At 71.3% G+C, this 112,027-nt stretch carries 109 protein-coding genes and 1 pseudogene (1 of these 110 cut by a window edge); 68 read left to right on the top strand and 42 right to left on the bottom strand.

Features of this window, described 5'->3' with window-relative positions:
• Positions 1 to 229, top strand: the 3' portion of a protein-coding gene (locus NLX94_RS35030; RefSeq protein WP_254387321.1) for a TetR/AcrR family transcriptional regulator. 530 nt of this gene lie to the left of the window's left edge; 229 of the gene's 759 nt are visible here — the last part of the coding sequence; the start codon falls outside the window, past its left edge; it ends in the stop codon at positions 227 to 229.
• Here the strand turns inward: NLX94_RS35030 and NLX94_RS35025 are convergent.
• Together NLX94_RS35025 and NLX94_RS35020 are read right to left on the bottom strand one after the other, a co-directional pair.
• The gene (locus NLX94_RS35025) at positions 207 to 452 is read right to left on the bottom strand and encodes a DUF397 domain-containing protein (RefSeq protein WP_254387320.1); all 246 of its coding nucleotides are present in this window, start codon (positions 450 to 452) and stop codon (positions 207 to 209) included. The two genes, NLX94_RS35030 and NLX94_RS35025, sit on opposite strands and share 23 nt — an antisense overlap.
• Positions 449 to 1,273, bottom strand: coding sequence for a helix-turn-helix transcriptional regulator (locus NLX94_RS35020; protein ID WP_254387319.1), 825 nt, complete (start codon positions 1,271 to 1,273; stop codon positions 449 to 451). Before NLX94_RS35020 ends, NLX94_RS35025 begins: the two co-directional genes overlap by 4 nt.
• 113 nt (positions 1,274 to 1,386) lie before the next feature.
• Between NLX94_RS35020 and NLX94_RS35015 the strand changes: the two genes are divergently transcribed.
• Entirely contained in the window at positions 1,387 to 1,782 is a 396-nt protein-coding gene (locus tag NLX94_RS35015; protein WP_254387318.1) for an ATP-binding protein, read from the top strand.
• Between the two features lies 1 nt (position 1,783).
• On the opposite strand, the gene NLX94_RS35010 is transcribed toward NLX94_RS35015, so the two are convergent.
• From NLX94_RS35010 to argS, 7 genes are all read right to left on the bottom strand, one after another.
• A complete protein-coding gene (locus NLX94_RS35010; RefSeq protein ID WP_254387317.1) occupies positions 1,784 to 2,269 on the bottom strand; it encodes a hypothetical protein in 486 nt (161 codons plus the stop codon).
• Positions 2,266 to 2,808, bottom strand: a complete 543-nt coding sequence (locus NLX94_RS35005; RefSeq protein ID WP_254387316.1) for a sigma-70 family RNA polymerase sigma factor — start codon at positions 2,806 to 2,808, stop codon at positions 2,266 to 2,268. The genes NLX94_RS35010 and NLX94_RS35005 overlap by 4 nt, the downstream gene beginning before the upstream one ends.
• A complete protein-coding gene (locus tag NLX94_RS35000; protein WP_254387315.1) occupies positions 2,805 to 3,248 on the bottom strand; it encodes a DUF3995 domain-containing protein in 444 nt (147 codons plus the stop codon). Before NLX94_RS35000 ends, NLX94_RS35005 begins: the two co-directional genes overlap by 4 nt.
• 106 nt (positions 3,249 to 3,354) lie before the next feature.
• Positions 3,355 to 4,149, bottom strand: a complete 795-nt coding sequence (locus NLX94_RS34995) for a VOC family protein (RefSeq protein ID WP_254387347.1) — start codon at positions 4,147 to 4,149, stop codon at positions 3,355 to 3,357.
• A gap of 137 nt (positions 4,150 to 4,286) precedes the next feature.
• Positions 4,287 to 4,787 (bottom strand): hypothetical protein, encoded by a 501-nt coding sequence (locus NLX94_RS34990; protein ID WP_254387314.1) that lies wholly within the window; start codon positions 4,785 to 4,787, stop codon positions 4,287 to 4,289.
• A complete protein-coding gene (locus NLX94_RS34985) occupies positions 4,784 to 5,086 on the bottom strand; it encodes a hypothetical protein (RefSeq protein WP_254387313.1) in 303 nt (100 codons plus the stop codon). Before NLX94_RS34985 ends, NLX94_RS34990 begins: the two co-directional genes overlap by 4 nt.
• Before the next feature lie 102 nt (positions 5,087 to 5,188).
• Positions 5,189 to 6,973 (bottom strand): arginine--tRNA ligase, encoded by a 1,785-nt coding sequence (gene argS, locus NLX94_RS34980; protein WP_254387312.1) that lies wholly within the window; start codon positions 6,971 to 6,973, stop codon positions 5,189 to 5,191.
• A 206-nt stretch (positions 6,974 to 7,179) separates the two neighbouring features.
• Here argS and lysS point away from each other — a divergent pair, with 206 nt between their 5' ends.
• A complete protein-coding gene (gene lysS, locus NLX94_RS34975; RefSeq protein ID WP_254387311.1) occupies positions 7,180 to 8,919 on the top strand; it encodes a lysine--tRNA ligase in 1,740 nt (579 codons plus the stop codon).
• Between the two features lie 57 nt (positions 8,920 to 8,976).
• Here the strand turns inward: lysS and NLX94_RS34970 are convergent, their stop codons facing one another.
• The 3 genes from NLX94_RS34970 to NLX94_RS34960 all read right to left on the bottom strand — a co-directional run bounded on the left by NLX94_RS34970 (position 8,977) and on the right by NLX94_RS34960 (position 12,336).
• The gene (locus NLX94_RS34970) at positions 8,977 to 10,392 is read right to left on the bottom strand and encodes a DUF2637 domain-containing protein (protein ID WP_254387310.1); all 1,416 of its coding nucleotides are present in this window, start codon (positions 10,390 to 10,392) and stop codon (positions 8,977 to 8,979) included.
• Positions 10,393 to 10,518: 126 nt separating this feature from the next.
• Positions 10,519 to 11,310 (bottom strand): DUF3558 family protein, encoded by a 792-nt coding sequence (locus NLX94_RS34965; protein WP_254387309.1) that lies wholly within the window; start codon positions 11,308 to 11,310, stop codon positions 10,519 to 10,521.
• Between the two features lie 147 nt (positions 11,311 to 11,457).
• Complete coding sequence (locus NLX94_RS34960; RefSeq protein WP_254387308.1) at positions 11,458 to 12,336, bottom strand: DUF3558 domain-containing protein; 879 nt, start codon at positions 12,334 to 12,336, stop codon at positions 11,458 to 11,460.
• A 171-nt stretch (positions 12,337 to 12,507) separates the two neighbouring features.
• Between NLX94_RS34960 and NLX94_RS34955 the strand changes: the two genes are divergently transcribed.
• Positions 12,508 to 13,701: an RtcB family protein gene (locus NLX94_RS34955; RefSeq protein WP_254387307.1), complete on the top strand. Its 1,194-nt coding sequence runs from the start codon at positions 12,508 to 12,510 to the stop codon at positions 13,699 to 13,701.
• 68 nt (positions 13,702 to 13,769) lie between these two features.
• On the opposite strand, the gene NLX94_RS34950 is transcribed toward NLX94_RS34955, so the two are convergent.
• Complete coding sequence (locus NLX94_RS34950) at positions 13,770 to 14,354, bottom strand: Uma2 family endonuclease (protein WP_254387306.1); 585 nt, start codon at positions 14,352 to 14,354, stop codon at positions 13,770 to 13,772.
• A 380-nt stretch (positions 14,355 to 14,734) separates the two neighbouring features.
• Here NLX94_RS34950 and NLX94_RS34945 point away from each other — a divergent pair, with 380 nt between their 5' ends.
• A complete protein-coding gene (locus tag NLX94_RS34945) occupies positions 14,735 to 15,283 on the top strand; it encodes a polysaccharide deacetylase family protein (protein WP_254387305.1) in 549 nt (182 codons plus the stop codon).
• Positions 15,284 to 15,300: 17 nt separating this feature from the next.
• Here the strand turns inward: NLX94_RS34945 and NLX94_RS34940 are convergent, their stop codons facing one another.
• Positions 15,301 to 16,062 (bottom strand): SDR family NAD(P)-dependent oxidoreductase, encoded by a 762-nt coding sequence (locus NLX94_RS34940; protein WP_254387304.1) that lies wholly within the window; start codon positions 16,060 to 16,062, stop codon positions 15,301 to 15,303.
• A 179-nt stretch (positions 16,063 to 16,241) separates the two neighbouring features.
• Here NLX94_RS34940 and NLX94_RS34935 point away from each other — a divergent pair, with 179 nt between their 5' ends.
• Entirely contained in the window at positions 16,242 to 16,745 is a 504-nt protein-coding gene (locus NLX94_RS34935; protein ID WP_254387303.1) for a hypothetical protein, read from the top strand.
• Between the two features lie 17 nt (positions 16,746 to 16,762).
• On the opposite strand, the gene NLX94_RS34930 is transcribed toward NLX94_RS34935, so the two are convergent.
• Positions 16,763 to 17,512 carry a Mut7-C ubiquitin/RNAse domain-containing protein gene (locus NLX94_RS34930; RefSeq protein ID WP_254387302.1) on the bottom strand — a complete coding sequence of 250 codons (750 nt, stop codon included), beginning with the start codon at positions 17,510 to 17,512 and terminating at the stop codon, positions 16,763 to 16,765.
• Between the two features lie 113 nt (positions 17,513 to 17,625).
• On the bottom strand, positions 17,626 to 18,048 hold the full coding sequence (locus NLX94_RS34925) for a helix-turn-helix domain-containing protein (protein ID WP_254387301.1): 423 nt from the start codon (positions 18,046 to 18,048) through the stop codon (positions 17,626 to 17,628).
• A gap of 145 nt (positions 18,049 to 18,193) precedes the next feature.
• Here NLX94_RS34925 and NLX94_RS34920 point away from each other — a divergent pair, with 145 nt between their 5' ends.
• Positions 18,194 to 19,090: an NADP-dependent oxidoreductase gene (locus tag NLX94_RS34920; RefSeq protein WP_254387346.1), complete on the top strand. Its 897-nt coding sequence runs from the start codon at positions 18,194 to 18,196 to the stop codon at positions 19,088 to 19,090.
• Between the two features lie 57 nt (positions 19,091 to 19,147).
• Here NLX94_RS34920 and NLX94_RS34915 read toward each other — a convergent pair whose 3' ends face one another.
• Positions 19,148 to 19,585, bottom strand: coding sequence for a hypothetical protein (locus NLX94_RS34915; protein ID WP_030161262.1), 438 nt, complete (start codon positions 19,583 to 19,585; stop codon positions 19,148 to 19,150).
• 292 nt (positions 19,586 to 19,877) lie between these two features.
• Here NLX94_RS34915 and hemL point away from each other — a divergent pair, with 292 nt between their 5' ends.
• The 7 genes from hemL (at position 19,878) to ccsB (ending at position 27,683) form a co-directional block, all read left to right on the top strand.
• Positions 19,878 to 21,200: a glutamate-1-semialdehyde 2,1-aminomutase gene (gene hemL, locus NLX94_RS34910; RefSeq protein ID WP_254387300.1), complete on the top strand. Its 1,323-nt coding sequence runs from the start codon at positions 19,878 to 19,880 to the stop codon at positions 21,198 to 21,200.
• Positions 21,197 to 21,889 carry a histidine phosphatase family protein gene (locus NLX94_RS34905; protein WP_254387299.1) on the top strand — a complete coding sequence of 231 codons (693 nt, stop codon included), beginning with the start codon at positions 21,197 to 21,199 and terminating at the stop codon, positions 21,887 to 21,889. Before hemL ends, NLX94_RS34905 begins: the two co-directional genes overlap by 4 nt.
• Positions 21,890 to 22,065: 176 nt before the next feature.
• Positions 22,066 to 23,310, top strand: a complete 1,245-nt coding sequence (locus NLX94_RS34900) for a hypothetical protein (RefSeq protein ID WP_254387345.1) — start codon at positions 22,066 to 22,068, stop codon at positions 23,308 to 23,310.
• An 88-nt stretch (positions 23,311 to 23,398) separates the two neighbouring features.
• Entirely contained in the window at positions 23,399 to 24,034 is a 636-nt protein-coding gene (locus NLX94_RS34895) for a TlpA disulfide reductase family protein (protein WP_254387298.1), read from the top strand.
• A gap of 4 nt (positions 24,035 to 24,038) precedes the next feature.
• On the top strand, positions 24,039 to 24,839 hold the full coding sequence (locus NLX94_RS34890) for a cytochrome c biogenesis protein CcdA (protein WP_254387297.1): 801 nt from the start codon (positions 24,039 to 24,041) through the stop codon (positions 24,837 to 24,839).
• 13 nt (positions 24,840 to 24,852) lie between these two features.
• Entirely contained in the window at positions 24,853 to 26,598 is a 1,746-nt protein-coding gene (locus tag NLX94_RS34885; protein WP_254387296.1) for a cytochrome c biogenesis protein ResB, read from the top strand.
• Positions 26,598 to 27,683, top strand: coding sequence for a c-type cytochrome biogenesis protein CcsB (gene ccsB, locus NLX94_RS34880; RefSeq protein ID WP_254387344.1), 1,086 nt, complete (start codon positions 26,598 to 26,600; stop codon positions 27,681 to 27,683). Before NLX94_RS34885 ends, ccsB begins: the two co-directional genes overlap by 1 nt.
• A 79-nt stretch (positions 27,684 to 27,762) precedes the next feature.
• Here ccsB and NLX94_RS34875 read toward each other — a convergent pair whose 3' ends face one another.
• Positions 27,763 to 28,239: a MarR family transcriptional regulator gene (locus tag NLX94_RS34875; protein ID WP_254387295.1), complete on the bottom strand. Its 477-nt coding sequence runs from the start codon at positions 28,237 to 28,239 to the stop codon at positions 27,763 to 27,765.
• Between the two features lie 145 nt (positions 28,240 to 28,384).
• Here NLX94_RS34875 and NLX94_RS39675 point away from each other — a divergent pair.
• A pseudogene (locus NLX94_RS39675) lies at positions 28,385 to 28,564 on the top strand (cupin); the annotation flags it as partial.
• A gap of 9 nt (positions 28,565 to 28,573) precedes the next feature.
• On the opposite strand, the gene NLX94_RS34870 reads toward NLX94_RS39675, so the two are convergent.
• Complete coding sequence (locus NLX94_RS34870; RefSeq protein WP_254387294.1) at positions 28,574 to 30,070, bottom strand: MFS transporter; 1,497 nt, start codon at positions 30,068 to 30,070, stop codon at positions 28,574 to 28,576.
• Between the two features lie 120 nt (positions 30,071 to 30,190).
• On the opposite strand from NLX94_RS34870, the gene NLX94_RS34865 reads away from it, so the two are divergent.
• Positions 30,191 to 31,114 (top strand): LysR family transcriptional regulator, encoded by a 924-nt coding sequence (locus tag NLX94_RS34865; protein WP_254387293.1) that lies wholly within the window; start codon positions 30,191 to 30,193, stop codon positions 31,112 to 31,114.
• 24 nt (positions 31,115 to 31,138) lie between these two features.
• Here NLX94_RS34865 and NLX94_RS34860 read toward each other — a convergent pair whose 3' ends face one another.
• Positions 31,139 to 31,489 (bottom strand): PLD nuclease N-terminal domain-containing protein, encoded by a 351-nt coding sequence (locus NLX94_RS34860; protein ID WP_254387292.1) that lies wholly within the window; start codon positions 31,487 to 31,489, stop codon positions 31,139 to 31,141.
• A 117-nt stretch (positions 31,490 to 31,606) separates the two neighbouring features.
• Between NLX94_RS34860 and NLX94_RS34855 the strand changes: the two genes are divergently transcribed.
• The 4 genes from NLX94_RS34855 to NLX94_RS34840 all read left to right on the top strand — a co-directional run bounded on the left by NLX94_RS34855 (position 31,607) and on the right by NLX94_RS34840 (position 35,076).
• On the top strand, positions 31,607 to 33,064 hold the full coding sequence (locus NLX94_RS34855) for a menaquinone biosynthesis decarboxylase (RefSeq protein ID WP_254387291.1): 1,458 nt from the start codon (positions 31,607 to 31,609) through the stop codon (positions 33,062 to 33,064).
• Positions 33,061 to 33,525 carry a hypothetical protein gene (locus NLX94_RS34850; protein WP_254387290.1) on the top strand — a complete coding sequence of 155 codons (465 nt, stop codon included), beginning with the start codon at positions 33,061 to 33,063 and terminating at the stop codon, positions 33,523 to 33,525. The genes NLX94_RS34855 and NLX94_RS34850 overlap by 4 nt, the downstream gene beginning before the upstream one ends.
• A complete protein-coding gene (gene mqnP / locus NLX94_RS34845) occupies positions 33,522 to 34,445 on the top strand; it encodes a menaquinone biosynthesis prenyltransferase MqnP (protein ID WP_254387289.1) in 924 nt (307 codons plus the stop codon). The genes NLX94_RS34850 and mqnP overlap by 4 nt, the downstream gene beginning before the upstream one ends.
• A 70-nt stretch (positions 34,446 to 34,515) precedes the next feature.
• Positions 34,516 to 35,076, top strand: coding sequence for a Uma2 family endonuclease (locus NLX94_RS34840; protein WP_302171272.1), 561 nt, complete (start codon positions 34,516 to 34,518; stop codon positions 35,074 to 35,076).
• On the opposite strand, the gene NLX94_RS34835 is transcribed toward NLX94_RS34840, so the two are convergent.
• On the bottom strand, positions 35,073 to 35,687 hold the full coding sequence (locus tag NLX94_RS34835; RefSeq protein ID WP_254387287.1) for a rhomboid family intramembrane serine protease: 615 nt from the start codon (positions 35,685 to 35,687) through the stop codon (positions 35,073 to 35,075). The two genes, NLX94_RS34840 and NLX94_RS34835, sit on opposite strands and share 4 nt — an antisense overlap.
• Positions 35,688 to 35,772: 85 nt before the next feature.
• Between NLX94_RS34835 and NLX94_RS34830 the strand changes: the two genes are divergently transcribed.
• Complete coding sequence (locus tag NLX94_RS34830) at positions 35,773 to 36,459, top strand: UbiX family flavin prenyltransferase (protein ID WP_254387286.1); 687 nt, start codon at positions 35,773 to 35,775, stop codon at positions 36,457 to 36,459.
• Here the strand turns inward: NLX94_RS34830 and NLX94_RS39175 are convergent.
• Positions 36,456 to 36,590: a hypothetical protein gene (locus tag NLX94_RS39175; RefSeq protein WP_275431884.1), complete on the bottom strand. Its 135-nt coding sequence runs from the start codon at positions 36,588 to 36,590 to the stop codon at positions 36,456 to 36,458. The genes NLX94_RS34830 and NLX94_RS39175 overlap by 4 nt on opposite strands.
• A 130-nt stretch (positions 36,591 to 36,720) precedes the next feature.
• Between NLX94_RS39175 and NLX94_RS34825 the strand changes: the two genes are divergently transcribed.
• The 7 genes from NLX94_RS34825 (at position 36,721) to NLX94_RS34800 (ending at position 43,594) form a co-directional block, all read left to right on the top strand.
• Positions 36,721 to 37,176, top strand: a complete 456-nt coding sequence (locus NLX94_RS34825) for an Lrp/AsnC family transcriptional regulator (protein ID WP_254387285.1) — start codon at positions 36,721 to 36,723, stop codon at positions 37,174 to 37,176.
• Positions 37,177 to 37,254: 78 nt separating this feature from the next.
• Positions 37,255 to 38,418, top strand: coding sequence for an aminofutalosine synthase MqnE (mqnE, locus tag NLX94_RS34820; RefSeq protein ID WP_254387284.1), 1,164 nt, complete (start codon positions 37,255 to 37,257; stop codon positions 38,416 to 38,418).
• Between the two features lie 98 nt (positions 38,419 to 38,516).
• Complete coding sequence (locus tag NLX94_RS34815; RefSeq protein WP_254387283.1) at positions 38,517 to 39,041, top strand: GNAT family N-acetyltransferase; 525 nt, start codon at positions 38,517 to 38,519, stop codon at positions 39,039 to 39,041.
• A gap of 132 nt (positions 39,042 to 39,173) precedes the next feature.
• Positions 39,174 to 41,360 (top strand): VCBS repeat-containing protein, encoded by a 2,187-nt coding sequence (locus NLX94_RS39170; protein WP_302171238.1) that lies wholly within the window; start codon positions 39,174 to 39,176, stop codon positions 41,358 to 41,360.
• Between the two features lie 116 nt (positions 41,361 to 41,476).
• Complete coding sequence (locus tag NLX94_RS34805) at positions 41,477 to 41,791, top strand: DUF4229 domain-containing protein (RefSeq protein ID WP_254387282.1); 315 nt, start codon at positions 41,477 to 41,479, stop codon at positions 41,789 to 41,791.
• A gap of 181 nt (positions 41,792 to 41,972) precedes the next feature.
• On the top strand, positions 41,973 to 42,080 hold the full coding sequence (locus NLX94_RS39670) for a putative leader peptide (protein WP_323182336.1): 108 nt from the start codon (positions 41,973 to 41,975) through the stop codon (positions 42,078 to 42,080).
• A gap of 131 nt (positions 42,081 to 42,211) precedes the next feature.
• On the top strand, positions 42,212 to 43,594 hold the full coding sequence (locus tag NLX94_RS34800) for a dicarboxylate/amino acid:cation symporter (RefSeq protein ID WP_254387281.1): 1,383 nt from the start codon (positions 42,212 to 42,214) through the stop codon (positions 43,592 to 43,594).
• 81 nt (positions 43,595 to 43,675) lie between these two features.
• Here the strand turns inward: NLX94_RS34800 and NLX94_RS34795 are convergent, their stop codons facing one another.
• From NLX94_RS34795 to NLX94_RS34785, 3 genes are all read right to left on the bottom strand, one after another.
• On the bottom strand, positions 43,676 to 44,632 hold the full coding sequence (locus NLX94_RS34795; protein WP_254387280.1) for a hypothetical protein: 957 nt from the start codon (positions 44,630 to 44,632) through the stop codon (positions 43,676 to 43,678).
• Positions 44,633 to 44,743: 111 nt separating this feature from the next.
• On the bottom strand, positions 44,744 to 45,322 hold the full coding sequence (locus NLX94_RS34790; RefSeq protein WP_254387279.1) for an O-methyltransferase: 579 nt from the start codon (positions 45,320 to 45,322) through the stop codon (positions 44,744 to 44,746).
• A gap of 91 nt (positions 45,323 to 45,413) precedes the next feature.
• The gene (locus tag NLX94_RS34785; RefSeq protein WP_254387278.1) at positions 45,414 to 45,950 is read right to left on the bottom strand and encodes a CGNR zinc finger domain-containing protein; all 537 of its coding nucleotides are present in this window, start codon (positions 45,948 to 45,950) and stop codon (positions 45,414 to 45,416) included.
• 115 nt (positions 45,951 to 46,065) lie between these two features.
• Here NLX94_RS34785 and NLX94_RS34780 point away from each other — a divergent pair, with 115 nt between their 5' ends.
• A complete protein-coding gene (locus tag NLX94_RS34780) occupies positions 46,066 to 47,223 on the top strand; it encodes an MFS transporter (protein ID WP_254387277.1) in 1,158 nt (385 codons plus the stop codon).
• 20 nt (positions 47,224 to 47,243) lie between these two features.
• Here the strand turns inward: NLX94_RS34780 and NLX94_RS34775 are convergent, their stop codons facing one another.
• The gene (locus tag NLX94_RS34775; RefSeq protein ID WP_254387276.1) at positions 47,244 to 47,525 is read right to left on the bottom strand and encodes a pyrimidine/purine nucleoside phosphorylase; all 282 of its coding nucleotides are present in this window, start codon (positions 47,523 to 47,525) and stop codon (positions 47,244 to 47,246) included.
• Between the two features lie 109 nt (positions 47,526 to 47,634).
• Positions 47,635 to 47,742, bottom strand: a complete 108-nt coding sequence (locus NLX94_RS34770; RefSeq protein ID WP_254387275.1) for a DUF397 domain-containing protein — start codon at positions 47,740 to 47,742, stop codon at positions 47,635 to 47,637.
• A 51-nt stretch (positions 47,743 to 47,793) separates the two neighbouring features.
• On the opposite strand from NLX94_RS34770, the gene NLX94_RS34765 reads away from it, so the two are divergent.
• Both NLX94_RS34765 and NLX94_RS34760 read left to right on the top strand, forming a co-directional pair.
• On the top strand, positions 47,794 to 47,937 hold the full coding sequence (locus tag NLX94_RS34765) for a hypothetical protein (RefSeq protein ID WP_308402619.1): 144 nt from the start codon (positions 47,794 to 47,796) through the stop codon (positions 47,935 to 47,937).
• A gap of 314 nt (positions 47,938 to 48,251) precedes the next feature.
• Positions 48,252 to 49,298 (top strand): helix-turn-helix domain-containing protein, encoded by a 1,047-nt coding sequence (locus tag NLX94_RS34760; protein ID WP_254387274.1) that lies wholly within the window; start codon positions 48,252 to 48,254, stop codon positions 49,296 to 49,298.
• Here the strand turns inward: NLX94_RS34760 and NLX94_RS34755 are convergent.
• On the bottom strand, positions 49,213 to 49,680 hold the full coding sequence (locus NLX94_RS34755) for a flavodoxin family protein (RefSeq protein WP_254387342.1): 468 nt from the start codon (positions 49,678 to 49,680) through the stop codon (positions 49,213 to 49,215). The two genes, NLX94_RS34760 and NLX94_RS34755, sit on opposite strands and share 86 nt — an antisense overlap.
• Before the next feature lie 92 nt (positions 49,681 to 49,772).
• A complete protein-coding gene (locus NLX94_RS34750; protein WP_254387273.1) occupies positions 49,773 to 50,363 on the bottom strand; it encodes a DinB family protein in 591 nt (196 codons plus the stop codon).
• Between the two features lie 224 nt (positions 50,364 to 50,587).
• Here NLX94_RS34750 and NLX94_RS34745 point away from each other — a divergent pair, with 224 nt between their 5' ends.
• The 3 genes from NLX94_RS34745 to NLX94_RS34735 all read left to right on the top strand — a co-directional run bounded on the left by NLX94_RS34745 (position 50,588) and on the right by NLX94_RS34735 (position 55,078).
• Positions 50,588 to 52,450 carry an AMP-dependent synthetase/ligase gene (locus NLX94_RS34745; RefSeq protein ID WP_254387341.1) on the top strand — a complete coding sequence of 621 codons (1,863 nt, stop codon included), beginning with the start codon at positions 50,588 to 50,590 and terminating at the stop codon, positions 52,448 to 52,450.
• Positions 52,451 to 52,828: 378 nt separating this feature from the next.
• Complete coding sequence (locus tag NLX94_RS34740) at positions 52,829 to 54,433, top strand: alpha/beta hydrolase (protein ID WP_254387272.1); 1,605 nt, start codon at positions 52,829 to 52,831, stop codon at positions 54,431 to 54,433.
• Between the two features lie 54 nt (positions 54,434 to 54,487).
• On the top strand, positions 54,488 to 55,078 hold the full coding sequence (locus NLX94_RS34735; RefSeq protein ID WP_254387271.1) for a hypothetical protein: 591 nt from the start codon (positions 54,488 to 54,490) through the stop codon (positions 55,076 to 55,078).
• 108 nt (positions 55,079 to 55,186) lie between these two features.
• On the opposite strand, the gene NLX94_RS34730 is transcribed toward NLX94_RS34735, so the two are convergent.
• Entirely contained in the window at positions 55,187 to 56,350 is a 1,164-nt protein-coding gene (locus tag NLX94_RS34730; RefSeq protein WP_254387270.1) for a lipase family protein, read from the bottom strand.
• 274 nt (positions 56,351 to 56,624) lie between these two features.
• Between NLX94_RS34730 and NLX94_RS34725 the strand changes: the two genes are divergently transcribed.
• Both NLX94_RS34725 and NLX94_RS34720 read left to right on the top strand, forming a co-directional pair.
• Positions 56,625 to 57,107 carry a hypothetical protein gene (locus tag NLX94_RS34725; protein WP_254387269.1) on the top strand — a complete coding sequence of 161 codons (483 nt, stop codon included), beginning with the start codon at positions 56,625 to 56,627 and terminating at the stop codon, positions 57,105 to 57,107.
• Between the two features lie 178 nt (positions 57,108 to 57,285).
• Positions 57,286 to 57,861 (top strand): hypothetical protein, encoded by a 576-nt coding sequence (locus NLX94_RS34720; RefSeq protein ID WP_254387268.1) that lies wholly within the window; start codon positions 57,286 to 57,288, stop codon positions 57,859 to 57,861.
• 85 nt (positions 57,862 to 57,946) lie between these two features.
• Here NLX94_RS34720 and NLX94_RS34715 read toward each other — a convergent pair whose 3' ends face one another.
• The gene (locus tag NLX94_RS34715; RefSeq protein WP_254387267.1) at positions 57,947 to 58,963 is read right to left on the bottom strand and encodes an AraC family transcriptional regulator; all 1,017 of its coding nucleotides are present in this window, start codon (positions 58,961 to 58,963) and stop codon (positions 57,947 to 57,949) included.
• A 117-nt stretch (positions 58,964 to 59,080) separates the two neighbouring features.
• Here NLX94_RS34715 and NLX94_RS34710 point away from each other — a divergent pair, with 117 nt between their 5' ends.
• Both NLX94_RS34710 and NLX94_RS34700 read left to right on the top strand, forming a co-directional pair.
• Positions 59,081 to 60,973: a long-chain fatty acid--CoA ligase gene (locus NLX94_RS34710; RefSeq protein ID WP_254387266.1), complete on the top strand. Its 1,893-nt coding sequence runs from the start codon at positions 59,081 to 59,083 to the stop codon at positions 60,971 to 60,973.
• 1,176 nt (positions 60,974 to 62,149) lie between these two features.
• Entirely contained in the window at positions 62,150 to 62,914 is a 765-nt protein-coding gene (locus NLX94_RS34700) for a sporulation protein (RefSeq protein ID WP_254387340.1), read from the top strand.
• A gap of 32 nt (positions 62,915 to 62,946) precedes the next feature.
• Here the strand turns inward: NLX94_RS34700 and NLX94_RS34695 are convergent, their stop codons facing one another.
• On the bottom strand, positions 62,947 to 63,447 hold the full coding sequence (locus NLX94_RS34695) for a hypothetical protein (protein WP_254387265.1): 501 nt from the start codon (positions 63,445 to 63,447) through the stop codon (positions 62,947 to 62,949).
• A gap of 235 nt (positions 63,448 to 63,682) precedes the next feature.
• Here NLX94_RS34695 and NLX94_RS34690 point away from each other — a divergent pair, with 235 nt between their 5' ends.
• A complete protein-coding gene (locus tag NLX94_RS34690; protein ID WP_302171229.1) occupies positions 63,683 to 64,204 on the top strand; it encodes a DUF6232 family protein in 522 nt (173 codons plus the stop codon).
• A complete protein-coding gene (locus NLX94_RS34685; protein WP_254387263.1) occupies positions 64,204 to 64,536 on the top strand; it encodes a hypothetical protein in 333 nt (110 codons plus the stop codon). Before NLX94_RS34690 ends, NLX94_RS34685 begins: the two co-directional genes overlap by 1 nt.
• A 46-nt stretch (positions 64,537 to 64,582) precedes the next feature.
• Here the strand turns inward: NLX94_RS34685 and NLX94_RS34680 are convergent, their stop codons facing one another.
• Complete coding sequence (locus tag NLX94_RS34680; protein ID WP_254387262.1) at positions 64,583 to 64,828, bottom strand: DUF397 domain-containing protein; 246 nt, start codon at positions 64,826 to 64,828, stop codon at positions 64,583 to 64,585.
• Complete coding sequence (locus NLX94_RS34675) at positions 64,828 to 65,697, bottom strand: helix-turn-helix transcriptional regulator (RefSeq protein WP_254387261.1); 870 nt, start codon at positions 65,695 to 65,697, stop codon at positions 64,828 to 64,830. Before NLX94_RS34675 ends, NLX94_RS34680 begins: the two co-directional genes overlap by 1 nt.
• A 118-nt stretch (positions 65,698 to 65,815) precedes the next feature.
• Here NLX94_RS34675 and NLX94_RS34670 point away from each other — a divergent pair, with 118 nt between their 5' ends.
• Positions 65,816 to 66,238 carry an ATP-binding protein gene (locus tag NLX94_RS34670; RefSeq protein ID WP_374684060.1) on the top strand — a complete coding sequence of 141 codons (423 nt, stop codon included), beginning with the start codon at positions 65,816 to 65,818 and terminating at the stop codon, positions 66,236 to 66,238.
• Positions 66,239 to 66,298: 60 nt separating this feature from the next.
• Here the strand turns inward: NLX94_RS34670 and NLX94_RS34665 are convergent, their stop codons facing one another.
• Entirely contained in the window at positions 66,299 to 70,027 is a 3,729-nt protein-coding gene (locus NLX94_RS34665; RefSeq protein ID WP_254387260.1) for a ricin-type beta-trefoil lectin domain protein, read from the bottom strand.
• 513 nt (positions 70,028 to 70,540) lie between these two features.
• Here NLX94_RS34665 and NLX94_RS39515 point away from each other — a divergent pair.
• Both NLX94_RS39515 and NLX94_RS34655 read left to right on the top strand, forming a co-directional pair.
• Positions 70,541 to 76,957 (top strand): RHS repeat-associated core domain-containing protein, encoded by a 6,417-nt coding sequence (locus NLX94_RS39515; protein WP_254387259.1) that lies wholly within the window; start codon positions 70,541 to 70,543, stop codon positions 76,955 to 76,957.
• Positions 76,957 to 77,397 carry a hypothetical protein gene (locus tag NLX94_RS34655; RefSeq protein WP_254387258.1) on the top strand — a complete coding sequence of 147 codons (441 nt, stop codon included), beginning with the start codon at positions 76,957 to 76,959 and terminating at the stop codon, positions 77,395 to 77,397. Before NLX94_RS39515 ends, NLX94_RS34655 begins: the two co-directional genes overlap by 1 nt.
• Before the next feature lie 74 nt (positions 77,398 to 77,471).
• Here the strand turns inward: NLX94_RS34655 and NLX94_RS34650 are convergent, their stop codons facing one another.
• Positions 77,472 to 78,269: a thioredoxin domain-containing protein gene (locus NLX94_RS34650; protein WP_254387257.1), complete on the bottom strand. Its 798-nt coding sequence runs from the start codon at positions 78,267 to 78,269 to the stop codon at positions 77,472 to 77,474.
• 295 nt (positions 78,270 to 78,564) lie between these two features.
• On the opposite strand from NLX94_RS34650, the gene NLX94_RS34645 reads away from it, so the two are divergent.
• Positions 78,565 to 80,280, top strand: coding sequence for a lytic transglycosylase domain-containing protein (locus NLX94_RS34645; protein ID WP_254387256.1), 1,716 nt, complete (start codon positions 78,565 to 78,567; stop codon positions 80,278 to 80,280).
• A gap of 422 nt (positions 80,281 to 80,702) precedes the next feature.
• Here the strand turns inward: NLX94_RS34645 and NLX94_RS34640 are convergent, their stop codons facing one another.
• Positions 80,703 to 80,906 carry a cold-shock protein gene (locus tag NLX94_RS34640; RefSeq protein WP_112451444.1) on the bottom strand — a complete coding sequence of 68 codons (204 nt, stop codon included), beginning with the start codon at positions 80,904 to 80,906 and terminating at the stop codon, positions 80,703 to 80,705.
• Between the two features lie 237 nt (positions 80,907 to 81,143).
• On the opposite strand from NLX94_RS34640, the gene NLX94_RS34635 reads away from it, so the two are divergent.
• From NLX94_RS34635 to NLX94_RS34605, 7 genes are all read left to right on the top strand, one after another.
• Positions 81,144 to 82,007 (top strand): menaquinone biosynthesis protein, encoded by an 864-nt coding sequence (locus NLX94_RS34635; RefSeq protein ID WP_254387255.1) that lies wholly within the window; start codon positions 81,144 to 81,146, stop codon positions 82,005 to 82,007.
• Positions 82,008 to 82,216: 209 nt separating this feature from the next.
• Positions 82,217 to 83,041, top strand: a complete 825-nt coding sequence (locus NLX94_RS34630) for an MBL fold metallo-hydrolase (protein WP_254387254.1) — start codon at positions 82,217 to 82,219, stop codon at positions 83,039 to 83,041.
• Positions 83,042 to 83,299: 258 nt separating this feature from the next.
• The gene (locus NLX94_RS34625; RefSeq protein ID WP_254387253.1) at positions 83,300 to 84,097 is read left to right on the top strand and encodes an A24 family peptidase; all 798 of its coding nucleotides are present in this window, start codon (positions 83,300 to 83,302) and stop codon (positions 84,095 to 84,097) included.
• 153 nt (positions 84,098 to 84,250) lie between these two features.
• A complete protein-coding gene (mqnC, locus tag NLX94_RS34620) occupies positions 84,251 to 85,450 on the top strand; it encodes a cyclic dehypoxanthinyl futalosine synthase (protein WP_254387252.1) in 1,200 nt (399 codons plus the stop codon).
• Between the two features lie 7 nt (positions 85,451 to 85,457).
• Positions 85,458 to 86,117: a hypothetical protein gene (locus NLX94_RS34615; protein WP_254387251.1), complete on the top strand. Its 660-nt coding sequence runs from the start codon at positions 85,458 to 85,460 to the stop codon at positions 86,115 to 86,117.
• 200 nt (positions 86,118 to 86,317) lie between these two features.
• Positions 86,318 to 87,010: a demethylmenaquinone methyltransferase gene (locus NLX94_RS34610; protein ID WP_254387250.1), complete on the top strand. Its 693-nt coding sequence runs from the start codon at positions 86,318 to 86,320 to the stop codon at positions 87,008 to 87,010.
• A gap of 6 nt (positions 87,011 to 87,016) precedes the next feature.
• Positions 87,017 to 87,928 carry a glutaminase gene (locus NLX94_RS34605; RefSeq protein WP_254387249.1) on the top strand — a complete coding sequence of 304 codons (912 nt, stop codon included), beginning with the start codon at positions 87,017 to 87,019 and terminating at the stop codon, positions 87,926 to 87,928.
• 32 nt (positions 87,929 to 87,960) lie between these two features.
• On the opposite strand, the gene NLX94_RS34600 is transcribed toward NLX94_RS34605, so the two are convergent.
• Positions 87,961 to 88,485 (bottom strand): GNAT family N-acetyltransferase, encoded by a 525-nt coding sequence (locus tag NLX94_RS34600; protein WP_254387248.1) that lies wholly within the window; start codon positions 88,483 to 88,485, stop codon positions 87,961 to 87,963.
• Positions 88,486 to 88,582: 97 nt separating this feature from the next.
• On the opposite strand from NLX94_RS34600, the gene NLX94_RS34595 reads away from it, so the two are divergent.
• A complete protein-coding gene (locus NLX94_RS34595) occupies positions 88,583 to 89,866 on the top strand; it encodes a geranylgeranyl reductase family protein (RefSeq protein ID WP_254387247.1) in 1,284 nt (427 codons plus the stop codon).
• Positions 89,867 to 89,979: 113 nt separating this feature from the next.
• On the top strand, positions 89,980 to 90,987 hold the full coding sequence (locus NLX94_RS34590; RefSeq protein ID WP_254387246.1) for a hypothetical protein: 1,008 nt from the start codon (positions 89,980 to 89,982) through the stop codon (positions 90,985 to 90,987).
• Positions 90,988 to 91,019: 32 nt separating this feature from the next.
• Here the strand turns inward: NLX94_RS34590 and NLX94_RS34585 are convergent, their stop codons facing one another.
• A complete protein-coding gene (locus NLX94_RS34585) occupies positions 91,020 to 91,364 on the bottom strand; it encodes a hypothetical protein (RefSeq protein ID WP_254387245.1) in 345 nt (114 codons plus the stop codon).
• Between the two features lie 347 nt (positions 91,365 to 91,711).
• Between NLX94_RS34585 and NLX94_RS34580 the strand changes: the two genes are divergently transcribed.
• Positions 91,712 to 92,125, top strand: coding sequence for a hypothetical protein (locus tag NLX94_RS34580; RefSeq protein WP_254387244.1), 414 nt, complete (start codon positions 91,712 to 91,714; stop codon positions 92,123 to 92,125).
• A gap of 204 nt (positions 92,126 to 92,329) precedes the next feature.
• Here NLX94_RS34580 and NLX94_RS34575 read toward each other — a convergent pair whose 3' ends face one another.
• The gene (locus NLX94_RS34575) at positions 92,330 to 93,193 is read right to left on the bottom strand and encodes a C40 family peptidase (protein WP_254387243.1); all 864 of its coding nucleotides are present in this window, start codon (positions 93,191 to 93,193) and stop codon (positions 92,330 to 92,332) included.
• Positions 93,194 to 94,009: 816 nt separating this feature from the next.
• On the opposite strand from NLX94_RS34575, the gene NLX94_RS34570 reads away from it, so the two are divergent.
• From NLX94_RS34570 to nuoN, 14 genes are read left to right on the top strand one after another with little or no spacing between them, the layout of a single operon-like run.
• Positions 94,010 to 94,369 (top strand): NADH-quinone oxidoreductase subunit A, encoded by a 360-nt coding sequence (locus NLX94_RS34570; protein ID WP_030010013.1) that lies wholly within the window; start codon positions 94,010 to 94,012, stop codon positions 94,367 to 94,369.
• Between the two features lie 15 nt (positions 94,370 to 94,384).
• On the top strand, positions 94,385 to 94,939 hold the full coding sequence (locus NLX94_RS34565) for an NADH-quinone oxidoreductase subunit B family protein (protein ID WP_243339941.1): 555 nt from the start codon (positions 94,385 to 94,387) through the stop codon (positions 94,937 to 94,939).
• Positions 94,936 to 95,676 (top strand): NADH-quinone oxidoreductase subunit C, encoded by a 741-nt coding sequence (locus NLX94_RS34560; RefSeq protein WP_254387242.1) that lies wholly within the window; start codon positions 94,936 to 94,938, stop codon positions 95,674 to 95,676. The genes NLX94_RS34565 and NLX94_RS34560 overlap by 4 nt, the downstream gene beginning before the upstream one ends.
• Positions 95,676 to 97,010, top strand: coding sequence for an NADH-quinone oxidoreductase subunit D (locus tag NLX94_RS34555; protein WP_254387241.1), 1,335 nt, complete (start codon positions 95,676 to 95,678; stop codon positions 97,008 to 97,010). Before NLX94_RS34560 ends, NLX94_RS34555 begins: the two co-directional genes overlap by 1 nt.
• Positions 97,007 to 97,744 (top strand): NADH-quinone oxidoreductase subunit NuoE, encoded by a 738-nt coding sequence (nuoE, locus tag NLX94_RS34550; RefSeq protein WP_254387240.1) that lies wholly within the window; start codon positions 97,007 to 97,009, stop codon positions 97,742 to 97,744. The genes NLX94_RS34555 and nuoE overlap by 4 nt, the downstream gene beginning before the upstream one ends.
• On the top strand, positions 97,744 to 99,093 hold the full coding sequence (gene nuoF / locus NLX94_RS34545) for an NADH-quinone oxidoreductase subunit NuoF (protein WP_254387239.1): 1,350 nt from the start codon (positions 97,744 to 97,746) through the stop codon (positions 99,091 to 99,093). The genes nuoE and nuoF overlap by 1 nt, the downstream gene beginning before the upstream one ends.
• The gene (locus NLX94_RS34540; RefSeq protein WP_254387238.1) at positions 99,090 to 101,594 is read left to right on the top strand and encodes an NADH-quinone oxidoreductase subunit G; all 2,505 of its coding nucleotides are present in this window, start codon (positions 99,090 to 99,092) and stop codon (positions 101,592 to 101,594) included. Before nuoF ends, NLX94_RS34540 begins: the two co-directional genes overlap by 4 nt.
• Positions 101,591 to 102,961 carry an NADH-quinone oxidoreductase subunit NuoH gene (gene nuoH / locus NLX94_RS34535; RefSeq protein ID WP_254387237.1) on the top strand — a complete coding sequence of 457 codons (1,371 nt, stop codon included), beginning with the start codon at positions 101,591 to 101,593 and terminating at the stop codon, positions 102,959 to 102,961. Before NLX94_RS34540 ends, nuoH begins: the two co-directional genes overlap by 4 nt.
• A complete protein-coding gene (gene nuoI / locus NLX94_RS34530; protein WP_254387236.1) occupies positions 102,954 to 103,565 on the top strand; it encodes an NADH-quinone oxidoreductase subunit NuoI in 612 nt (203 codons plus the stop codon). Before nuoH ends, nuoI begins: the two co-directional genes overlap by 8 nt.
• Positions 103,562 to 104,380, top strand: coding sequence for an NADH-quinone oxidoreductase subunit J (locus NLX94_RS34525; RefSeq protein ID WP_254387235.1), 819 nt, complete (start codon positions 103,562 to 103,564; stop codon positions 104,378 to 104,380). The genes nuoI and NLX94_RS34525 overlap by 4 nt, the downstream gene beginning before the upstream one ends.
• Positions 104,377 to 104,676: an NADH-quinone oxidoreductase subunit NuoK gene (nuoK, locus tag NLX94_RS34520; protein WP_112449176.1), complete on the top strand. Its 300-nt coding sequence runs from the start codon at positions 104,377 to 104,379 to the stop codon at positions 104,674 to 104,676. The genes NLX94_RS34525 and nuoK overlap by 4 nt, the downstream gene beginning before the upstream one ends.
• Positions 104,677 to 104,688: 12 nt before the next feature.
• On the top strand, positions 104,689 to 106,584 hold the full coding sequence (nuoL, locus tag NLX94_RS34515; RefSeq protein WP_254387234.1) for an NADH-quinone oxidoreductase subunit L: 1,896 nt from the start codon (positions 104,689 to 104,691) through the stop codon (positions 106,582 to 106,584).
• A gap of 1 nt (position 106,585) precedes the next feature.
• On the top strand, positions 106,586 to 108,178 hold the full coding sequence (locus NLX94_RS34510) for an NADH-quinone oxidoreductase subunit M (protein WP_254387233.1): 1,593 nt from the start codon (positions 106,586 to 106,588) through the stop codon (positions 108,176 to 108,178).
• Between the two features lie 35 nt (positions 108,179 to 108,213).
• Positions 108,214 to 109,833 carry an NADH-quinone oxidoreductase subunit NuoN gene (nuoN, locus tag NLX94_RS34505; protein ID WP_254387338.1) on the top strand — a complete coding sequence of 540 codons (1,620 nt, stop codon included), beginning with the start codon at positions 108,214 to 108,216 and terminating at the stop codon, positions 109,831 to 109,833.
• Between the two features lie 67 nt (positions 109,834 to 109,900).
• On the opposite strand, the gene NLX94_RS34500 is transcribed toward nuoN, so the two are convergent.
• Positions 109,901 to 110,500 (bottom strand): Uma2 family endonuclease, encoded by a 600-nt coding sequence (locus NLX94_RS34500; protein ID WP_254387232.1) that lies wholly within the window; start codon positions 110,498 to 110,500, stop codon positions 109,901 to 109,903.
• 58 nt (positions 110,501 to 110,558) lie between these two features.
• Positions 110,559 to 111,806, bottom strand: coding sequence for a hypothetical protein (locus tag NLX94_RS34495; protein ID WP_254387231.1), 1,248 nt, complete (start codon positions 111,804 to 111,806; stop codon positions 110,559 to 110,561).
• Positions 111,807 to 112,027 lie beyond the last annotated feature (221 nt).

The following is a 112,027-nucleotide window of genomic DNA, read 5'->3' as shown; positions in this document are numbered from 1 at the left end:
CATGATGGACGCGATCATCAAGGCCGGCGTCTCACCGGACCAGGTACTGGGTCAGTACCTGCGCACGCTGCGGCTGATGACCGGCCCGGACACGCACCCGGCGGTGACGCGCCTGATCGAGTCCGACGCGTTCACGGGCTCGGACGAGCCGGACTTCCAGTTCCGCTTCGGCCTGGACCGCATCCTGGACGGCCTGGCCGCGCTGATCAGCGAGCGGTCCACTCCGTAAGGGCGGCCCAGGCGGTGGGTGTCAGGTCCAGCACCGGTCCGTGCGGGACCTTCGAGTCCCGGACGTGGACGGTTCCCGGGCAGGTGGCGACCTCTACGCAGGCGGCGGCTACGTCGTCGCTGTACGTGGACTTCGCCCAGGCGACGGCCACCTCCAGGCACTGGCCGCCTTCGTCGCCGCTGTAGCTGGACTTGAACCACGTCAGTGCGGTGGTGGCGCTCATGTCTCTCCTAGCAGGCGGTCCAACAGGCCCCTCGTCTGCTCGGTGTTGAGGGCCTGAGTCCGCAGCATTGCATACTTGCGCGCGAGGATGCTGACCTCATTCGGGTCCGAGATCAGGTGGCTGCCGCGCTGGCTCTCCGTGTACGCGAAGTGCTGGTGCTCCGCGGTTTCCAGGAGCGTGAACGGGCCGTTGAGGCCCGCGTGGGAGGTGCGGCCCAGGGGCATGACCTGGAGGCTCACGTCCGGAAGATCCGCGCACGCGCGCAGGTGGCGCAGCTGCTCCGCGTACACCTCGTCCCCGCCCAGCCGGTCCCGTAGGACAGCCTCCCAGACGACGAAGCTCAGGGTCGGCGGACTGGCGCGGTGCAGGATCTGCTGGCGCCGGATGCGCGAGGTGGTCAGCGACTCGATCTCCGACTCCGGATGCGCCGGGACGCGGCAGGCGAAGACGGCCCGCGCGTGCGTCTCCGTCTGGAGCAGGCCCGGTACGACCTGGTTGTCGAACCAGGAGAGGGCGATCGCGCTGTGCTCCAGCTCCATGTACTCCTCGGCCCAGGGCGGCGTCACGTCCACGGCGGGCATCTCCGCGGCCGCGACGGCCAGGGTGCCGGGCAGGCCCAGGAACTGGTCCATCAGCTCCGCGATGTCCGGCATCAGCGCCCGCCGGCCCTGTTCGATCGACGCGATCGTCTCCGCGTCCAGACCGACCAGCTCCCCGAGCTGCTTCTGCGTCAGGTTCTTGGCTATGCGGGCGGCAGCCACCTGTTTGCCGACCATCTTCATGGTCGTCGCGTTCGGCCGTGGGCGCTTCTTCGGTGGCATGACGATGGACTCCCCACCCCGGTGGCTGCACTACCCCGTGCGAACCCGTACTCATCACTGAGTACGGGTCGGCGCTCAGCTCCACGCTAGTCACGTAACGCGACGATCGGTGCGTGAATACGCATACTCAACCCGCCCTGGTGCAGGAGCGCCTCTACCTGCGCTCACCTCAAACCATCCGCGCCGCACGCCACTTCACACGTGACACCTTGGCCGCCTGGGGCCGGGCCTCCCGGGAGGACGACGTGTTGCTCTGCGTGAGCGAGCTGACGACCAACGCGCTGCGGTACGGGGTCCCGCGCGGCCGGGGCTACCTGTTGCGGCTGCTCGCGTACGAAGGGACCGTCCGCGTCGAGGTGCACGACAGCGGCCCCGGACTGTCCCGGATCCGGGAAGGGGTGCCGGAGCGGGGGCGGGGGCTGCTGCTCGTGGACGGCCTCGCCGACGCCTGGGGCGTGCTGCCCCGGGCGCCGGGCAAGGTCGTGTGGTGCGAGTTCCGCTGCCGCTGACTCAGGCGGTGGTGTCGCCGGCGGCGACCCGGCCCGCCAATCGGGCCATCGCCTGCCGGAGTTCGCGTTCCGCGCCGACGGGGACGATCGCCGCGCGGCCCGGGACCCGTACGCCGCCCGTCAGGGCCACGCGGGTGGCGCCGTCGGGGGTGGGGGCGGCGGCCATGCCGATGATCAGGAAGCGGCTCTGGAGCCAGCACCAGCCGGGGCGCAGGACGCCGTGGAAGTGGGCGCGCAGGCCGTACTTGCTGCGGGCCAGGGCCTCCACGCGGTCGCCCGTGGTCCGGAGCACGCGGACGGTGCGCATGTCCGGCTGGAAGCGGCCGAACTCGCCCTCCAGGTCCGACATCACCGCCCAGACGGCCTCCAGGGGGGCCGGGAGGACCGCTTCGACGACCCGGGCTCCCGGGACGGCGGCCGCCATGATGCGGAGCCGGGCGACGGGGTCCACTGCGTGCTCGCGCTCGTGTCCGGGTGTGTGCGTCATGCGGACCACGCCTTTCGGAAGCTGCTGCGGGCCCGGTGCAGCCGGGACTTGGCGGTGCCCGGCGGGACGCCGAGCAGGGCGGCGGCGGACTCCTCGTCGAGGCCTTCGACGTCGCGGAGTACGAGGACGGCCCGGTGCGCCGGGGAGAGGCGGGTCAGGACGTCCTCGATGTCGGCGGCCAGCTGCGGATCGTCCCGGGCCGGTACCTCGGCCAGTTCGGCGGGGCGGTCGCGGGCCGCGCGCCGGGCCGTGCGGACGGCCTCGCGGACGGCGATGGAGCGGACCCAGCCGTAGAGGGCCTCGGGGTCGCGGAGGGTGTGGAGGGAGCGGAAGGCGGCGAGCAGGGCCTCCTGGGTGGCGTCCGGGCCGTCCGCGAGGGCGATCGGGTGGCAGATCCGGGCGATGTACGGGGTCAGGTGGTCGAGGAGGTCGTGCAGCGCGAGGGTGTCGCCGCGTCGGGCCGCGCGCGCGAGGGCGACTCCGCGGGCGCGGGCGTCGGGGGTGAGGGGGCCCGGTGCGGGGCTGCCGGGTGCGTTCACCGGGCGCGTGCCAGTCGGGCCGCGGCCCAGCCGAAGCCGAGGCAGACGGGGGTGTACAGCGCGAGGTTGAGCGCGCGGAAGGGCCCTTCGGCCGGGCTGTCGAGGACCCCGGCGGCCCAGCCCAGGCCCGCGAGCCCCCGTAGGGCCAGCCCGGCGGCGACACCGGCCGTCACCAGCCGGGCGGCCCGCGGGAGGGGGCTGGTGCCCCCGCCGTGCGTGTGGGCCAGGACCGCGGCGGAGGCGGTCAGGGTGAGGGCGGCCAGGGGGAGGACTACCGCGGGGCCGAAGGAGACTTCGGAGCCGAGTACGGCCAGGGAGAGGGTGCGCTCGTCGGGGGCGGGCCAGGTCAGGCCCGTGGCCCAGTACAGGTGGATCAGTCCGTCGGCGGCGAGCAGCGCGGCGAGCGCGCGCCCGGTGCGGCTGCGTGTCGTGTCCTTCATCCTCGGCCCCCTCGGTGGTGGAACGCTTCGGCAGCGGTCCGGCACACCGAGGAGGGGGCTCACAGGGGAAACGTTCCCTGTGAGCCCCGTCACACTCCGTCGTGCGTCAGTCGATGATCTCCGGGCGGGCCTTGATCACCGCGAAGACGGCGCCCTGCGGATCCGCCAGGACGGCCATGCGGCCGGCCGCCATGTCGAAGGCGGGGGCCATGACGGAGCCCCCGGCGCGGGTGGCGGCGGCCTGGATCTCGTCCACGTCGTCGGCGCTGAAGTACGGGACCCAGTTCGGCGGGGTGCCGGGGGGCAGGTTGCCCAGGTCCATCATTCCGGCCACCGCGCGGCCGTCGACCTGGAACTCCGTGTACCCCGCGGCCTCCGGCATCTCGGACAGGGCCGTGGTGACCGGCAGGACGGCGGAGTAGAAGGCTCTCGCGGCGGGCACGTCGCCGGTGCTCAGCTCGTTCCAGATGAGCGCGCCGTGCTCGTTGACGATGCCCGCCCCGTCGAAGGTGCCGGCCTGCCACAGGCCGACGACGGCGCCGGTCGGGTCGGCGATGACGGCCATCCGCCCGAGGTCCATCACGTCCATCGGGCCCATCATGACCGTGCCGCCCGCGTCGGTGACGGACTTGAGGGCGGCATCGATGGCGTCCGTGGCGAGGTACGTGGTCCACACGGTCGGGGGCGCCGGGTCGGGGGTGCTCCCGTCCGGGTTCATCGCCTTCATGATCCCGGCGACCGGCTTGCCCTTGAGGGTGCAGACGGAGTACCCGCCGGTCTCCGGCGGGCCGATCTCGCCCTGCCAGCCGAAGAGGTCGGCGTAGAAGTCCAGGGCGGCCTGCTGGTCGGGAACCATCAGGTCGATCCAGCAGGGCGTGCCGGGCTTGTAGGGACCGTTCATGTCGGGCACGGGGCCCTCCGTGGGGGTGGGTAGGGGATGGACGGCCCGTCCCCTACCCGGGTGGTACGGCCGGAATCGGGCCGTACGGGTGAAGCGGCGGCGGGTGCGCCTCTGCCCGGCCGGATCGCCTCCGCGGTTCAGCGCAGGACGCGCTTGCCCGCGATGAACGCGGCGAGGTCGGCCACCGAGAGCACCCGGATGTCCTCGGCAGCTCCGGGCAGGGCGTCCCGGTAGGCCGAGATGTCCCGGGGGTCGGAGGTGACGATGATCGCGTGCGGATGCCTGGCGGCGATGACCACGGCCAGCGCGTCCACGGAGTCGGGCCGCTTCTCGGCCGGGATCGCGGCTGAGGCCAGGATGCGGCCGGCCCGCTTGGCGTCGTCCTCGACGTGGCCTGCCAGGCATACGCCGCACGACAGTGGCGCGGAGGAACGTACGCCGAACACGGTGCACTGGGGGACGGCGCGGGTCAGCGGGGTCCACTGGCCGGGCCGCCAAGCCTGGGCCAGCACGGGCAGCGGCACGACGGGAGGGTGGTCCTGCTCGGACAGGTACTGGTGCAGGCGCCTGGCGGGCTGTTCCGCGCGGTCCAGCGCGACGAGCATGCCGGTGTCATACACGAAGACGGGATTGCTCACGCGGCGGAGTCCCGCGCCTCGGGCGCGAGGGCCTGGGCGATGCCCGCCCGTACGGCGGCCATGTCGGCCTCGTCGAACTCCTCGTCCTGGCCCTGCGGGGGAGCCATCGCCTCCGTCGCCGCGATGTCCGCGTCGATGTCGGCGAAGCGCCGGGCGACGAGGATGTCCTCATCGATCTGCCTCAGCACGGCTGCCGTGACGTAGGAAGAGACGTCGATCCCCATGGCGTCGGCGTGCTCCTTCACTCGCGTGCGCAGCGCCGCGTCCATGCTGATGCTGAACCGCTCCTTAGGGGCCATGGAGCGAGCGTAGCACGGCGTGTTACGCCTTTCTGGGGAAATGCCACGGCCCCCGCCTCCGGTGGGGGAGGCGGGGGCCGGCGTGGTGTCGGGGCTCGGGGGTCAGAGCTTCTCGGGGGTGCGGATTCCGAGGAGGGACATGCCCTTGCTGAGGGTGCGGGCGGTCAGGTCGCACAGGAAGAGGCGGTTCTCGCCGACGACGAGCTCGGGCTCGGGCTTCACGACCGGGCACTGCTCGTAGAACGTCGCGAACAGCGAGGAGAGCTGGTAGAGGTACGCCGCCACCTTGTGCGGGGCGTACTCCACGGCCGCCTCGGCGATGAGCTCGCCGAAGTGGTCCAGGTGCAGGCCCAGCGCGCGCTCGGCCGGGGCCAGCTCCAGCTCCGGGTGCGCGACCGGCTTGCGGTCGCCCGCCTCGGCCGACTTCCGCAGGATGGACTTGATGCGGGCGTACGCGTACTGGAGGTACACGGACGTGTCACCGGTCAGCGAGACCATCTGGTCCAGGTCGAACTTGTAGTCGCGCGAGGCCGAGGTGGACAGGTCCGCGTACTTCACGGCGCCGATGCCCACGTACTGGCCGTTCTCGACGATCTCCGCCTCGGACAGGCCGATCTTCTCCGCCTTCTCGCGGACCACGGCGGTGGCGCGGTCGACGGCCTCGTCGAGGAGGTCCACCAGCCGCACCGTCTCGCCCTCGCGGGTCTTGAACGGCTTGCCGTCCTTGCCCAGCACGGTGCCGAAGGCCAGCTGCACGGCCTTGGTGTCCTCGTTCAGCCAGCCCGCGCGGCGGGCCGTCTCGAAGACCATCTTGAAGTGCAGGGACTGCCGCGCGTCCACCACGTAGAGCAGGGTCGAGGCGCCCAGCTCGCCGACGCGGTCGCGGATCGCCGAGAGGTCGGTCGCGGCGTAGCCGAAGCCGCCGTCGGACTTCTGGACGATCAGCGGGGTCGGGTTGCCGTCCTGGCCCTTGACGTCGTCGAAGAACACGCAGAGCGCGCCGTTGGAGCGGACGGCGACGCCCGAGTCCTCCAGCAGCTTGCAGGTCTCCACCAGCATGTCGTTGTAGCCGGACTCGCCGATGACGTCGGGGTCCTGGATGTCCATGTCCAGCTTGTTGAAGACCGAGTAGAAGTAGATCTTCGACTCGTCCACGAACCGCTGCCAGAGGGCCAGGGTCTCCGGCTCGCCGGCCTGGAGGTCCACCACCCGGGCACGGGCGCGGGTCTTGAACTCCTCGTCGGAGTCGAAGAGGGCGCGCGAGGCCTTGTACAGGCGGTTCAGGTTGGACATGGCCTCCTCGCCGGAGACCTCCGTACCCTGCTCCGCCTTGTGGTCCAGCTCGTGCGGGTGCTCCATCAGGTACTGGATGAGCATGCCGAACTGGGTGCCCCAGTCGCCGATGTGGTGACGCCGGACCACCTTCTCGCCGGTGAACTCCAGGATCTCCACCATCGCCGCGCCGATGACCGCCGACCGCAGGTGGCCGACGTGCATCTCCTTGGCCACGTTCGGCTGCGCGTAGTCGATCACCGTCGTGCCCGGCTTCGCGGCCAGCGGCACGCCGAGGCGGTCGTCCGCGGCGCGCGCCGCCAGGGTCTCGACGATCGCCCGGTCGGTGATGGTGATGTTGAGGAAGCCGGGGCCCGAGACCTCGATCTCCTGGATCAGGCCGGCGGTGTCGATGCCCTCGACGACGGTCGTCGCCAGCTCGCGCGGGTTGGCCTTGGCCTTCTTCGCGAGCGCCAGGATGCCGTTGGCCTGGAAGTCGGCCCGGTCGCTTCGTCGCAGCAGCGGGTCGCTCGCACCGGCGTCCGGCAGGGCGGAGGCGAGTGCGTCGGCGACGCGCTGGTTGACGGAGGAAGCGAGGGAAGGGACCGAGGCCATGAGCTGCCGTTCCTGTGAGGTCGTGCCTGCTGACGTGGTGCCGGTGGGTGCACCCGGGGTGCACTTGGGTGTTCCGACAAGTGCCGAGTATCCCACGCGAGGGCTGTCCGCATCCCGGGATATAGCCGCCGTCGGGCAACCCCGGAGTGCCCCCCTCCGTCTGGAAGAATGGCGAGAAGGCAGCATTCGAGAGAGAAGGACGTGTCGTGGGTCAGAGCGCCCCGAGCAGCACCGAGACCGACTGGGTCTCCCGTTTCGCGGACGAGGTCATCGCCGAGGCGGAGCGCCGAGCCCCCGGTAAAACGATCGTCGTCGCGTCCGGCCTCTCCCCCTCCGGCCCGATCCACCTCGGCAACCTCCGCGAGGTCATGACCCCGCACCTGGTCGCCGACGAGATCCGCCGCCGGGGCCACGAGGTCCGGCACCTGATCTCCTGGGACGACTACGACCGGTACCGGAAGGTCCCCAAGGGCATCCCCGGCGTCACCGAGGAGTCGCACGCCCAGCACATCGGCCGCCCGCTGACCGCCGTGCCCGCCCCGGCCGGATCCTCGTACCCGAACTGGTCCGAGCACTTCAAGGCCGCCATGGTCGAGGCGCTGGCCGAGCTGGGCGTCGAGTACGACCCGATCAGCCAGACCGAGCAGTACACCGCCGGCACCTACCGCGAGCAGGTCCTGTTCGCGATGAAGCACCGCGGCGACATCGACGCGATCCTCGACCAGTACCGGACCAAGCAGAAGCCGGGCGGCAAGAAGCCGCAGCAGAAGCAGGTCGACGAGGCCGAGCTGGAGGCCGCCGAGGGCTCCGGCGCGGCCGCCGAGGACGACGGCAGCGCGGAGGGCACGGAGTACTTCCCGTACAAGCCGTACTGCGGCGAGTGCGGCAAGGACTTCACCAAGGTCACGTCCTACGACGACGAGACCACCGAGTTGACCTACGTCTGCACCGAGGACGAGTTCACCGAGACGGTCAAGCTCAGCGAGTTCAACCGCGGCAAGCTGGTCTGGAAGGTCGACTGGCCCATGCGCTGGGCCTACGAGGGCGTGATCTTCGAGCCCTCGGGCGTCGACCACTCCTCGCCCGGCTCCTCCTTCCAGGTCGGCGGCCAGATCGTCGGGATCTTCGGCGGCGAGCAGCCGATCGGACCGATGTACGCCTTCGTCGGCATCAGCGGCATGGCCAAGATGTCCTCCAGCAAGGGCGGGGTCCCCACCCCGGCCGACGCGCTGAAGATCATGGAGCCGCAGCTGCTGCGCTGGCTCTACGCCCGCCGCAAGCCCAACCAGTCCTTCAAGATCGCCTTCGACCAGGAGATCCAGCGGCTCTACGACGAGTGGGACAAGCTGGAGGCCAAGGTCGCCGACGGCTCCGTGCTCCCCGCCGACGCCGCCGCCCACGCCCGCGCCGTACGCGTCGCCTCCCACGAGCTGCCGCGCACCCCGCGCGCCCTGCCGTACCGGACGCTCGCCTCGGTCGCGGACATCACCGGCGGCCACGACGAGCAGACCCTGCGGATCCTGACCGACCTGGACCCGACGCAGCCGCTGACCTCCCTCGACGAGGTCCGCCCGCGCCTGGACCGCGCCGAGAACTGGATCACCACCCAGGTCCCGGCCGACCAGCGGACGCTGGTGCGCGAGGAGGCCGACGTAGAGCTCCTGTCGTCCCTGGACGACGAGGGCCGCGAGTCCCTGCGCCTGCTCGTGGACGGGCTCGACTCGCACTGGTCCCTCGACGGCCTCACCACGCTCGTCTACGGCGTACCCAAGGTGATGGCCGGCCTGGAGCCCGACGCCAAGCCGACGCCGGAGCTCAAGATCGCGCAGCGGACCTTCTTCGCCCTGCTGTACCGGCTCCTCGTGACCCGGGAGACCGGGCCGCGCCTGCCCACGCTGCTGCTCGCGGTGGGGGCGGAGCGGGTGCGCAAGCTGCTCGCCGTCTGAGGTCGTGAGAAGGGCCCGCACCCCCTGAGGGGGGTGCGGGCCCTTCTCACGACCGGGTCACGCGATGTGCTCGTTCTCCAGCTCGCGCTGGTAGCGCTGCTTGAGCTGCGGGAAGATCTTGCGGATCAGCGAGGCGCTGCGCGGGTGCACCACCCCGTACCGGTCGGCCAGCAGTATGTCGAGCTGCTCGGCGGTCAGGACCTCGCCGTTCTCCTCCAGGTGCGAGCGGAACACCTCGTACGCCGCCTCCGCGAACTTCACGTCGTCGTCGCTCGGCGGCTCGCCCTCCGGGAAGGCCTCCTCCTGGCGGGGGCCCGGTATCGGCAGCTCCTGCTGCTCGGGGGCCTGCTCCGGCTCCTGCTGCTGCTCCGGCTGCTCCGGGCCCATCGGGGGCATGACCGGGGTCGGCTCCAGGCCCTCGACGTACTGCGGGTTGTAGCCGCTCTGGTACGAGGCCTGCGGCGCGCGGGCTGCCGCGAACCACGCGCTGTTGTGCGCGGCCGGCATGGCGGTCGGGTCCACCACGAAGGCGGGCGCGTCGGGGTGGCCCTGCGGACCCTGCGGGCCCTGCGCGTACTGCGGCCCGGGCGCGGGCGCGGCGAGCTGGTGCTGCTGCTCCGGGTGCTGCTGCGCGAAGTCGGCGGGGCCGGGGCCGGCAGCCGGCTCCCGGACGGGCAGGGCCGCCGCTGCGACCGCCGCCGCCGGCTGCTGTGCCTCCTCGGCGCCCGCGGTGAGGGCCGGAGCCACCGCCGGGTCCGCGGCCGGGGGCGGGGGGATGAGGAGGGGGTCGATGCCCGCCGCCGCGAGGCCCTCGGGGGCGGTCTGGGAGAGCGGGACGCCTATGCGGGCCAGCCGCAGCGGCATCATGGCGCCGACGGGGGCCTTGCGGCGCCAGGCGCGGCCGTAGCGGGCCTGCAGGCGGGCCTGGTAGATCAGGCGGTCCTGCTCCATGCCCACGGCCTGCTCGTAGGAGCGCAGCTCCCACAGCTTCATCCGGCGCCACAGCTTGAAGGTGGGGACGGGGGAGAGCAGCCAGCGCGTGAGGCGGACGCCCTCCATGTGCCGGTCGGCGGTGATGTCCGCGATCCGGCCCACCGCGTGCCGGGCGGCCTCCACGGTGACCACGAACAGGATCGGGATCACGGCGTGCATGCCGACCCCGAGGGGGTCGGGCCAGGCGGCCGCGCCGTTGAAGGCGATCGTCGCCGCCGTCAGCAGCCACGCCGTCTGGCGCAGCAGCGGGAACGGGATCCGGATCCACGTCAGGAGCAGGTCCAGCGCCAGCAGGACGCAGATGCCCATGTCGATGCCGATCGGGAAGACCAGCGAGAAGGAGCCGAAGCCCTTCTTCTCGGCCAGGGCCCGCACGGCGGAGTAGGAACCGGCGAATCCGATCCCCGCGATCACGACGGCTCCGGCGACCACGACACCGATCAATATCCGGTGCGTACGAGTCAGCTGCATCGCGGCCACCCGCGATCCCCTCCCCTTGTCGAGCTACGGCAGGGCACAGCGTACGCGCGTGCGGGGAAGAGGACGTCGGCGGTCCGGAAGCGGGGTCGAGGACCCCGCTTCCGGACCGCCGAGGAGCTGTATGTCCTAGGAGCTGGCGGGCGAGGGCTGCTGCTCCGGCTGGGCCGACTGCTCCGGCTGCTGCGCCTGGTTGGCGGCCTGGACCGAGGCCACGGTCTCCTTCGTCGCCGCGATGGCGTCCTGGAGCAGCTTGGCCGGGTCCGGGGCGGTCGCGCCCTCGTAGGCCGTGCCGTTGTAGTCGAGGGTGATGACCACGTTGTGCGTGCGGGCGATGACCGTGGTGTTGAAGAAGTCGCCGTCCTTCTTGGTGGTGAAGGTGACGGAGGTGGCCTGGTCGCCGATGCCGCCCGCCTCCTCCGGCTTCACGTTCTCCGCGCCCTCGACGGTCTTGGCCTTCTCGACCTGCTTGGCGTACTCGTCCTCGGCGCGCTTGGTGCCGGTGCCGACCGAGGCGAGGGAGTCGTAGCGGACCAGGGAGACCGACAGCCAGCGGTACTGCGAGCCCTTGAGGCCGGCCTCGTCCAGGCCGTTCCAGGTGCAGGTGGCGCGGCTGTTGAGGTCGTTGGACTTGGCGGCGGTGCCGTTGGCGTCCTTCGCCTTGGGGACGATCGTCTCGATCGTCTTCGCACCGACCGCCTTGCACGGCTCCGGCAGCGTGGCGTACACGGCCTTCTCCAGCGCCTCCTTGGAGGGCTTGGAGCTCGGCTCGGCGGACGAGGACGAGGACGCTTCGGACTTCTTGCCGCTGTCGGTGCCCGACTCCTTGCCCGAGTCGGACGAGCAGCCGGCGACCGTGAGGATCACCGGGACGGCTGCGCAGGCGAGGACGCGGGTGAGGCGCGAGGCTGATCGGTGCATGATTCCTTCAGACGTTGTGGGTCTTCGTGCGGGCTCGTTCGGGCCCTCCGGCGGGCGCGGGACCCGAGCAACGGTAGCCCGACCCGGCGCCCGGCTGCTGTGCGCGCCGTCACGGCGGGCCCGCGCGCCCCCCTGGGCCCGGTCCGGTCAGTCGTCGAAGCGATCCACCAGAGCCTGCGCCAACTGCCTTGCCCTGTCCTGGGTTTCACCGCTGGGCGGGACCGTTCCGGGGAGCGCGGGCTGGACGTTGTACTCGACGGTGACGATGACATTCGAGGTACGGAACACAATGCGGACGGTGCGCGCCTGGGTGGCGGAGGCGCCGGCCGCGGCGAGCTTGTCCTCGACGAAGGCCTCGTTCCCGAGCCCGTCGAGGAGGCGGGAGCCGAGCTCGGGCGGGGTGGCGGGGGTGCCGCTCGCACTGGCGGCGGGGTCGGGGCTCGTACCCGTACTCGCGCCGGTGCTCGCGGAACCTCCGGGCGCGGGCGCCCCGGACCCGGAGGGCGTCGCACCCGGGCTCGTACCCGTACTCGTACTCGGGCTCGCCGAGGGGCCGGGGGCGGTCAGGTTGACGGCGGTGAGCCGACGGCCGTAGACCTGCCGCGCCTTGTCGTCGTCGCTGGTGGTGGCCCGGTCGTACGAGACCACGCGCTCGAAGTCCACCGACAGCAGCCGGGTCTCGGTCGGCGTCTGCGCGGTCCAGCGGCAGGCGACGCGCCGGTCCGCGTCGTACGAGGCGTCCGCGACCCCGGCGTAGAGGGCTTCGAGGGCCTCGGGCGCGAGGCCCTCGGCGGCCGGGAGCATCGCCTTGATCTTCTTGGCGTCGGCAGCCTTGCAGGGCATGGGAAGACTGCGGTACTTGCCGGGCTGGGCGACCGCACCGGAATTCGTGCCGGCCTTCGAGTCGCTCTTCGTTCCGATTCCGCTGCCGCCGTCGGTGCACGCGGTGAGGCCCGCCGTGAGGACGGTGAGCATCGCGGCACCGGGCAGGACTCCACGCACTCCACGTACCGTCTTGCGCTGCACGTTCCACCGGCTCCCTTCGGGAAAATGCGTTGCCGCGGCTGGGGCGCGGATGGACACAATGTCTATCGCACACGCTGGTGCCGGCGCCGGTCTCATGTCGCATTTGAGGCCATGAGCGAGGCTTTTTGCGTATGGAGACTTTTCTGCGGTTAACGGGGTGTTGAGGCCAAAATGTCGTATGTAGAGGTGCCCGGGGCGAAGGTCCCGATCCGGATGTGGACCGACCCGGCGTCGGTCGAGGACAGCGCGATGCGCCAACTCCAGAACACCGCCGGCCTTCCCTGGATCAAGGGCCTCGCCGTCATGCCGGACGTGCACTACGGCAAGGGCGCGACGGTCGGCTCGGTCATCGCCATGAAGGACGCGGTCTGCCCGGCGGCGGTCGGCGTGGACATCGGCTGCGGCATGTCGGCGGTGAAGACCTCCCTGACCGCGAACGACCTCCCGGGCGACCTGTCGGGCCTGCGCTCGCAGATCGAGAGGGCGATCCCGGTGGGGGCGGGGATGCACCGGGAGGCGGTGGATCCGGGGCGGCTGTACGGGTTCTCGGTGGAGGGGTACGAGGATCTGTGGAAGCGGTTCGACTACATCAGTGATGCGGTCAAATTCAGGCGCGAACGTGCTTCGAAGCAGATCGGAACGCTCGGATCCGGAAACCATTTCATCGAATTCTGTCTCGATGAGTCGGGTTCGGTCTGGCTGATGCTGCACTCCGGCTCCAGGAACATCGGCAACGAGCTGGCGGACTTCCACATCAACGTGGCCCGCGGGCTCTCGCACAACCAGGGCCTGGTCGACCGGGACCTCGCGGTGTTCCTCGCGGCGACCCCGGAGATGCGGGACTACCGCAACGACCTGTTCTGGGCGCAGGAGTACGCGAAGTTCAACCGCGCCGCAATGATGAGCCTGTTCAAGGAAGTAATCCGCAAGGAGTTCCGCAAGGCGAAGGTCTCCTTCGAGCAGGAGATCAGCTGCCACCACAACTACGTGGCGGAGGAGCGGTACGACGGTATGGACCTGCTGGTCACGCGAAAGGGCGCGATCCGCGCCGGCAGCGGTGACTACGGGATCATCCCGGGCTCCATGGGTACGGGTTCGTACATCGTGAAGGGCCTCGGCAACGAGAAGTCCTTCAACTCGGCCTCGCACGGCGCGGGCCGGAAGATGAGCAGGACGGCGGCGAAGAAGCGGTTCTCGGCGCGCGACCTGGCGGAGCAGACCAAGGGCGTGGAGTGCCGCAAGGACTCGGGCGTCGTGGACGAGATCCCGGGCGCCTACAAGTCGATCGAGCAGGTCATCGACCAGCAGACCGACCTGGTGAAGGTCGTCGCGAAGCTGAAGCAGGTCATCTGCGTCAAGGGCTGAGGCCCGGGCGTGGATGTGGGGGAACGGCGGGCCCGGACCGGGGGACGGTCCGGGCCCGCCGTCGTGCGTCAGGCCTCGTCGCCGTCGAGGAGGAGGTCCACCGGGAGTTCCACGTCCACCCCGATGGACGGGGGCAGTGGGATGGAGGTGCCCCGCTTGAAGGTCTGGCGCAGGCGGTACGTTCCGTTGCGGGGGTCGCTGCAGAGGATGGCCTCGTCGTGGTGGCGGTCGGCGATGACGTACACGGGGATGTCGGCCTTCGCGTAGCTGTCGACCTTGACGCCGATGTCGTCCGACCAGTTCGACGAGGTGACCTCGACGACCAGCCGGAAGACGTCCGCCGCATAGCAGGCCTTCTGGACCTTGTGCTGTCTGAAGTCCGCCTCGACGAGGGCGAAGTCGGGGATGGCGTAGTCGTCGGCGCCGGTCGGCAGCCACAGGCCGATGCCCTGGACGTACCGCAGGCCCGCCCCTTTGGCCCCGGCATCGTAGAACCTCTCGATGAGCCAGCTCAGCGACAGTGCGTGCGACCCGTCCGCGGGTGGTGTCACGGTGAGCCTCCCCTGGAGAATCTCCACTCGGTGCCCGGGAAGCTCCTTGGAGAGACGATCGGCGGCTTCCGCGATCGTGGTCTCGTGCTGTGTCACGGCCATGGCTTCCTCCTTCTCGCGGCTCACACTTTCGGAGCGTAGCCGCGCCCATCGACATTTCGCTCGACTTCACCCGTACGGGGATATCCGGCGCGCCGGAGCATCGGAATCCCCAACTCCCCTTGGAGTTGGGGGGTTTCGGGTGGAGGAAGTGGGTGTTGGGGGATTGACGGGGGGAGTTGGTCTAGACCAAGGTGTGCCGCATGTGGAGATCTCGTGCGGTGCTTGCCGCGTTTGCTGCGTTGTCGCTGACCGTGGGTGGGGCTCAGGCCGCTGGGGCGGTGGGGGGCGGGGAGGCTGCTGCTCCGGCTGCTGCTGCCGCCGCTTCGCGGGGGGTTGGGCTGCCGCCCGTCGTGTCGCGGGTGCCCACCTCGGAGAAGGTCGTGTTCATCACGATTGATGACGGGTGGGCGCATGAACCCGCTGTCGCGCAGACGCTGGTCGAGCAGCGGGTGCCCGCTTCGCTGTTCCTGCTGCCGGGGGCCACCTCGTACGACACCCAGTACTTCACCGGGCTCGTCGAGCAGGGGCGGGCGGTGAGCGTGGAGAACCACACCGTCAATCATCCTGATCTGACGGCGCTCGACGCCGCCGGGAAGGATGCCGAGGTGTGCGGGGCCGGGGAGCAGATCGCCGCGACCTTCGGGCGGGAGCCGAAGCTGCTGCGGCCGCCGTACGGGGCCGTCAACGACGACGTGCGGCTGGCCGCCAAGGCGTGCGGGGTCAAGGCGCTGATCACCTGGACGCACGACTTCACGACCTGGGGCGAGACGCCGGCCACGCCGCAGCTGCAGGCCGGGGACATCGTGCTGCTGCACTTCACGCCGACGCTCGGCGCGGACCTGAAGCGGGCCCTGGACGCGGCGAAGGCCGCCGGGCTGAAGCCGGCGGCCCTGATGCCGCACCTGAGGAGTGCCGGGTTGGTGAAGTAGCCCGGTCCGCCTGGGGGTTACAGCTCGCGGTGGAGCTTCGTGTTCGAGGCCTGGGCGCGGGGGCGGACCACCAGGAGGTCGATGTTGACGTGGCTGGGACGGGTCACCGCCCAGGTGATGGTGTCGGCCACGTCGTCGGCGGAGAGGGGCTCGGCCACGCCGGCGTAGACCTTCTCCGCCCGCTCCGTGTCGCCGCGGAAGCGGGTCTTCGCGAACTCCTCGGTCTTGACCAGGCCCGGGGCGATCTCGATGACGCGGACGGGCTGGCCGACGATCTCCAGGCGGAGGGTCTCGGCGAGGACGCGGGCGCCGTTCTTGGCGGCCACGTAGCCGGCGCCGCCCTCGTACGTGGCGTGGCCGGCGGTGGAGGAGAGGACGACCACCGTGCCGTCGCCGGAGGCGGTCAGGGCCGGGAGCAGGGCCTGGGTGACGTTGAGCGTGCCGATGACGTTGACCTCGTACATCGTGCGCCAGTCGGCGGGGTCGCCGGTGGCGACGGGGTCGGCTCCGATGGCGCCGCCGGCGTTGTTGATCAGCACGTCGCAGCGTTCGAGGGAGGCGGCGAGGGCGTCGACGGCGGTGCGGTCGGTGACGTCGAGGGCGTGGGCGGCGGCGGAGTGGCCGGCGGCCGTGATCTCGGCGGCGAGGGCCTCGATGCGGTCCTTGCGGCGGGCGGTGAGGACGACGTGGTAGCCGGCCGCGGCGAGCTGCCGGGCGGTGGCCGCGCCGATGCCGCTGCTCGCGCCGGTGACTACGGCGGTTCGGGTGGCCGTGCTCATGCTGGCTCCTCGTGCGTGTGTCTCGTGCGTGTGTACGGGTCGGTACCGGCCAGCATAGGCGGGTCGCGGCGCAGGTCACCGGGTGAGAGGGCGGGCGGATGCGCGGGCGGGGGAGGGGGCGCGCCCACGTTCGTGTGATGGTCCGACCATCGGACGGGCGGGAGGGCTAGCGTCCGCGCGTGGAGGTGGTCGCGGTGCGCAGAGGTGCCGTACGGAGTGTGGTGATGGCCGGGCTGCTGGTGCTGCTCGGAGGGCTGGGGAGCGGTGTGGGCAGCGCCCGCGCCGGGGGCGGGCCCGAGGCCGAGGCCGATGTGGCCTATCACGGGCGGGTCGCCCTGACCGCGGGCCGGCTGCGGATCCTGCTGGTCCCGGAGAACGAGGGTCCGTCCGCCCTGGCGAACGCGACCGTGCGGCTGCGGCTGTCGGCCGATCTCGCGGACCGGCAGGAGCTGGCGGAGGGCTGCGCGCGGGCCGGGCGGCGCGAGGTGGTGTGCGAGACCGGGGAGCTGCCGCTGCACGGGCGGGGGCGGCACATCGGGCTGGCACTGCAGCTCAAGGAGCCGGTCGCCGAGGTCGTGGTGCGGGTCGACACCTGGTGGAACGGCGGCGCGACCGACCGGAACCACGCCAACAACGATCACGTGGTGCTCGCCCTGGACACGGGGGACACGTACGCGTTCTGAGACGGCGGCATCCGCCTCTACGGGGTGCCGACCCCGCCGAATTCGGCCAGGGCCTCGTCGACGATGCGCTCCAGCCGGGCGTGGTGGGCGCCGCGCCAGTAGACCCGCTCGCAGTCGGCGCACTGGGCGAAGACGTCGTACGTGCGCTGCGTGCCGCTCTCCAGCCGGTCGCCGACGCTGTCCTTGTCGGCCTCGCGCAGGGTGCCGTTGCAGGCGGTGCAGCGGGTCCACGGTGCGAGGACCGGGGCGAACCGGCCCAGGATGTCGCGCACCTGCTCGTCGGGGTTGTCGCTGTAGACGTACGCGCCGGCGAACAGCTCGCGGCGGCGCAGCAGTCCGCGGTCGCGGGAGAGCAGGACGCGCTGCTCGGCGGCGGAGCGGGTGGCCAGGGCCGGGTCGCCGGGGTCCTCGTTCTCGTACGCGGCGTCCACGCCGAGCAGGCGCAGGCGGCGGGCGAGGGTGCCGAGGTGGACGTCGAGGAGGAAGCGCAGCGGGATGGTCCCGGGGACGCCGGGGAGCTGCTGCGGGCGGTCCACGGCGAAGACCTCGACTGATTCGCCGGCCCGGGGCACGTGCGCGAGGGGGGTTTCGGCGCCGTCGACGAGGATGCGGCCGACTTCGGTGAGCGGGATGCCGGCCGACTCGACGACGTGGCCGAGGCTGGAGACGCCGTCGGTCGTGGTCGGCACGCGCGTGCCGCGGCGCGCGGGCGCGGCGAACACGTGCAGTTCGGGGGCGAGGGTGAGCTGAATGCCGGGTCCGTTCACGGGGCCAGCATGCCATCGCGGGGCGGGGCGCGGCGGTGGATTTACGCGGGGCAGCAGGCGGCCCGTCCGCCTCGCGCGGGGCCGCCCGCGCCCGGGCCCGTACCGCCGGAGGCTTACGCGTCCGGGTCCGCTGCCGCCGCGTCGTGCAGTCGGCGGTGGGCGTCGACCTCGTCGAAGTGGTGCTCGGCCCAGTCCTTCACGGAGCCGAGCAGGAGGCCGAGGCTGCTGCCGAGATCGGTGAGCCGGTAGTCGACGCGGACGGGGACGGTGGGCGTGACGGTGCGGGCGACGAGGCCGTCGCGCTCCAGGGAGCGCAGGGTCTGGGTCAGCATCTTCTGGCTGACGCCGGGGATCTTGCGGCCGAGCTCGCTGTAGCGCATGGTCCGGCCCTCGGCCTGGGTGAGCGCGCTGACGATGAGGCTGACCCACTTGTCGCTGATGCGGGCCAGGAGCCGGCTGGTGGGGCATTCCTTGAGGAAGGCGTCGTAGGCGGCGCGGTCCTCTTCGCGGCGGGCCTCGGCGGTACGGGTGGGCATGGTGCCTCACTTCCGGGTAGGTGACGCACTTCGAGGTGCCTACTTACGAATGGATAGTAGCTCTCCCTAGGTTAGTTCTCACCGGGAACGCCGGAACGAACCTGAGGAAGAGGCGATGACGATGAGCAGCACCGGTCTGACGACGATGTGGGCGGCAGTGGCCGAGGGATTCGGCGGCCCCGAGCAGGTGGAGGTCGTACGGGTGCCCGTCCCGGCCCCGGGTGCCGGGCAGGTCCGGGTACGGGTCAGGGCGGCCGGCCTGAACCCGGTCGACGGCGCGGTGCGGGCCGGGGTCTTCGGCGGCGAGGGGCAGCGGCTCGGCTTCGGGTGGGACGTGGCGGGCGAGATAGACGGGCTCGGCGCGGGCGTGAGCGGCCGGGCGATCGGGGACGCGGTGGTCGGTCTGCACTACGGGACGGTCAAGCCGCTCGGTACGCACGCGGAGTACGTGGTGCTCGACGCGTCGGCCCTGGCGCCGGCCCCGGTCGCGGTGGATCCGGTGACGGCCGCCGCGCTGCCGCTGAGCGGCCTGACCGCAGCCCGGTCGGTGGACCTGCTGGAGCTGGCTCCGGGGGCTTCGGTCCTGGTCACCGGCGCCGCGGGGATGGTCGGCGGGCTCGCGGTCCAGCTGGCGGCGCGGGCCGGCTACGTGGTGACGGCCCTGGCGGGCGCCGGGGACGAGGAGCTCGTACGGTCGCTGGGCGCGGCCCACTTCGTCCCGCGCGGCTCCGCCCCGGCCGGGCCCGTGGACGGGGTCGTGGACACGGCGGTCCTCGGCGGGCCGGCGCTGGCCCTCGTCCGCGACGGCGGTGCCTACGTCGGCCTGATCCCCGGCGCGGCCCCGGCGGCGGAGCGTGGCGTGCGGGTGGTGGAGCAGGAGGTCGCGGCGGACGGCGCCCACCTGGCCCGGCTGGTGGCGCTGGTCGACGCGGGGGAGCTGACGCTCAGGGTGGCGCGGACCTTCCCGCTGGCGGAGGCCCCCAAGGCCCACGCCCACCTCGCGGACCCGGGCACGCGCGGCCGCATCGTCCTGACGGCCTGAGCAGCCGGGCGGCCTGAGGAACCGGGCGGCCTGAGCCGCCGCCCCGTGTCCCGGGGGCTACGGCCAGACCAGGCAGTACGGCTGGTGCCCCGCCTCGTGGAGGCGGTGGCTGAAGTCCTGCCATTCGTGGAGGAGCTGGTAGACGTTGAAGGCGTCGCGGGGGCCGCCGCGGTCGGGGACCGTGGACCAGATGAAGGCGGCGGCGCCGACCGATTCCTCGCCGATGCCGCGCAGCGGGTCGACGACCGTCATCGGGAGCTTCACGACGGCGTAGTCGGGGTGGAGGACGACCAGTTCCAGCGGGGGCACCTTGTGCAGGGGTATGCCCTCGATGCCGGTCAGGACCATCGCGGCGACCGTTTCTGGCTTGATCTTGGTGAACAGGCCGCCCATGCCGAGCTCGTCGCCGCCCAGCTCCTCCGGCCGCATCGTCACCGGGACGCGCGCGGCGGTGGCCCCGTCGGGGGCGCCGAAGTACTTGTACGTCACGCCCATGCCGCGCCCTCTGGGGAGGCCGTCGGGGTCCTGCGCGGGGCCCGGTACGTGTTCCGCCGCGTCCGTGGCGCGCCGGCGGTGCTTGCCGCGGCGACGTTCGCGGGCGCGCTGCGGGTCGAGGTCGTCCGTGCCCTCGCCCGGTCCACCACCGCGTTGCATATCTCCACCCGACTGGTCTTGCCTGCCCCGGCCCCGCGGCCCCCGCCACGCAGCCTGATCATCATGGCAGTGACCTCCCCCGGGGCGGCGCGGTGAAACGCCCGTCCGCAAGTCAGTCGCGGCCTCTGAGACCATGGCTGGTGTGAGCTACCCGTACCCGTATGAAGCCAAAGTCTCGCAGACTCTCTTTGACCGCGCGTCCCTCGTGACGCCTGGCGGCGTGAACTCCCCCGTGCGCGCCTTCCGCGCCGTGGGCGGAACGCCCAGGTTCATGGTGTCCGGTACCGGTCCGTACCTGACCGATGCCGACGGGCGCGAGTACGTCGACCTGGTCTGCTCGTGGGGGCCGATGATTCTCGGCCACGCCCACCCGGCCGTGGTGGAGGCCATCCAGGCCGCCGTCGCCCGCGGCACCTCCTTCGGTACCCCCGGTGAGGGGGAGGTCGCGCTCGCCGAGGAGATCGTCGCGCGGATCGAGCCCGTGGAGCAGGTCCGCCTGGTGTCCTCGGGCACCGAGGCGACCATGTCCGCGATCCGCCTCGCCCGCGGGTTCACCGGCCGCGCCAAGATCGTGAAGTTCGCCGGCTGCTACCACGGCCACGTGGACTCGCTGCTGGCCGCCGCCGGCTCCGGTCTCGCGACCTTCGCGCTGCCGGACACCCCCGGGGTGACCGGCGCGCAGGCCGGGGACACGATCGTGCTCCCCTACAACGACCTCGAGGCGGTACGGGCGGCGTTCGCCGCGCACCCCGGCGAGATCGCCTGCGTGATCACCGAGGCCGCGCCCGGCAACATGGGCGTCGTGCCCCCGGGGGAGGGCTTCAACCAGGGGCTCGCCGACCTGTGCCGGGCGAACGGCGCCCTGTACATCTCCGACGAGGTCATGACGGGTTTCCGTACCTCGCGCGCCGGCTGGTACGGCGTGGACGGGGTCAAGCCCGACCTGATGACCTTCGGCAAGGTCATGGGCGGCGGCTTCCCGGCGGCGGCGTTCGGCGGCCGGGCGGACGTCATGGGCCACCTGGCGCCCGCGGGTCCCGTCTACCAGGCGGGCACGCTCTCCGGTAACCCGATCGCGACGGCCGCCGGTCTGGCGCAGCTGCGGCTGCTGGACGGGGCGGCGTACGAGAAGGTCGACGCGGTGTCGCGCGAGATCCAGGGGCTGGTGACCGAGGCGCTCACCAAGGAGGGCGTGGCGCACCGGCTGCAGACCGCCTCCAACATGTTCTCGGTGTTCTTCACCGAGGACGAGGTGCGCAACTACGACGACGCGAAGAAGCAGGAGGCCTTCCGCTTCAACGGCTTCTTCCACTCGATGCTGGCGCAGGGCGTCTACCTGCCGCCCTCGGCGTTCGAGTCGTGGTTCGTGTCCACCTCGCACGACGAGAAGGCGATCGAGCGCATCGCGGCCGCCCTGCCGGCCGCCGCCCGGGCCGCCGCGGAGGCCACCGCATGAGCGCCGTGGCCGGTGGCAAGGAGATCACCGTCGTCCACGTGGTCCGCCACGGCGAGGTGCACAACCCGGACGGGGTCCTCTACGGGCGCCGCGACGGTTACCACCTCTCCGAGCTGGGCCGGAAGATGGCGGACCGGGTCGCGGAGCACCTGGACAACCGGGACGTGACGTACGTCGTGGCCTCCCCGCTGGAGCGGGCCCAGGAGACGGCGGCGCCGATCGCCAAGTCGCACGGTCTGGAGCTGGCGACCGACGGCCGCCTGATCGAGGCGGGCAACGTCTTCGAGGGCAAGACCTTCGGGGTCGGTGACGGCGCGCTGCGCAGGCCGGAGAACTGGAAGCACCTGACGAACCCGTTCAAGCCGTCCTGGGGCGAGCCGTACGTCGAGCAGGTCGTGCGGATGATGAGCGCGATCGAGACCGCGCGGGACGCGGCCCGCGGGCACGAGGCGGTGGCGGTCAGCCACCAGCTGCCGATCTGGATCGTGCGGAGCTTCGCGGAGAAGCGGCGGCTGTGGCACGACCCGCGCCGCCGCCAGTGCACGCTGGCCTCGCTGACCTCGTTCACGTACCAGGGCGACGCGCTGGTGTCGGTGGGCTACAGCGAGCCGGCCCGGGACCTGGTCCCCGCGCACCTCCTCGCAGGGGCGAAGCCGGTGAAGGGCAAGTCGAAGGCCTTCGGCGCGTAAGCCCGGGCCGGGCGGGGCGGGAGGGGGCGGAGTCCCCTACCCGCCCTTCGTCCGTTCCCCGGGGCTCCGCCCCGGACCCCGCGCCTCAAGCGCCGGCGGGGCTATCGATAGCCCCGCCGGCGTGTCGCTGCGCAGGTGCGTAGAAATGTCCGTTTGTATGACATTTCATGAGCGATATGCGCGGTTTCAGCCGAAGAGGAGTGCTCGGACTCGGACTTGGGGCCGCCGCCGCGGCCGGCATGGCCGGCTGCAGTGTCGGCGGGCCGTCCGACGCGGGGAACTCCGGGCCGGTCAACCCGTCGGGCGGGGCCCCGCAGCCCGACGCGCCGGGCGCCCCGGCGGTCAAGTCCATCGGTGACGGATCCACCGCCGACACCGGGCCGCAGCCGCACCAGCCGGCCGCCCCCGTACCCCTCCAGCCGGGTGAGACTCCGCCGCAGTTCGTGGTGTTCAGCTGGGACGGCGCGGGGGAGATCGGCAACGGCCTCTTCCCCCGCTTCCTCAAGCTGGCCAAGGACCACGGCGCGGCGATGACCTTCTTCCTCTCCGGGATCTACCTCCTGCCCGAGTCGAAGAAGGGCCTCTACCGGCCGCCGAAGAACCCCGTCGGCGCCTCCGACATCGGGTACCTCAAGGACGAGAACGTCCGCAGCACCCTCAAGTACGTGCGCGAGGCCTGGCTCGACGGCCACGAGATAGGCACCCACTTCAACGGGCACTTCTGCGGCGGCTCCGGCTCGGTCGGCAAGTGGACCCCCGAGGACTGGCAGAGCGAGATCGACCAGGCCGTGTCCTTCGTCACCAACTGGCGCACCAACACCGGCTGGACCGACCTCGAACCGCTGCCCTTCGACTACCGCAAGGAGCTGGTCGGCGCCCGCACCCCCTGCCTGCTCGGCCAGGACAACCTGCTGCCGACCGCCCAGAAGCTGGGCTGGCGCTACGACTCCAGCTCGCCCGGCGGCCTCCAGCAGTGGCCGGTCAAGCGCGGCGGCCTGTGGGACCTGCCGCTGCAGTCGCTGCCGTTCCCCGGGCACTCCTTCGAGGTGCTGTCGATGGACTACAACATCCTCGCGAACCAGTCCAAGAACACCACCAGGGGAGTCCCCTCCAACTACCCGGCCTGGCGCACCCAGGCCACCGCCGCCTACCTGGGCGGCTTCAAGCGGGCCTACGAGACCAACCGCGCGCCCCTGTTCATCGGCAACCACTTCGAGGAATGGAACGGCGGCATCTACATGGACGCCGTCGAGGAGTCCCTCAAGGGCATGGCGGACAAAAAGGACGTACGCCTCGTATCCTTCCGGCAGTTCACCGACTGGCTGGACGTCCAGGACCCCAAGGTGCTGGCCAAGCTCCGCACGCTCGGCCCCGGTCAGGCGCCGTCCGGTGGCTGGGGCACGTACCTCGCGACGGTCTGACCCGCCGCCGGTCAGCACCTGACCAGCGGATTGGCAGACCCCCGGGGGGTGCGGAAGATCCGCAAACCGCACATGCGAAACTTTTCACATGAGCCTTAGCCGCGCCCCCCGCCGCAGCCGCTCGACCAGCGGCCGCGCCCTCCTGCTGACCGCGGTGACCCTCGCCGGCGCCCTCACCCTCACGGCGTGCGGCGACGAGGACGGCGGCAGCAAATCCTCCGGTTCCGCCGGCGGCAACTACGTGACGGGCACCAGCGGCATCTCCACCGTCGCCAAGGCCGACCGCGTCGACGCCCCCAAGCTCGACGGGGAGACGGTGGACGGCAGCACGCTGGACACCACCACCCTCAAGGGCAAGGTCGTCGTCCTCAACGTCTGGGGCTCCTGGTGCCCGCCGTGCCGGGCCGAGGCCCCTTCCTTCGCGAAGGTCGCCAAGGAAATGGAGGTGGCCGGGCAGCCGGTCGCCTTCGTCGGCATCAACACCCGCGACAACACCAAGCAGAACGCGGCCTCCTTCGAAGAGACCTACGGGATCACCTACCCGAGCCTCTTCGACCCGGACGGCAAGCTGATGCTCCGGTTCCCCAAGGGCACGCTCAACCCGAACGCCATCCCCTCCACGATCGTCCTCGACAAGGACGGCAAGATCGCCTCCCGCACCCTGGCGGCGCTCAGCGAGGCGAAGCTGCGCTCGATGATCGACCCGCTCCTCCTGGAGAAGTGACCTCGTGGTCACCGCACTCTCCGGGCTCTCCGGCCTCCCCGATGCCGTACTGGCCGCCGAAACCGGCGTGAACGAGACCGTCCTCAACGGCGGCCTGCTCATCGCCCTGCCGATCGCCCTGCTCGCCGGGCTGGTCTCCTTCTTCTCGCCCTGCGTCCTGCCCCTCGTCCCCGGCTACCTGTCCTACGTGACCGGCGTCGGCGGAGCCGACCTCGCCGAGGCCCGGCGCGGCCGGATGCTCGGCGGGGCGACCCTCTTCGTCCTCGGCTTCACCGCCGTGTTCACCTCGACCGGGGCCCTCTTCGGCTTCTTCGGGCGGACCCTGGAAGCCAACAAGGACGTCATCTCCCAGGTGCTCGGCGGGCTGGTGATCCTGCTCGGCCTGTTCTTCATGGGCGCGATCCCCGGCCTGACGATGCGGGAGTTCCGCTTCCACAAGAAGCCGGCGGTCGGCCTGGTCGGCGCGCCCGTGCTCGGCGTGCTCTTCGGCCTCGGCTGGACCCCCTGCATGGGCCCGACCCTCGCCGCCGTCGGCACCCTCTCCATCGAACAGGCGACCGCCGCCCGCGGCGCGCTGCTCACCGTGGTCTTCTGTCTGGGGCTGGGGGTGCCGTTCATCGTCACCGCCCTCGCCTTCCGCAAGGCGCTCGGCGCCTTCGGATGGGTGAAGAAGCACTACGCGTGGGTGATGCGGATCGGCGGCGGCATGCTGATCCTGACCGGTCTGCTGCTCGTCACAGGAATGTGGAGCAGCATCGTCAGCGACATGCAGAGCTGGACCAACGGCTTCACGGTGGGGATCTGAGGACTACACGGACATGAGTACGACCGACAAGGCGTCCACCGAGGCGCCGCACGATGCCCCCGATACGGAGGCCTCGGCCGAAGCCTCCGCCGAGGCGGCCGCCGGCGCGCAGCTGTCCACCGCCCCCCTGGAGGACGCCCCGGGCGGCCCTGTCGGCATCGGGGTGCTCGGCTGGGCCCGCTGGTTCTGGCGGCAGCTCACCTCCATGCGGGTGGCGCTGATCCTGCTCTTCATGCTGTCCCTGGCCTCCATCCCGGGCTCGCTGATCCCGCAGAACCAGGTCGACCTGATGAAGGTCGCCGCCTGGAAGAAGGAGCACGCCTCCTGGGTGGGCGTCGCGGAGAAGCTCCAGCTCTTCGACGTCTACAGCTCGGTGTGGTTCTCCGCGATCTACCTGCTGCTGTTCATCTCGCTGATCGGCTGCATCCTGCCGCGCTCCTGGCAGTTCGTCGGCCAGCTCACCGGCCGCCCGCCGGCCGCGCCCAAGCGGCTCGACCGGATGCCCGCGTACACGACCTGGCGCACGGACAGCTCCCCGGACGAGGTGCTCTCCGCCGCGCGCGGCCTGCTCGGCCGCCGCCGTTTCCGTACGGACACGGGTACGGGATCGGTCTCGGCGGAGAAGGGCTACCTCCGCGAGGCCGGGAACCTGATCTTCCACGTGGCGCTGATCGTCATGCTGATCGCCTTCGCCTGGGGCCAGTACTTCAAGTCCGAGGGCGGCAAGCTCGTCCTGCGCGGCAAGGGCTTCTCGAACACGCTCACCCAGTACGACGACTTCAAGTCGGGCGGGCTCTTCGACTCCGACGACCTGCCGCCCTTCTCCTTCACCCTGGACAAGTTCGACGCGACCTTCGAGCGCACGGGCCCGCAGCGGGGCACCCCGCGCGACTTCAAGGCGTACGTCACCTTCAGCGACGGCGCGCACGGCGCCCCGCAGAAGCGCGAGATCCAGGTCAACAAGCCGCTGGAGGTGGACGGCTCCAAGGTCTACCTGCTCGGCCACGGCTACGCGCCGGTCATCTCGGTGACCGACTCCACGGGCAAGGTGGTCTACAAGGACGCCGTGCCGATGCTGCCGCAGGACGCCAACCTCACCTCCACCGGCGCGATCAAGGTCACCGACGGCTTCAAGGACAAGGACGGGAAGGCGACGCAGCTCGGCTTCGCCGCGATGTTCGTGCCGAGCTTCGCGGGCGAGGGCGAGGGCACGATGTTCTCGCAGTTCCCCGAGCTGGATGAGCCGAGGCTCGCGCTGAACGCCTGGCACGGCAGCCTCGGGGTGGACTCGGGCCTGCCGCAGAACGTGTACCAGCTGAACACCTCCAAGATGGAGCAGTTCAAGGACGAGAGCGGCAACCCCTTCGCGAAGCGGATGGCGGTCGGCGACACCATGGAGCTGCCCGGCGGCCAGGGCACCGTGAAGTTCGAGGGCATCGAGCGCTGGGCGACCTTCTCGATCACCCACCAGCCCGGCGCCGGTCTCGCGCTCGCGGGCGCCATCGCCGCCATCGCGGGACTCGCCGGCTCGCTCTTCATCCAGCGCCGCCGGATCTGGGTCCGCGCGGTCCGCGGCAAGGACGGCACGACCGTCGTGGAGATGGCGGGCCTCGGCCGCAGTGAGTCCGCCAAGCTCCCGGAGGAGCTGGCGGTCCTGGCCGGCGCGCTCCACGAGCGGGCTCCGGGCGCGGCGCCCGGAGCCGATCCCGATACCGAAACCGAACCTGCCGAAGAAGAAGCCGAAGGGGAGCGCGCGTGATGCAGCTCGCGGTCGCAGCCAACGAGAGTCTGGCTCAGCTCAGCAACAACCTGATCTACGCCTCCATGGCGGTCTACACCCTCGCCTTCTTCGCCCACATCGCCGAGTGGGTCTTCGGCAGCCGCAGCAAGGTGGCCCGTACGGCCGCCGCGCTCACCCCCGCCAAGGCCGGGGCCAAGGCCGCGGCCCCCGCCGTCCAGGTGCGGAGCAAGGGCAGCACCGCCGTGCTCGACAAGCCCCAGGTGGTCACGCGCGGCGCGGCCGGCAGCCGTGACGTCCCGGACGGCCCCGGCGCGGCCGGCGGCACCGTCCAGGGCGACCTGTACGGGCGCATCGCGGTCTCGCTGACCACCCTCGGGTTCCTCCTCGCCGTGGGCGGGGTCGTCGCCCGCGCGATGTCGGTGGAGCGGGCGCCCTGGGGCAACATGTACGAGTTCTCGATCACCTTCTCCACGGTGGCCGTCGGCACGTACCTGCTGCTGCTCGCCCTGAAGAAGAACGTCCGCTGGCTCGGCCTGTTCCTGGTCACCACGGTCCTGCTCGACCTGGGCATCGCCACCACGGTGCTCTACACCGAGAGCGACCAGCTGGTCCCCGCCCTGAAGTCGTACTGGCTCGTGATCCACGTCTCCACCGCGATCATCTGCGGCGCGGTCTTCTACATCGGCGCGGCCGGTGCGGTCATGTACCTCTTCCGCGACTCCTACGAGGCCAAGCTCGTGCGGGGCGGCAAGCCGGGCAAGTTCGCCACCTCGGTGATGGAGCGCTTCCCGTCGGCGGCCTCGCTCGACAAGTTCTCGTACCGCATCAACGCGGCCGTCTTCCCGCTGTGGACCTTCACGATCATCGCGGGCGCGATCTGGGCCGGCGACGCGTGGGGCCGCTACTGGGGCTGGGACCCCAAGGAGGTCTGGTCCTTCGTGACCTGGGTGGCGTACGCCGCCTACCTGCACGCGCGGGCCACGGCCGGCTGGAAGGGCCGCAAGGCCGCGTACCTCGCGCTCTTCGCGTTCGCCTGCTGGATCTGGAACTACTACGGCGTGAACATCCTGCTGAGCGGCAAGCACTCGTACGCGGGCGTCTGAGCCGGAGATCCGGGCGGAGGGGCCGGGCAGCCGAAAGGCTGCCCGGCCCCTCCGGCGTTTCCGGGCCGGCTCCGCCCCGTCACCAGGAGGGGCGCAGCGGCGGGAGGGGGCCGTCGCCGTTGAGGGTGCGGAGCAGGCGGCCCAGTTCGGTGCGCAGGGCGCCGAGGTCCACGCTGCCGCGGCCGAGTTCGGCCTCCAGCTCGTGCAGGACCCGGCCGGCGGCCTCCAGGTGGGCGGTCGCGGCCTCCGTGAGGACGACGAGCTTCTTGCGGCCGCCCCCGGGGTGCGGGGTGCGGCGCACGTACCCGCGCCGCTCCAGGTCGTCCACGAGCTGTCCCGCGGCCTGCTTGGTAACCCCGAGCCGCTCGGCGAGCTCGGTGGCGGTGGCGCCGGGTCCCTTCAGGGCCTGGAAGGCCATGCCGTGGACGGGGCGCAGGTGGTCGGCGTGCCCGGCCTCTTCGAGGCGGCGGGTGAACTCGCCGGTCAGCAGCTGGAAGCCGAGGCCGAGGAGGAAGGCCAGCTCGATGTCCGGTGCGGAGTCGTCTTGGTCGGTCACGGAAACATGGTGACACACGTGAGTCAAGCTGCTTTACTCATATGAGTAAAGCAGCTTGACTCACTCTGTCGGAGAAAGCGAAGGACCCGTCTTGCGCGTCATCACCCCGTCCCCCGACCACGTCATCGCCACCCCGAACGCGACCATGACCGGCCATGCCTCCCCCAGCCGGGGAAGCGCCGAGCTGAGCACCTGGCACGCCGCCATCCCCGCCGGGATCACCGGCCCCGAGCACTCCGTCAGCCGCGAGCAGGTCTGGACGGTCACCGCCGGGGCCCTCGACGTCACCTGCGGCGGCCGGACCGAGAAGGTCGCCTCAGGTGAGTCCGTGGTGCTACCCCCCGACGTGCTGCGCCGCGTCCACGCCCTGGCGGACACCGAGGTGTACGTCGCCATGCGCGCCGACGGCCTCGTCTCCGTCCCCGGCACCGAGGGCACCCGGCCCCTGCCCTGGGCGGTGTGAGCCCCGCCGGAGCCCCGGCAGGGTGACGGCCGCGGCCACCAGCGCCGCCGCGAAGGGGACGAGCAGCGCCGCCCGGTACCCGTCCAGGGGATCGGCGGCGCCGGCCGCCACCCCCGTGACCCCGGCCAGCCCGAGCGCCGCGCCGAACTGGAACGCCGTGTAGAGGAGACCGCCTGCGAGGCCCTGCTCCTCCTCCGCGACCCCCTCGGTGGCGACTATGGTCAGCGGCCCGTAGACCAGGGCGAAGGCCAGGCCGAGCAGGACCAGGCTCGGCAGCATCAGCAGGTAGGACCAGTCGGCGCCGAGCGGCAGGAACAGGCCGTAGGCCAGGGCCGCCAGCAGCAGGCCGCCGAAGATCAGCCGGGCGTTCCCGTACCGGGCCACCAGCTTGGGCACCACGGTCGGGGACAGGACCGCGTCGATGCCGATCACCAGCATGGCCAGGCTGGTCTGGAGCGTCGACCAGCCGCGCACCTCCTGGAGGTAGAGCACCACCAGGAACTGGAAGCCGAAGAACGCGGCCGAGAAGAGCAGCGCCGCCGCGTTGGCCCGCACCAGGCCGGGCGAGCGCAGGATGCCGAGCCGCACCAGGGGCTCGGCCGTGCGCCGCTCGACGAGGACGAAGGCACCGAGCAGCGCCAGCCCGGCCAGCGCGGCCGGCGCCGAGACCTCCTCGACGCCGAGGACCAGCAGGACGACGCCCGCGGTCACCAGCAGCCCGCCCCACACGTCGATCCGGCCCCGCTGCCGGGCGGAGGCGGCCCGCTGCTCCTCGGGCTCCTTCGGTACGAAGGCCAGTGCGCCCGCCAGGATCAGCGCGGCCAGCGCCACGGGAGCGAAGAACACCCAGCGCCAGCCCACGGAGGCGAGCAGCCCGCCCGCGACCAGCCCGACGGAGAAGCCGGCGGCGGCCGTGCCCGAGTACACCAGCAGCGCCTTGTCGCGCTGGGGGCCCTCGTCGAAGCCCGTGGTGATGATGGACAGGCCCGCCGGGGTCATGAAGGCGGCGGCGACACCCGTCACGAAGCGGGCGGCGATCAGCTGCCAGCCTTCGGTGGCCAGGCCGCCGAGCCCGGAGAAGAGCAGGAAGACCGACAGCCAGCCGATGAACATCGCGCGGCGTCCGAAGAGGTCGGCCGCACGGCCGCCGAGCAGCATGAAGCCGCCGTAGCCGAGCACGTAGGCGCTCATCACCCACTGGAGGGTGCCGGTTTCGAGGCCGAGGTCGGCGCGGATGGACGGCAGGGCCACGTTCAGCATCGCGACGTCGATGCCTTCGAGGAAGATGGCGCCGGCCAGGACGAGCAGGACGCCGAGGCGGCGGCCGCGGATCGTTGCGGTGGGGCTCGATGATGCCGTTGAATCCATGGTGGGACCTCGCAGGACGGAGGAGCGGAAGGTAGGGGAGGAGCAGAAGTTGCCGGCTCAACTACCTTCGTCCGCCGCCCGGCCGGGAACAACGCCGAAGATCTGAACGTTCGTTCAGCCATGCTTACCGATCGCGACGAGCTCGACTGCTTCCTGATCCTGGCCGAGGAACTGCACTTCGGCCGCACCGCCGAGCGCATGCTGCTCTCCCGCGCCCGCGTCAGCCAGCTCGTGCAGCGCCTCGAACGGCGCGTCGGCGCCCGGCTCTTCCTGCGCACCAGCCGCAGCGCCGCCCTCACCTCGCTCGGAGCCCAGCTCCGCGCCGACCTCGAACCCCACCACCGCGGCATCGCCGCCGCCCTGGACCGGGCCGCCGCGACGGCCCGCGCCGCCGCCGGGGTGCTGCACGTCGGCTTCACCACCCCGCCCGCCGGCGAACTCGTCCTGCGTGCCGCCCAGGACCTGCGCGGCACGCACCCCGGGCTGATCGTCGAGGTGTGCGAGGTGCCGCTCTCCGACCCGTACGGACAACTGCGCGGCGGGGACTTCGACGTGGCCTTCGCGGAGTTCCCGGTGCGCGAGCCCGACCTGGGGGAGGGGCCGACGCTGCTGAGCGAGGCCCGGGCGCTGGCCGTGGCCGCCGGGCACCCGCTGGCCGCGCGGACCTCGGTGACGCTGGAGGAGCTGGCGGAGGTCGCGCTGCTGACGATCGCCGGGGACCTGCCCGCGTACCTGCGCGAACACCACGCCCCGGCGCGCACCCCGGCCGGCCGGCCGATCCGGCGCGGCCCGGAGGTGACGAACCTGCAGGAGGCGCTCATGCTGGTCGCCGCCGGCCAGGGCGCGCTGCTGACCTCGGCGCACGCGGCGACCTATCACGCCCGCCCCGGGATCACCCACGTGCCCGTGGCCGACGCCGAACCGGTCGGGTACGGCCTGGTCTGGCGCGCGGGCGAGGACACCGGCGCCGTACGGGCCTTCGCGCACGCGGCGCAGAAGGCGGCGCAGGGGGCGGCGGCGCGGGCCGGGGCCGCAGCCCCGTAGGACCGGCCTTGCCCGGCCCTACTCCTACTCCTTGCCCTTGTCGCCGTCCTTGTCCGTCTCCGGCTCCGGCTTCTTCTCCGTCTTCTTCTCCTTCTCGTCCCGCTCCTCGCGCAGGGACTTCAGGAACTCCGGATTGTCGTCCGGGGCCACCCACGTGCGGCGGCCCGGGCGCGGCCGGCCGCCGGCGCCGCCGGGCACCTTCTTCTTGCCCGCGAAGAGCCACACGATCGGACCGACGATCGAGAAGAGCAGGATGATCAGGACCCAGACGACCTTGGGAAGGTGCTTGACCTCTTCTTCCGGCGTGTTCAGGCAGTCGATGAAGGTGTAGATGGTCAGCGCGATGATCAGCAGGAACGGCAGATAGCGCAGCACGGTGTGGGACCGACCCCCAGAAGAACGGCGCGGACCGGGCAGGTCCGCCGTGGACTCTTCCAGGGTAGAGGCCCCGCCGCGCTCCGGGCTCTGGGCGGGGATGCCACAATTGCCCGCATGGCTTACGACGATCTCCGCTCGCTGCTCCGGGCTCTGGAGCGGGAGGGCGACCTCAAGCGCATCAAGGCCGAAGTGGACCCGTACCTAGAGGTCGGGGAGATCGTCGACAGAGTGAACAAGGCGGGCGGACCCGCGCTGCTCTTCGAGAACGTCAAGGGCTCGGCGATGCCGCTGGCCATGAACGTCTTCGGGACCGACCGGCGGCTGCTGAAGGCCCTCGGGCTGAAGTCGTACGCCGAGATCAGCGAGAAGATCGGCGGCCTGCTCAAGCCGGAGCTGCCCCAGGGCTTCATCGGCGTCCGCGAGGCCTTCGGCAAGCTCGGCTCGATGGTGCACGTGCCGCCGAAGAAGGTGAAGGGCGAGTCCGCGCCCGTCCAGGAGGTCGTCCTCACCGGCGACGACGTGGACCTGGACCAGCTCCCGGCCCTCTTCACCTGGCCCAAGGACGGCGGCTCCTTCTTCAACCTGGGCCTCACGCACACCAAGCACCCCGAGACGGGCGTCCGCAACCTCGGCCTGTACCGCCTCCAGCGCCACGACAAGCGCACCATCGGCATGCACTGGCAGATCCACAAGGACAGCCGCAACCACTACGCGGTCGCCGCGGCCCGCGGTGAGCGGCTGCCGGTCGCGATCGCCTTCGGCTGCCCGCCGGCCGTGACGTACGCGTCGACCGCGCCGCTGCCGGGGGACATCGACGAGTACCTCTTCGCCGGGTTCGTGGCGGGCAAGCGGATCGAGATGGTGGACTGCAAGACGGTCCCGCTCCAGGTCCCGGCCCACGCCGAGGTGGTCATCGAGGGCTGGCTGGAGCCGGGGGAGACGCTCCCGGAGGGCCCCTTCGGCGACCACACCGGCTTCTACACCCCGCAGGAGCCGTTCCCCGCGCTGAAGATCGACTGCGTGACGATGCGGAAGCGTCCGCTGATCCAGTCGATCGTCGTCGGCCGGCCGCCGACGGAGGACGGCCCGCTGGGCCGCGCGACGGAGCGTTTCTTCCTGCCGCTCCTCAAGATCATCGTCCCGGACATCGTGGACTACCACCTCCCCGAGTCGGGCGGCTTCCACAACTGCGCGATCGTCTCGATCGACAAGAAGTACCCGAAGCACGCGCAGAAGGTCATGCACGCCATCTGGGGCGCCCACATGATGTCGCTGACCAAGCTGATCATCGTGGTGGACAAGGACTGCGACGTCCACGACCTCCACGAGGTCTCCTGGCGGGCGCTTGGCAACACGGACTACGCCCGCGACCTCACCGTCGTGGAGGGCCCGGTGGACCACCTGGACCACGCCTCCTACCAGCAGTTCTGGGGAGGCAAGGCCGGTATCGACGCCACGAAGAAGCTGCCCACGGAGGGCTACACGCGGGACGGCGGCTGGCCCGACATGGTCGAGTCCGACCCCGCGACGGCGGCGCTGGTGGACCGGCGCTGGAAGGAGTACGGACTGTGAGCCCTGCCGTCGGGGGCCCTGCCCTCTTCATCGGCACCGACGAGGTCTACGTGGCCCTGGTGCGCCCGAGCCTCGACCCGGCCGACCCGGGCGTCCGCGAGGCCGCCGAGCAGGCGGGCGTGACGCCCGAGGAGTTCGCGGGCCCCGGCAACGTCTGGGCGCTGATGCTCGACGAGGACGGCGAGGGCGACGGCTTCGAGCTGCCCGGCGCGCGGGACATCGAGGCGGACGACTTCGCGGAGCAGCTCCAGCGCGCGCTGGTCGCGGGCGAGCCGTTCAGCGCGGAGGCCGGGAACTTCCTGCGCCTGGAGGCGCGCCCGTCTCCCACCACCTGGCAGCTGACCGCCCACGTCACCCCGCCGGAGGGTCACGACGCAGGCCCGTGGACCCTGGAGCTGGGCGCCCTGCCCACGGCGGAGCTGCTGGCCGACATCGAAGAGTTCCGGAGAACCCTCGCATGATGACCACCGCCGACGAGGTCGTCGGACCCGGTCCCGCGCCGCAGGCGAGCGGCAAGGTCAAGGCCTTCCTGCGGCTCGTGATGATCGAGCACTCGGTCTTCGCGCTGCCCTTCGCCTACATCGCCGCGCTCACCGCCATGTACACGCTCGACGAGCGGATGCACTGGGGCAAGCTGCTGCTGGTCACCATCTGCATGGTGGGGCTGCGGACCTTCGCGATGGCCGCCAACCGGATCATCGACCGGGAGATCGACGCGCGGAACCCGCGCACCGCCGGACGCGAGCTGGTGACGGGCGCCGTCTCGGTCCGCTCCGCCTGGACCGGCGCCGGGATCGCCCTGGCCGTCTTCCTCGGCGCGGCGGCGCTGCTGAACCCGCTCTGCCTGATGCTGGCTCCGGTCGCCGTCGTACCGATGGTGGTCTACCCGTACGGGAAGCGGTTCACGAACTTCCCGCACGCCATCCTCGGCCTCGCCCAGGCGATGGGCCCGGTCGGCGCCTGGATCGCGATCACCGGTGAATGGTCCTGGGACGCGGTGATCCTCGGCCTCGCGGTGGGCGTGTGGATCGGCGGCTTCGACCTGATCTTCGCCTGCCAGGACGTGGCCGCGGACCGCGCGGAGGGCGTCAAGTCCGTCCCGGCCCGCTACGGCATCCCGGCCGCCCTGTGGGGCGCCCGCGGCGCGCACGTCGTGACCACGGCCCTGCTGGCCTGGTACGCGGTGGCGACCGACGCCGGCTGGCCCTTCTGGCTCGGCCTCCTGATCGTGGTGGCCGCCTTCGTCTACGAGCACACCATCGTCACGCCCCACGACCTGTCCCGCCTGAACCGCGCCTTCTTCACGGTGAACGGCTTCATCGGCATGGCCCTGTTCGTGTGCGCACTGGCGGACCTGGTGCTGCGGGGGCTGTCGCTGTAGCTCGATCGTGTGTGCGCTGCCGGAACCGGCGGTTCGCGGCCTGCCCCGTGGCTAGCCTGCGCCCGTGACCATGCCGGAGAACAACCGCACGCACTCACAGCTCAGCCGGTTCGAGGGGATGTTCCCCGGCCACCGGACGGAGCTGGTCGAGGGAGCCATCGTCGCGACTCCGCTGAGGCCGACCGACAATTCCACGGTCCAGGACCTGTGGACGGTACTCAAGGGGCAGTTGTCGGACGACTGGGGGTTCCTCAGCGATGTGGCAGTCCCGTTCGATGGTGACAACGAGTTCTGTCCCGACCTCGCGGTCATTCCCGCCACAGAGGTGGACAGGAACCTCGCGGCGTACTCGCCCGACCTGATCGAGCTCGTCATCGAGGTCGTCTCCCCGAGCAGCGTGCGCAACGACTACGAGGTCAAGGACCGGGCCTACGCCCGGCGCGGCATCCCGCACTACCTGATCTTCGACCCGTACAGGGCTGAGTGCACCACTCTGTGGAATCCGGGGCCCGAGGGCTACCGGGGCCGGGACGTGATCCCGTACGGGGAGACGGTCACCGTGGAGACCGGCATCGGGAAGGTGGCCGTCGACACCGCCGAGCTCCCCGTGGACCCCGGCGCCGCAGGCTAGAGCCCCGCCACCTCCGGTCGGGGCCGGGCGATGAGGGCGACCGCTGCGCCGGCCAGGAGGCCGAAGAGGTGGGCCTGCCAGCTGACCATCGAGTCCGTCGGGAGGGCTCCGGCCAGGAAGGTCGTGCCCCAGACGGCGGCGATGACGACCGCGACCGCGACGCCCACGGGGCTGCGCTCCACGAAGCCGCGGACCAGCAGGTAGCCGAAGAGGCCGAAGATCAGGCCCGAGGCGCCCGCCGTGATGCTGTGGGGCGGGGAGATCAGCCAGACGGCGAAGCCGTCGGCCAGGACGATGGCCGCGCAGACGGCCAGGAAGCGGCCGATGCCGCTCAGGGCGGTGACGAAGCCGAGGACCAGCAGCGGGACGCTGTTGGAGGCGACGTGGTCGAAGCCGAAGTGGAGGAAGGGCGCCAGGGGTATCGCGCTCAGGCCGTCGGCCTCCCGCGCGGTGATCCCGTAGGCGTCGAGCGCGTGGCCGGTGGCGTAGTCGACGGCCTCGATCAGCCACAGCAGAGCGACCCAGCCCAGCATCAGCTTCGCGGCGGTCATGGCCCGGCCGGTCCGGCTCCGGGCGACGGTGCCCCCACCACCCGGGTGCGTACTGCTCATGACGATCCCTCCGCCGTGTCCACCCCTTGAACGTGCGGACACCTTAGCCAGTGCCCCCCGGCGGTGGCCGGATAGTCTCGGAGGTATGACTGAGGGCAAGCGCACCCCGTGGGTGGTAGGGGTTTCCGGGGCGTCCGGGACGCCGTACGCGGCCGCGGTGATCCGCGGGCTGCTGGCGGCGGGCGAGGCAGTGGACCTGGTGGTGAGCCGGGCCTCGCGCCTGACGCTGCTGGACGAGACGGGGATCGCCTTCCGCGACGCGCACTGGCGGGACGACCTGGCGCAGTGGCTGGAGCGGGGGGCCGACGGCAAGCCCGGGACCTTCGCGCGCCCGGCTCTGGACGGCGTACGCCACTGGGCGGCGGGGGACCTGGCGGCCGGGCCGAGCAGCGGCTCGTACCCCGTCAAGGGGATGCTGATCGTGCCCGCGTCCACGGCCTGCGTGGCCGGGGTGGCGCTCGGGCTGTCGAAGGACCTGCTCCAGCGGGTCGCGAGCGTGACGCTCAAGGAGCGGCGCCGACTGGTGGTGGCGGTACGGGAGACCCCGCTGAGCGGGCAGACGCTGAAGCATCTGGTGAGCCTGGACGAGGCGGGCGCAGTGGTGCTGCCCGCCTCTCCGGCGTTCTACGCGGGTGCGACGCACATCCAGGATCTGGTGGACTTCGTCGCGGGGCGGGTGCTCGACGCGGCAGGGGTGCCGCACGGGCTGTACCGCCGGTGGGAAGGGGAGCTCGGAGGCTCCCGCCCCCGGGAGGCAAGCGGTGGCGCTTAGCGCTTCTTGGCGCGCCCCGGCTTGCGGGTCTTGTCGACGCGGTGTGCGGCGGCGGGCTGGTCGGTGCGGGATCGGTTGGCCAGCTCCTGGAGCTGTCGCATGTGCGCGTAGGCCATCTCGATCGTGTACACGGTGAACCACTCCTGAAAATTGTCAGATCGTCGTTGATCTGTTGAAAGATTCACAGGGTGTCGACCCTGTGCGCCTTTGATTCTATACGTAAACTCGAGGGATCGCCGAATAATGGAAGGCTCCAGGTATATGGACGCGGTGGACAAGCAGCTCATCCAGGCACTTCGTGAGAACGGGCGCGCCTCGTACGCCGAGCTGGGCCGGCTCGTGGGCCTCTCGGGCCCCAGCGTCACCGACCGGATCAACCGGCTGGAGACGGCCGGAGTCATCACCGGCTACCGCGCGACCGTGGACGCGGCCTCGCTCGGCCTCGGCGTCACGGCGCTGATCGGCATCTCGCTCTCGGACGCCGCGGACCACGAGGACGTCGCGCGCCGGCTGCGCGACCTCTCGGAGATCGAGGACTGCTGGTTCATCGCCGGCGACGACTCGTACATGCTCAAGGTCCGGGCGGGCGACGTGGACGGGCTGGAGCGGATCATCCGCAAGCTCTCCAGCACCAAGGGCGTCTCGCGCACCCGTACGACGATCGTGCTCTCCACCAAGTGGGAGAACCGGGTCGGGGGCCTGCCGGACGAGGCCTGAGCGCGCTGAGAGTACGGTTGGGGCGCGGTCGCGGGGCACACGTACCGCGTGGATTTGAGGACAGAGGAGAGGACCGGCATGGACGCTGGGCTCAAGCGTGAGCTGGAGGACAAGGTTCGCTCCGGCGAGCGGCTGACCCGTGAGGACGGCATCGCCCTCTACGAGTCGGACGACCTGGCCTGGCTCGGCGGGCTCGCCCACGAGGTGCGCACGCGCAAGAACGGCGACGTCGTCCACTTCAACGTCAACCGCCACCTCAACATGACCAACGTGTGCACGGCCTCGTGCGCGTACTGCTCGTTCCAGCGCAAGCCGGGCGAGAAGGACGCGTACACGATGCGCATCGAGGAAGCCGTCCGCCTGGCCAAGACCATGGAGGGCGAGAACCTCACCGAGCTGCACATCGTCAACGGCCTGCACCCCAGCCTGCCGTGGCGGTACTACCCGCGCTCGCTCTCCGCGCTGAAGGAGGCGCTGCCGAACGTCTCGCTGAAGGCGTTCACGGCGACCGAGATCCACCACTTCGAGACGATCTCCGGCATGTCGGCCTCCGACATCCTGGACGAGCTGATCGACGCCGGTCTGGAATCCCTCACCGGCGGCGGCGCGGAGATCTTCGACTGGGAGGTCCGCCAGCACATCGTGGACCACAACACCCACTGGGAAGACTGGTCGCGCATCCACCGCCTCGCGCACTCCAAGGGCCTCAAGACCCCGGCGACGATGCTCTACGGGCACATCGAGGAGCCGCGCCACCGCGTGGACCACGTGCTCCGGCTGCGCGAGCTGCAGGACGAGACCGGCGGTTTCCAGGTCTTCATCCCGCTGCGCTACCAGCACGACTTCGTGGACATGAAGGACGGCAAGGTGCGCAACAAGCTCCAGGCGCGCACGACGATGGCGACGGGCGCCGAGGCGCTGAAGACCTTCGCGGTCTCCCGCCTGCTCTTCGACAACGTCCCGCACGTGAAGGTCTTCTGGGTGATGCACGGCGTGCAGACGGCGCAGCTCGCCCTCCAGCACGGCGCCGACGACATGGACGGCTCGGTCGTCGAGTACAAGATCACGCACGACGCGGACAACTACGGGACCCCGAACAAGCTGGGCCGCGAGGACCTGCTGGAACTGATCCGCGAGGCGGGCTTCCGCCCGGTCGAGCGCAACACGCGCTACGAGATCATCCGCGAGTACCCCGGCCCGGACGCGGAGCTGCGCGAGACCCCGCAGGCGATGCGGGTCTGAGGCCCACCCCGCCTCTGTGACGCCCTGGGCCCCGGTCCCCTCCTGTTGGGGGCCGGGGCCCTTTGCGCGTCGCACGAGGTAATAGATAAATTAGCCGCATGACCCTTACTTTCACCTTCGATCCGGTCGTCGGCCCCGCCCTGGCCGAAGAGTTCGCCGTGCTCTGGACCGACGTGTCCAACGCGGGCGGCGCGGTGGGCTTCGTCGCGCCCGTCGTCATCGAGGACGTCCGCCCGGAGGTGGCCAAGCACCTCGCCGCGGCCGCCGAGGGCCGCAGCCGCCTGCTCGTCGGCCGCGACGCCGCCGGACGGGTGCGCGCCACCGCGGTCCTGGCCCTCAACGGGCACCGGCTGCAGCGGCACTGGGTCTGGGCCTACACGGTCATGGTCGACCCCGCCCTCCAGGGCCGCGGCGCCGGCCGCGCGCTGATGGAGGCCGTCGCCGACGCCGCCCGCTCGATCGAGGGCATCGAGGCGATCCGCCTCGGCTGCCGGGGCGGGCTGGGCCTGGAGCACTTCTACGCGGCCTGCGGCTACAAGGAGGTCGGCCGCGTCCCCGACGCGATCCGGGTGGCTCCGGGTGACGACCGCGACGACATCACGATGCTGCTGCCGCTGGGCTGAGCCGGGGTTCCGCGGGGAGCTGCGGGAATGCCCTACGCGGGACGATCTTGGGTGGGCTACCCTGCGCGGGATCTGTTCGAACAGTCCGGCGCATCCGGGCCACCGGATCCGCCATGCCCGGGGGGGCTTCTCATGACTTCGCGTTCGCGTTCCCGTTCCCGTGCGGCGGTGGGCCTCGCGCTCGCTCCCGTCCTCGCCTTCGCGGCCGCGGCTCCGGCGTCGGCCGCCACCGTGCCGCCGGCGGCCGACGCCGCCCCGGTCGCCCCGGTCGCAGCCGACCCGGCCGCCGCCGGGGCGCGCGTACCGGGCCCGTGGGGGACCAGCTCCCAGCACGCCCCGAGCCCCAACCCCGGCTCCGCCTCGGGCGGCCTGAACGCCCTGGTGTCGGCGGGGAACGGCGCCCTCGTCTCCCTCACCGGTGACGGGCTCTCCCGCTCCACCCGGATCCGGCCCGCCGGCAGCACCGGCTGGCTCGCCGCGAAGGCCTGGCCCGACGCCGGCGGGTACAACACCGAGCTGGTCTCGCTCGGCGACGGCTCGGTGCGCCTGGTCTGGCGGGCCAAGCGGGCCGACGACCACGACAACTACTGGCTGAAGGTGGCCACCCTCGCGCCCGGCGCGACCGCCTTCTCCGAGCCCGAGTTCGTCGCGGCGGTCCCCGAGAAGGGCTACCACCACCTGGCGGCGGCCCCCGACGGCCGGCTGGTCGCCGTGTGGTCGGTCTTCGGGGTCGTGAAGGCCGTCGAGAAGGCCGGTCCGAAGGCCGCGTGGAGCGCTCCGGCCGCCCTCAACGAGCAGCCGCCGTCCGGCAGCCGGGACATCGCATCCATGGACCTGGCGGTCGCCGGGAACGGCACCGCCCTGCTGGTGTGGCAGTGGAAGGCGAGCAAGGCCGTCGTCGCCCTGCAGAAGGCCCCGGGCGCGGCCGGATGGACCGCGGTCAAGGACTTTCCGGTCCCGAGCGTGGCCAACGCGCTCCCGAAGGCGGTCGCCCATCCGCAGGGCGGCTTCGACGTGTTCTACGGCGGCGTCGGGCCCCTCATGAACACGCGCTGGTCCCCGGCGGTCGGGGAGTGGAGCACCCCGCATGCCGCGCTGCCCAGCGGAAACACGTACGAGATGGCGGGGGACCCCGTCTACCTGCCGGGCGGCGACCTCTTCGTCGCCATCGACCCCTCCACCCAGGGGAAGCTCTCGTACGCGGTGCGCTCGGCGGCCATCGGGGACTGGATGCCGTACACGCAGCCCTTCTCCACGCACAAGAAGGTGGGCTCGGTCGTCGCGGCCGCCACGTCGGCCGGCACCGTCACGCTGACCTGGCGGGAGGGATATTCGGGCGCGGAGTACGTGATGGCCTCCGTCTTCAAGCGCGGCACCTGGTCCGCCCCGAAGCGGCTGAGCTCGACGGGCGGCAGCTCGGCCGGGGCGCCCCGGATCGCCGCCGACGCGCTCGGCCGGCCGGTCGTCCTGTGGGACGAGTACAAGCTGTCCGAGACGAACAGCGTCGTCCTCACCGGCGTCTACCGGGCCACCACCACCAGCCGCGCCCTGCCCAAGTGGCGCGACCACACGGACGACGGCAAGGCCGACCTGTTCGGCCGGGACGGCACCGGGATCAAGGTGTACGCGGGCGACGCGACGCAGCTGACCGCGGGGAAGCGCGCGATGACCTGGCCGTCGGTGGACACGCAGGTGCTGCCGTTCGGCGACCTCGACGGTGACGGCTGCAACGACGTGTTCGTCCGCCTCCCGAAGGGCGAGGCCCGCGTCTACCTGCCGGCCTGCGGAGGGCTGCCCGAGCTGCAGTCGTCCTACGTCAGGGTCTCCGCGGACTGGAGCGGGTACGACCAGGTCCTCGCGCCCGGCGACGTGACCGGCGACGGCCGGGCCGACCTGGTGACCCGGTCCGCATCGACCGGGAAGCTGTACGTGTACGCGAGCACCGGCGAGGTCGGCTTCAAGGCCCGCGCGCTCGCCGGGTCCGGCTTCGGCGCGTACAAGAAGCTGATCTCCGCCGGGGACCTCGACGGCGACGGCAAGAACGACCTGCTGGCCCTCGACGCCTCGAACGAGCTGTGGCGGTTCGGCGGGAACGGCAACGGCACCTTCAAGGCCCGGACCCAGGTCTTCAAGGACTGGGGCACCACCTACAAGGACGTGGTGGGCGGGCTCGACCTGTCCGGGGACGGCAAGGCCGACCTGGTCTCGCTCGACAAGGACGGCCGCGCCTGGCTGAACCGGGGCAACGGCAAGGGCGGCTTCGAGAACCGGACGCAGGTCGGCAAGTCCGTGAACTGGACGAACGTCCGCATCTCCTGAAGGCGCGGATCCGGGGCGCCGGGCCGGGTGACCCCGGCGCCCCGGACCGGGGCCCGGCCGTGCTTCACTGGTCGGGCACGCACAGCCGTAGGACGACGAAGAGAGTAGGGGTCACCGTGTCCCGCAAGCCGAACGCGACGATCCGTTACACCGCGATGCGCCTGGGCATCTTCGTCGGGTGCCTCGTCCTCGTCGCCGGTCTGGTGCGGCTGGGCTGGGTGCCCTCCGGGCTCGGTGACGCCAACCCCGCCTGGGTCGTGCTGCTCGCCCTGGTGCTCTCCGCCCCGCTCTCCTTCGTGCTGCTGCGCAAGCAGCGCGACGAGATGTCCGCGGTCATCGCCGGACGCGTCGCGGGCGCGAAGGACAAGCTCGCCGCGAACCGCAGCCAGGAGGACGACGCGGTCGACGAGGCCGCGCGCGCAGGCCGGTAAGGTCCGCCGGGCAGTTAGCTTCATCACACACCGATATGCCTCGGCTCCGGGTCCCGTACCCGTGATGCCGGGGCTTTCGGCGTTTTCCGGGGGGTTCGGAGGGGTTTCCGGGCCCCGGCGGACCGGCCGACCCAAAGTAATGCTTTGGGGTTCCCAAAGGTGAAGTGTTAGCGTCTTCAACATGTTGACGACAGCCGCGCACCAGATGACCCCGAGCGTTCCGCTCGTGGCGCGCCTGCACGTCGACCTCTGCCGCCGCGCGTCCGCGGCCTGTTGCTGCTGTCGCTGAGTCCCGCGACCAGCCCCTGGCACAGCAGCGGTCCCGCCCGCCCGGCTCTTCGCTTTTCCGGGTGCTGCCGCACCGCACGCACCGCACCACCACCCCACCGCAGAAACCGCAGACCCACCCGGAGAGTGTCCGTGTCCGCGTCACCGCAGACCCCTGCCGCCGAGGCCCCCGCAGCGGCCCCCGCCCCGGCGAAGAAGTCCTTCTCGTTCCCCTTCTGGGCCCAGATCGTCACCGGCCTCGTGCTCGGCGTGCTGCTCGGCTGGGTCTCCCGCAGCCAGGAGATCAGCTGGCTCGGCACGACCCTGGAGCAGATAGGCGACATCTTCGTCCAGCTGCTGAAGCTGGCCGTCGCCCCGCTCGTCTTCTTCGCCATCCTGGTGTCGATCACCAACCTCCGGAAGGTGAACAACGCCGCGCGGCTCGCCTCGCGCACGCTGCTCTGGTTCATGATCACGTCGCTGATCGCGGTGGCCATCGGCCTCGCCATCGGCCTGCTCACCAACCCGGGCGCCGGCACCGGCCTCACCCCGCAGGACGGCAAGCTGCCGAAGCGCGAGGGTTCCTGGCTGGACTTCCTGACCGGCATCGTGCCGACCGACATCATCACGCCGTTCACCGAGCTGAACGTCCTGCAGATCGTCTTCCTCGCCGCCGTCGCCGGCATCGCCGCCCTCCAGCTCGGCAGCAAGGCCCAGCCGGTGCTGAACCTCGCCGAGTCCGTGCTGGAGCTGCTCCAGAAGGCCCTGTGGTGGGTCATCCGCCTCGCCCCGATCGGCACCGTCGGCCTCATCGGCACCGCGATCGCCACCTACGGGTGGGACCTGCTCGGCAAGTACGCCACCTTCACCGTGGACGTGTACGTCGGCTCCGCGCTCGTGATGTTCGGCGTCTACCCGCTGCTCCTGTGGACCGTCGCCAAGGTCAACCCGCTCCAGTTCTTCAAGGGCGCCTGGCCCGCCATCCAGCTGGCCTTCGTCTCCCGCTCCTCGGTCGGCACCATGCCGGTCACCCAGAAGGTCACCGAGCGCCTCGGCGTCCCGAAGGAGTACGCCTCCTTCGCCGTCCCGTTCGGCGCGACCACCAAGATGGACGGCTGCGCCGCGATCTACCCGGCGCTCGCCGCGATCTTCATCGCGCAGATCTTCGACGTGCAGCTCGGCATCACCGACTACCTGCTCATCGCCTTCGTCTCGGTCGTCGGCTCCGCCGCCACGGCCGGCCTGACGGGCGCCACGGTCATGCTGACCCTGACCCTCTCCACGCTGGGCCTCCCGCTGGAGGGCGTGGGCCTGCTGATGGCGATCGACCCGATCCTCGACATGATGCGCACCGCCACCAACGTGGCCGGCCAGGCGCTGGTCCCGGTCATCGTCGCCGCCCGCGAGGGCATCCTGGACAAGGTGGCCTACGCGACCGCCTCCTCCTCCCTCCTGGACGAGCCGGCGGCGACCGAGGTCCCGGCCCAGTCCGGCTCCGCGGACGCCGACCCGGCGAAGGTCCTCGTCACCGCCTGAGGCCCGCCCGCCGCCCCGCTCACCGCAGCCCCCGCCCCCGTCCGGGCGGGGGCTGCGGCGTTCCGGTGGGGGCCCCGGGCCTCACCCGGTGAGGAAGAAGCCGGTCCTGCGCACCGCGAGGGACTGGGCCATCGCCCGCAGGTCGCCGTCGGACACGGTGGGTCCGCCTCCGGTGAGGACCACGATGACGCCCTCGCGCCGCGCGATGTACCGGACGGAGTTGTAGGTGGCCGCGCGCCAGGTGTCGGTGGCCACTTGCTCGCAGGGGCCCGTGCTCTCCTCCGCGCTGCCGCTCTTGACCACACACGCGTCCGGAGGCGCGAAGCCCGGCAGTTGCCGTCCCACGGTCACCCGGATGCCACGGGCTTCCCGGTCGAGGGCGCTGGTGGGTACCGACGACGGGAGGATCAGGTAGCCGAACGTTCCGCTGAATGTGTTGGCATCGGCGAAGTACAGCCGGTAGCCGTTCAGCTTGGGGGCGAGCAACGGGACCAGGGACGCCTCAAGTTGCTGCTCCCGGTAGTTGGACACCTGCCGATCGGCGATCGCGCCCGTCACTGGCCACAGCAGTACGAGGACTGCGGCGAGCGCCCACCAGCGCCGCGGCGAGCCGATGCCGGGAAGCGTGACGGCGGCCGCGGCAGCGTACGTCACGGCCAGCAGGAGCGGGGAGGCGTGGACACCCCACACACCCGCGCCGCCCGCCCGGGAGAACAGGTACACGGCGAGCACGCCCAGCAGTGTGCCCACCACGGCCACCCGCCAGGCGGGACGGACCCCCACCAGCCGCAGTACCCCCCACCCGAGCAGCGCCGCGACGACGGGTACGACCACCAGAACCATGAGAATGAAGCGCGCCAGGCACCCCCAGCCTTGGCAGAGGCCGCCCAAGTAGTCCCAGGGCAGTAAGGCCAGCAGGGTCGACAGGCCTCCCAGCAGCGCGCCCACACCACCGGACCGGATCAACGGCCGTAGTGCCTCACGGCCGTTGATCCGGCCCGTCCCGATGTCCTGCCGGTCCCCCGCCGTCACGCCCATGTCCGCCGCCCCCGCCGATGGAGATCGCCTTCAGGTGCCCCATCGTGGCGCCGCGGGCGTGCACCTGCCATGAGTACGGATACTCATCCGCCCGGGCGGGGCTGCGGCGTTTCAGCCCGTGCGCACCGCCATCAGCAGACCGCTCGCCCAGGCCAGGCGGACGCACCGGAAGTCCTTGCGGCCCTCCAGCTCGGCCAGGAGGCGTTCGACGGAGGGCTGGTGGCCCTCGGGCCAGCCGGGCTGGGGGAGGAGGTCGTCGATCAGGTAGGTCCCGCCCGGAGCCACGAGTTCCAGGACCCGGTCGAGGTGGGTGAACTTGCCCGGCCAGGTGTCCGCGAAGACCAGGTCGAACGGCGGTCCGTCGTACTCCTCCAGCCACGTGCCGCCGTCCCCGCACACGAAGGTCACCCGCGGGTCCGCGCCCAGCTGCTCCCGGGCTATGGCCTGGACGGTGGGGTCGAGTTCGACGCTGGTCACGCGGGAGGCGGGGTCCATCCCGCTGAGCAGCCAGGCGGTGCCCTCGCCCACACCGGTGCCGAGTTCCAGGACCCGGCCCGAGGGCCTGGCGGCGGCGAGCGCCGTCAGCAGGCTGCCGGTGCGGTCCTCGCAGGGCATCGCGAAGCCCGCGTCGGCCGCCTTCGCGCGCAACGCGGGCAGGGTGGAGGGGAGTTGGTGCGGAGTGTCGTCCATGTGGAGATCATGGGAGGGAGCGCAGCTCCCGGGCAAGGGGATTCCGTACGGGCGGGGTCCATATCGTCCGGTGGCAGTAAACCCGTTCTGATCAGGTCGCCTGGCGGCTGCGGTGAGCGGCGGCCTTCACCCGGCTTTGGCACTGGGGTGAGCAGAAGCGACGCCGGCCGTTCTTCGAGGTGTCGACGAACACGCGGTCGCACTGTGGTGCGGCGCAGACGCCGAGGCGACCGGCCAGGTCGCTGCCGACTGCGAGCGCGAGGCCGGCGGCGCAGCCCGCGGCCCAGCCGTTGACGAGCGTGTCGTCGGGGCCGTGGAAATGCAGGCCCCAGCCCTTCTCCCGGCGGTCGAGCTTCGGCCGCGCGTTCGTGTCGACCAGCAAGGCGTTGATCTCGTCGGCAGCCCGATCCAGGTCGTCGGCCTGCGCGGCCTCGAACACGATCCGCATCCGCCCGGCCAGCTCCGTGAGGCGCCGCGCATCCTCGGGCAAGACATGCGGTCGCGGATAGCCGATTGCCACCAGCGACTCGCCCACAGCCTGCGCCTCGTCGGCAGGACCGGCGTAGGGCGAACCGCCGGAGAAGCCGGGGGTCAGCCGGTTCACGTACTCGACCGACGCCGCCAGCACACTCCGGGCGTGACTATCAAAAGATGGTTGACCAGTCACGGCTCTCCTCCGTACGCTCAGGCTTGCGTGACTGATCATACCTATTTAGCTAGTCATGGAGTCGGTAATGAGTGCTGTGGCGACCCTGATCGAGCCGTGGCGCGGTCTGTCCAGAACGGTCTGGGTGCTCGTGGTCGCCCGGGCGGTCAACCGGATCGGCGCGTTCTCGCTGTCGTTCCTCGCGATCGTGCTGACCGTCGAGTTCGGCGCCTCGCTGAGCCGAACCGGTCTTGTGGTCGCGCTCTTCGGTCTCGCGACCATCCCTTCGCGGCTGCTCGGTGGTGTCCTGGCCGACCGGCTCGGCCGTCGCCGCACGATCGTCCTCGGGCTGGCCGGCTGTGCCGGCGCTCAGCTCTGGATCGCCGCCAGTACGACGTTGTGGTCCGCCATGGCCGCTGCCATCGTCCTCGGCCTGGCGTTCGAGATCTACGAACCGTCCAGTCAGGCAACCGTTGCCGACGCCACTGCGCCCGCCGACCGCCCAGCGGCGTACGGGCTGCTCGGGTCGGCGATGGCGGTTGCGGGCGTACTCGCCGGGTTGCTGGCCGCGGCTGTCAGCCACTGGGATCTGCGGTGGCTGTTCGTCGCGGATGCGATCACCTGCCTGGCTTGCGCTGTCCTCGTGGCCTTTGCACTTCCGGTCGATGTGCGGCGGAATCGGGCGCAGGCCGGTGGAGTCACGGTGTGGCGCGATCGCAGACTGCTGCTGTTGCTCGCCAGCGGCACGGTGTTCGCCACGATCTACATGCAGCTCGTGGTCGGCATACCGCTCACGTTGATGGAGCAGAAGCTGTCGGCGTCCGGCACCGGCATCATTCTGGCGGTCTCCGCGGTGGTGATGATCGTCGCGCAACGGCTGCTGCGCGTGCAGCTCGACGACTTCCGCGCGATGAACATCGGCTGTCTCCTGCTCGCCACCGGCCTGATGATCTGCGCCTTCGCCACCACCTTGCCGGTCTTCCTGCTCGCCGCAGCATTCTGGAGCGTTGGCGAGGCGCTCCTGCTGACCCGCTACCTGACGCAGGCGGCAGGCCTCGCGCCCGACGGCGGCCGCGCCCGATATCTCGCCGTGTTCGGCCTCTGTTGGGGTGCGGCCACCACCGTCGCACCGCTGATCGTGACCTACCTGCTGGCGACCGCCGGCCCCAAGGGCCTGTGGCTCACCAATGCCGCGGCAGCCGTTGCCCTGGCCGCCGCGCAGCCCTGGCTCAGGAGGCGACTGGCTCCAGCCTGACCATCAGAAGGCCACCGAGGTCAGCGGTACTCGCAGAGGTACGCCGTCGCGACCTCGGCCTTGACCTGGAACTTGCTGTCGCCCGCGACGCTGAACCGGGTGCCCGCGCCGAAGGTCTGCCAGTCGGCGGCCTCGGGGAGCTTGACGGTCAGGGCGCCGCTGACCACGTGCATGACCTCCGGAGCGGCGGTGCCGAACTCGTATTCGCCGGGAGCCATGACGCCGATCGTCGCCGGGCCCTCCTCCTGGTCGAAGGCGATCGACTTGACCGTGCCGTCGAAGTACTCGTTGACCTTGAACATGGTTTCCCCAGGTGGAGCGCGCGAGCGATGTCGCGGCAGGCTACCTCGCGGTGGCCCCCGGGCAGGGGGCGAGTCCAGCAGATGGGCCCCGCCCCGGCCTCGGTCCGGCCTACGAGGTGTGCGCCAGGAATCCCGCCCAGGCGCGGGGCGTGAAGGTCAGGTGGGGCTGCTGGATGTCCTTCGAGTCGCGGACGTGGATGGTGGTGGAGGCGGCCATGGGAGGGCCGCGGGGCGGGACTCCGTTACTCCCGGGCTGCTGCTCATTGAGGTGACGGACACCCGGAGTGACCGGATCCCGGAGATCCGCGACCCGGGTCGGGGGCTCGTCCTGGTCGCCTCGCTCGCGGACCGGTGGTGCGTACGGGAAGGGCCGGCTCCGTGGAAGGTGGTGTGGGCGGAGGTCGATCTCTGAGCCCGGGTCGCGGGTGGCCGGGACGCGGCGCGGCTCGACGTAAAAAGACCAAAGAACCCGGGGAAAAAACCAACCAACCCAACCCAACCGGCCGTCGTTCAAGCTGAGTCGCTCGGTCGGGTGAACTTGGTCAACTCAGCTGGATTTCGGACCGGTTGGCGGGCATATGCTCGCCCCGACAACAACAGCAGACATGAGACGGCCCCCGGCGGGACGGCAATCCCGGTCGAGGGCCTGACCAAGCAGGAAGCACAACCTTCCTTATGGCTCTTGAGCACCCTAGCGCGCCCTCGTGCGCGTCGTCCCGTCTTCGGGTGGCGACCCCCCGATCCGGTGTCATCCACGTCAACACGTGGCACACCAGTCACTACACCGTGGTCGGCAACCACCTCCTCCAGCACCGCTCGATGTCGCTGGTCGCGATCGGCCTCGCCGCCCACATCCAGTCGCTGCCCGACGGCGCACCCGTCGGCATCAAGGCGCTCGCCGAGAAGTTCCCCGAGGGGGAGGTCCGCATCGGGTCCGCCCTGCGGGAGCTGGAGCGGCACGGCTACCTGGAGCGGCGGCGCGAACGGCTCGACGGCGGGCGTGTGATGACGCGGACCTACTCGTACAACAAGCCCGGCGGCCCCTCCGGCGGCCCGCCGCCGCCTCGCCCCCCGTCGCCTCCGCCGCCGTGCCCGTCGGGGGATGGCGGGGAGGTCATGGGGGAGGCCGTACGCGAGCCCCTGGCTGAACCGGAGTCGGCCCCGGACGCCGAGGTGGCACCCGCGCTGGAGCCCGTACCGGATCCGGACCAGGACGCCGAAGCGGCGCCCGCGCTGGAGCCCGTACGACAACCCGTAGAACCCGTACGGGAGTCGGAGCCGGGCCGCCCGGCGGCGTCCGCTCCCGTCCCGGTGTCCGGCCCGGCCCCCGCGCCCGAGGCCGTCGGGTTGCTCGCCGGGCTGCGGCGCAACGATCCCCGGCTGCTGCTCTCCGAGCGGGACGTCGCGCGGCTCGCGCCAGGGGTGTCGGCCTGGCTGGAGCGGGGGGTCGATCCCGCGGCCATCGGGCAGGTGCTGTCCCAGAACCTGCCTGCTCCGCTGCGCAGTGCCGCGTCCGTGCTCGCGTACCGGCTCACCGCGCTGATCCCGCCGGCCCTGCCCCCGGCCCCGCCCGCCCCCGCGGACCGGCGGCGCCCGGACCCGCTCCAGAACTGCGACGGCTGCGACCGCGCCTTCCGCGCCCCGGAACCGGGCCGCTGCGCCGCGTGCCCGCCCGCGGGGTCTGCGGCTACTGCGCCGGCCGCCCGTCCCGCAGGCGGCCGGCGAACGCCCGCGCGGCTGCCAGGTCCCCGGCGTTGGGCCGCTGCTTGTTGATGCCGCCGACGAGGCCGAAGGGCATCCCGGTGTCGAACGCCCGGCAGGAGAAGCTCTCGTCCACCTCGAAGCCCTTGCCTTCGAGGAGCCGGACCAGAGGGCGGGTGAAAGGCATCAGCGGTAACTTCGGGACCCCGCTGGTGGCGAACACGAACGCCCGGCCGCGCCCGGCGGGAAGGGCCCTGACGAAGTCGGTCAGGCGGGGGTGGGGCCTGCCGTAGAAGATGCCCGAGCCGAATCCCACGAGGTCGGCGCCGGCCAGTTCGGACGGGTCGGCCTGCTCGGGGGAGACGACCTTCGCGTCCAGTACCTGGGCCATGCTGTCGGCGACGCGACGCGTATTGCCGTGCGACACGGAGGCGCACACGATGACGGTCCTCATCTTCACGATCCCTTCTCCCACTCTCTTGCTTCCTGAGCACAGGACACCGCGGGGGCGTCGGATGTGACACGGCCGCCCGTCGGCGAGAGGGGCTAGTTCGCGTCGGCCTCGCGGGCCGCCCGTTCCAGGCGGGCGTGGTGGGCTTCCCACCAGGCCTTGTCCTCTGGCGGCAGGCTGGTGTTGGACTTCTCCATCCCGACCGCTCCGTCGAGGAGTTCGCGGAGGATGTCGGCGTGGCCAGCGTGCCGGTGGGTGTCGGAGATGATGCGGACGACGGCGTGGTGGAGGGTCACCTCGTTGTCGTGCTCCGGCCACCACGGGACCGTGCCGATCGTGTCCAGGGGGAGGGCGTCGAGCGTCGCGTCCGCGTGCACCCACGCGCGGTGGTAGAGGCCCACGATGTCGGCCCGGGTCTGGTCGGGGGTGGCCCACATGTCCGCGTTGGGTTCGGCGTCCTCCGCGATCCAGGGCAGTGGTTCGCCGGAGGGGCGGCCGAAGGTGTCCCCGAGGTAGCCCAGTTCGGTGGTGGCCGCGTGCTTCACCAGGCCGAGGAGGTTGGTGCCGGTCGGGGTGAGCGGGCGGCGGACGTCGTACTCGGAGAGGCCGTCGAGCTTCCAGAGCAGGGCCTCGCGGGCGGACCGGAGGTAGAAGCGGAGGTCGTCCTTGGGGTCTGGTGTGGTCATGGGGAAAAGTCTTTCGGGCAGGTGATCTTCCGTCACCGGGTTTACGCGGCCCGCGGAACGCGTGTGGCCCATGTGGCCGGTGTGGCGGTGTGGGCGGCGCGGCGTGGAGCAACGGTGAAAGGCCCCGCACAGGGGTGTTCAGGGGTGGTTACCGCTAAGTAGATTACCGGCGGTAACACTCCGTCCGGCCAGGGAGGCACGCTGTGACCGCCGAATCGAGCCTGGTGAGGGTCGTCGACCTCCCGAAGCCCGTCGAGCCCGTCAAGACCGTGGTCGAGGGGCGGGTGCGCCAGGTCTGGGTGCCCCCGCTGGCCCCGGCGCCGGTGCGCGGGTCCCTCGGGGACATCCCCTTCGACAATGCCCGGGAGGCCCCGCGGGAACCCGTACTCGCCCGGAAGGAGCGGGACGGGACCTGGCGGGACGTCACGGCCGCCGAGTTCGCCGCCGAGGTGCTCGCCGTCGCGAAGGGGCTGATCGCCGAGGGGCTGCGGCCCGGCGACCGGCTGGCCATCATGGCGCGGACCACCTACGAGTGGACCCTGCTGGACTTCGCGGGCTGGGCGGCCGGGCTGATCACCGTACCGGTGTACCCGACCTCCTCCGCGCTCCAGGCGCGCTGGATCATCCAGGACTCCGGCGCCGTGGCCTGCGCGGTGGAGGACACGGCGCAGGCCCGGATCATCAGCGCGGAGCGGGCCAACCTGCCCTGGCTGCAGCACCTCTGGGAGTTCGACACGGGGGCCGTGGCCCGGCTGGTCAAGGCCGGGGAGCGGGTGCCCGACGAGGTCGTGGCGGCCCGGCGGGCCGGGTGCTCGCCGGAGTCCGTCGCGACGCTGATCTACACCTCCGGGACCACGGGCCAGCCCAAGGGGTGCGTGCTGACGCACGGCAACTTCTTCGCCGAGGTGGACAACGCGGTGGAACTGCTGCACCCCGTCTTCAAGTCGGTCAGCAAGGACCCGGCCTCGACCCTGCTCTTCCTGCCCCTGTCCCACGTCTTCGGACGGATGGTGGCCGTCGGCTGCATGCGCGCGCGGGTGAAGCTGGGCCACGCGCCGAGCATCCGCAGCGAGGACCTGCTGGCCGACCTGGCCGGTTTCCGCCCGACCTTCCTGCTGGCGATCCCGTACGTCCTGGAGAAGGTCTACAACACCGCCCGGGCGACCGCCGAGAAGATGGGCCGGGCCTCCTCCTTCGACCGCGCGGCGCTGATCGCGCGCCGCTGCGGGGAGCTGGAGACCGGCCGGCGGCCCGGACTGGGCCTGCGGCTGGGCCGGGCGCTGTACGAACCCCTCGTGTACCGGCGCATCAGGGCGGCACTGGGCGGCCGCGTGCGGTACATCCTGAGCGGCGGCTCCCCGCTCGGCCGGCGCCTCGCCGCGTTCTACACGGGCGCGGGCGTCGAGGTCTTCGAGGGCTACGGGCTCACGGAGACGACCGCGGCCTCGACCGTCACCCCGCCGCTGCGGCCCCGGCTGGGCACGGTGGGATGGCCGCTGCCCGGGACGGCGGTCCGGATCGCGGACGACGGAGAGGTGCTGCTCCGCGGGCCGCACGTGTTCGCGGGGTACTGGAACAGCGGCGTGGCGGTCGGCGGGGAACAGTGGCTGTCCACGGGGGACATCGGGGAGCTCGACGAGGACGGCTACCTGACGATCACCGGCCGCAAGAAGGACTTGATCATCACCTCGGGCGGCAAGAACGTCGCCCCCGCCCCCCTGGAGGACTGGCTACGGGCCCACCCGCTGGTGGGCCAGTGCATGGTCGTCGGCGACAACCGGCCCTACGTCACCGCGCTGATCACCCTGGAACCGGAGGGGCTCCAGCACTGGCGCCAGATGCGCAAGAAGGTGGGCGTGCCGATCAGGGAACTGGTGGCCGACGAGGACCTGCTGGCCGACCTCCAGCGGGCGGTCGACGAGGCGAACCGGCTGGTGTCGAGGGCGGAGTCGATCCGCCGCTTCGCGGTCCTGGAGGTCGATTTCACGGAGGACCGGGGCCACTTGACGCCTTCGCTGAAGCTGAAGCGGGGCGCGGTCGCCCGGGACTTCGCGCGGGAGATAGAGGCCCTGTACCGCCGCCCGTGACGGCCGTGCCCGAACCGTCCCGTGCGGCGCCGTTGCCGGGGGCCGGCCCCCGGACCCCCGCTCCTCAAACGCCGGAGGGGCTGATTTCGGCTGCGGCACGAGTTTGCCTGCGGCGCGGAGTTCGCCGGCAGGGCTGAAGCTTCCGGCGGCGCCGGCCACAACCAGCCCCGCCGGCGTTTGAGGCGCGGGTCCGGGCAGAGCCCGGGGAACGGTGGAAGGGCGGGGCGGGGAGTTCGGCCCGCGCAGCGGGGTCGGGCGGGCCGGCGGGCCCGGCGCGTCAAGGGGCCGGACGGGTGATCGGCTCGCGGAGCGTGCGGCGTGGGCCGCGCTTATGGTGGGCTCACTGGTCCGGGGGGCCGCTCGCCCCAGGAGGGTGCAGTGCACCGTTCCCGTCTGCGTTCCCGCCCGGGGTGCCGCGTCCGTACACGGATAGGCGCCGGCGTCATCGGCACCGCCCTGGCCGGGGCCCTGCTCGCCGCCGTCCCCGGCCACGCGCCGACCGCGGGTACGGGGATCCAGTGGGGCGCGTGCCCCGAGAAGCCCGTGCCCGACGGGATGCGCTGCGGGTACCTCGCCGTGCCGCTCGACTACGAGGCCAAGGGCGAGGCCAAGGCCAAGGACAGCGGCACCGTGCGCATCGCCGTCGCCAAGCTCCCCGCCACCGGCCCCGCCGCCCACCGGATCGGCTCGCTCGTACTGAACTTCGGCGGCCCGGGCGCCCCCGGAGTCTCCACCCTGGCCGCCGACCCCCACGCCTTCGCGGAGCTCAACAAGCGCTACGACCTGGTCGCCTTCGACCCCCGCGGCGTAGGCCGCAGCGCCCCCGTCACCTGCGGAGCCGGCCCGCAGGGCGAAGGCACACCGACCGGCAGCCCCGCCCCCACCGGCCCCGCCGCCCAGCTCGCCGCCCTCCGCGCCGTCGCCCGGCGCTGCGCGCTGGACTCCGGCCCGGTGCTCCCGTACGTCGGTACCGTCAGCGTGGCCCGCGACATGGACCTGCTGCGCCGGGCCCTCGGGGAGGACAAGCTCGACTTCCTCGGCTTCTCCTACGGGACGCGCCTCGGCGCGGTCTACGCCGCGCTGTTCCCGCGCCGCACCGGCCGGATGGTCCTCGACGGGGTCGACACCCTCACCGAGCCGCTCGGCGAACAGGCCCTGCTGTCGGCGGTCGGCCAGCAGCGGGCGCTGGACAACTTCCTCGTCTGGTGCGCCCACCAGCCGGGCTGTGTCTACGGCACGAACACCCGTACCGCCAAGCAGAAGGTCGAGGCCCTCGTCACCCGTCTGGACGCGGCCCCGCTGACCGGCGAGGGCGGACTGCGCTTCACCGGGCAGGACGTGGTGGACGCCATCGGGACCGCCCTCTACTCGCCGAAGGCCTGGCCCGGGCTCGCGGAGGCGCTGGCCCTGGTCGAGCGGGACGGCGACCCGGTGGGGCTGATGCAGCTCGGCGGTCCGGAGGAGCCGCCGCCGTCGCCACCGCCGCCGTCGGCCTCACCCGGGGAGGATGCCGGCCCGGCGGCCGTGCCGGCCGACAACGCGACCGCCGCGCTCGTCGCCGTGAACTGCGCCGACGACCCGGACCGCGGCGACGCCAAGGCCTCCCCGGAGGCGGTCGCGCGGGAGCTGGAGGCGCTCCAGCCGGTGTTCCTCGCCGCCTCGCCGATCTTCGGGCCGCGCCAGCTGATGACGGTACTGGCCTGCTACGGGCGGCCCGCCGGCACCGATTTCATCCGCAGGATCGACCGCCCGGCGGGCATCCCGCGGATCCTGCTCGTCGGTACGCGCGGAGACCCGGCCACCCCGTACGAGTGGACGGAGGAGACGGCGAAGCGGCTCGGCAACACCGTGGTCCTCGACTACAAGGGCGACGGGCACACCGGCTACATCGCCTCGCGCTGCGTGCAGGGGTACGTGGACCACTTCCTGAACGACGGCCACCTGCCCTCCGGTACGCGTTCCTGCCCCGCCGGGGAGCCCTGACGGGCGCGCGGCTAGGGTGGCACGCCCGATGGTCGACGGTGGGGAGAAGGACGCGTGGAGCGAACACAGTTGTGGTGGAGGGCCTGCGGGGTCATGGCCGGGGTCGTGCTGCTCTCGGCGTGCGGCGGTGGCGGTGGCGCCGGTGACGCCGATGGTGAGGGTGGCGCCGGTGACGGCGCCGTGATGAGCGCGGAGGCCGCGCCTTCGGCAGATGCTTCCAGGGGTCCCGCCGGGGGTTCCGACGCGCCCGTGCTGGACAAGGTGGCGTTCGCCGAGAAGCTCAAGACCGACCTGGAGGCGCGGATGCCCCTGGACGAGGAGCGGTTCGGCTCCGGCACCGGATCGCCGTGCTCCGCGGCCTCCGCCGACCTGTTCACCCAGCAGTGCGCGGACGCGGCCGAGGTGACGAACGAACACGCGGCCTGGGCGCTGACCCGCACCCGCGGCCGCGAGGAGGGGTTCGCCACGCTGACCGCCGCGGCGCAGAAGATCCAGAAGTCCGCCGCCCGGTACCAGGAGCTGGGCTGCGCGAAGAACCCGGCGGACCCGTCGGACCGCGGGGCGTGCCTGGAGGCGGGGGCCGTCCTCGCCCAGGGCTTCCCGGACCTGCGCGCCGGAGCCAACCTCGGCCTGGCCGGCAAGTAGCCGCCGGCCCGGCGCGCGGTCAGGCCCCGGGGCCGGGCCCGGGGTCTGACCGCGGGTTCAGGCCCGGGGTTCAGGCCCCGGGGCCTGCCCCGGATTCAGGCCCCCCGGTCAGCAGTTGGGGTGCGTGGCGCGGCCCGCGAAGCGGTCCGCGAGCCAGTTGCTCACCGCCGGGGACTGGGTGATGACCCCGCTGACGTGCTCGCCGATCCAGATGGTGTCGAACTCCAGGTTGGCGCCCCGCGCGCACCAGTCGGAGCGCAGCCGGCTGCCGACGGAGTACGGGATGAGCTCGTCGGCGAGCGCGTGGTACTGGAACACGGGTGCGGCCGGGGCGGTGCGGCCGAGCTTGCTCTGGTTCAGGCGGGCCTGCCAGTCCGGCTGCGCGAGCGGGTTGCGGGTGGTGAGGTCGGAGATCCGCTTGAAGGAACCGGCGATGGCGTCGATCGCGACGCAGTGGTCCTTCATCGCGCCGACGAGGAGCTTCCCGGCCGGGTTGAGGTAGGAGTCGAGCTTGAGCTCCGGGAAGGCCGCGTCCTGCCCGGCGGCGGCCATGAAGATGAGGCCGGAGCCGTAGGAGCCGTTGTTGAAGTCGGCCACCTTGAGCAGGTCGGCCGGGACGCCGCCCGTCGCGGTGCCCTTGACCTTCAACTCCGGTGCGTACGAGCCCTGCAGCTCGGCGGCCCAGCTGCTGGCCTGGCCGCCCTGGGAGTACCCGACGATGCCGACCGGGGTGTCCGCGGGCAGCCCGGCCTCGGGGAGCCGGGTCGCGGCACGGGCGGCGTCGAGCATCGCGTGGCCGGCGGAGGGGCCGACGGTGTACGTGTGGACGCCCGGGGTGCCGAGGCCCTCGTAGTCGGTGACGACCACGGCCCAGCCGCGCAGGGTGTACTGCTGGATGAGGTTGGCCTCCATGGCGGTGCCGTACGGGAGGTTGTTGCTCGGTGCGCAGGAGTCGCCCATGCCGACGGTGCCGACGGCGTAGGTGATCAGGGGGCGCGGGCCGGTGCGGCCGTCCTGGGGGACGATGACGGTGCCGGAGACGACGTTCGGGGCTCCGTCGGCGGTGGTCGAGTTGTAGTGGATCTTCCAGGCCTTGGTGTTGGTGGGCTGGCCGGGCAGCGGGTGGAACGCGGACGGCGCGCTGCTGACGATGTCGCCGGGGCGGGCGGTGGCCTCGTCCGTCTGCGCGGTGGCGGCGGTCGCGGTGGTGGGGATCGCGGCGGAGAGGGCCAGGGCGGCCACGGCGGTGAGGGCTGAGCTTCGGATGCGCATGGGGCGGCTCTCCCAAGGGTCCGGTGGGGGTGGTAGGTGAGGAGAAGGTAGTGACCGACCGGTAGGAACGTCGCTGACCGCACAGCTCAGCTTTCCTGACCCGGCGCCACAGCCCCGCTCGCCCTGTCCGTCCACCTTGTCGGCGTGGCCGCGGGTGCGGTACAAACGCGCGACGCGCAGGGCGGAGTTCAGCCATGCGGACCATCGGGCTCGGTATGAACATTCGGCATGAACATTTGGCATGAACGCACCATCTGGGGGAGTTGTGGCCGTCGTGACGCGTGCGCAGAGGTTCAAGAACAGGGCGACCCTGGGGCTGGTCCTCACCGGGATCGGCATCGCCGCGTTCTTCTTCGTCGGGATGGCCTCCCAGCAGCCCGCGGGCTGGGGCGCGGCCTACGCCTTCGCCGACCCGGTCACCGTCCAGCTCCGGAGCAACTGCGACTCGATGGTCGTCGTGGGCCGCGGCGGTTCGGGGCGCGCCAGCGCCACCTGCGAGGCGGTGCAGTGGACGGTCGACGGGAAGTTCCGGGCGGGCACGCTGTACACGTACGCCGACGAGATCGACCGCGGCGGCTCGGGCGGGCCGACGTACAAGGGCGAGGCCCGCGCCCTGGGCGACCGGGCCTACGGCAAGCCGGAACTGTGGATCACCATCGTCCACCTGACGGCACTGGGCGTGGCCGCGCTGGGTCTGGTCGTCGTGCTCTTCGCGGCGCTGGCGGCGGCGGTACCGGGCCGGGCGCGGCGGGCCTGACGGTGTTTGCGAACTGAATGCATTCTGCTCGCCGGATTTCCGCTTCTGGTGACCTGAAAGGCTTGTCTTCTTAGGGAAGGCAAGCCTTTCTTTTGTTTCGTCGATTTGCATTCATATACGAGTTAATTGTTAGAGTCCGCCTTGGAAAGCGAATCCCACCCCGCCCAGGAGGCACCAGATGAACGCGGCAGTGCGACAGACGCAGACGGCCAAGCGTCGGGTCATCCACCGGGGTCCGGCCCCCACCCTGCGGACCGCGCTGCGCATCGCCGAGATCGGTACGGTCCGCCGCGACGGCCGGACCGCGCCGAGCGTCCGGGGCGTCCGGGGAGCCCGCGCCTGCGACTGCGGCGAGCGGACCGAGCGCGGCGGCTGCGGCAGCGGTACGCAGCTCTGCGTATCCTGCGGCGTCAGCGCCTGCCGGGGCTGCACCGCCCCCGCGTCGGCCTGCGCCGCGTGCGAGATGAACGCCTGCACCTCGTGCGACGTCGCCGGCGAAGCCTGCGCCACCTGCGCGGTCAACGCCTGCCGCGGCTGCAACGCCCCGGCCTCCGCCTGCCGCAGCTGCGAGATGAACGCCTGCCGCTCCTGCGCCGGCAACACCTGCGCCGAAGCCACCGCGACGGGCTGCTCCGCCCCGGCGCAGACCCCCGTACCGGCCGCCTCGACGACCCCGAAGGGGTCCTGCGGCACCGGCAAGGGCGGCTGCGAATGCGGCCTGTTCAGCATCCAGGTGCCGAGCGGGGCCCGGTAGGGGCTTCGGGGTGGGGCGGTGGCGCCCGGTGCGCCGAGAGCGCGTGCCAGGCGTCGCGGGGCAGGCGGGACTTTGCGGACACCCCCTAGCCCCCCGACGCGATCCGGTACGCCCCCGGTGTCGTGCCCGTCCAGCGGCGGAAGGCGCGGTGGAAGGCCGTGTCCTCCGAGAAGCCGAGGCGGGCCGCCAGTTCCGCGATGGGTTCGCGGCTCTCCGCCAGGCCGGCGATCGCCGCGTCCCGCCGGACGTGGTCCTTCAGCTGCTGGAAGGACGTGCCCTCCTGCTGGAGCCGGCGGCGCAGCGTCGCCGGGGACACCGCCAGGCGGGCCGCGACCTCGCCGAGTTCCGGCAGCCGCGGTGAGTCGCGCAGGGCCTGGGTCAGGGTCCGGCGGACCTGTTCCGCGACCGTGGTCCCGTACGCCGGCCGGGACAGCAGGTCGAAGGGGGCCCGCCGGAGCATCGCGTCGAGCGCGGCCTCGTCCCGTACCAGCGGAGCGGTCAGCCAGTGCGCGTCGAAGGCCACGGCCGCGCCCGTGCGGGGCTCGCCGAAGCGGACCGGGCAGTCGAAGAGGAGCTCGTACTCCTCCGCGTGCGGCGGCGCCGGGTACGCGAAGGAGGCGTGGGCCAGGGGGATGCGCCGGCCGATCAGCCAGCTGCTGAGCCGGTGCCAGATGGCGAGCACGCACTCGGTGAGGAAGCGTTCCTCGTCCCGCGCGAACTCGTTCCGCACCGCGAACCAGGCCTGCCCGCCCTCCACTTCGAGCGCCAGCTCGGGCCCGCCCGGGAACAGCCCGTAGAAGGTGGCGGAACGTTCCACCGCCGCACCGAGGTCGCGGCAGCCCAGGGAGGCCCTGCACATCATCGCGAAGGTCCCGGGCCGGCTGGGGACGGTGGACAGGCCGAGGAACTCGTCCTGCGTGGCCCGGTACAGCGCCCGGAACAGCCGCGCGAACTGCGCGGGCGTGACCCGCGCCCGGTCGTCGCCCAGCAGCAGCGGCGGGATCTGCGCCGCCTGGAGCAGCGGCACGGTGTCGAGCCCGCTGCCGCGCGCCCCCGCGAGCACGGCACGCACGTGGTGCACGGTGACCGTCCGCCTCCCCATGGGTCCGACGGTAGCCGCTCTGAGCGCTGGGGTCAGCGGGGGTGACGCTTCCGGTCATGCCGCGGAGGTGTTGGCGGTGCCTAGCGTCGTCGGTACGACCTTGGGGAGGCGAGCCCGATGAGCCCGATGAGCCCGATGAGCCCGATGGACCCGATCGAATCGGTTGGCAGCACGGACACAGCCCTGCGCCCGCGAACGCTTGCGGTGTTCACCGAGTGGACGGGCGAGCGGTACGCCGCCGAGACCGCCCTCCGCCACAAGGGCGGGGAGGGTGGGGAGAGCGGGAAGGGTGGCTGGAGCACCGTTTCCTACGGGCAACTGCGCGCCCGTGTACGGGAGTCCGGTCGTGCCCTGCTCGGCCTCGGGGTCGCCCCCGGCGAGCGCGTCGCCGTGCTCGCGGAGACCCGGCCGGAGTGGACGTACACCCACTTCGGGGTCCTGGCGGCGGGGGCCGTCCTCGTGCCGGTGTACCCGACGGCGGGCGAGGAGGAGCTCGCCTGGGTGCTGTCGGACTCCGCGGCGGTGGTGGTCGTCTGCGACGACCCCGCGCAGGCGGCCCGGGTGGAGGCGCTGCGCCCGAAGCTCCCGGCGCTGCGCGCGGTGGTGGAGATGGACGGGCTGCGCGCCCTCCCCGGCCCGGCGCCGGAGGCCGAACTCCTCGCCAGGGCTGCCGCGGTGGAACCCGCCGCCGACGCCTCCATCGTCTACACCTCGGGCACCACCGGCCTGCCCAAGGGCTGCCGCCTCACGCACGCCAACCTCGGCGCGATCCAGGACGCGACGCTTCCGCTGGTGAAGGGGGGCCCGGGGGACTCCACGTACCTCTACCTGCCGCTGGCCCACCTGCTGGCCCAGTTGATCCAGTTCACCACCCTCCTGGAGGGCGGGGAGCTCTGCTACTTCGGCGGCCGGATCGAGGACGTCATCGGCGAGCTCGCCGAGGCCCGGCCGACCCATCTGCCGTCCGTGCCGCGGCTGTTCGAGAAGCTGCACTCGGTGGTCCTGTCGCTGGCAGAGTCCCAGGAGGGCGGCGGAGCCCGCTTCGCGGAGGCGGTCCGGGTGGGGCTGCTGGCGGCGGAGGGGCGGCTGGGGGAGGGGGACCGGGGGGATCGGGAGGTCTGGGAGGCCGCCGAGAAGACCCTGTACTCCCTGGTCAGGGGCGCCTTCGGTGGCCGCCTGAAGTGGGCGCTGACGGGCGGCGCCCCGATCGCCCCGGCCACCCTCGACTTCCTGCGGGCCTGCGGGATCGCGGTCTTCGAGGGCTACGGCATGACGGAGTCGGGCGGGGTCATCAGCCTCAACCACCCCGGCGGGGTCCGCTACGGATCGGTGGGCCGGCCGATCGCGGGGTGCGAGGTCCGCATCGCCGGGGATGGAGAGGTGCTGGCCCGGGGCCCGATGATCTTCCCCGGCTACCACGCCAACGCCACGGCGACGGGGGAGACGCTGGACGGGGAGGGCTGGCTGCACACGGGGGACCTGGGCGAGGTGGATGGGGAGGGGTTCCTCTTCATCACCGGCCGCAAGAAGGAGCTGATCATCACCTCGGCGGGGAAGAACATCACCCCGACGGAGTGGGAGTTCGCCCTCCAGCGCTCCCGTTACGTGTCCCGCGCCGTCATGATCGGCGACCGCCGCCCGCACCCGGTGGCCCTGATCACCCTGGATGCGGAGGAGATCGCCGCCTGGGCCGCCCGGGAGTCGGTGACCCTGGATCCGGGCGCCGCCCCGGGTGCCACCGGTGATCACCCCGCCGACCTGGGCGATCACCCCGCCGTCCTCGGCGAGCACCCCGCCGTCCTGGGTGATCACCCCGCCGTACGGGCCCTCGTCGCGGAAGCGGTCGAGGCGGCCAACGCCACGGTCTCCCGCCCGGCCCGCGTCCGCGCATTCCGGGTGCTGCCGGGGGAGTTCACCGTAGAGGCGGGCACCCTGACCCCGACCCTGAAACTCCGCCGCCGGGCGGTGGCGGAGCGGTACGCGGGGGAGATCGAGGAGCTGTACGGGTAGGGGCGGGGGCTCTGTACGGCTCGGGGGCCTCCCGGCAGTCCAGTGTCCTTCCGGTGCGGGCCGGTCCCTCAAGGGCGCTCCTTCGTCGCGTCGCTACGCGATGGCCTTCGGCCACCCTTGACCGACCGACCCACCCCGAAACGCCACAAGACTCCCGGGAGGCCCCCGGGGAACGGTCGGGAGGGAGGAGTGGGGAGGAGCGGCCTTGTCGGGGATGCGCAGCCCCCTCCGGCCGGAGGCCATCCGCACGCGGCCCCGGCGGGCCCGTGAGGCGGGTCGGGACGGGCGCGCGGGGCGGTCAGGGCATCCAGGGCCGGGGGGCCTCGGTGACGGAGGCCCCCGTCACCGTGCCCGCCGCCCCCGCCGCCCGCCGTACCGCCACTCCCCGCTGCCCGCTGCCCGCTGCCCGCTGCCCGGTGTCTGGCCTCCTGGCCTCTGGCCTCCGGCCCCGGCCTCTTGGCCTCCGGCCCCGCCCCCCGTCCCGCCCGGCCCTCCGGCCCTCCTGCCTCCGGCCTCCGCCTCCGCCTCCGGCCCCGCCCCCCGTCCCCCCCCGTCCCGCCCGGCCCTCCGGCCCTCCTGCCTCCGCCTCCGGCCCCGGCCCCGGCCCCGGCCCCGGCCCTCCTGCCTCCGCCTCCGGCCCCGGCCCCGGCCCTCCTGCCTCCGCCTCTGGCCTCTGCCTCTGGCCTCTGCCTCTGGCCTCTGCCTCTGGCCTCTGCCTCTGGCCTCTGCCTCTGGCCCCGGCCCCTGGCTCCGCCTCCGGTCTCCGCCTCCGGTCTCCGCCTCCGGTCTCCGCCTCGGCCGCGGCCCCTGGCCCCGACCTCCCGGCCCCCGACCTCCCGGCCCCCAGCCTCCGGCCCCGGCCCCGACCTCCCGGCCCCCGGCCCCGGCCTCCGGCCCCGACCTCCCGGCCCCCGGCCTCCGCCTCCGGCCCCGACCTCCCGGCTCCCGGCCTCCGCCTCCGGCCCCGGCCTCCGCCCCCCCGGGCCTCCCCCCCCCGGGCCTCCCCCCCCGGGCCTCCGGCCCCCCGCCTCCGGCCTCCGGCCCTGGCTCCGGCCCCGGTGCGCCTCGCCGTGGCCGGGGCCAGGGGCCGCCTGCCCCCGAACGGCCCTGCGTGGGCTGCTGCTTAGAGTGATCCCGTCGGCCGGCGGGGGAGTCGGTCAGGGAGTGGGGAGAGTCATGGCATTCCGTAAGTTCCTGAGTGCGCTCGGCGTCAACGCGCCGAGCGTGGAGACGGTCGTCGAGAATCCGAAGGTCAACCCGGGCGGGACCCTGCGCGTCGTGGTGACCGCCGTGGGCGGCGCCGCGGACGTGGACGTCGAGCGGGTGCGGCTGGAGGTGGTCGTACGGGCCGAGGACCGTGAGGTGAACGGCGACAAGACCGCCTGGAAGCACCCCTACACGGTGGTGACGGCCGAGATCGCCGGCTTCCGGCTGCTCGCCGGGGAGACGGTGACGGTCCGCGGCGAGGTCGTCCTGCCGTGGGAGATGCCGCTCACGCACGCGCTGGGCGCGCCCATCACGGGCGGGCGGGCCGCGATCCGTACCGAGCTGGCCGTCGACAAGTCGGTGGACCAGGGCGACTTCGACGAGTTCGAGGTCCACGCCCTCCCGGCGCAGGACGCGATCGTCCAGGCCTACACGGACCTGGGATTCCGCCTGCACGAGGCCGAAGTCAAGATCGGGTTCCTCCCGACGCTGGCGCCGCGCATGAAGTCGCAGCAGACGGCGCAGTACTGGCAGGAGATCGACTTCTTCTACCCGGAGCGCTTGCAGTGGGGGAAGGCGGAGCTGGAGACCGTCTTCGTCGCCCGTGAGGACTCCCTCGACGCCCACCCGGGCGGCAACCCGCCGGCCACGTTCGTCTACGACGAGCTGGACCAGCAGGCCTGGACGGAGAGTCTGAAGAAGCACGTCGCCACCTACGTGTCCTCCCTGGCGTAAGTCCGGGAAAGCCGCCGGCCCGGGGGCGAACTTCACCCCTGGGCCGGAGCCCCGCCGCCCGGCCGCCGGCGGCCCAGGCGCAGACGCAGACGCACGGGCACGCCTGCGGAGAGCAGCCCTATGTACATCACGAACACTCCCGCGGGGAGCAGGTAGTCGCCGAAGGCGGCCCCGGTGTCCTCGTAGTCCTCCGGCACGTACAGGTCCCCCTTGCGGGAGTCCTCGGTGCGCAGCCAGCCGTAGTCATAGCCGTAGTCGGTTTCCGGGTGGTGGCCCGAGGGTTTGAGGCTGACGGCGCGGTCGGGGTCGCAGCGGTAGGCGCCCTCCCGCATCCGCGATGCGTACACGTCGTACCAGCGCACCTCGCAGCGGCCGTCCGGGGACTCGCTGAGGACGAACAGCTGGATCGTGCGGAGTTCGGGGTACGGCGTCGCCTCGTACGCGGCCACCCCTAGCGCGCTGATGGCGATTCCCGCGATCAGGATCCACCACCGGGACCACCACAGGCGCCCCCACCGGCGTGCTCGGGCCATCCCTGCCTCCCCCTTCACGCCGCATGCGGCATGCAGTGTGGGGACAGGATGGGCCGGAAAGGGCCGCACGACCAGGGTTCGACCGAGGGGGAAGCCTGCATTCCGGTGGGTGGCGTGTCAAGCGGAATCTCGTATTGATCATGACTACGTCTAAATGGTCCAATCCCTACTTGGTCGGTCGACCCCGCCCTACACTTCGAGCCGTCAACGCCAAAAAGAGCCAGGGGGGCGCGAAATGGCGGAGAGAAATACGACGGTCCAAGTCCGTGTGCAAGAGGGTGTGCTGTGGGTCGACGGTGAGGCTTATCCGTTGCGCAACATCTCCCACGTAGGGCAGCGCGTACTGACGGTGAACAAGGGAGCGGCCTGGCGACAGTTCATCAAAAGGGCGCTCGCCTGCCTCGTCCTCGGGGCCATCGCGGTGGCCATCGTCGGGGACATCGCCGGGGTCGTGGCGCTCGCCGTGCTCGGGCTGCTGATCTGGCAGCTCGTGCGGGTGATCAGCAGGCCCCCGGTGTACGGCCTGGTCCTCAATACCTCGGGTATTCAGAGGGAGGCCGTGTGGTCCCTGGACCACAAGGAGATCGAGAACCTGATCTTCGAGATCACCAAGGCCATCGGCCGGCCGGACGCCGCCCCGGTGACCATCAACATCAAGGAAGCCGTCATGGGCAACCAGATCAAACAGTACGGAGCCGGCAGCATCGGCCACGCCGAGCACAGCGGCATCGGAGACATCAGGGGCGGTGGTCGGTAATGGCGGGCGACAGCTACACGCAGTACGGGGACGGGTCCATCGGAAACGCCTCGCACTCGGGATCCGGTGACATCGTGGCCGGGGGCAAGTATGTCGGCGTAACCCCGCCTTCGGCCTCGGACCTCGAAAAGCTCATCAAGGAAGTCCAGGCGATGAGGCAGCACCTGGACGAGGCCGATCGGGCGGAAGTCGACGCGGCGGTGGAAGAGCTTCAGGGGAATCCCCCGGAGGCTCGGTTCAGGAGAATTCTCGGGACGTTTTCCGGAATTGCGACGCTCATAGGAGAGGCCGGGGTTCCGGTGATCACTGCGGTCAAGGCCCTGCTGGGCTGAGGAAGAAAGCGGAAGGCAAGGGGGCCACGTGAGTGGCCCCCCGGTCCTACGCCTTTGCCACGTCGCCGAGGAAGGCGGCCCAGGCGGCGGGGGCGACGGCCAGCTGGGGGCCGGCGGGCACCTTGGAGTCCCGGATGTGGACGGCTTCCGCGCAGCCCGCGATCTCGACGCAGTTGCCACCCTCGCCGCTGCTGTAGCTCGACTTCCGCCAGTCGAAGGCCACTTCGAGGCACTCGCCGCCCTCGCCGGAGCTGTAGCTGCTCTTGAACCAGGCCAGGTCCGTGGTGTTCATTACCGTTCTCCCAGCATCTTCTCGATCAGGGCAAGGGACTCGTGGGGCGTGAGCGCCTGTGCCCGGATGATCCCATAGCGCTCGCTGTAGACCCTCACCTGTTCCGGATCGGTGATGAGGTTCGCGTGGCCGTAACTCTCCGTGTAGGCAACCTCGTTGCGGCCCTTGGGGCGCAGGAGGGTGAACGCGCTGTCCAGGGCCGGATGTTCGTCCCGTTCCAGCGGCATCACCTGGAGCTGCACGGTGCGCAGGCTGCCCACCTCCAGCAGGCGGCGCAATTGGGCGCGGTGGACATCCTTGCCGCCCGTCGGGCGCAGCAGCACGGTCTGTTCCAGGACGAAGCTGAAGGTGGGCGCGGGCCACCGCTCCAGGATCACCTGGCGCGCGAGCCGGTCCGCCACGCGCTTCTCGATGGTCTCCTCGTCCAGCACCGGGCGGCGGTGGCGGAACAAGGCCCGCGCGTACGCCTCGGTCTGGAGCAACCCCGGGATCGCCTGCACCTCGTAGTAGTGCAACGCCACAGACCCCGCCTCCGCGACCGCGAACTTGCGGAACCAATCCGGGTGGCGGGTCCGGGCCCGTTTCAGGGCCTCGCGGACGTCCGGGATGGCTGCGATCAGGACGCCCCCGGCGCCCAGCGCGCGGTCGACGTTTTCCAGGAAGTCGGGCTGGGGTGTGCGTACGCCCCGCTCGATGGAGGAGACCAGGTCCTCTCCCACGTGGACGAGGGCCGCGAGTTCCTTCTGCTGCAGGCCCGCGCGTTCCCGTAACACCTTGATGATTTTGCCGAGCGCCTTGAAGAGGTACGCGGTGCCGTCGACCTCCACCGGTCGCTCCGGCTCCTCCTCGCGCTCCGACAGGTCGTTCATCGGTTGAACCGCCCTCGTCCGTACAAGCCGTACAGGCAACCGACGCCGGGCCTACGGGGTGTGGCCGTAGAGCCGCCGTTCCTGGAAAGCGTACGGCGGAGCGGCCACGCTCGGTGAGGTGACGACCGAAAAGAGTGACATGGCACCGGCGGAGTTCCGGCAGCTCCTCTCCGCCACCCCGCGCGGGGCCCGGCTGGCCCGGCGGCTGGCCGGGGTGCAGCTGGCCGCCTGGGGGATCCCGCACGGCTGCGGGCTCGCCGACGACGTGGAGCTGGTGGTGGGGGAGCTGGCCGCGAACGCCGTGCTGCACGGGCGGGTGCCAGGCCGGGACTTCGAGGTCCGGCTCGGCTACGACGGGCTGCGGGTCCGGGTGGAGGTGAGTGATGCCCGGGGCGACCGGCTGCCGTCGGAGGCGGTCGTCGACCCGTGGTCGGCGGAGGGCGGCCGCGGGCTGGTGCTCGTACGGGCCCTGGCGCGGGAGTGGGGGGTCGCGCCGAGGGAGCGGGGCGGGCCGGGGAAGACGGTGTGGGCCTGTCTGTGAGCCCGGGGAACACGGAACTCCCGCCCCGGGGGCCGGGGCGGGAGTTCGGGTGGCGGACGGTCAGAAGATGCCGGTGATCGTCGTCGTCCAGCTGCTGTTGCCGACGAGCGACGGGGACCCGTGGCCGGTCGGCAGGCCCGGGTAGAACCTCAGCTCGCCCGTGCCGTTGGCGCCACCGGTGTGGACGGCCCAGAAGTCACCGGTCTCCTGGCCCTCGGCGGGGACGAACTGGAGGTAGCCGCCCTGGTCCTGGACCTTGCCCTGGACGTTGGTCGCGCCCGCGAGGTGCGGGATGTTGTCGGGGGACCAGCCGCCTTCGCCGTAGACCTTGCGGCCGTGGGCGATGCGGTACTCCGTACCGCCCGCTCCGTCGTCCGCGCGGGAACCCTCGTAGAGGTAGAGCTTGCCGTACGAGGCGTTCGTGGTGTCGGTGCTGCGCAGACGTCCGAGCAGGTCGGGGATGCCGTCACCGGTGACGTCGCCCGTGGAGATCAGGTCGTAGTGGGTCCAGTTGGTGGTGCCGGTCGCCTTGCCCGGCTTCAGCTTGTAGGTGCCGGTGTCGGCGGCGAGGGGGCCTTCGGCGGAGCCGGTGTAGACGACCATCTTGCCGCTCTCGATGACGATGAGGTCGCTGCCGGCCATGCCGTCCGCGTTGCCCGGGGCGATGATCTGGGTGGCGCCGGACCAGCTTCCGGGGATGTCGAACTGCTGCGCCGGCGTGCCGTTGCACGTGAACATGGTGAACGGCGTGCCGTTGGCGGTGTTCGCGTTCGGCAGGTCGAGGCAGAGTCCGGTCACCGGGTTGAAGAGGCCGCCGTTGCCGCGGTCGACCCAGCGCTGGGCGGGGGTGCCGTTGCAGTCGTAGAGCTTGACCGCGGTGCCGTTGGTCGCCACCCCGTTCGGGATGTCCACGCACTTGTTGCCGAGCTCGGGCACCTTCAGGGCGTTGCCGGTGAGCTGGAAGTGCTGGCCGGGGCCGTCGTTGCAGTCCCAGACATGGATGGCGGTGCCGTTCTCCGGGCGGCCGTGGTCGACGTCCACGCACTTGCCGCCGGGGACCTTGACGAGGCCGGTGTCCTTGCCGGTGGGGTGGATGAGCTCCTTGCGCTCCGTGGTGAGCGGGCTGCCGGTGCCGTCGCCCGGGTAGAGGTACAGCTTGTTGCCGATCTTGACGAACCAGTCCTCGTACCCGTCCTTGGACTGGCCCTCGGTGGCCGCGGTGAAGTCGCCCCGGTGGGCGATCTGCACGCCGTCCCAGCCGCCGTCGGCGACGGTCCGGGCGCCGGCGTGACGGCCGGTGCCCGTGCCGGCGTAGATCCGGGCGCCACCGTTCTTGTCGGTGGCCAGCAGGTCGACGTAGCCGTCGCCGTCGAGGTCACCGGGGAGGTCGCCGCGGACGCGGCCGTCGGGGGCGTGGACGAACTCGGGGAGCTTGGTGACGATCAGCGTGGTGTCGGTGCCCTCGTGGGCGCCGCTGCTGACGCCGTTTCCGTCGTAGAGGCTGCTGTTGCCCCAGCGGTCGTACGCCTGCACGTGCAGCCGGTTGTTGGGCCACAGGCCCGGCTTCACCGTGACCGTGGCCGTGCCGTCGGCATCCGCCTTGACCCAGGTGCCGGCGCCGCCGCACTTCGCCGAGGAGGTCTGGAGCGGGTTGTTCATGGCGTAGCAGAAGCCGTCGAGCGACGGGTCCTTGGACGTGAACTTGATCTTCCGGTCCTGCCGGGCCGGGACGGCGGCCACGTCGAGGGGATGCCCGTCGGCGGAGGCGACGGTCGGCTTCGGCGGCGCGGACTTGTCCACGTTGAACCCGCACTGCGGGGTGTAGGCGGAGGCGTCGATGCCGTCCTCGGCGCGCACCATCCACTTGTAGCGCTTGCCGTCGGCGAGGTCGGCGATCCGCAGGGTGTGGGTCACGGTGCCGCCGGAGTTCACCTGCGGGCGCGGGCTGGCCACGCCGGCGCCGGCGTACTCCCAGATGGCGAAGGCGGCCGTGAGCGTGCCGCCCTCCGGGTCGGAGAGGCGGGCGGCCAGGGTGAGGTCGGTGCGGCCGACGGTCGGCCAGGTGGCCGGGTCTTCGGTGCAGGCGACCTGGAGCTCACCGGAGCCGCCGGGGCTCCACGGGCCCTGGAAGAACGCGCTCCACTCGACCTTGGGGGGCCGGTTGTAGTCGATCTCCAGGTGCGGGTTGTTGTGGAACTTCTTCCAGCTCAGCTTGTCGCCCTCGGTGCCGTTCGCGGCGCGCAGGCCGAGGGTCAGCTCGGGACTGTCGATGTCGGCGACGTGCTGGACGATGTCCTTCAGCGCGCCCGAGTCGAAGTCCTCGCCGGCGGCCTTGCAGCTGTCGCCCCAGCCGTGCGCGAAGGTCTTGGTCTGCAGGGTGCCGTTCCACGAGGGCTGGTTGTTCCAGGTGGTGGAGGGGCTGATCGGCCCCGTCCAGCCCAGGTCCACGGGCTTGGCCGTGCAGGAGTACGCGTACGAGTTGAAGATGTTGAAGGTGGCGCGGGTGATCCGCGCGCCGCCCAGGCCCTTGGTGTTCATCTGGAAGTACGGGCGGGCCGTGCCGTTGGTGCGGTCCTCGTGGCCCAGCCGCGGGAGCTTGTCGTCGAAGTTGGCGCCGTTCCAGAAGGAGCTGCCGGCCAGGTCCGAGCCCTGCTTGTAGGCCATCGTCCAGTTGACCCGGTTGCCGCCGGCGAAGATCGGGTCGATGACCACGGGGAAGACGGTCTTCGGGTCCTTCAGCATCCCGGCGTCCGGGGTGATGCGCAGGGTGTTGCCGACGACCTCGGTGGGCATTTCCTTGAGCCTGGCCGGGGGCGGGGTCTCGGTCTGGCCGCCGCCTTCGCCCTCGCCCGTGCCTTCGCCGGAGCGGAGCGCCCTGGCCTGGGGGACGCTCAGGTGTGAGGAGTCCCACATGGCGGGTACCGGGGCGGAGAACAGCTCCTGTCCCTTGCCGTCCACGGCGCTGAGCCTGCCCTTGTCGTCGGCCTTGAGCTCGACGCCCTTGCCGCTCAGCCCGAAGGAGAGGGAGGCCAGCCGGGGATGGGCGGCGGCCTCGGGGGTCTTGACCACGAGGTGCTGGGCGAAGCCGTCGACGTCCGCGGCGATCTTCAGGTCCACCCCGGGCAGCACCTCGGGGTAGAGGGCGGTGGACCCCTCCACGCGCGGTGCGGGCAGCGGGTCCGGCCAGCCGATGGACAGCGACTTGCCGTCCTTCTCCATGGTGGCCAGCGGGCCGCCCCCGGCGGGGGTGCCGCCGCCGGAGAAGGAGAGGCCGAAGACGGGCGCGGCGGGGCGGATCCGGCCGTCCGTACCGGTCTTGAGGGTGGAGTCGGCGTCCTGCCAGGCACTCCCGACCTTGGCGAAGGCGGGGCGCACGTACTGGCGCCAGGTGAAGGAGCCGTCGGGGTTGGCGAGCACCCGGGTGTGCTCGTCCCGCTGCTCGGCGACGTCGACGGGCTTCCCGGTCGCCTTGGCCTGCCGGGAGGCGGCCGACTCGGCTTCGGTGGCGGGGGTTTGGGCGGTGGGGGCTTGGGTGGCGGGTGCGTCGCCCTTCGCCCCGTTCGTGGCCCCGTTCGCCGCTCCGTTCGTGGCCGCGTCCTGTGCCGCGGCCTCCGCCGCGGCCCCGGCTTCGGCTTCGGCGGCCGTGCGGGACGGGGCGTCCCCGGCGGCCAGCGCGGGCGGGGCGAGTGCCAGGGGTGTCAGCGCTCCCGCACTGAGTGCGGCTGCCGCCACCACCGCCGACAGGCGGTGTCCGCGGCGCCCTCTCCAGAGCGCCCGAGGTTCCTTCACCGGTGCCATCCCATCAATTGATCGAGACTCAGATTTGCTTTGCGAATCGTAACTCGGAGATAAAGCCGAGCTGTGCGGGAGCTGTGGGCGCCTGACGGGATGTGCTCGTGCAGCGAGAGGCGGGGTGTGACTGGACGAGGCGTCAACTTGTGTTTTATGCCCCAACTTAGTGGCTGATTGGGGTGGTTTGTGCTGCTCGATCTGGGATGCGGGTGAGGCTTTCGGCCCGTCCGATTCGGGACATCGGCCCCGGGACCAAAGGCCCCAATGTTCCCGACCGAGGTCCCATAGCAATTTACGTATGGGAAGTCGGTGCTACGTTCCCCCGACGGCCCGTCAAGGGGCCAGCCGTAAAATGCACATGGAGAGTTCGTCGTGAACCCAACGAGACGATGGAGTCGGGGGGCGGCTGTCGTCAGCCTCTTCCTCGCCGGCTCCCTGGTGGTGTCCTGCGTACCCGCGGACGGTGGAGGAGCCGGGGGTGAAGGCCCTCTCGGCTTCAAGCCCCGGCCGGTGCAGCAGACCGATCCGGTCTCCGGGAAGCCCCACGTTCCGGACGGCGAGAGCCCGGTCAGCGAGACCGACAAGAACCCGTGGAAGAAGCCCAAGGTCACATGGCCCAAGGCGGCCGAGGGCGACGCCGAACTCGCGGCCCCCGCGGCCCCGGCCGCCGCCCGCGACGCGCGCAGCCACCGGCTGGAACACGTCCAGGTCTCCGGGCTCCCCGTCGCGGTCGCCCCCCTCCCCGGCAAGCCCCGCACCCCCGCTGCGGATCCGATGTCCGCTGCGGATCCGGCGTCCGCCGCGGATCCGGCGTCCGCCGCCGATCTCGCCCGGGACGCCACCGCCGGCGCGCCCGAGAAGCTCCACGTGAAGATGGCCGACCGCAAGGCCGCGGACAAGGCCGGCGTGGACGGCATCCTGTTCGGCGTCAGCCGCAGCGACGGCCGCAACCTCCCGGGCCGGGCCTCGGTCCAGCTGGACTACAAGGCCTTCCGCAAGGCCTACGGCGCCGACTGGGACTCCCGGCTCCGCCTCGTGCAGCTCCCGGCCTGCGCCCTGACCACCCCGGACAAGGCCGAATGCCGGGCCGGCACCCCGCTGCCCACGCACAACGACTCCGCGAACGGCCTGCTCACCGCCGAGGTCGCCGTGGCCCCGGACGCGGCGGCCGCCCCGCCCGAGGACGGCGCCGGCGGCGCGCAGCCCCGTACGCTCACGGTCCTCGCCGCGAGCGCCGCGCCCTCCGGCGGCAGCGGAGACCTCGGAGCCACCTCCCTCTCCCCGTCCGGGAGCTGGACGGCCGGCGGCAGCGGCGGCGGCTTCAGCTGGTCGTACGACATGGAGCTCCCGCCCGTCCCCGGGGACCTGACCCCGAAGCTCTCCTTCGGCTACTCCTCGTCCTCCATCGACGGCCGCACCGCCTCCACGAACAACCAGGCCGGCCAGATCGGTGAGGGCTGGTCGATGGAGACCGGCTTCATCGAGCGCTCCTACATGGCCTGCCGCTACGACGACGGCGCGGGCACCAACGCCCCCAAGAAGTCCGCCGAGTCGTGCTGGAAGGGCGACAACGCCACGCTCTCGCTCAACGGCCAGAGCACCCGGCTCGTCAAGGACCTGGCCAGCGGCGCCTGGAAGCCCGCCAAGGACGACGGCACCCGCGTCGAGCACCTCAACGGCACCGCCGCCGACACCGGCAACGGCGACGACGACAACGAGTACTGGAAGGTGACCACCCCCAAGGGCGCCCAGTACTTCTTCGGCAAGCACCGGCTGCCGGGCTGGAGCACGGGCAAGCCCGAGACCAACTCCACCCTCACCGCGCCCGTCTACGGCAACCACGCGGGCGAGCCCGGCCACACCGCCGCCTTCAAGGACTCGGTGACCACCCAGGCCTACCGCTGGAACCTCGACTACGTCGTGGACCCCCACGACAACGCGATGGCGTACTTCTACTCCAAGGAGACCAACGCCTACGCGAAGAACGCCACCGGCGAGATGACCGAGAAGCCCAAGGCGGACGTCACCTACGACCGTGCCGGCACCCTCGACCGCATCGAGTACGGCCACCGGGCCGGCCAGGTGTACGCGGCCCAGGCCGCCGCCAAGATCGTCTTCACCGCCGGCGACCGCTGCCTGGCCGCCGGCGCCGGAGCCTGCGCCTTCGACAAGGCCCACGCGGACAACTGGCCCGACGCCCCCGTCGACCAGCAGTGCGAGATGGGCAAGGAGTGCATCAACGCCGCTCCGACCTTCTGGTCGAAGAAGCGGCTCACCAGCGTCGACGCCCAGGTCCTCAAGGACGGCGCCTACCAGTCCGTCGACACCTGGAACCTCACCCACCAGTTCCCCGGAACCGGTGACGCGGGCGGCCCCGGCCTCTGGCTCGCGGGCATCACCCGCACCGGCAAGGCCGGCGGGACCGCGCAGAGCACCGCGCCGGTCACCTTCGGCGGCACCCTGATGCCGGGCCGCGTCGACACCAACGAGGGCCGGCCGCCGCTCAACAAGTACCGCATCACCCGCATCAGTTCGGAGACCGGCGGCGACACGATCGTCGACTACTCGGCACCCGAGTGCGCCGTCGGATCGACCCCCGCACCGGACGGCACCAACACCAAGCGCTGCTACCCGAACTACTGGGTCCCGGACGGTGGCGCCGAGCCCGTCCAGGACTTCTTCCACAAGTACCTCACCACCAAGGTGACCGCCAACGACAAGGTCGCCGGAGCCGCCTCCACGGTCACCTCGTACGAGTACCTCGGCGGCGCCGCCTGGGCCAAGGAGACCAGCGAGTTCGTCCCCGAGAAGCAGCGCACGTACAGCGAGTTCCGCGGCTACGGCACCGTCCGCACCCGAACCGGCACCGAGAACAGGACCCTCACCGAGACGCGCTACCTGCGCGGCATCGAAGGCGCCAAGGTGACCGACTCGCGCGGCGGCACCACCACCGACTCCGAGCCGTACGCCGGCATGGTGCTGGAGACCGCCGTCTACGACAAGGACGTCAAGGGAGCCGGCGGCGCTGCGGGCGACGGGAAGATCACCCAGACCTCCCTGAACACCCCCTGGTCCCAGAAGACCGCGAGCCAGACCCGCCCCGGCACCACCGACCTCGTCGGCCACCGGGTCGCCGTCTCGGGACAGAGCAGCCACAAGCTGCTGACGGGCACCACCTGGCGCACCACCCGCACGAAGAGCACCTTCGACGAGTTCGGGCAGGTCCTCTCCGTCTCCGACGAGGGCGACACCGCCGTCACCGGTGACGAGGTCTGCACCCTGACCTCGTACGTCACCCCGGACCGGACGAACTGGCTCATCGCCTACCCCTCCGGCTCCAAGCAGCTCGCCGGCACCTGCGAGGCCGCCGGCTCCGCCACCGAGGCCAACACCCTCGGCGAGAACCGGACCCTCTACGACGGAAAGGCCTTCGGCGTCGCTCCCGTCCGGGGCAAGACGCACGTCACCGGCACCCAGGAGCTGGACCACTTCGCCGCCGGCGCGCCCGTGTACGTCACGACGGCCACCTCCACGTACGACGCCTACGGCCGCGTGCTCACCGTCACCGACGCCGCGAACGCGAAGACCACCACGGCCTACACCCCGGCCACCGGCACCCAGCCCACCTCGGTGAAGACCACCGACGCCAAGCAGTTCACTTCCACCGTCGAACTCGACGGGCTGCGCGGCCTGGCCCTGAAGGCCACCGACGCCAACGGTGCCGTCACGCAGCAGGAGTACGACTCCATGGGCCGCATGACCGCGGTCTGGCGGCCCGGCCGCGCCAAGACCGACCCGGCCGACCTGCTCTTCAGCTACGCGCTCTCGAAGACCGCCCCGACCGCGGTGACCGCCAAGACCCTTCTGGAGAACGGCAAGTACCGCTCGGCGATCACCCTGTACGACGGTCTGCTGCGGCCCCGCCAGGTCCAGACGGACGCGCACGGCGGCAAGGGCCGGCTGGTCAAGGACACCTTCTACGACAGCCACGGCCGCGCCTACAAGGCCAACGCCGAGTACTACAACACCGACGCGACCACCGCGAACACCACGGTCGTCGCCGTCCCCGACAACCAGGTCCCCTCCCAGTCCGTCAACGAGTACGACGGCCAGGGCCGGGTCACCGCCGGGATCACCCTCTCCAAGGGCGTCGAGAAGTGGCGCACGGCCACCACCTACGGCGGTGACTGGACGGCCGTCGTCCCGCCGGCGGGCGGCACCGCGACGCTCACCCTCTTCAACGCCCACGACAAGCCGCTGGAACTGCGCCAGCACAAGGACGGAAAGCCCGACATCGCGGCCGCGCCCACCGCGTACGAGGCGCTGAAGTACACCTACGACCGCAAGGACCGCCTCGCCAAGCTGACCGACGCGGCCGGCAACACCTGGACCAGCGAGTACGACGTGCGCGGGCGCCTGACCAAGGCGAGCGACCCCGACAAGGGCCCCTCCACCACCACGTACACGGCCACCGGGAAGATCGAGACGGCCACCGACGCGCGGGGCTCCGCCCTCACGCACACCTACGACGCGCTGGGCCGCCAGACCGCCCTGTGGGACGGCGGCACGAGCGGCACCAAGCTCGCCGAGTGGACGTACGACACCCTCGCGGGCGGCAAGGGCAAGCTGAGCACCTCCACCCGCTACGACCACGGCAACGCCTACGCCACCGCCGTCACCGGCTACGACAAGGCGGGCCGGGCCACGGGCTCCACCGTCACCGTCCCGGCGGCCGAGGGCAAGCTCGCGGGCAGCTACGCCTTCGGGACCACCTACACCCCCGTCACCGGCCTGGTCGCCTCGACCAGCTATCCGGCGGCCGGCGGGCTGGCCGCCGAGAAGATCACCCACGGCTACACCGAGTTCGGCGAGCCCACGACGCTCGGCAACGGCACGGACGTCTACTCGCTCGGCACGCAGTACTCGCCCTTCGGCGAGGTCCTGCAGACCGTCCTCGGCGACATCGGCGGCCGGACCGTCCAGACCTACACCTACGAGGACCACACCCGCCGGCTCGCGGGCGTGATCAACGACCGGGAGGCCAACGGCCCGCAGACCATCGACAGCAAGGCCTACACCTACGACCCGAGCGGCAACATCGTCCGCGTCCGCAACGACCGCGACGACAAGGCCACCGCCGACGACCAGTGCTTCGCCTACGACTGGGCCCGCCGTCTGACCGACGCGTGGACCTCACCGGACGCCTGCGGCTCGACGAAGACCGGCGGGGTCGACCCGTACAAGTACCACTACACCTACGACCTGGTCGGCAACCGGATCACCGAGAAGCAGACCGACCCCGGCGGTGCCACGGCCAAGGACGTCCTGCGGACCTCCACCTACCCGAAGCCGGGCGCTAACCGCCCGCACGCGGTGGACAAGGTCACCGTCTCGGGCGCGGGCGCCCGCACGGACTCCTTCGAGTACGACGCGGCCGGCAACACCACCCGGCGGGTCACGGCGGCCGGGGACCAGAAGCTCACCTGGGACGCCGAGGGGCGGATGGCCACCTCGACGACCGGAACCAAGGCCTCCTCCTTCGTGTACGACGCGGACGGCGGCCGGCTGCTGCGCAAGGACGGGGACAAGGTCACGCTCTACGTCGGCGGCCAGGAGCTGACCCTGACCACGGCCACCGGCAAGGTCACGGGCATCCGCTACTTCGCCTCGCAGAAGTCCACCGTCGCGGTCACCTCGGAGGGCCGCGTGTCGTACCTGCTGTCCGACCACCACGGCACCGACGAGGTCCAGGTCGACGGCATCTCGATGCAGTTCACCCGCCGCGGCCACACCCCCTTCGGCACGGCCCGCGGGCCGCAGCCGGCGGGCGGGGCGTGGACCGGTGAGAAGGGCTTCGTGGGCGGCACCAAGGACGCCTCTACGGGCCTGGTGCACCTCGGAGCGCGCGAGTACGACGCGGCCAACGGCCGGTTCGTCTCGGTCGACCCGGTCATGAACCTGGCCGACCCGCAGCAGATCAACCCGTACGCCTACGCCACCAACAACCCGGTGACCAGCAGCGACCCTTCGGGCCTGTACGGCTCCTGGTGCGTGACGGCGGCCTGCGTCAACGGCACGGGCGGCCCGGGCACCTCCCCGACCAGCAACCCGGCCCAGATCAAGCACGACTCGAACAACCCCGTCGGGCACGTGGACGAGAGCTACGAGCCCGATCTGGGCAGCGGCACCAGCTACACCAGGGCCAAGCGGTCCATGTACTCCGATGGCGAGAAGGGCACCGCCCGGACCGGCCAGTTCTTCCTGAGGAAGATCCCGACCGCACCCAAGCAGATCATCCGGATGTCCTTCTTCATCCACACGGAGCTCGCGATGATGGGCCTGCTCATCGGAGACAACCGGGACTGGTCCACCGACCCGGACGCCGCCTACCGCATGGTCCTGTTCTGGGACACCGAGAGCGGCATGGCCACCTTCAAGGTCTCCCCGTCGCACACCGCTCCGGTACCGGAGCCGAGCGTGCCGCGCGTGACGAACTGGTCGGTCGGCACGACGGAGCACGGCAGCCCCTCCGAGATGATCCCGGCCCACCCGATCAGGTTCTCCTCGGCCACCGGTGACACGATCAACGGGGTGAACATCCTCGAGCGCCTGGGCGACGTGACCAACGGGATCTCGCTCGGCGTGCACGGCGTGAACAGCAAGGCACCCCTCTTCGCCGTGGACACCGAGGTCACCATCGCCGCCAACGAGTCCTCGGTCAGCGTCTCCCGGTCGGGGGACGCCTACCCCGACATGGAGGCCACCTCGTACCGGCCGGGCGCCGTGCCCGTACAGATCGGCCAGGACCGGATGTCCGCCCCCAGCTTCTTCGGGGTGAAGGCGCCCGACGAGGGAATGAGCGCCATACCGGGAGCCAACCAGCGGACCTTCCGGGCGACGACGTGCATCGTAGGGTGTGGTCGGTGATGGCGACGGACAAGTACGCGGCCGAGTACGAGCAGATGCGGCTCGTGTGGTTCGGCCGGGCTCTGGGCCGGTTCCTGCTGTGCTTCCTCGCCGTGCCCGTCGCACTCGCGCCGGTGCTTCCCGCCATGCCGTACCAGCCGTCGGACCAGGACTACTCGTACCTGGACGGGGTGCTCTGGGCCCCGCTCCTCACGTGGCTCATGTTCCTGGTGGTCGGCATCTGGTACCTGCTGGTGCTGGTGGCGGCCGCCGTCCTCCACCGGAACACGGACAGCTTCATGCTGCGGGGAGCCGTCGTGATGGGGCTGCCCCTGTCGCTGGTGCTCCTGGTGCCGCTCGCCGGGATCGTGGTGGGGCTGACGCACCTGCTGACGTGCATCGTCTTCTCGGTGAAGTTCATGCCGCCGGGCCGCAGGGCGGAGGAACCCGAGGCGGCGTAGGGGGCGGCACACGGCCGCGGACATGACTACGGGGGCTGCGCATCCGCGCAGCCCCCGTAGTGCGTCGACCCGGGCTACTTCAGGTGGTCGGTGATCAGCTTCTTGAACTCGTCCGGGGTGATCGAGTCGATGCCCTTGCCGGAGTTCACCGTGAGCTTCGTGCCGTTGATGGAGACGTCCGGCGTGCCCTGCATGTTCTGGTCGTAGAAGGCCTGGCCGACCTTCTCGACCCACGGCATGTAGGTGAGTTCCTTGACCGCCTTGTTGAAGGCGGGCGTCCGCAGCCCCGGGACCTGGTCCGCGAGGTCCAGCAGGGTGGCGGTGGAGCCGAACTTGTCGTCCGATTCCTGCTCCGGGTGGTTCTTGTAGAGCACCTGGAGGTACTCCATGAACTTCTCCGGGCTCTCGTTCACCGCCGCGCCCAGCGCGTTGACGGCCCGCTTGGAGCCCTTGCCGCCGCCCAGCGCCTTGTCCAGGAAGGTGGCGAAGTGGTACTCGACGCGGTAGGTGCCCGCGTCGGCCTGCTCCTTGATGGTCTTGCCGAGGCCGATCTCGACGCCCGCGCAGTAGGGGCAGCGAGGGTCGAGCCAGACGGAGAGCACGTTCTTCGCGTCGGCCTTGCCGTACGGGATCACGATCCCGTCCTTGCCGGTGGTGTTGGCCGGCTGGACGAAGGGCTTGGCGGCCGCCTCCTCGTCGGCGGAGGGCTTCGACACGTACATGCCGACGCCGACCGCGAGGGCCAGTACGGCGACCAGCGCGCCGCCGATGAGCACGCGCCCGCGCACCTTCGCGCGCCGGGCCTCCGCCTCGCGCTCCTCGCGCATCCGTTCGCGGGCCTCGCGCCGCTGGTCCTTCTTGCTGGTTGCCATCCCCCAAGGATAGAGATCGTAGAGCGGTCAACCAGGGGTCTTTGGTGCGAATCGGGCAGGGGCTTAGGTCCCTGGTGCTGCTCCCGGGGCCCGGTCCGGTGAAGGTCCGGCGAATGGTGGGACACATCTCCTGGGGCGCCGGTGAGTCGCGTCGGAAGAACTGATAGACAGTTAACCTCCACGGCCCGATCGGCCGTCCGCGCGCGCGTTTTTGGGGTGCGTGGAGCGACATGTGAGTTTTTTTACGTTTTACGGGGGCCCGGACCGGCCGCCGCTCTGGGGGGATCGCCGCACTGTGAAGCCACTTCACCGTCACCTCGTCAACACGTCGCGCAAAGTCGTGTGCACGGCCGCCCTCGCGGCCAGCCTGACCACGGCCGCGGTCGTGACCAACACGCCGATCGCGGGCGCAGGGGAAGCCGAGCCGACCCCCGACAGCCCCCAGGCCACCGAACGCGGTGACGCCCGGCTGGACCTGCCGGACCTGGTCGCCGACCCGCCCCCGCCGCCCCCCGGCGCCGCCGCCCCCGAGGGGGCCACCGCGGGCATACCCGCGACCGCCCTCGACGCCTACAAGCGTGCCGAGATATCGGTGGGCGCCGCCCTCCCCGGCTGCAAGCTGCCCTGGGCGCTGCTCGCCGGCATCGGCCGGGTCGAGTCCGTGCACGCCTCCGGCTACGGGCTCAAGGCCGACGGGTACACCGAGAAGCCGATCCGCGGGCCGCGCCTGGACGGCAACGGCTTCGCCGAGATCAGGGACACCGACAAGGGCGAGTGGGACGCGGACGCGGAGTACGACCGCGCGATCGGCCCGATGCAGTTCATCCCCTCCACCTGGGCCACCTGGGGCGCCGACGGCAACGCCGACGCCAAGCGCGACCCGAACAACATCTACGACGCCGCGCTCGGCGCCGGCCTCTACCTCTGCGCGGGACAGCGCAACCTCACCGTCGCGGGCGACCTCGACGAGGCGGTCCTCAGCTACAACCGGTCGCGCGAGTACGTGAACACCGTGCTCGGCTACATGCGCCAGTACCAGGCCGGCCAGGGCGCGGCCCCGGTGACGAACCCGCCGGCCGGCAACTACCCGACGCCCAACCCGCCGTCCCTGCCGGTGCCGCTGCCTCCGCCGCCGCCGCCCGCGCCGACCCCGACGCCGACGCCGACCCCCACGCCGACGCCGACCCCGCCGCCGAAGCCCACGCCGCCGCCGAAGCCCACCCCGACCCTGGACAAGCTGGTCCGGGTCGGCACGAAGGAGCTCACGGCCGAGGCCGGGACCGAGTTCGAGTACCGCCCGCTCATCAAGGCGCTGCTGACCGACGGCATGCCGGCCGTCGACCAGGCGATCGTGTTCTCGATCGACGACGACACCACCGGTCGCACCGTCTTCGCGGCCGACGGCAAGGACTTCGCGGTGGTGCGCACCCACGCCGGGGGCCTGGTCCGGGTCCCGAAGCTGAAGGCCGGCGCCAAGGCGGGCACCTTCACGCTGCGCGCCACGGCCTACGCCGCTTCGGCCGAGGCCTCCCTGCGGTTCGGCGCCAAGGTCACGCCGGCACAGGCGGACGAGCTGGTCCGCAGCGACGCGAACGCCGACAAGCCGCTCACCGCGGAAGCCGGCACCGCGATCAAGGGCGTGGAGTTCCTCGCGAAGGCGAAGGACAAGCCGGTCGCCGGGGCCGTGGCCACGGCCGGGCTCGGCACCAAGGACAAGGACGGGAAGTGGGTCCCCGCGGACCCGGCCACCGCGGGTGCGGCCCCGCACTTCCTGGGCAAGGACGGCAAGAAGCTGACGGAGCTGGCGCTCCCGGCGACCGGGGCGGACGGCAGGATCGCCCTGCCGGAGCTGTCCACCAAGGGTGTCGCGGCGGGCGTGTACACGCTCCGCGTGCGGATCTCGGACCTGGTGGTCCTCTACCTCCCGATCACCGTCACCCCGGCCACGGAGCCCCCGGCCACGGAGCCGCCCGTGCAGCCGACGCCCAGCCAGCCGGCGCGCAAGAACTAGCCCCGGCAGGCCTGCCGCAGCCCCCGACCTCGGCGGGAGGCGCGGCAGGCCGGTGCGCCCCGGGTGCCCCGGCTGCCCTGCGGGACTGTCCCCTACCCGCCCTTCGCCCGTTCCCCGGGCGCTGCCCGGACCCGTACGTGCGCTGCGCGCCCGTGCCCTCAAACGCCGGGCGGGCTGGATGGATCCAGCCCCGCCGGCGTTTGAGGCGCGGGGTCTGGGGCGGAGCCCCAGGGAACGGGCGAAGGGCGGGTAGGGGACACACCACTCCGTGCCCGACGGGCAGACGGCCCCCGCCGTCGCCTCGGCGATGAGCTAGGAACCCGGCCAGGGAAAAGGCAGGAGCCCCGTCGACTCTGCTCGCACAGAGAAGACAGGGCTCCTTGGGTACTGCATATCCAACCGCGACTGGTTGGCCCAGGCGACTAGGCCGGGGTGACGTTCTCCGCCTGCGGGCCCTTCGGACCCTGGGTGACGTCGAAGTTCACCAGCTGGTTCTCCTCAAGGGAGCGGAAGCCGGCGGCGTTGATCGCGGAGTAGTGGACGAAGACATCCGGGCCGCCGCCGTCCTGGGCGATGAAGCCGAAGCCCTTTTCAGCGTTGAACCACTTGACGGTTCCGGTAGCCATGAGCCCTCCTATGGGCCAAAGGGTCGCCCTGCTCCAGAACCTGCTAAGAAGTCTGAAAACTACAAAAGCCTGCGGGTCACATTCTCCGCAGGCCTCGTACTGCAAGGGAAACCAAACTGCAACTTGCGTCGAGCCTAGCACGCACATCCCGGCCGAGACCAGAGGGAAAGATCACGTCACTCGGACGTTTGAGACCCGCCAGACGGCTGACGGAGACCCGGGGGCTAGTCTCGCGATGTGGACGTCAATCGCAGCCGGCCCCGGGTCGGCCACATTCAGTTCCTGAACTGCCTGCCCCTCTACTGGGGGCTGGCCAGAACCGGCACGCTGCTGGACCTGGAGCTGACCAAGGACACCCCGGAGAAGCTCAGCGCGAGCCTCGTCCAGGGCGGCCTGGACATCGGTCCCATCACCCTCGTGGAGTTCCTCCGCAATGCGGACGAGCTCGTCGCCTTCCCCGACCTCGCGGTCGGCTGCGACGGTCCCGTCATGTCCTGCGTGATCGTTTCGCAGGTCCCCCTGGACCAGCTCGACGGTGCCCGGGTCGCCCTGGGATCCACCTCGCGCACGTCCGTACGCCTGGCCCAGCTGCTGCTCGCGGAGAAGTACGAGGTGCGGCCCGACTACTACACCTGCCCGCCCGACCTGGGGCTGATGATGCAGGAGGCGGACGCGGCGGTGCTGATCGGCGACGCCGCGCTGCGGGCCTCGCTGCACGACGCGCCCCGGCTCGGGCTCGCCGTCCACGATCTGGGGGCGATGTGGAAGGAGTGGACGGGACTGCCGTTCGTCTTCGCCGTCTGGGCCGCCCGAAAGGACTACCTGGAGCGTGAGCCGGAGGTCGTGCGGAAGGTCCACGAGGCCTTCCTCGCCTCCCGGGACGTCTCCTTGGAGGAGGTCGGCAAGGTCGCCGAGCAGGCGGCCCGCTGGGAGGCCTTCGACGCGGAACTCCTGGAGCGCTACTTCACGACGCTCGACTTCCGCTTCGGCACCGACCAGCTGGCCGGCGTACGCGAATTCGCGCGGCGGACGGGACTCACGACGGGCTATGCGCCCGATGTGAACGTGGAGCTGCTGCCGGTGGCCGTGCCGGGTCATTAGCGCGGCTTATGAGGGCATTCATCTTTCCGCAGTGCGGAAAGGGGCGGAAAGGCGAATGCCCGCCGTTTACCGGGAATGCGTTCCCCTTTCACCGGGCGTGCGGGCCGGGCGGCCCGGGGACACGATGAGTGGAGGGGACGGAGAAGGGGACGGGGGCGGGGCGGTCGCGAGCGGGCTCACCACACCCAGGGGGCCATCGGAGCTCCGCCATGACCACACGCTCAGTCGGCCGGGACATCACGGTCCTCGGCGACGCCCTCGAAGTGCCGGGCGTCGGCTTCATCCCGGTCAACGCCTTCGTCCTGCACGCCAGTGAGCCGGTGGTCGTCGACACCGGCCTCAGCCTGCCCGACCGGGACTTCCTGAAGACCCTGTCCGAGGCCGTCGACCCCGCCGACGTGCGGTGGATCTGGCTGACGCACCCGGACAAGGACCACACCGGCGGGATCTTCGCCCTGCTGGAGGCGGCCCCCGGGGCCCGTGTGGTGACCACCTTCCTCGGCGCGGGCGAGATGACCACGGAACGCCCGCTGCCGATGGACCGGGTCTACTTCCTCAACCCCGGCCAGCGGCTCGACGTGGGCGACCGCTCCCTCACCGCCTTCCGGCCGCCCCTCTTCGACAACCCCGCGACCGTGGGCTTCTACGACGACCGCTCGCGGGCCTGCTTCAGCTCCGACTGCTTCGGCTCCCCCCTTCCGGACGGCGAGCTCGCGGCCGGCGGCGACGCCGCGGAGGTCGGGCCCGAGGAGCTGCGGGCCGGCCAGCTGTTCTGGGCCTCGGTGGACAGCCCCTGGGCGGCCGTCGCCGACCGGGAGAAGTTCCTCGGCACGGTCCGGCCGCTCAGGGAGATGGATCCCGAGCTCGTGCTCTCCACCCACCTGCCCCCGGCCGCCGGGGTCGGCCTCGTCACCCGCATGCTCGACACCGTGGGCCTCGCCCCGGGCCTGGACCCCTTCGTGGGCCCGGACCAGCAGGCCCTGGAACAGATGCTCGCCGGCTTCGAACCGGCGGGGGCGGCGGCGGCCGCCTGACCTGGAGCGCCCTGCGGGGCTGTCCCCTACCCGCCCTTCCACCGTTCCCCGGGGCTCCGCCCCGGACCCCGCGCCGGGGTCTGGTCCTTTCAGCCGTCCGGCGTTTGAGGACCGGGGTCTGGGGCGGAGCCCCAGAAGGGGTCCGGGCGCGGCCCGGGGAACGGTGGAAGGGCGGGTAGGGGACAGCCACCCCCTGCTACCGTCCATCGCCAAGACGCGGCCGGGCGGGGCCGGGCAGGGGCGGGGGCGAGAGCTGGCATGGGCATCGCGGGGTTCGTGGCCGGGGTCACCCTCTGGGGCGCGCTGGCAGGCATCCTGCTGCCCCGTGCCGCCTACCGGCTCTCCGTCGAGGCGGGCCTTCCCTGGCGCTCGGCCTGTCCGGCCGGGCATCCGCTGAGCGGACCGGCCGGAGGGTGGCTGGGGCTCGCGGTCTGCCCCGGGTGCCGGTCGGAGCCCGCCACCGGCCGCCGCCGCGGCTACGCGCCCGTCGGCGGAGCGGTGCTGGCCACCACTCTGGTCTGCCTCGCGCTCGGGGCCGGGGTGGGGGCGCGGCCCGAGCTGTTCGTCTGGCTGCTGCTGGCTCCGTTCACCGTGCTGCTCTGCCTCGTGGACCGGGCCGTGCACCGGCTGCCCGACGTACTGACCCTCCCGCTGGCCGCCGGGACCGCCGCCGCGCTCGGCACGGCCGCCCTGGCCACGGGTACCGCCGGATCCTGGACGCGCGCCCTGCTCGGCGGGCTCGTCCTCGGCTGCTGCTACTACCTCCTCCACTTCATCAACCCGCGCGGCATGGGCTTCGGCGACGTCACCCTGGCCCTCACCGTGGGGCAGGTCCTGGGCTGGTACGGGTGGTTCGTGCTGTTCGCGGGCACCTTCGCCGCGTTCCTCGCGGGCACCGTCTACGGGTACGCCCTGATCGCCCTGCGCCGGGCGGACCGGACCAGCCCGATCGCCTTCGGCCCGTTCATGGCCGCAGGGGCCCTCGCGGGCGTGGTCGGCGCGGGCCTGGGCCTGGGCATGGGGCTCGGGACGGGGCTGGGTGCCGGCCTCCCGTGAGCCGGTCCGCGGGGCCGGGGTCGCGGCCGCCGGTGCCGCCGGCGCCCTGACCAGGGCCCGCGGGACATCCTCAGGGGGCCAGGCCGGGAGCACGGGGTGCTGGCGTAGGCTGGATCGGTCCGGACCTTGACACACCCGAAAGGTGACGCACCGGTGACCGACCAGGCCGCTCTCCAGTCAGTCCTCGACCGAGCCGCCGGCGGGGGCCGGATCACCAAGGAAGAGGCGCTCGACCTCTACCGCCACGCGCCGCTGCACGCCCTCGGCCAGGCCGCCGACGCGGCCCGCCGGCTGCGCTACGCCGGTACCGAGCACATCGCGACGTACATCATCGAGCGCAACATCAACTACACCAACGTGTGTGTGACGGCGTGCAAGTTCTGCGCCTTCTACGCGGCCCCCAAGGACGCGAAGAAGGGCTGGTCCCGGGACCTCGACGACATCCTGCGCCGCTGCGCGGAGACCGTCGAGCTGGGCGGCACCCAGATCATGTTCCAGGGCGGCCACCACCCGGACTACGGCGTCGAGTACTACGAGCACCACTTCTCCGCCATCAAGCAGGCCTTCCCCCAGCTGGTCATCCACTCCCTCGGCGCCTCCGAGGTCGAGCACATGGCCCGGATCTCCAAGGTGTCGGCGGAGGAGGCCATCCAGCGCATCCACGCCGCCGGCCTCGACTCCTTCGCGGGCGCCGGCGCCGAACTGCTCCCGGCCCGCCCGCGCAAGGCGATCGCCCCGCTCAAGGAGTCCGGCGAGCGCTGGCTGGAGATCATGGAGATCGCCCACAAGCTGGGCGTGGAGTCCACCTCCACCATGCTGATGGGCACCGGCGAGACCAACGCCGAGCGCATCGAGCACATCGCGATGATCCGGGACACGCAGGACCGCACGGGCGGCTTCCGCGCCTTCATCCCGTACACGTACCAGCCCGAGAACAACCACCTCAAGGGCCGGACCCAGGCGACCGTCTTCGAGTACCTGCGCATGATCGCCATCGCGCGGCTCTTCCTCGACAACATCGCCCACATCCAGGGCTCCTGGCTCACCGTCGGCAAGGAGGCGGGCCAGCTCTCCCTGCACTACGGCGCCGACGACCTCGGCTCGATCATGCTGGAGGAGAACGTCGTCTCCTCGGCCGGTGCCAAGCACCGCTCCAACCGCCAGGAGATCATCGACCTGATCCGCAAGGCGGGCCGCACCCCGGCCCAGCGCGCGACGACGTACGAGCACCTCCTGGTGCACGAGGACCCGGCGAACGACCCGGTCGACGAGCGCGTGGTCTCGCACATCTCCTCCACCGCCATCGAGGGCGGCACGGCCCACCCCGAGCTGAAGCTCATCTCCACGAACTGAGCGCCCCGTGCTGACGATCCACACCGCCGAACTCCTCGTCACGGGGGCCGCCACCGAACCGGGACCCGCGCCGGGGCTCCCCGGCGGCGCGGTCCTGGTCGAGGGCGACCGCATCGCCCGCGTGGGCCCGTACGAGGAGCTCGCCGCGGCCTATCCGCACGCGCGCGCCCGCAGCTGGCCCGGGGTGCTGACCCCGGGGCTGCTGGTGCGCGGCGGCGACGAGCTGCTGGAGCGCACGTACTACCCGGACGACCCGTACGAGATCACCGAGCTCGGGACCGAACCGATCAGCGGCGCCGAGGCGCTGGCGGACCTGAAGATGACCGAACCGCGCCGGGGCAACAGCGCGCGCCGCGGCACGCAGAAGCTGCTCGCCCGCGGCGTGGTGGCGGTCGCGGGCCGCTTCACCAGCCCGGCCGTCCGCACGGCCGTGGTCCGCTCCGGGCTCACCATCGTCCCGCCCGCCCCCTACGAGGGCCCCGCCTCCCTCGACCCGCTCGCCGGCCGGACCGCGGCCGAGGAGGCCTTCCACGGAGTCCTGGAGCCGGGCGCCCCGGCCCGGTTCGCGGTCTTCGCCGTGGCCGGCCCGACGGAGCTGCTGGTGGAGGGCCCGACGAGCTGCGTCGCCACCGTCATCGGCGGCAGGCTGCTGCACCGCCGCCGCTGAGCTGCCGGGTGCGGGGGGCGAAGGGCCTGCGAGAATGGCCGGGCGGTCCGCGGGACCGGCCCGGGACCCTGCCGCAGCACCACGGGATCCGATCGAAGGCCCTGCCGCACCGCCGCCGACGCCTACCGAACCGCTTGCCACCGAACTGCTCGCCGAACCGTTCGCCGAACCATCCGCACCGCACCGAGGGGCCCACGCCAGTGACATCCGCTTCCCTGGACAAGCAGCCGCACGAAGTCGCCTCCATGTTCGACGGCGTGGCGGCGAACTACGACCTCACCAACGACGTCCTCTCCCTCGGGCAGGACCGCGTCTGGCGCAAGGAGGTCGCCAAGGCGGTCGGCGCCCGCCCCGGGCAGCTGGTCCTCGACCTGGCCGCCGGCACGGCCACCTCCTCGCTGCCCTTCGCCGCGACCGGCGCGTACGTCGTGCCCTGCGACTTCTCGCTCGGCATGCTCCGCGAGGGCAAGAAGCGCAACCCCTGGCTCCCGCTGACTGCCGGCGACGCGACGAAGCTCCCCTTCAAGGACGAGGTCTTCGACACCGTCACCATCTCCTTCGGCCTGCGCAACGTCCAGGACACCGACGCCGCCCTGCGCGAGCTGTACCGGGTCACGAAGCCCGGCGGCCAGGTCGTGATCTGCGAGTTCTCGCAGCCCACCTGGGCGCCCTTCCGGACCGTGTACACCGAGTACCTGATGCGCGCGCTGCCGCCGGTCGCCCGCGCGGTCTCCTCCAACCCCGACGCCTACGTCTACCTCGCCGACTCCATCCGCGCCTGGCCCGACCAGCCGGCGCTGGCCGTGCTGCTGCAGAAGGCCGGCTGGTCCAAGGTGGCCTGGCGCAACCTCAGCGGCGGCATCGTCGCCCTGCACCGCGGCACCAAGGGGTAGTTTCCCGTGGACTACCAGGCGCTGCTGGAGCAGGTCGCGAAGGACGTCGCCCCGCTGGTGGGCAGCGGGGCGCCCGCCGAGTACATCCCGGCGCTGGCGTCCGTCGACCCCCGGCAGTTCGGGATGGCCATCGCCGACCTCGACGGCAACGTCTTCGGAGTCGGGGACTGGCGGACGCCCTTCTCCGCCCAGTCCATCACCAAGGTCTTCGCCCTCGCCCTCGCGCTCGCCGAAGGCGGCGACAGCCTGTGGGAGCGGGTCGGCCGGGAACCCTCCGGCAACCCGTTCAACTCCCTCGTGCAGCTGGAGTACGAGAACGGCATCCCGCGCAACCCCTTCATCAACGCGGGCGCGCTCGTCGTCACCGACCGGCTCCAGACCCTGACGGGCGACGCGAGCAGCGAACTGCTGCGCTTCCTCCGTGAGGAGAGCCAGAACCCGGACCTCGCCTTCGACGCGGAAGTCGCCGCCTCCGAGCAGGAACACGGGGACCGCAACGCCGCCCTCGCCCACTTCATGGCCGCCTACGGAAACATCGACAACCCGGTACCGGCCCTCCTCGACCACTACTTCTGGCAGTGCTCCATCGAGATGAGCTGCGCCGACCTGGCCCGCGCCGGCCGCTTCCTGGCCCGCCACGGGCTCCGCGCGGACGGCTCCCGTCTCCTGACGCGCAGCGAGGCGAAGCAGGTCAACGCGGTGATGCTGACCTGCGGCACGTACGACGCGGCGGGGGAGTTCGCGTACCGCGTCGGCCTCCCGGGCAAGAGCGGCGTGGGCGGCGGCATCGTGGCGGTCGTCCCCGGTGCGTGCACGCTGGCCGCGTGGAGCCCCGGCCTGGACCCCCAGGGCAACTCCGTCGCCGCGGTAGCCGCCCTGGACCGCTTCACGACCCTGACGGGCCTGAGCGTGTTTTAGCCTCCTGGACGGGCTCCGCTCCGCGCAGGGGGTCAGGTGAGGGTGAGGGTGTAGCGGCGGGCGGTGCGGGGGGTGTCGGGGATCGGGAAGCGTTCCGCCAGGGTCATGCTCAGTCGCTCCGCCACCGCGATCGAGCGGACGTTCGCGTCGTCGATCATCGCCACCACCTCCGGCACCCCAGCCCCCCGCACCCGCTCAAGGGTCGCCAGCGCAGCCGCGTACGCGTACCCCCGCCCCCAAGCGGAGCGCCCGAGCCGCCACCCGATCTCGATCTCCCCGACCGGCCCCCACGCCTTCGCCGCCGGCCACGGCTGCGCCCCGGTGAAGCCGAGGACCTCCCCGTCCCCGTCGAGCAGCGTCCACAGGCAGAAGCCGAGCCGGGCGTCGTGCATCCGCTGCCGGGCGGTGATCTCCTCGTAGAAGGAGAGTTCGGCGGGGCCGCCGAGGAATTCCATGACGTCGGGGTCGTGGAAGACCCGGTGCCAGGCGTGCGCGTCCTCGTCCGTGGGCACACGGAGCTGGACGGTGGGGAGCGGCCGGGTCGGCGAGGTGGTCACAGGGGGCAGCCCTTCGGATCGCGATCTCTCTCGCTGCATAGACTGCACGTGTCTTGTGCCGTTGGGCACCCTTTATCGAGCCTTCGGGAGACCCGCCGTGACCGAGCCCCTCTCCGAGCACTCCGCGGACGTGATCGTCGTCGGGGCCGGGCCCGCCGGCTCGACCACTGCGTATTACCTGGCCAAGGCGGGACTCGACGTCCTGCTGCTGGAGAAGACGGCGTTCCCGCGCGAGAAGGTCTGCGGCGACGGCCTGACGCCGCGCGCCACCAAGCAGCTGGTGTCGATGGGCATCGACATCTCCGAGGAGGCCGGCTGGCTGCGCAACAAGGGCCTGCGGATCATCGGCGGCGGCCAGCGGCTCCAGCTGGACTGGCCCGAGCTGGCCTCCTTCCCGGACTACGGACTCGTCCGCAAGCGCGACGACTTCGACGAGACGCTGGCCCGCCAGGCGCAGAAGGCCGGCGCCCGGCTGTACGAGCGCTGCAACGTGGGCGAGCCCGTCCGCGACCCGCGCACCGGGCACATCACCGGGGTGAAGGCCAAGCTCGGCGAGGAGAAGACCGAGGTCACCTTCCGCGCCCCCCTCGTCGTCGCCGCCGACGGCAACTCCTCGCGCCTCTCCCTGGCGATGGGCCTGCACCGCCGCGAGGACCGCCCGATGGGCGTGGCCGTGCGCACGTACTTCACCTCGCCCCGCCACGACGACGACTACCTGGAGTCCTGGCTGGAGCTGTGGGACCGGCGCGGGGCCCAGGACCGGCTGCTGCCCGGCTACGGCTGGATCTTCGGCATGGGCGACGGCACCTCCAACGTCGGCCTCGGCATCCTCAACTCCTCCTCCGCCTTCAAGGAGCTGGACTGGCGCGAGGTCCTCAAGGCCTGGTGCGCCTCCATGCCGGAGGACTGGGGCTACACCCCCGAGAACATGACGCAGCCCATCCGGGGCGCGGCCCTGCCGATGGCCTTCAACCGCCAGCCGCACTACACCAAGGGGCTGCTGCTGGTCGGTGACGCGGGCGGGCTCGTCAACCCGTTCAACGGCGAGGGCATCGCCTATGCGATGGAGTCGGGCCAGATCGCCGCCGACGTCATCGTCCAGGCCCACTCCCGTGCCACCCCGGCCCTGCGCGAGCTCACCCTGCACAGCTACCCGAAGGTCCTGAAGGAGACCTACGGCGGCTACTACACCCTGGGCCGCGCCTTCGTGAAGCTCATCGGCAACCCGAAGATCATGAAGGTCGCCGCCCAGCGCGGCCTGAGCCACCCCCTGCTGATGAAGTTCACCCTGAAGATGCTGGCCAACCTCACCGACCCGCAGGGCGGCGACGCGATGGACCGCGTCATCAACGGCCTGTCGAAGGTGGCTCCGAAGGCCTGACCCCGGCGGCGGGCGGGACGGGCCGGCAAGTCGGTTTCCAGGCAAGAAGATTGGCCGACCAGCAGGTGAGAAGGGCTTGTCCCGGTACCGGCCGGACTGTTCAATTCCCGAGAGTGAACAGGTCTTCCACCGTGCGCTCCCGTCCGCGCCGCCCCGCCGCCCTCCTCCGCCCCGCCCTCCCGGGCGCCGTCCTGCTCGCGCTCGTCCTGGCCGGCTGTTCGGAGCCGGACGGCGGGGGTGACGCGCACGGGGAGCCGGAGCTCGGGGAGGTCGCCGTCGCCCCGGCCACCGCCTCGCTCTCGCTTCCCCTGGACGCGTACACGGACACCGACGCCGAGACGGTCCGCATGGGGCAGGTGCAGCAGCGGCTGATCTCCCGGTGCATGGCCCGGTACGGATTCCCGTACGAGGAGGTCGGCCCGTCCGATCCCGCCGCCGCCCAGGGGCCCGAGGGACGGCACCGGGCGCTCTTCGGGGCGGTCGATCCGGAGTTCGCGGCGGCCCACGGCTACGACATGACCGCCGGCAAGGGGCGGCCGGTCAAGCCCCCGGCCGCTCCGCTGAGCGAGAGCGCCCACCTGGTCATGCACGGCGAACGGCCGGGCGGGCAGCAGGGCGGCGCGAAGCTCCCGGACGCCCCGAGCGAGGAGGAGGCCGCGGGGGTGGACAGCGGCATCGACATCGGCGGGCAGAAGGTGCCGGCCGGCGGCTGCGTGCGGGAGGCCTACCGCAAGCTGTACGCGCCGACGAAGGACAGCGTGGACCTGCTGTTCCCGTTCGGGCTGGCATCGGAGGCGCACGAACGCTCCAAGAGCGACTCGCGGGTGGCCGAGGTGCTGAAGAACTGGTCGGCGTGCATGGGGAAGTCGGGGTACACCGGGCTGAAGGATCCCTACGAGGTGGTCCAGAAGCTCGGCCTGGAGGCCGATCCGGGCGGCCCCAAGGCCGTCACCGCGGCCAAGGCCGATGTCGCCTGCAAGCGCGAGGTGAACCTCGTGGGCATCTGGGCGGCGGTGGAGAAGGCGTACCAGGAGCGGCTGGTGGAGGACCAGGCCGAGACCCTCGCGCTGTACAAGAAGCAGCGCGAGGCCCGCTACAAGCTGGCGGCCGGGCTCCTCTGAGGCCCGACCGGCGCCCGAGTGACGCCCGCCGCTCAGGAGGGCCGGCGCAGGCAGGCCCGGTAGGCGTCGAGGTGGTCCCGCTTGAGCGCCTGCCACTGTTCGGGGGTGCCGCCGGCCTGCTGGTGCACCTCGCCGGTGACCGGATCCGGGTCCGGATACCAGGAGATGCCCCGCTCCCTCATGCACGCGGAGGATTCGCGGGCGGCGGCGAGTTCCTGCGGGCTCGCCTGGAGGGGGGAGGGCGAGGGGAGCAGCGGGAGACAGGCCTTCTGGGCCCCGGGGTACTGCGGGCTTTCCTTCTCCACGAAGTGCGGGGCGCCGTCGTCCCCGTAGGAGAGGGTCATTCCGTGCTGCTGCATGCACGTGTAGAACGGCATGTCCGCCGCCGCGATGGAGGGGCTGGCGGTCGCTCCGGGCTTTCCCGCTCCGGAGTTCTTCCCCGGGACTTCCCCGCCTCCACATCCGGTCAGTGCGAGGCACAAAAGGAGTGACGAGGATATTTCGCGTACGCGCACGAGGTGTTTCCCTTGCGGTCGGCGGAGGTAGGTGTGGGGGAGTGGCGGAAGGCCGCGGGAGATGGTAATCGGGTGCCGAAAATCGCGACAAGTCCGTTACGAGCCATGGTGGTTGTGGCTTGAACAGCTGAGAAGACGCTTGCCTCGGAGTGGCCCGGAGGGTTTAATCCCGGCCGGAATCAATTCACTGAAGATGGAGAAAATGCCTCATGAGCAAGGCGCTCAATAAAATAGCCGCCGGCTGCGCCGCCACGGTATCCGTCGGCGCCCTTCTCCTGGTGGGGGCCGGCCCGGCCGCCGCCAACACGGAGCGGAACGGCTATCTCGAATCCAGCGAGTTCGGCCTTTACTACAACTCCTACCAAGGGGGTTGCGTCTTCGACCTGATGTCCTCGGACTGGAACTTCTTCAACAACCTCTTCGTCGGCCCGGAGGGCTGCGCCGGCCGGAACCGGGTGACGAACGACGACACCGCGTCCTACTGGAACCGGGACACCTACACCTGGAAGGTGGCCACCGAGGTGAACCTCACCGGTCTGATCGGTTCGCTCCCGCCGGGCTACCAGGGCAATGCCAGCGTCAACTTCAAGAACAAGATCACCTCGGCCACGTTCCTCGACTGACGGAGCGGCTGACGAAGCGGCTTGCGGAACAGCTGACGGAACGGCCGGCGCGACGCTCGGACGCCCCTCAGGGGCCCCAGGAGCCTCCAGCAGCCCCAGGACGGCCGAAAGGCCGGTACTCCACCCCCGAGCGGGGGAGTACCGGCCTTTCGCGCGTCACCGGGAGCGGCCCGGGACTGCGGGGAGATGTCGTGCGGGGAGCCGTCAGAGGACGCGGACGGCGCCCGTCGGCTTGTCGTAGCTCAGGGAGCGCTCGACGATGCCGGTGCTGGGGTTCTGCGCGCCGACGAACTTGCCGCCGCCGACGTAGACGGCGACGTGGTACGCGCTGCCCTTGGAGCCCCAGTACAGGATGTCGCCCGGCTGCAGCGCGTTCAGGGACACCGAGGTGCCGGCCGAGGACTGCGCCTGCGACATGCGCGGCAGGTTGATGCCGGCCTGGCGGTACGCGGCCTGGACGAGGCCCGAGCAGTCGAACGAGGACGGGCCGGTGCCGCCGAGGACGTAGGCCTTGCCGACCTGCGCGCGGGCGAAGTTGACGATGGCGGCGGCGGAGCCGGTCGCGGGGGCCGTGACGGTGCCCTTGCCCTGCTGGGATCCCGTGGAGGGGGTCCCCTTGGAGCCGGAGGATCCGGAGTTGCTCTGGATCGGGGTGCGGGCGGTGCTGCGGCCGGCGCGCTCGGCCTCGGCCTTGCGGTCGGCCTCCTGCTTCGCCTTGGCCTCGGCGTCGGCCTTCTGCTGGGCGTCGGCCTTGAGCTGCTTGGCCTCGGCGGCGGCACCCGTGCGGGCCGTCTCCTCCAGGGCGTTGAGCTCGCCGTCGACGGCGGCGGCGCGGGTGTTCTCCGCGGCCTTGGCCACGGACGAGGACACCTCGGCGCTCAGGTCCAGGCTGAGGACCGGCATTTCGAGCGTGGTCTCGTGCGCGGGCTCGGCGGAGGGGGTGGCACTCGCCGTGCCGGCCATGGCCAGGGTGCTGAGGACGCCACCGGCAACTCCGGCGCGGACCGCGAGCTTCGAGGCGCTGCGGCGGGGCTTCCGGTGGCTGGGTATGTGAGCGGTGAGGGACATGGGTCAACCGCTATCAGGGCCTCGCGGTTCCGTTCAAGAAACGTGGTCTGCGCCACAGTTGTGCGCGAAGCGGGCTAACCGGGCGCGTCGGACCTCTTATTGACGCCGTAACGGGCGAATCGGACAGCCGTCCGCAGGGCTGTGATCATGGGGTTTCCGCAATAAGTCCGAATTGATCCCGCGCCTACCATCCACCTGCACAGATGGCCAAGCCCCGTTTCGGTAGCGCGAATTCCGAGTGGCGCAGGTCACAGGGGTGTCACGCCATGCGGACGCTGTGGCCCTCCTGTGACCGAACCGTGAAGTCGCCGCCGGGTCGGGACCGCCTCCGGGTCGCCCCCGGGCCGCCTCCGGGTCACCCCCCGGGTCGATCTCCGGGGGAGCCTCCACCCCCCTCTGCCCCGAGTTAGTGAACGCATGCACGCGTCCACTCCCGTCCGCGCGAGGTCCCCCGACCGGGGGACGGCGATCCCTTTATCATCACGCGCACCGACCCGCCAATTTGTATGCAGAGGCCACGGTTTGATAGTGCGACAGGCCTTCCACCTGCGACGGAGGGTGCGGATGTCACCTTTGGTGATCATGTGGATGCTTCACGTATGAAGATCACTACTCATTGGGCTTCATGATCGTTCGTCAGGTGGTGGAGATCACAAACTCGTTGTTGTAACCCGTGTCGCAGATCACAGATGGGCGGGCATAAGATGCGCACCAGTCCGGCTTGTGAACTGCCTCACATGCGAGACGTGGGAGGCGGGGCGCGCGGCGCCGGCACAGCGGTCCAACGGTCAAGGACGACTGGAAGGAGCGAGGAGCGTGAATGCGTACGCGCCCATCCTCGTGCTCGGCGCCCTCGGCGCAGGGTTTGCGATCTTCTCCGTGGTCATGGCCACGCTGATCGGTCCAAAGCGGTACAACCGGGCAAAACTTGAAGCGTACGAGTGCGGCATCGAGCCCACTCCGATGCCGGCAGGCGGCGGTCGCTTCCCCATCAAGTACTACCTGACGGCGATGCTCTTCATCGTCTTCGACATCGAGGTTGTCTTCCTCTACCCCTGGGCGGTCACCTTCGACTCGCTGGGGATCTTCGGGCTCGTCGAGATGCTCCTCTTCGTGCTCACCGTCTTCGTCGCCTACGCCTATGTGTGGCGCCGCGGCGGCCTGGAATGGGACTGAGGGGCTGAATTTTCCATGGGACTGGAAGAGAAGCTGCCGAGCGGCTTTCTGCTGACCACCGTCGAACAGGCCGCGGGATGGGTGCGCAAGGCGTCCGTCTTCCCGGCCACCTTCGGCCTCGCCTGCTGCGCCATCGAGATGATGACGACCGGAGCGGGCCGGTACGACCTGGCCCGCTTCGGCATGGAGGTCTTCCGCGGATCCCCGCGCCAGGCCGACCTGATGATCGTGGCCGGCCGGGTCAGCCAGAAGATGGCGCCGGTGCTGCGGCAGGTGTACGACCAGATGCCCGCTCCCAAGTGGGTCATCTCCATGGGGGTTTGTGCGTCTTCGGGCGGAATGTTCAACAACTACGCGATCGTCCAGGGCGTCGACCACATCGTCCCCGTGGACATCTACCTGCCCGGCTGCCCGCCCCGCCCCGAGATGCTGCTCGACGCGATCCTCAAGCTCCACCAGAAGATCCAGGGCGGCAAGCTCGGCGTGAACCGGGAAGAGGCGGCCCGAGAGGCGGAGGAGGCGGCCCTCAAGGCGCTCCCCACCATTGAGATGAAGGGGCTCCTGCGGTGAGCGAGGACCCGGCCGTGCACAGCGGCCCCCATGCCGGCGACGGCGACAGCGTGCCCGCGCCCCGCGGAGCGGCCGGTCCCGAGGTGATCGGCGTCCGCAAGGGCATGTTCGGCGCCAGCGGCGGCGGCGACACCAGCGGCTACGGCGGCCTCGTGCGCACCGTGGCCCTGCCCGGTGCGAGCGCCCGCCCGTACGGCTCGTACTTCGACGAGGTCGTCGACGAGCTCGAAGGGGCACTGGAGGAGCAGGACCTCGTCCCGGAGAACGCGATCGAGAAGGTCGTCGTCGACCGGGCGGAGCTGACCCTCCACATCGCCCGCGAGCACCTGCTCCTCGTCGCGAGGACCCTGCGCGACGACCCGGCCCTGCGCTTCGAGCTCTGTACGGGTGTGAGCGGGGTGCACTTCCCCGAAGACAAGGGCCGCGAGCTGCACGCCGTCTACCACCTGCGCTCGCTCACCCACGGCCGGATCGTGCGGCTGGAGGTGACGGCCCCGGACGCGGATCCGCACGTCCCCTCGATCGTCTCCGTCTACCCGACGAACGACTGGCACGAGCGCGAGACGTACGACTTCTTCGGCCTGATCTTCGACGGGCACCCGGCCCTCACCCGGATCATGATGCCGGACGACTGGCAGGGCTTCCCGCAGCGCAAGGACTACCCGCTCGGCGGCATCGCGATCGAGTACAAGGGCGCCCAGATCCCGGCTCCTGACCAGCGGAGGTCGTACAGCTGATGAGCACTTCCCACGCGTCGAACCACGCCTCCGCCCGCGAGACGACCGAAGGCACCGTCTACACCGTCACCGGCGGAGACTGGGACGAGATCGTCCAGTCGGCGGCCCGCGCCGACGACGAGCGGATCGTCGTCAACATGGGCCCCCAGCACCCCTCCACCCACGGGGTGCTCCGCCTGATCCTGGAGATCGACGGCGAGACGGTCACCGAGGCCCGCTGCGGCATCGGCTACCTCCACACCGGCATCGAGAAGAACCTCGAATTCCGGAACTGGACGCAGGGCACCACCTTCGTCACGCGCATGGACTACCTGACGCCGTTCTTCAACGAGACGGCGTACTGCCTGGGCGTCGAGAAGCTGCTCGGCATCACCGATCAGATCCCGGACCGCGCCTCCGTCATCCGCGTCCTGCTGATGGAGCTCAACCGGCTCTCCTCCCACCTGGTGTGCATCGCCACCGGCGGCATGGAGCTCGGCGCGACCACGATCATGATCTACGGGTTCCGCGACCGCGAGCTGATCCTCGACGTGTTCGAGCTGATCACCGGACTGCGCATGAACCACGCGTTCATCCGCCCCGGCGGCCTCGCGCAGGACCTGCCCCCGGGCGCCGTGGACCAGCTCCGCGAGTTCGTGAAGACCATGAAGAAGAACCTGCCGGAGTACGACAAGCTCGCCACCGGCAACCCCATCTTCAAGGCCCGCATGCAGGACGTCGGCTACCTCGACCTCACCGGCTGCATGGCGCTCGGCGCCACCGGCCCGATCCTGCGCTCCGCCGGCCTGCCGCACGACCTGCGCAAGACGGACCCGTACTGCGGCTACGAGAACTACGAGTTCGACGTGGCGACCACCGAGTCCTGCGACTCCTACGGGCGGTTCCTGATCCGCCTGGAGGAGATGCGCCAGTCCCTGCGGATCGTCGAACAGTGCCTGGACCGGCTGGAGCCGGGCCCGGTCATGGTCGCCGACAAGAAGATCGCCTGGCCGGCGCAGCTCGCCATGGGCCCCGACGGCCTCGGCAACTCGCTCGACCACATCAAGCAGATCATGGGCACCTCCATGGAGTCCCTCATCCACCACTTCAAGCTGGTGACCGAGGGCTTCCGGGTACCGGCCGGCCAGGCCTACGCGGCAGTGGAGTCGCCCAAGGGCGAGCTCGGCGTGCACCTCGTCTCCGACGGCGGCACCCGCCCCTACCGGGTCCACTTCCGCGACCCGTCCTTCACCAACCTGCAGGCCATGGCGGCGATGTGCGAGGGCGGCCAGGTCGCCGACGTCATCGTGGCCGTCGCCTCCATCGACCCCGTGATGGGAGGCGTCGACCGATGACCGACATTTCACTGGGCATGCCCCAGCTGCCGGCACCCGACTACCCGGCGGAGGTGCGCGAGCGGCTGGCGGCCGACGCCGCCGAGGTCATCGCCCGCTACCCCGACAGCCGCAGCGCGCTGCTGCCGCTGCTCCACCTCATCCAGTCGGAGGAGGGCTACGTCTCGCGCACCGGCATCCGCTTCTGCGCCGAGGTGCTGGGCCTGACCACCGCCGAGGTCACGGCCGTGGCGACCTTCTACACGATGTACCGCCGCAAGCCCTCCGGGGACTACCAGGTCGGCGTGTGCACGAACACCCTGTGCGCGGTCATGGGCGGCGACGCCATCTTCGAGGAGCTCAAGGACCACCTCGGGGTCGGCAACAACGAGACCACCCCCGACGGCAAGGTCACCCTCGAGCACATCGAGTGCAACGCGGCCTGCGACTACGCCCCCGTGGTGATGGTCAACTGGGAGTTCTTCGACAACCAGACCCCCGAGTCCGCGAAGGCCATGGTCGACGACCTGCTGGCCGGCCGCCCCGTCGAGCCGACCCGGGGCGCGCCGCTGTGCACGTACAAGGAGACCGCCCGGATCCTGGCGGGCTTCCCCGACGAGCGCGAAGGCGCCGTCGAGGCCAGCGGCGGCGCCGGTCCCGCCTCCCTGATCGGCCTGCGCATCGCGCGCGGCGAGGCCCCGCACACCCCGATCGTGCACCCGCGCGGCGAGGCCACCATCGAGGGAGGGGAGTGATGACCGTGTCCACCGAACTGAGCAAGAACGGCACGAGTCCCGAGAAGCTCCTCGCGCCCGTCCTGTCGGCGTTCTGGGACGAGCCGCGGTCGTGGACGCTGGAGACCTACCGGCGCCACGAGGGCTACGAGGGCCTGCGCAAGGCGCTCGCCATGACCCCCGACGACCTCATCGCCTACGTGAAGGACTCGGGCCTGCGCGGCCGCGGCGGCGCGGGCTTCCCCACCGGCATGAAGTGGCAGTTCATCCCGCAGGGCGACGGCAAGCCGCACTACCTCGTGGTGAACGCGGACGAGTCGGAGCCGGGGACCTGCAAGGACATCCCCCTCCTCTTCGCCAATCCGCACTCCCTCATCGAGGGAATGATCATCGCCTGCTACGCGATCCGCTCCGAGCACGCCTTCATCTACCTGCGCGGCGAGACCGTGCCGGTGCTGCGGCGCCTGCACGAGGCGGTCCGCGAGGCGTACGAGGCCGGCTACCTGGGGGAGAACATCCTGGGGAGTGGGCTGAAGCTCGACATCACCGTGCACGCGGGCGCGGGCGCCTACATCTGCGGCGAGGAAACGGCCCTCCTGGACTCCCTCGAAGGCCGGCGCGGCCAGCCCCGGCTGCGTCCCCCCTTCCCGGCGGTCGAGGGGCTCTACGCCTGCCCCACCGTCGTGAACAACGTGGAGTCCATCGCCTCGGTTCCCGCGATCCTGAACAAGGGCAAGGACTGGTTCAAGTCGATGGGGACCGAGAAGTCCCCCGGCTTCACCCTGTACTCGCTCTCCGGCCACGTCGTCGGCCCCGGCCAGTACGAGGCCCCGCTCGGGATCACCCTGCGCCAGCTCCTCGACATGAGCGGCGGCATGCGCCCCGGGCACCGGCTGAAGTTCTGGACCCCCGGCGGCTCCTCCACCCCGATGTTCACGGACGAGCACCTCGACGTCCCGCTGGACTACGAGGGCGTGGGCGCGGCCGGCTCCATGCTGGGCACCAAGGCCCTGCAGTGCTTCGACGAGACCACCTGCGTGGTGCGGGCGGTGACCCGCTGGACCGAGTTCTACGCCCACGAGTCCTGCGGCAAGTGCACGCCCTGCCGCGAAGGCACGTACTGGCTGGTCCAGTTGCTCCGCGACATCGAAGCGGGCAAGGGGGTCATGTCCGACCTCGACAAGCTCAACGACATCGCCGACAACATCAACGGCAAGTCGTTCTGCGCCCTCGGCGACGGCGCCGCCAGCCCCATCTTCTCCTCGCTCAAGTACTTCCGCGCGGAGTACGAGCAGCACATCACGGGCAAGGGCTGCCCCTTCGACCCCAAGAAGTCGACCCTCTGGGCCGACACGGAGGTGACCGCATGACCGTGACCACTACGGCAGCCTCCGGCGGCGGAGAGGCCGCGGTCCCGGCGGACCACATCTCCCTGACCATCGACGGCATCGAACTGTCGGTGCCCAAGGGGACCCTGGTCATCCGGGCCGCCGAACAGCTCGGCATCGAGATCCCCCGGTTCTGCGACCACCCCCTCCTCTCCCCGGCCGGCGCCTGCCGCCAGTGCATCGTCGAGGTCGAGGGCCAGCGCAAGCCGATGGCCTCCTGCACCATCACCTGCACCGACGGCATGGTCGTCAAGACCCAGCTGACCTCCGAGGTCGCCGACAAGGCCCAGCGCGGGGTGATGGAGCTGCTGCTCATCAACCACCCGCTGGACTGCCCGGTCTGCGACAAGGGCGGCGAGTGCCCGCTGCAGAACCAGGCGATGTCCCACGGCAACGCCGAATCGCGTTTCGAGGGCAGGAAGCGCACCTACGAGAAGCCGGTCCCGATCTCCACGCAGGTGCTGCTGGACCGCGAGCGGTGCGTGCTGTGCGCGCGCTGCACCCGCTTCTCCAACGAGATCGCCGGCGACCCGATGATCGAGCTCCTGGAACGCGGCGCGCTCCAGCAGGTCGGCACCGGCGAGGACGACCCCTTCGAGTCGTACTTCTCCGGCAACACCATCCAGATCTGCCCGGTCGGCGCCCTCACCTCGGCCGCCTACCGGTTCCGCTCCCGCCCCTTCGACCTGGTCTCCTCCCCGAGCGTGTGCGAGCACTGCGCGGGCGGCTGCGCGACCCGCACCGACCATCGCCGCGGCAAGGTGCTGCGCCGGATGGCCGCGGAGGACCCCGAGGTCAACGAGGAGTGGATCTGCGACAAGGGCCGCTTCGGGTTCCGCTACGCGCAGCGCCCCGACCGGCTCACCACCCCGCTGGTCCGCGGCAGCGACGGGGTCCTGGCCCCGGCCAGCTGGCCCGAGGCGCTGGAGGCCGCTGCCAACGGGCTGGCCGCCGCGCGCGGGCGGGCCGGAGTGCTGACCGGCGGGCGGCTCACCGTCGAGGACGCCTACGCCTACGCCAAGTTCGCCCGGGTCGTGCTCGACACCAACGACATCGACTTCCGGGCCCGGGTGCACAGCGCGGAGGAGGCCGAGTTCCTGGCGTCCTCCGTCGCCGGCACCGGCAAGGACCTCGACGGGCGGGGCGTCACCAACGCCTCCCTGGAGGCGGCTCCGGCCGTGCTCCTCGTCGGCATCGAGGCCGAGGAGGAGGCCCCCGGGGTCTTCCTGCGGCTGCGCAAGGCCCACCGCAAGCACAAGCAGCGGACCTTCGCCCTCGCCCCGTTCGCCACGCGCGGCCTGGTGAAGGCGGGTGGCACCTGGCTCGCCGCCGCCCCCGGCACCGAACCGGAGTGGCTGAACGCGCTGGCCTCCGGCACCGGCCTGGAGGACAGCGGTCTCGCCGCCGCCGACGCGCTGCGGCAGCCCGGAGCGGTCATCGTCGTGGGGGAGCGCCTCGCGGGCGTGCCCGGCGCGCTGACCGCGGCCGTCCGGGCCGCCTCGGTGACCGGCGCCACCCTGGTGTGGATCCCGCGCCGGGCCGGGGAGCGGGCCGCCGTCGAGGCGGGCGCGCTGCCGTCCCTGCTGCCGGGCGGCCGTCCGGCCACCGACCCGCGGGCCCGTGACGAGGTCGCCGCCGCCTGGGGCCTGGACGAGCTGCCGCACCGCTACGGCCGCGACACCGGCCAGATCGTCGAGGCCGCCGCCACCCGGGAGCTCTCCGCGCTGCTGGTCGCGGGCGTGGAGCTCGCCGACCTGCCGGACCCGGCCCGCGCGAGGGTCGCGCTCAAGGAGGCCTTCGTGGTCTCCCTGGAACTGCGGCCCGGCGAGGTCACCGACCTCGCGGACGTGGTGTTCCCGGTCGCGGCCGTCGCCGAGAAGCCGGGCGCGTTCATCAACTGGGAGGGCAGGGTCCGGCCGTTCGAGGCCGCGCTCAAGCCCGAGCAGATGACCCGTCGCCTGGCCCCCGCCGACTCCCGCGTGCTGCACATGCTGGCCGACGCGGCGGAGCGCCCGATCGCCCTGGCCGACGTACACGCCGTACGGCGCGAGATCGACCGGCTCGGCCCGTGGGCCGGGGAGCGCGCCGCCGGACAGTCCGCAGACAGGGAGCTGCTGCCCCGTCCCGGCGTGGGCGAGGCCGTCCTCGCGGGCCACCGGCTCCTCCTCGACCAGGGGCTCCTCCAGGAGGGCGACGAGGCCCTGGCCGGCACCCGGCACGAGGCCAGTGCCCGCCTGTCGGCCGCCACGGCCGCCGAGACCGGCGTCAAGAACGGCGACGTCCTCGCGGTGACCGGCCCCGCCGGATCCGTGGAACTGCCGCTGCGCATCACCGAGATGCCCGACCGGGTGGTCTGGCTCCCGATGAACTCCACCGGCTCCGGAGTCCTCGACGACACCGGGGCCCGCCCGGGGGCCCTGGTCCGCATCGGCCCGGCCACCCCCGCCGACACCAGCGACTCCCCTGCGGAGGTGGGCGCGTGAACACCGTTCAGATCGCTGCCGAAGACCTCTCCCTGTTCGGCAGGGACGTCTGGTGGCTCGTCGTCATCAAGGCGGTGTTCTGCTTCGCCTTCCTGATGGTGACCGTGCTCTTCTCCATCGTGTGGGAGCGCAAGGTCGTCGCCTGGATGCAGCTGCGCATCGGCCCCAACCGGCACGGCCCCTGGGGCATGCTCCAGTCGCTCGCCGACGGCGTGAAGCTCATGCTGAAGGAAGACATCATCGTCAAGCGGGCGGACAAGGTCGTCTACGTCCTCGCCCCGATCATCGCGGCGATCCCGGCCTTCATGGCCATCGCGGTGATCCCCTTCGGCCCCTCGGGCAACGAGGTCTCCATCTTCGGCCAGCGCACCACGATGCAGCTGACCGACCTGCCCATCGCGATGCTCTACATCCTCGCGGTTGCCTCGGTCGGCATCTACGGCATCGTCCTGGCGGGCTGGTCCTCCGGCTCCACGTACCCGCTCCTCGGCGGCCTGCGCTCCTGTGCGCAGATGATCTCGTACGAGATCGCGATGGGCGCGGCCTTCGCCTCGGTCTTCCTCTACTCCGGGTCGATGTCGACCTCGGCGATCGTCGAAGCCCAGGCGGACCGCTGGTACATCATCCTGCTGCCGGTCTCCTTCATCATCTACGTCATCACGATGGTCGGCGAGACGAACCGCGCCCCCTTCGACATGCCGGAGTCCGAGGGCGACCTGGTCGGCGGCTTCAACACCGAGTACTCCTCGATCAAGTTCGCGCTGTTCATGCTGGCCGAGTACGTCAACATGGTCACCGTCTCCGCGGTCTCGGTCACCCTCTTCCTGGGCGGCTGGCGGGCCCCGGCGCCGATCTCCACGTACTGGGAGGGCGCGAACCACGGCTGGTGGCCGATGCTCTGGTTCGTCCTCAAGGTCCAGCTGCTGCTGTTCTTCTTCATCTGGCTGCGCGGCACGCTCCCGCGCGTGCGCTACGACCAGCTGATGAAGCTCGGCTGGAAGGTGCTGATCCCGGTCTCCGTGGTGTGGCTGATGCTGGTCGCCACCGTCCGGGCGCTGCGCAACGAGAACTACGACTTCCAGGAGATCGTGCTCTACGTCGGCGGCGGGGTCATCGCGCTCCTGCTGCTGTCCTTCGTCGCGGACCTGTTCCGCGACAAGAAGGAGAAGACGGCCCTCGCGGACGCCGAACTGGCCGCGGCCGCCGAACCCTTCGACCCCCTGGCGGGCGGATTCCCCGTACCGCCCAAGCCCGGCCAGCACCTGGCACCCGTACCGCGCAGGCGGCCCCGCAGTGAGCGGGAGCTCATTGTCAGTGGCGCGGCGAATACTGACAGTGACCGAGAGGAGGGTGCTGAGAATGTCTGACAAGTCTGACGCCGAGCAGGGCGAGAAGTGGCAGAACCCGGTGGCCGGCTTCGGCGTGACCTTCAAGGCCATGTTCAAGAAGCGCCTCACCGAGCAGTACCCCGAGCAGGAGAAGACCACCGCTCCCCGCTTCCACGGGCGGCACCAGCTCAACCGCCACCCGGACGGTCTGGAGAAGTGCATCGGGTGCGAGCTGTGCGCCTGGGCCTGTCCCGCCGACGCGATCTACGTGGAGGGCGCGGACAACACCGAGGAGGAGCGCTACTCCCCGGGCGAGCGCTACGGCCGGGTCTACCAGATCAACTACGCCCGCTGCATCCTGTGCGGGCTGTGCGTCGAGGCGTGCCCGACCAGGGCGCTGACCATGACGAACGAGTTCGAACTGGCCGACTCCAGCCGCGAATCGCTCATCTACACCAAGGAGCAGCTGCTCGCCGGGCTGACCGAGGGCATGGTCGAGGCCCCGCACTCGATCTTCCCCGGCACCGAGGACACGGACTACTACCGCGGGCTGGTGACGGGGGCTGCTCCCGGCACGGTCCGGCAGGTGGCCGTCTCCAAGGGCGAGGTGCCCGCCGGGGACGCAGAGGAGGTGGGGGCATGAGCGCCATCGCCGCAGCCTCCCTGACCTCCTCCGGTGAGGCGGTGCAGTTCTGGATCCTCGGCACGGTCGCCGTCATCGGCGCGCTGGCCACGATCCTGATGAAGAGGGCCGTGCACAGCGCGCTGAGCCTGGCCGGGACGATGATCATCCTGGCGGTCTTCTACCTCGCCAACGGGGCGTACTTCCTCGGCATCGTCCAGGTCGTCGTCTACACCGGCGCGATCATGATGCTCTTCCTCTTCGTCGTCATGCTTGTCGGCGTCACCGCCGCGGACTCGCTGACCGAGACCATCAAGGGCCAGCGCTGGCTGGCCGCCCTGTGCGGACTCGGCTTCGGCATCCTGCTCATCGCGGGCATCGGCAACGCCCGGCTCACCCACTTCAACGGACTCGGCCGGATCAACTCCGGCGGGCACGTCGAGGGCCTGGCCACGCTGATCTTCACCAAGTACGTGTTCGCCTTCGAGCTCACCGGCGCCCTGCTGATCACGGCGGCCGTCGGCGCGATGGTGCTCACCCACCGCGAGCGCACCGAGCGGGCCGCCACCCAGCGCGAGCTCGCCGAGCGCCGCGTACGCGAGGGCGTACAGCTCCCGCCGCTGCCCGCACCCGGCGTCTACGCCCGGCACAACGCCGTGGACGTCGCGGGCCTGCTGCCGGACGGCACCCCCTCCGAGCTCACCGTCAACCAGACGCTGCGCGCCCGCGGCCAGATCCGGGACGTCTCCGGCCAGGCCCTGGACGACCTCAAGGCCCTGGAGCAGCGGTCGTCCGAGCGGCTCGGCCGCGACGCGCGTGAGGAGGCCTCGAAGTGAACCCGGTCAACTACCTGTACCTGTCCGCGCTGCTGTTCACCATCGGGGCCGCCGGAGTCCTGATCCGGAAGAACGCGATCGTGCTGTTCATGTGCGTCGAGCTCATGCTCAACGCCTGCAACCTCGCCTTCGTCACCTTCTCCCGGATGCACGGCAACCTCGACGGCCAGATCATCGCGTTCTTCACGATGGTCGTCGCCGCCGCCGAGGTCGTGGTGGGCCTCGCGATCATCGTGTCGCTGTTCCGTACCCGCCACTCGGCCTCGGTCGACGACGCCAGCCTGATGAAGCTGTAAGGGGCGTTCACAGTGGAGAACCTGATTGTGCTGCTGATCGCGGCGCCCCTCTTCGGAGCGGCGGTGCTGCTCTGCGGCGGCCGCCGCCTCGACAAGGTGGGGCACTGGATCGGCACCCTGCTCGCCGCCGCCTCCTTCGGGACCGGCGTCGTCCTCTTCGCCGACATGCTCGGCCGCGGAGCCGAGGACCGCACCCTGCACCAACGGCTGTTCACCTGGATCCCCGTCGAGGGGTTTCAGGCCGACATGGCCTTCCAGCTGGACCAGCTGTCGATGACCTTCGTCCTGCTGATCTCCGGCGTGGGCACGCTCATCCACATCTACTCCATCGGCTACATGGAGCACGATGAGCGCCGGCGCCGCTTCTTCGGCTACCTCAACCTGTTCGTCGCGGCCATGCTCCTGCTGGTCCTCGCCGACAACTACCTGCTGCTGTACTTCGGCTGGGAGGGCGTGGGCCTCGCCTCGTACCTCCTGATCGGCTTCTGGCAGCACAAGCCCAGCGCGGCCACCGCGGCGAAGAAGGCCTTCCTGGTCAACCGCGTCGGCGACATCGGCCTCTCGATCGCCATCATGCTGATGTTCACCACCTTCGGGACCTTCGCCTTCGGGCCGGTCCTCGGCGCGGCCAAGGACGTCTCCGAAGGCACGCTGACGGCGATCGGCGTGATGCTGCTGCTGGCCGCCTGCGGCAAGTCGGCGCAGGTGCCGCTCCAGTCCTGGCTCGGGGACGCGATGGAGGGCCCGACCCCGGTCTCGGCCCTCATCCACGCCGCGACCATGGTCACCGCCGGCGTCTACCTGATCGTCCGCTCGGGAGCCATCTTCAACGGGGCGCCCGACGCGCAGACCGCGGTCGTCGTGGTCGGTGCCGTCACGCTCCTCTTCGGTGCGATCGTCGGTTGCGCCAAGGACGACATCAAGAAGGCCCTCGCCGGCTCGACGATGTCGCAGATCGGCTACATGATCCTGGCGGCCGGCCTCGGCCCGATCGGGTACGTGTTCGCGATCATGCACCTGGTCACGCACGGGTTCTTCAAGGCGGGCCTCTTCCTCGGCGCCGGTTCCGTGATGCACGGGATGAACGACGAGGTCGACATGCGCAAGTACGGCGGCCTGCGCAAGTACATGCCGGTCACCTTCATCACCTTCGGGCTGGGATACCTCGCCATCATCGGCTTCCCGGGCCTGTCCGGCTTCTTCTCCAAGGACATGATCATCGAGGCCGCCTTCGCCAAGGGCGGCACCCAGGGCTGGATCCTCGGCGGGGTGACCCTGCTGGGCGCGGCGATCACCGCCTTCTACATGACCCGGGTCATGCTCCTCACCTTCTTCGGCGAGAAGCGCTGGCAGCCCGATGCGGAAGGCCACGCGCCGCACCCGCACGAGTCCCCGAAGTCGATGACCCTCCCGATGATCGTCCTGGCCTTCGGCTCGGTCTTCGCCGGCGGGTTCTTCGGGATCGGCGACCGGTTCCTGCACTGGCTGGAGCCCGTCACCGGACACCAGCACGGACACCCGCCGATCAGCGCCATGACGGTCACCCTGGCCACCATGGTGGTCCTCGTCATCGGCGTCGCCATCGCCTGGGTGATGTACGGCAGGAAGCCCGTCCCGGTCGTCGCCCCGCGCGGCTCGCTCCTCACCCGGGCGGCCCGGCGGGACCTCTACCAGGACGACTTCAACCACGTGGTCCTGGTGCGCGGCGGGGAGCACCTGACCCGCTCCCTCGTCTACGTCGACCACAGCCTGGTCGACGGCGTGGTCAACGGGACGGCCGCCGGAGTCGGCGGGCTGTCGGGCCGGCTGCGCAAGCTGCAGAACGGCTACGCCCGCAGCTACGCGGTCTCGATGTTCGGGGGCACGGCGATCCTGATCGCCGCGACCCTGCTGATGAGGGCGGTGTGAGATGAGTTTCCCGCTTCTGACGGTGACGGCCGCGGTCCCCGCGGTCGGTGCGATCCTGACGGCGGCCGTCCCGGCCGCCCGCCGGACCGCCGCCAAATGGCTCGCCCTGCTCTTCTCGCTGGCGACGCTGGCGCTGGCCGTGCTCGTCGCGGTCCGCTTCGAGCCCGGTGGCGACCGCTACCAGCTCACCGAATCGCACGCCTGGATCGCCGACTTCGGCGTCCGCTACGAACTGGGCGTCGACGGCATCGGGGTGGTGCTGATCGCGCTCACCGCGCTGCTGATCCCCTTCGTCATCGGCGCCGGCTGGCACGACGCCGACCCGCTGGAGACGAACTCCTCCCGCTGGCGGCCGACCCAGGGCTTCTTCGCCCTGATCCTGCTGGTCGAGGCGATGGTGATCATCTCCTTCGAGGCCACCGACGTCTTCCTCTTCTACATCTTCTTCGAAGCCATGCTCATCCCGATGTACTTCCTCATCGGCGGCTTCGGGGACCGGGCACACTCCGGGTCCGACGAGAACGCGGCCGCGCAGCGCTCGTACGCGGCGGTCAAGTTCCTCCTCTACAACCTGGTCGGCGGCCTGATCATGCTGGCCGCCGTCATCGGGCTGTACGTGGTCGCCGGGAACTTCTCCCTCCAGGAGATCGCCGCCGCCCGCGCCGCGGGCACGCTCGACATGGCGACCAACACGGAGCGGCTGCTGTTCCTCGGCTTCTTCTTCGCCTTCGCGGTGAAGGCCCCGCTGTGGCCGCTGCACACCTGGCTGCCGAACGCGATGGGCGAGGCCACGGCCCCGGTCGCCGTCCTGATCACCGCGGTCGTCGACAAGGTCGGCACCTTCGCGATGCTCCGCTTCTGCCTCGGGCTCTTCCCCGAGGCCAGCAAGTGGGCCACCCCGGTGATCCTGGTCCTGGCCCTGATCAGCATCGTCTACGGCGCGCTGGTCGCGGTCGGGCAGCGGGACATCAAGCGGCTGGTCGCCTACGCCTCCATCTCGCACTTCGGCTTCATCATCCTGGGCATCTTCGCGATGACCTCCCAGGGCCAGTCGGGCGCGACGCTGTACATGGTCAACCACGGGCTCTCGACGGCGGCGCTCATGCTGGTCGCCGGCTTCCTGATCTCGCGGCGCGGCTCCCGGCTCATCGCCGACTACGGCGGCGTGCAGAAGGTGGCCCCGGTGCTCGCCGGCACCTTCCTGATCGGCGGCCTGGCCACCCTCTCGCTCCCCGGACTCGCCCCGTTCGTCAGTGAGTTCCTGGTCCTGGTCGGCACCTTCGCCCGGTACCCGGTCGTCGGCATCATCGCCACCGTCGGCATCGTGCTGGCGGCGCTCTACACGCTGGTGCTCTACCAGCGGACCATGACCGGACCGGTCAAGGAGGAGGTCCGCACCATGCCGGACCTGCGCCTGCGCGAGGTCCTGGTGGTCGCCCCGCTGATCGCGCTGCTGATCGGTCTCGGCGTCTACCCGAAGGTCCTGACCGACATCGTCAACCCGGCGGTGAAGCACACCATGTCGGACGTGAAGCAGACGGACCCGAAGCCGGAAGTGGCTGTCGAGGCCAAGAACGGGGAGGGGAGCAAGTGAGCACCCTGACTGCTGCCCAGAGCCTGCTGCCGAACCTGGCGGCCGCGGCGCCGATCGACAAGATCCCGGCCCCGCAGATCGAGTACGCCCAGCTCTCGCCCACGCTCATCGTGCTGGGCGCGGCGATCATCGGCGTCCTCGTGGAGGCCTTCGTACCGCGCAAGGCCCGTTACTACACGCAGGTGTTCCTCTCCGTGGCCGCGCTGGCCTCCGCCTTCGCGGCGGTCGTCGGACTGGCCGCCGGCGGGTACGGCAGCTCCAAGGCGCACATCGCCGCCATGGGCGCCATCGCCGTCGACGGCCCGGCCCTCTTCCTGCAGGGCACCATCATCCTGGCCTCGGTCGTGGCGCTCTTCACCTTCGCCGAGCGGCGCCTGGACCCGGCCGCCCACGGCAACCGGGTGGACTCCTTCGCCGCGCAGGCGGCGTCCGTACCGGGCAGCGAGAGCGAGAAGGAAGCCGTCAAGGCGGGCTTCACCACCACCGAGGTCTTCCCGCTCGCGCTCTTCGCGATCGCCGGCATGCTGATCTTCCCCGCGGCCAACGACCTGCTGACGCTGTTCGTGGCCCTGGAGGTCTTCTCCCTCCCGCTGTACCTGCTCTGCGCCGTCGCCCGCCGCCAGCGGCTGATGTCGCAGGAGGCGGCCGTCAAGTACTTCCTGCTCGGCGCCTTCTCCTCCGCCTTCCTCCTCTTCGGCATCGCGCTCGTCTACGGGTACGCGGGCTCGGTCTCCTACGCGACCATCGCCGAGGTCATCGACGGCACCGTCGCCAACATCGACCCGGCGCTCGCCGACACCATGGGCAACGACGCGCTGCTGCTCATCGGCGGCGCGCTGATCCTGATGGGCCTGCTCTTCAAGGTCGGCGCGGTCCCCTTCCACATGTGGACCCCGGACGTCTACCAGGGCGCCCCCACCCCGGTCACCGGCTTCATGGCGGCGGCCACGAAGGTGGCGGCGTTCGGAGCGCTCCTGCGGCTGCTGTACGTGGTGCTGCCCGGCCTGCGCTGGGACTGGCGGCCGGTCATGTGGGGCGTCGCGATCGTCACCATGCTGGCGGGCGCGGTCATCGCGGTCACCCAGACCGACGTCAAGCGGCTCCTCGCCTACTCCTCCATCGCGCACGCCGGCTTCATCCTGGCCGGTGTCATCGCCACCTCGGCGGAGGGCATCCAGTCCGTCCTCTTCTACCTGGGCGCGTACTCCTTCGTGACGATCGGCGCCTTCGCGGTGGTCACGCTGGTGCGGGACGCGGGCGGCGAGGCGACTCACCTGTCCAAGTGGGCGGGGCTCGGCCGTCGTTCGCCTCTCGTGGCGGCGGTGTTCGCGGTCTTCCTGCTCGCCTTCGCGGGCATCCCGCTGACCTCCGGCTTCTCCGGCAAGTTCGCCGTGTTCAAGGCGGCGGCGGAGGGGGGCGCGGGAGTGCTGGTCGTGGTCGGTGTCATCTCGTCCGCGATCGCCGCGTTCTTCTACATCCGGGTGATCGTCCTGATGTTCTTCAGCGAGCCGAAGGCGGACGGCCCCACGGTCGCCGTCCCGTCCCCGCTGACGATGACGACCATCGCGGTCGGCGTCGCGGTCACGGTGGTGCTGGGCGTGGCCCCGCAGTACTTCCTCGATCTGGCGGGCAGCGCGAGCACGTTCGTCCGCTGACCGGCCGCTGGTACGGGCGAGGGCCCGGCTCCCATTGTGGGGGCCGGGCCCTTTGCGGTGTGCGGAGCTACTCAGTGCGGGGTCGCTTCGGCATGATCTCGGTGAGGTCCAGATCGATGGAGAAGGGGACGGAGACCTTGAGGCGGTCGTGGAAGATCCCGGTGGCCACGTACTTCCGCGTGGCTGGTTCGAGTTCGAAGACGTAGACCACGGCTCGGCCGTCCTTGTGCTCCACTCGCCAGAAGTGCGGGATCCCGGCGCGGGAGTACTTGAGGGGTTTGGCCTCGCGATCGCGGGCGACGGATTCCGGGGACACGACTTCGATCGCGAGTCGCACGGATTCTGCCGGAAGCCGGGTCTGGTGCGGATCCTCGTCGTCCTCCTCGGGTACGACGATCACGTCCGGCTCCGGACGGTTCTGACGGTCGATGTCGATGGTGAATTCTCGTAGCACTTCGAGTCCGTCCGGAGCCAGGGTCTCCAGCTGCCGTTCGAAGAACCGCACGGCACGCAGGTGGAATTTGGTCTGCGGACTCACGAAAACCAGGCTCCCGTCGATCAGCTCCGTGTGCGGAGGCAGATTCGGAAGCGTGTCCAGGTCGTCCGCGGTCCAGCCGCCTGCCGGCGGGATCGGCCAGCTGTGTTCCGGGTTCATCAGTGCTCCCATGAGCCGGAGTCTCGCGAGTCCGTTCAGCGTAGCGCCGGGGAATCCCGGAATGCCGCTCCTACGGGTGAGCGTGTGGGTCGGGAGCCGGGGTGGTGGTCTTCGGGCAGGTCATGGCCGTGTTCCAGTTGTGGAAGCGGCCTGCCGGGTTCTCCCTGTACGCCCACAGGTGGAGGTCGTAGTGCTTGGGCATCCCCGCCCAGTGGCCGGGCATCGGGCCGTCGAAGGGGAGGCCGAACATGGTCGGCCGGTCGTCCGTGGTCTTGAAGTCCTGGTCCCGGTCCTTGGACATCCACTCCACGGCCTCCAGCTTGCGGCGGCCCTGCTCGTCCTTCTCGGTGCTGTAGAGCAGCGCGGCCGGCTTGCTGGGGTCCGTCGAACCCCAGTAGGCCTCTTTCACGTAGTGGTAACCCATGGCGCCCGTCCCGAACGGGTTGGTCATGCAGGCCTCGCCGTGCGGCACGTACCCGTCCTTCAGGGCCTGCTGCTCGTCCGCGTACTTGGCCGTCACCCGGATCGCCGTCGCCATGTCCTGCATGGCCTGCTTGTTCCTCGGGTCCGGAGCGGGGCCTTCCACTCCGTGGGCGGGGACGGCTGTGGCGGCGGCGACCAGGCCGAGGGATATCGCGGCCGTGCAGGTCAGGAAGGCTTTGCGGGGGCGGAGGGGCATGGGGACTCCTGCCGTTGGGGGTGGGGGTGGGGGTGCGGGTCGGGAGCTTTTGTCCACCATCCCGGTGAGGTGGCGGGGGTGCACCCGGCGGGGCTCCGAACGGGGGGTGCGGGGGGGCTGGGCCGGGGCCGGACGGGTGGTTCCCGGGCGGCAGCTCACGGTTGGGTTGTACAGGGCGAAGCGGCCGTTTGGGTTCTCCTTCCACAGCCAGAGGCGCAGGGTGTAGTGGGTCGGCTGACCTGGGAACTTGCCGGGGATCGGGCCGTGGAAGGCGGTGCCGAAGAGTTTCGGCGGGCCGTCCTTGCGGGTGGACACCCATTCGAGGGCGGCGAGGCGGCGGGTGCCGTGGGTGTCGTCGACGTAGATCAGGGCGGTGGGCTTCGCGGGGTCGAGGGAGTCGTCGTGGGCGTGGTTGAAGTGGGGGTACCCGAGTCCCCCGACCCCGGCTTTGCCGGGGACGCAGTACGCGTCGGGGACGTAGCCGGCGGCTGCGGCGGTGTGGGGGAACTGGTGGGGGGCGGTTGCGCGGTAGGCGGTGGCGATGGCGTTTGCCTGCGGCGCGGGGGCGCTGGCGCTGGCGCTGGCCAGCGTGAGGGTCAGGGCCAGGGCCAGGGCCGGGGCGATGGTGCCGGGGATCATGCCCGCAGCGTGCGCCTCGGCCGGGGCCGGTGCCAGGCGGGTGGCCCGATCGCGTGGCCCACCCCGGGGGCCGGCAGGCTGCGGGTGGGGCGGTGCCGGGGGCGGGGTGGGGTGTTGGCCGGGACTGCATGATTTAGGCGCCCTGTCCGCAACGTTCGACAGTTGTGGCTCCCTCTAGCGCCACAAATCACGCTTTACGTCCCGGCCAACACCCCACCCCG

It is taken from the genome of Streptomyces sp. TBY4 (genome assembly GCF_024213195.1).
Classification (GTDB): Bacteria; Actinomycetota; Actinomycetes; order Streptomycetales; family Streptomycetaceae; genus Streptomyces.
The sequence above is the reverse complement of the archived record's forward strand: the minus strand, read 5'-3'. Positions and strand labels throughout refer to the sequence as shown.

Excerpts from the sequence above, each read along its gene's own strand:
- NLX94_RS35025 (WP_254387320.1), bottom strand. The coding sequence starts at position 452 with ATGAGCGCCACCACCGCACTGACGTGGTTCAAGTCCAGCTACAGCGGC.
- NLX94_RS35020 (WP_254387319.1), bottom strand. The coding sequence starts at position 1,273 with ATGCCACCGAAGAAGCGCCCACGGCCGAACGCGACGACCATGAAGATG.
- NLX94_RS35010 (WP_254387317.1), bottom strand. The coding sequence starts at position 2,269 with ATGACGCACACACCCGGACACGAGCGCGAGCACGCAGTGGACCCCGTC.
- NLX94_RS35000 (WP_254387315.1), bottom strand. The coding sequence starts at position 3,248 with ATGAAGGACACGACACGCAGCCGCACCGGGCGCGCGCTCGCCGCGCTG.
- NLX94_RS34995 (WP_254387347.1), bottom strand. The coding sequence starts at position 4,149 with ATGAACGGTCCCTACAAGCCCGGCACGCCCTGCTGGATCGACCTGATG.
- NLX94_RS34985 (WP_254387313.1), bottom strand. The coding sequence starts at position 5,086 with ATGGCCCCTAAGGAGCGGTTCAGCATCAGCATGGACGCGGCGCTGCGC.
- argS (WP_254387312.1), bottom strand. The coding sequence starts at position 6,973 with ATGGCCTCGGTCCCTTCCCTCGCTTCCTCCGTCAACCAGCGCGTCGCC.
- NLX94_RS34965 (WP_254387309.1), bottom strand. The coding sequence starts at position 11,310 with ATGCACCGATCAGCCTCGCGCCTCACCCGCGTCCTCGCCTGCGCAGCC.
- NLX94_RS34955 (WP_254387307.1), top strand. The coding sequence starts at position 12,508 with ATGTCGTATGTAGAGGTGCCCGGGGCGAAGGTCCCGATCCGGATGTGG.
- NLX94_RS34950 (WP_254387306.1), bottom strand. The coding sequence starts at position 14,354 with ATGGCCGTGACACAGCACGAGACCACGATCGCGGAAGCCGCCGATCGT.
- NLX94_RS34940 (WP_254387304.1), bottom strand. The coding sequence starts at position 16,062 with ATGAGCACGGCCACCCGAACCGCCGTAGTCACCGGCGCGAGCAGCGGC.
- NLX94_RS34925 (WP_254387301.1), bottom strand. The coding sequence starts at position 18,048 with ATGCCCACCCGTACCGCCGAGGCCCGCCGCGAAGAGGACCGCGCCGCC.
- NLX94_RS34920 (WP_254387346.1), top strand. The coding sequence starts at position 18,194 with ATGTGGGCGGCAGTGGCCGAGGGATTCGGCGGCCCCGAGCAGGTGGAG.
- NLX94_RS34915 (WP_030161262.1), bottom strand. The coding sequence starts at position 19,585 with ATGGGCGTGACGTACAAGTACTTCGGCGCCCCCGACGGGGCCACCGCC.
- hemL (WP_254387300.1), top strand. The coding sequence starts at position 19,878 with ATGGCTGGTGTGAGCTACCCGTACCCGTATGAAGCCAAAGTCTCGCAG.
- NLX94_RS34905 (WP_254387299.1), top strand. The coding sequence starts at position 21,197 with ATGAGCGCCGTGGCCGGTGGCAAGGAGATCACCGTCGTCCACGTGGTC.
- NLX94_RS34900 (WP_254387345.1), top strand. The coding sequence starts at position 22,066 with ATGCGCGGTTTCAGCCGAAGAGGAGTGCTCGGACTCGGACTTGGGGCC.
- NLX94_RS34895 (WP_254387298.1), top strand. The coding sequence starts at position 23,399 with ATGAGCCTTAGCCGCGCCCCCCGCCGCAGCCGCTCGACCAGCGGCCGC.
- NLX94_RS34885 (WP_254387296.1), top strand. The coding sequence starts at position 24,853 with ATGAGTACGACCGACAAGGCGTCCACCGAGGCGCCGCACGATGCCCCC.
- ccsB (WP_254387344.1), top strand. The coding sequence starts at position 26,598 with ATGCAGCTCGCGGTCGCAGCCAACGAGAGTCTGGCTCAGCTCAGCAAC.
- NLX94_RS34870 (WP_254387294.1), bottom strand. The coding sequence starts at position 30,070 with ATGGATTCAACGGCATCATCGAGCCCCACCGCAACGATCCGCGGCCGC.
- NLX94_RS34865 (WP_254387293.1), top strand. The coding sequence starts at position 30,191 with ATGCTTACCGATCGCGACGAGCTCGACTGCTTCCTGATCCTGGCCGAG.
- NLX94_RS34855 (WP_254387291.1), top strand. The coding sequence starts at position 31,607 with ATGGCTTACGACGATCTCCGCTCGCTGCTCCGGGCTCTGGAGCGGGAG.
- mqnP (WP_254387289.1), top strand. The coding sequence starts at position 33,522 with ATGATGACCACCGCCGACGAGGTCGTCGGACCCGGTCCCGCGCCGCAG.
- NLX94_RS34840 (WP_302171272.1), top strand. The coding sequence starts at position 34,516 with ATGCCGGAGAACAACCGCACGCACTCACAGCTCAGCCGGTTCGAGGGG.
- NLX94_RS34835 (WP_254387287.1), bottom strand. The coding sequence starts at position 35,687 with ATGAGCAGTACGCACCCGGGTGGTGGGGGCACCGTCGCCCGGAGCCGG.
- NLX94_RS34830 (WP_254387286.1), top strand. The coding sequence starts at position 35,773 with ATGACTGAGGGCAAGCGCACCCCGTGGGTGGTAGGGGTTTCCGGGGCG.
- NLX94_RS34825 (WP_254387285.1), top strand. The coding sequence starts at position 36,721 with ATGGACGCGGTGGACAAGCAGCTCATCCAGGCACTTCGTGAGAACGGG.
- mqnE (WP_254387284.1), top strand. The coding sequence starts at position 37,255 with ATGGACGCTGGGCTCAAGCGTGAGCTGGAGGACAAGGTTCGCTCCGGC.
- NLX94_RS34815 (WP_254387283.1), top strand. The coding sequence starts at position 38,517 with ATGACCCTTACTTTCACCTTCGATCCGGTCGTCGGCCCCGCCCTGGCC.
- NLX94_RS39170 (WP_302171238.1), top strand. The coding sequence starts at position 39,174 with ATGACTTCGCGTTCGCGTTCCCGTTCCCGTGCGGCGGTGGGCCTCGCG.
- NLX94_RS39670 (WP_323182336.1), top strand. The coding sequence starts at position 41,973 with ATGTTGACGACAGCCGCGCACCAGATGACCCCGAGCGTTCCGCTCGTG.
- NLX94_RS34795 (WP_254387280.1), bottom strand. The coding sequence starts at position 44,632 with ATGGGCGTGACGGCGGGGGACCGGCAGGACATCGGGACGGGCCGGATC.
- NLX94_RS34790 (WP_254387279.1), bottom strand. The coding sequence starts at position 45,322 with ATGGACGACACTCCGCACCAACTCCCCTCCACCCTGCCCGCGTTGCGC.
- NLX94_RS34775 (WP_254387276.1), bottom strand. The coding sequence starts at position 47,525 with ATGTTCAAGGTCAACGAGTACTTCGACGGCACGGTCAAGTCGATCGCC.
- NLX94_RS34770 (WP_254387275.1), bottom strand. The coding sequence starts at position 47,742 with ATGGCCGCCTCCACCACCATCCACGTCCGCGACTCGAAGGACATCCAG.
- NLX94_RS34755 (WP_254387342.1), bottom strand. The coding sequence starts at position 49,680 with ATGAGGACCGTCATCGTGTGCGCCTCCGTGTCGCACGGCAATACGCGT.
- NLX94_RS34750 (WP_254387273.1), bottom strand. The coding sequence starts at position 50,363 with ATGACCACACCAGACCCCAAGGACGACCTCCGCTTCTACCTCCGGTCC.
- NLX94_RS34730 (WP_254387270.1), bottom strand. The coding sequence starts at position 56,350 with ATGCGCATCCGAAGCTCAGCCCTCACCGCCGTGGCCGCCCTGGCCCTC.
- NLX94_RS34720 (WP_254387268.1), top strand. The coding sequence starts at position 57,286 with ATGAACGCGGCAGTGCGACAGACGCAGACGGCCAAGCGTCGGGTCATC.
- NLX94_RS34715 (WP_254387267.1), bottom strand. The coding sequence starts at position 58,963 with ATGGGGAGGCGGACGGTCACCGTGCACCACGTGCGTGCCGTGCTCGCG.
- NLX94_RS34710 (WP_254387266.1), top strand. The coding sequence starts at position 59,081 with ATGAGCCCGATGAGCCCGATGAGCCCGATGGACCCGATCGAATCGGTT.
- NLX94_RS34700 (WP_254387340.1), top strand. The coding sequence starts at position 62,150 with ATGGCATTCCGTAAGTTCCTGAGTGCGCTCGGCGTCAACGCGCCGAGC.
- NLX94_RS34695 (WP_254387265.1), bottom strand. The coding sequence starts at position 63,447 with ATGGCCCGAGCACGCCGGTGGGGGCGCCTGTGGTGGTCCCGGTGGTGG.
- NLX94_RS34690 (WP_302171229.1), top strand. The coding sequence starts at position 63,683 with ATGGCGGAGAGAAATACGACGGTCCAAGTCCGTGTGCAAGAGGGTGTG.
- NLX94_RS34685 (WP_254387263.1), top strand. The coding sequence starts at position 64,204 with ATGGCGGGCGACAGCTACACGCAGTACGGGGACGGGTCCATCGGAAAC.
- NLX94_RS34680 (WP_254387262.1), bottom strand. The coding sequence starts at position 64,828 with ATGAACACCACGGACCTGGCCTGGTTCAAGAGCAGCTACAGCTCCGGC.
- NLX94_RS34675 (WP_254387261.1), bottom strand. The coding sequence starts at position 65,697 with ATGAACGACCTGTCGGAGCGCGAGGAGGAGCCGGAGCGACCGGTGGAG.
- NLX94_RS34655 (WP_254387258.1), top strand. The coding sequence starts at position 76,957 with ATGGCGACGGACAAGTACGCGGCCGAGTACGAGCAGATGCGGCTCGTG.
- NLX94_RS34650 (WP_254387257.1), bottom strand. The coding sequence starts at position 78,269 with ATGGCAACCAGCAAGAAGGACCAGCGGCGCGAGGCCCGCGAACGGATG.
- NLX94_RS34640 (WP_112451444.1), bottom strand. The coding sequence starts at position 80,906 with ATGGCTACCGGAACCGTCAAGTGGTTCAACGCTGAAAAGGGCTTCGGC.
- NLX94_RS34630 (WP_254387254.1), top strand. The coding sequence starts at position 82,217 with ATGACCACACGCTCAGTCGGCCGGGACATCACGGTCCTCGGCGACGCC.
- NLX94_RS34625 (WP_254387253.1), top strand. The coding sequence starts at position 83,300 with ATGGGCATCGCGGGGTTCGTGGCCGGGGTCACCCTCTGGGGCGCGCTG.
- NLX94_RS34585 (WP_254387245.1), bottom strand. The coding sequence starts at position 91,364 with ATGCCGTTCTACACGTGCATGCAGCAGCACGGAATGACCCTCTCCTAC.
- NLX94_RS34580 (WP_254387244.1), top strand. The coding sequence starts at position 91,712 with ATGAGCAAGGCGCTCAATAAAATAGCCGCCGGCTGCGCCGCCACGGTA.
- NLX94_RS34575 (WP_254387243.1), bottom strand. The coding sequence starts at position 93,193 with ATGTCCCTCACCGCTCACATACCCAGCCACCGGAAGCCCCGCCGCAGC.
- NLX94_RS34565 (WP_243339941.1), top strand. The coding sequence starts at position 94,385 with ATGGGACTGGAAGAGAAGCTGCCGAGCGGCTTTCTGCTGACCACCGTC.
- NLX94_RS34555 (WP_254387241.1), top strand. The coding sequence starts at position 95,676 with ATGAGCACTTCCCACGCGTCGAACCACGCCTCCGCCCGCGAGACGACC.
- nuoE (WP_254387240.1), top strand. The coding sequence starts at position 97,007 with ATGACCGACATTTCACTGGGCATGCCCCAGCTGCCGGCACCCGACTAC.
- nuoF (WP_254387239.1), top strand. The coding sequence starts at position 97,744 with ATGACCGTGTCCACCGAACTGAGCAAGAACGGCACGAGTCCCGAGAAG.
- NLX94_RS34540 (WP_254387238.1), top strand. The coding sequence starts at position 99,090 with ATGACCGTGACCACTACGGCAGCCTCCGGCGGCGGAGAGGCCGCGGTC.
- nuoI (WP_254387236.1), top strand. The coding sequence starts at position 102,954 with ATGTCTGACAAGTCTGACGCCGAGCAGGGCGAGAAGTGGCAGAACCCG.
- NLX94_RS34525 (WP_254387235.1), top strand. The coding sequence starts at position 103,562 with ATGAGCGCCATCGCCGCAGCCTCCCTGACCTCCTCCGGTGAGGCGGTG.
- NLX94_RS34510 (WP_254387233.1), top strand. The coding sequence starts at position 106,586 with ATGAGTTTCCCGCTTCTGACGGTGACGGCCGCGGTCCCCGCGGTCGGT.
- NLX94_RS34500 (WP_254387232.1), bottom strand. The coding sequence starts at position 110,500 with ATGGGAGCACTGATGAACCCGGAACACAGCTGGCCGATCCCGCCGGCA.
- NLX94_RS34495 (WP_254387231.1), bottom strand. The coding sequence starts at position 111,806 with ATGATCCCCGGCACCATCGCCCCGGCCCTGGCCCTGGCCCTGACCCTC.